Below are 93,402 nucleotides of genomic sequence, written 5' to 3'. Positions count from 1 at the left end.
TCAAGCCGAGCAGTAGCTTGGTGGTGTTTGTCTGCTTTCGATTGTTTACACAGATTGCTTAAACAATCGCAGGCTGACGAAAAGTTGGTTGCGGGGGCCGGATTTGAACCGACGACCTTCGGGTTATGAGCCCGACGAGCTACCGAGCTGCTCCACCCCGCGTCTGAGGTCGCCAATAATAGGCGCCAGCGCACAGATTGCAAGTAAATATCTCAAAAAAAGTTTATTCGTAGATTAATCAGACAAAGAGTGCGGCTATTAGCAGCATCGTGCTGTTTTTTCAGGCAATCAGTCCGTACTGAGCATCCGCCACTACACTCAATGACGTGAACACTCTTTATCTGGGTAGGTAAAATATGCGCATCTCCGCCGGTCACTGCCGTCAGTTGGGGGCCACACCCGACAGTAACGGCGTCAACTTCGCTATCTGGGCTCGTCTCGCCAGCCGGGTTGAACTGCTGCTCTTTGCAAGCGCAGAAGATGCGACCCCGGAAGTGATCCCGCTCTCCCCTCGTCTCAACCGCACCGCCTACTACTGGCATATCCATATTGAGGGCCTGCCGGTCGGTCAACGCTATGCCTACCGGGTTCATGGTCCATGGCGCCCCTATTGCGGCACGCGTTTCGATGGCGAAAAAGTACTGCTCGACCCATACGGGCGCCAAATTGAGCTGGGGCCCAACTTTGATCGCCAGGCGGCGGCTCGCCCCGGTTGCAATCTTGCTCATTGCGCCAAAAACCGGGTGGTCGACATCCGTAACTATGATTGGGAAGATGACAAACTCCCTGCCCATTCACTCTCTCGCTCGGTGATCTACGAGCTCCACTTGGGTGGCTTTACCAACTCGCCAGACTCGGGGGTCGATCCGGCGCTGCGAGGCACCTATCTGGGATTGATTGAGAAGATCCCCTATCTGCAATCTCTTGGTGTCACCGCCGTCGAATTGTTGCCCGTGTTCCAGTTCGACCCCCAGGATGCGCCCAAAGGGCTCTCCAACTACTGGGGTTACAGTCCTATCTCTTTTTTCGCCCCCCACGCGCAATACGCCTGCGGCGATGATCCGCTGACCGAGTTTCGCGATATGGTCAAGGCGCTACACAAGGCCAATATCGAGGTGATCCTGGATGTGGTTTACAACCATACCGCAGAAGGCGGAGCTGATGGACCGACCTTTTCATTTCGGGGGATCGACAACGAGGCCTACTACATCCTCGACAACAACCAGAAAGACACCAACTACTCGGGCTGTGGCAATACCTTCAACGGTGCCCACCCGGTGGTACTGCGAATGATTATGGACAGCCTGCACTTCTGGCGTCAGGAGATGCATGTCGATGGTTTTCGTTTCGATCTGGCAGCTATCTTGTCACGGGATGAATCAGGCCAGCCCCAGGCCAATGCCCCCACCTTGCGTACCATAGATACCGACCCCAAGATCGCCGACATCAAGCTGATTGCCGAAGCCTGGGACGCTGGTGGCCTCTATCAAGTGGGGTCGCTCGCCGGCGCCCGCTGGCGTGAGTGGAACGGCCAGTTCAGGGATGATGTACGCCGCTTCCTGCGTGGGGATGACAACAGCGTCAGGGCATTTGTCGAGCGGCTGTGCGGCAGCCCCGACATCTATCACTACCACCATGCTGATCCGGAGAAGAGCATCAACTTCGTCACCTGTCACGACGGCTTCACCCTGTGGGACTGGACCAGCTACAACCACAAACATAACGAAGCCAATGGCGAGCAGAACCGCGATGGCTGTGATCACAACTTCAGCTGGAATCACGGTCATGAAGGAGTGACAGACGACCCCCAGATCAATGCCCTGCGTATGCGACAAGCCAAGAATATGATGGTGGCCACTATGCTCTCGGTAGGCTCCCCCATGCTGCTGATGGGGGATGAGCTGCTACGCACCCAGCATGGCAACAATAATGGTTACTGCCAGGACAACCCGACCTGCTGGATGGATTGGCGGCCCAGTAGCCGTGGTCAGGAGATGTTTCGATTTATGAAGGAGCTGATCCAGTATCGCAAACATCTGTTCCATAGACCCGAACAAGAGAGCATGCCGCTGTCACTGACCGAGATCCTGCGCCATAGCGAGATCTGCTGGCATGGTGTCAACGCCATGCAACCGGATTTCAGCGCCCACTCCCATGCCATCGCCATGTCGGCGCTGTCGAGCGAGACCAAGCTGGCGCTCTATGTGCTATTCAACGCCTACTGGGAGCCACTCACCTTTAACTTGCCAAGCCCCCCCAAGGGGGTCGGCGGCTACTGGCGGCGGATCCTCGATACCGCCCTCCCCTCACCACAAGATATCTGCACCTTCGGGATGCCGCTGGAAGGGCTGACCCGGGAGTATCTCGCCCAACCGCGCAGCAGTTGCCTCTTTATCTGTGGCGCCGATGACTTCTATTAATACCGGCAGGGCCCAGCGCCAGATATGCAAAAGCCCCGAGCCAAGGCTCGGGGCTTTCTCTTTTCAGCGCCAGTGTCAGATCAGCTGGTGCAACACGCTGGTAGCGGCAATCTGGGCGATCAGCAGGCCACACAGGGAGGTTGAGACCACCACAGGCGCGGTATCACGTTGCAAGTAGAGCGGGCTGAACCAAAGCAGCAGAGAGGCCACCAGCAGGGCCGCCTGGGTCACCACCGCCGGGATCAGGGCATCGAGGTTGGCCTCGGCCCCTTGCCAGCCCACCAGCACCGCCAGCCAGATAAGGCTGGCCATGGCACCGACCAGAGCGGCCACTGGCAGCAGAGTGTTGAACGCCTGCAACCGATGACGGGCCCGCAGCAGCATCAGGTGAGCAAAGGCCGCCCCCAGCATCATCATCTGCAGCAGACCGCTTACCCATCCCTGTAGTTGCAAGAGACCGACACCATAGGCAGCAAGCGGCAACGCAGGTAGCCAGAGCAGCGTAGAGGGGACGGAACGTTTACCCTCCAGCCGTGACTGGGCCAGCGACAAGCCAACCCCGAGCACCAGTGCGGCCCCACCACTCCAGATGAGCCAGCTGGCCGCCTTGGCCTCGACCGCCAGCATCAGAGAGAGGGCGGTAATGACCCAGATGGAGAAGAGCTGCTGGCTGATGCGCGAGCGCTGCCCGGGGCAGATATCACCGCGCCACAGCACGATGCCAAGGGCAATCAGGGCGCCAAGCGCCATCAATCCGGTGAGGGGAAAGAGCCAAAAAGGGAGTAGGACGAACATGATGCCTCCAGCAGCAAGGGTTCGAATTGCGCCACCAGGGCGCCAGAGAGGGGCGAGTATACCCAAACCGACAGCTATCCCCAATCACGGCAAACGATCAGGGACCATTTCCGTCAGCATGATGCACCTTGAAGGGGCCCCTGCTGACAGCCGAACCTCTTTCATCTATGCGCCTATGCGACTATGCGACTATGCGACTATGCGACTATGCATCCATGCATCTATGCGTCTATGTGTCCAGGCGATTTTGGGCGATACAGCGAACAGGTCAGCCCTGACCGCGGGCTAGCGCCACCACCCGGGCAAACATCTGGCGGATCACCGGCGGAATATGCTCACCACCGAGCCGTTCTGCCTCTTCCACCACAGCCAGTGCCATGCCCGGCTTGCTGCGCTTGTGGATGGCCTTGCTGATGATGTGGCTGGCACTCCACATGGCGCGCCCCCCTACTCCGGCCTCACGGCGAAACACCCCTTCAAAACCATGATGATAGAGGTAGTGCTCGATATCGGCGGCAGGCAATTGGGTCAGACGGTCACGCTCCCGCTCCCCTTTGAGCTGGCCACGAGCCGAGGTGGCATATTTGAGCCCAGCCTCGTCACCATCGGTCAGCAGATGCCACTCGATGCCAAAATCCCGCGCCACCTTGATCAGCGGCGATTGACCACACTGGGCAAACTCGATGATCCGCACCCCTTCTGCTCGCAAACTGTAACCACAGATCTGCGCCAGTTCGGAGAGCAACCAGATCTCGGTCTCCCCCTCCACCAGCAACCAACAACGGGCAAACAGCGACATGGGGCGGTTGATCCGCACATGAAAGGCGATCTTGCGCAGATCGTCGCTGCTGTAGCGCTCGCCCCCCAGCTGGTGACAGAGGATATCCTGTTGACGGCGTACCAGCCGCCGCACCTGATTGAGCGGCAGGGAAGAGAGCAAGTCTCCCGAGTTGGTGGTCAGCAGCTTCTGGCCCGGCAGTTGTTCCAGCAGCCCCCACGCCAGCGCCAACATGGTCGGGTGCAACCGGCTCTCCGGGTCCTCCAGGATCATGATGGGGCGAGCCCCCTCCTCCAGCTCGCGGTTACCCCGCGCCTGTAACAGGGTCGCCGCCATTCCCGCCATCGCCAGCTGCAGCGCGCGGTTATCGGCATGACGCAGCAGAGTATGCAGGTTGCCCGGATTGCGCAGGGTCATGGGACGATTGATGATCTCGCGCTGACTGCGGGGCTTGTTCTTGATCGGTGCCAGGGCGCTGAAGTAGTGATCCATCAGCTGGCGCACCGCCTGCAACGCCTCTTTAAGCTCGGGCTCGCCAATGCGCTGGGGTTCGTCGATCAGCTTGTCCGCCAGCTCGCTCAAGCGATGTTCACAGAGATCACCCCACTGCAACGCCTCGACCCCGTTACGCGCGCTACGGGCATCTCGCAGCCGGAATACCGGGTTCATGGTGATCAGCAGACAGACCAGCTCATGGGTGTTGGCGATGGGCAGGCTCTTGCCGACGCCATCGAGAAAATCGTGCGTGGTAAGCACAGCCCCATCCGCCTGCAATTCGGCGCTGGCACGGTAGTGAATGCGGTGAAATTTGTCCTTGTGCAGTATCCAGGAGGGGGAGAGGCGGGCCAGTCGACGGGAGTGTTGGCACATCTGGGGTCTGTGCTCGCAAAAAGTGAGCACCAGTTGCAGATGGCGTGCCGGCGCCAACTCGGGATCTTCCGGCTGATGAAAATCCTCGCCGGTGAACTGATAAGGCTCGGCATCCTGCCCCAACAGACACCAGAGGGCGCGCAGCAGGCTCGATTTACCCCAGGTGTTCTCGCCGATCAGCACTGTGGTCTGATCCAACCCGAGCGACAGGCGACTTATACCGCGAAAACCTTTGACTTCAATACGTTCCAGAAACATCCAGCCATGTCCACATCATTGTGATGGGGCAATAGTGGCAAAGTTACCGGGAAAATCCTATCGCAGGCGGGGCATTTTCAACGTGAACTGTGAGGCACTGCAGGTTCGGGAGGGGTAACAGCAGCGGTGCGATCTTGCGGGGCATTCCAGTGGCTGAACCAGAGGTGACGGGTACGGATTTGACGTTTGCGATAATTCAATGGGCATTCCTTTCAATGGATAAGTGGTAGAGAGTACACCTCTTTAGCCCAAAGTCTCAGGGTTAACTGTGACGGGAAGATGACAATTGCGCCCGCCACTGTCCCGGCGTCAAACCAAACGCCTCGCGAAAACGATTGCCGAAATGAGCCTGGGAAGAGAAGCCACACTGACTGGCGATGCTGGCCAGCGGCTCGGGGCCAGCCAACAGCTGCTTGGCCCGTTTGAGCCGCAGCCCCAGCAGATAGCGGTGGGGCGGGCAGCCGAGACTCTGGCCGAACATGCGGGCAAAGTGATACTCGCTCAGCCCCGCCTGCTGCGCCAGCTCTGCCAGCGTGACCGAATCGGCCAGATGGGCCTGCAGATACTCCTGCACCCGCTTGATCACCACGGGCGCCAGCCCGCCGCGTAGAGGCGGCAAACCGGGAGCCTCCTCGGTGTGGTGGCGGTAGGCGTGGAGGATCAACATCCAGGCGCCGTGGGAAAGCGCCAGCCGATCGATCCCGTGCTGCCACTGCAGTTGCATCAACTGGCGCTGCACCAGCCCGGCCGCCTGCGGATCGTCGATAAAGGTCTTGTCCACCAGTTGCAGGTGGCGCCCCTCCTTGTCACACGCCTCCTCGGCGATACGGGTGAGGTGAGCCGGGGTGAAGTAGAGATGAAAGAAGCGAAACTCTTCGCGCACCAGCCACTCGGATCTGTGGTGATCCGGCATGATGCACACCTTGCCGGTGCCACCGTGGCCACCCGGCCCATCGAGTCGCTCGGTCTGCTCGCCCCCCTGCAGATAGACGCTCAGGGTGTGGTGGCCCGGCTTGTGATAACGGGTCTGGTCATAGCAGTTGCGCCAACTGGCCACCCCGAGCCCGGGTTCGAGCCAGCAGGCGTCCTCCAGCCGGGCGCCGGTGCTGACCAGTGCATCAAATACCCCTGCTGTTTTCATTCGCCCCTGCCAACTGTTCTGGTGTACGTGTTATGCCGCTGCCATCCATCTTACCGACCGCGCCCGCAGATGACAGCGCAGGGCGATGAAAAACCGCAAGATGGTGCAATCCAGCCATCAGGGCTCGTCCCATAGTGACTCATCTCTCCCTGACTCACCGGAACTGTGATGAATCTGATGCTCTATCTTGCCACCGTGCTTATCTGGGGCAGCACCTGGATTGCCATCGCCTGGCAACTTGGCCCCATTCCCATCGAGGTGTCGGTGCTCTACCGCTTCCTGCTGGCAGCGGTGGCACTGTTTGCCCTGCTCACCGCCAGCGGCCGCTTTCCACGCCTCCCCTGGCACGGCCAGCGCTATGCGGCGCTGCTCGGTGCCCTGCTTTTTTCCACCAACTTTCTCTGCTTCTACCACGCCACCCGCTATATCCCGAGCGGCATGTCGGCGGTGATCTTCGCCAGTGCCAGCATCTTCAACGGCCTCAACCTCTGGCTGTTCGAGCGCAAGCGCCCCACCCTGCGCTGGCTGCAAGGCTCCTTGCTGGGGCTTTTGGGCACCCTGCTACTGTTCTGGCCGGTGCTGGCAGATGCGCAACTGGGTGCAAACGGCTGGAAGGGGCTGCTGCTCGCCTGCGGCGGCACCCTCTGCTTTTCGCTGGGCAATCTGGTCTCGGCCCGGGGCCAGCGCCATGGCTACCACGTGTTGCAGATGGTGCCCTGGGGCATGGTTTACGGCGTGGCGCTGTTGCTGGGCTGGGTCACATTGCTCGGGCAGCAACTGGTGGTGCCGACCGATGGCCACTATCTGGCGGCCATGGTCTATCTCGCCCTGTTTGGCTCGGTGATCGCCTTTACCGCCTATCTGACGCTGGTGGGGCGCATCGGTGCCAGCAAGGCCTCCTACGCCACCGTGCTCTTTCCGCTGGTGGCACTTACCCTCTCCACCTTTTACGAAGGTTTTGTCTGGCAGCCGGTCTCGGTGGCCGGAGTGGTGATCAGCCTTATCGGCAATCTGGTGATCTTCGCACCTCCCTTGAGCGAATGGCGCATTCGACCGGCCAAGGTAGCAAACGACCCTTGCTCCTGAGCCAGTCAGCCCCTAAGGTAGCGCTGATCCAATCTGTGACGATCCTGACGGCGATAAACAAGGGGGCGAGATGTTACTGGAAGGGCTGGAGACGCTGAGTCTGCTGGCGAGCGAAGGGACCATGGCCAAGGTGGCCAGTCGCCTCTATATCAGCCAGTCAGCGGTAAGCAAGCGGATTGCCCAGCTGGAGCAGCGCCTTGGCAAGAAGCTGATCGAGCCGGAGGGACGCCAGATCCGCCTCACTCCGCAGGCAAAAGAGCTGCTGGCACGGGTGGCGCCAAGTCTCGCTGAAATGAAAGGGGTACTGGCCGATAGCCAGGATCTGGCGGATCAGAGCCCCCTCCCCATCGCTTGCTCCGAAACCCTGCTGGCGGGTTATCTCGCCCATTTTATGCGCGACTATCTGGCGCGCGATCCCCACCTTGCCCTCTCTACCCACCACACGCCTGTCATTCTGGCGCGGGTGCGCAGCGGCGATGCACTGCTCGGCATCTGCGCTGGTCGGCTCCCGCCCGGCCATGGCCTCGGCGCCGATCTGCTGCTTGAGGAGCCCTTCTATCTGGTGGGCGAGGCGCAGCAGAGCCTGCCGCCAGCCAGCGCAGAAAGCAGGCGCAAGATCCTCACCATGGATCTGGAGAACCCCTCCAATCGCTACCTGCGCGAACCGCTGGCTGATTTGGGGCTGGAGCCCGCCATGGAGCTCGACTCCTATCTGGCACTCATCGAACTCGCCAAGGCAGGCATTGGCCCTGTGCTGCTCCCCGCTGGCCTGCTGGGGCTGGTGGGAGAACAGGGGGAGATGGCGCGCCCACTGCCCGGGCTGGGCCGCCCCCTGCATCTGGTCTACCGGCCAAACAGCCTAAAGCGAGAGCGGATCGCCAGGCTGGTGAGCGCCCTGCAACAACACTTTCGCCACCGCAGCGACACGCCGCGCTAGCCATGTAAAACACCAGATATGACAACGGGGCCCTTGGGCCCCGTATACATCCGATTTGTCGCACACTCGCCACGGTTCAGATCCAGGCAAACAGCTCCGGATACTGGCTCCACACCAGCTTGGCAGACATCAGCAAGGAGACGGTCACCAGCAGCGGCTTGATCAGCTTCACCCCTTTTTTCAGCACCATCTTGGAGCCAAAGCGGGCGCCGATAAACTGCCCCAGCGCCATGCAGAAGCCGACGCTCCACACCACCTTGCCACCGAGGGCAAAGAACAGCAGGGAGGCGATATTCGAGGTGAAGTTGAGCAGCTTGGTATGGGCGGTGGCGCGCGCCATGCCAAAGCCCGCCAGCGCCACGAAACCGATGGCAAAAAACGAACCTGTGCCCGGCCCGAAGAAGCCGTCATAAAAGCCGACACCGCCCCCCACCAGCAGCGCAAACAGCATGGGAGTCAGACGGTGGGAACTCTCGGCATCGCTTACCCGCGGCGAGAAGTAGAAGTAGCAGGCAAAGGCCATCAGCAGGAAAGGGAGCAGGCGCTCGAGAATGGCGGCGTCTATGGTCTGCACCGCCAGCGTGCCCACGGCGGCGCCGATAAAAGTACAGATCACCGCGGGCCAGATCATGGCCCACTCCAATAATCCTCTGCGAGCATAGAACCAGGTGGCGGAGAAGGAGCCGAAACTGCTCTGTAGCTTGTTGGTACCGAGCACCAGCGCGGGCGGCATGCCGGTGGCAAGCAGGGCTGGCACCGTCAGCAGGCCGCCACCACCGGCGATGGCATCGATAAAGCCGGCGACAAGCGCCACACCGAACAGGGCAAACAGAGTAACCAGTTCCAATTCCATCCTTAGACCTCACGAGAGTGGATTGCCCGAAGGGGTCGGGCAACCGGAGAACACCAAAACGACGTTGTGCGGGGGCTGCACAGGCTGTGCGCTATCCTAGCGGGCCACCATCAATGAATCTAACGAAACATTGGCAGCTAATTGATTCCTTAACTTCATTAATGTAACCCTGCACGCCCCTCCCTCTCAGAGAGTCTGTTACCGTGCGCTTAATGGGGCTTCCGCTTCCTTGATGGCCGCCAACGCCTCATACAGATGGGCCTCATCGCCACCGGGGAAACGGCTGACCCGACCGGCCATGTAGCGGCTGCTGAACAAGTTGAACCAGTGCTGCAGTGCTTGCCCCGCTTTAAGCTCGCCCGCCACTTCCAGCACACAGGCCGCCACCTCGGCGGTGCAGAGATGCTCGTCGCAGTTAGCCACCCGCATGCCGTAAGTGGAGAGCGCATCTGGCTTGATGGCCAGCACCGGAAAATCGTCAAGATAGGGGCTCTTGTTGAACATCTTGCGCGCCTCCGGCCAGGTGCCATCGAGCAGGATAAAGAGCGGCTTTTTACCCGGCGCCAACGTCACCTCCCCCGTCAGGCGGGCTGGCGCCTTCTCGCAGGCGGGAAAAACCACATAGGGCTGCCAGGCAGGATCAGCCAGCAGAGTCAGCAACTCGGGATGGGGTTGGGTACGTGACCAGAGAAATGCCCAGGTGGTATCCGGCAGCACATCGGCAATGAGGCGCCCGGTGTTGGAGGGCTTCATCGGCTCGCTGTCATACATCAGCAGGCAGAAACCGGCCTCGGCTTTGAGCTCGGGGCGCCACTCGCAAGCACACCAATCCTCACGTAGCTGACAGGCAGGACAGCGGGCCAGGGAGCCGCCACGGGCAAGAAACGGTCGGGTAGAGATACTCTTGCGCCAAGCCCGCAGGCGGTTGACGGCGTGATCAGGAACAGGCTTCATCTAGGTTCACAACTGGTGTCAAAACAGGAACAGCAGCAATACCAACGTATCAGGGCGCTACAGGGCCCGATAACAAGGCGCGGCCGGAAAAGCGCAAGATTGTACCGAGTTACAGGCTGACGGAACAGCAATCCCTCTCCCTTTCGCCAGACGCAGTACCACCCCTTCTTGCCTTATGACTCCTGACAACTGCGCAGCAGCGCCAGTAACAGGCTGCCATCGCGCAGCGCCTTGTGCACCTGCACCGAAGTTGGCTTGGTGGGATCTTCGTAGAAGTGGGTGGACTCAATCTGCAGCCGCACCAGATATTCGGCAGGCAACTGGCTGGCCAGCGACTGATGCAGCATGGGGAACAGCAGCCGATCGGCACGGGTGATCTCGCCCCCGAGCAGCAGCTTGCCAGGATTGAGCAGACAGATGAGGTTGGCGAGTACCTTGGAGAGGCGGCCCGCCGCCTGATGGAGAATATCCTGACAAAGGCTGTTGCCTGCCAGTGCCAGCTCGCACAGTTCGCGGATGGTGACGCTCTCTGGCAGATCATGCTCTTGCATCCGCTCGCGCAGATCCCGGTATTGCGCCTCCAGCGCCTGATTGGTCACCAGGGTGCAGGCACAGCCAAAGCCACCGCAGTAACAGCGCTGGCCGTAGGGCTCGAGCTGCAGATGACTGAGATCGCCGAGCAACGCATTCTCGCTTTCGATGAGCTGGCCGTTGACCACCATGCCGACCCCGATATCGTTGTGGACAAACACCAGCACCGCATCGGCACAATTTTTGGCGGCCCCCCACTCCCGCTCAGCCTGGATCCAGGTGCGCACATCACCGCTCACCAGTACAGGCACCGCAAATACCTCCTGCAGAGTCGGCCCTAGCGGCCAGTTACGCAGATCATAGAAGGGAAAATGTTTGACCATGCCGGAGTGACGTTCCACCTGCCCCGGCAGACAGAGCGCAATACAGGCCAGACTCAGGTTCTTTTTTGGCAAGAACACCTGAATGGCGTGCACCAGACTTCCCAGTAGATCGGCCCGTTCGGCCTCAGAAAAACGGTGACGGTGGCGTGCCAGCGAACGACCGGAGAAGTCAAACAGCGCCATATCAACATAGCCACGGCCAAGACGCATGGAGAGAAACTGGAAGCGGCGCTCGTTGATGCGCAGTAAAGTCTGACGACGGCCGCGCCCCACCGAACTTTCACCGCAAGTGACCACCAGACCGCCATCAAGCAGTTCACGGGTGATCTTGGTGATGCTGGCAGGTGAGAGGCCGGTCAAGCGGGAGAGATCGGTGCGAGAGAGCTCCTTGTGCTCTTCGAGACTGGCATAAACCAGACCGTAGTTGAGCTGCCGGATCAAATCGATACTACCTTTTACGATCTCATTCATAGGGTATGGGACAAAGGCTGAAAAAAAGAGGCTGGCAATTTTCACACATTATTGGTCAATCCCCAAATAAAGTGCGGCCTGAGCCGGAGCTCAGGCCACATCCCGGTGACGGCCGTTGCAGGCCTTGGCAAGATCAATAGCGGAACTGGGCAACCAGTTTGCGTAGCTTGTCCCCCGTACTGGCCAGATCGCGGGTGGTGCTGTTGGACTCCACCGCCGCACTGGTCAACTCGCTGACAATCTGCTGGATGGCCACCAGGTTTTTATTGATCTCCTCCGATACCGCATGCTGCTCTTCGGCGGCCGTCGCTATCTGAATATTCATGTCGTTGATGGTACTGACCGCCATCACCATGCTGTCGAGGGAGCTGGCGATGTGACTCGCCTCCTCGACGGTCTCCTGACTGCGCTCCTCGCTCGCCTGCATCACATCCACCGCCTGTTTGACGCCACCTTGCAGCCGTTGCAACATCTCGTTGATCTCTTTGGTGCTCTGCTGGGTGCGACCGGCAAGAGAGCGTACCTCGTCCGCCACTACCGCAAAACCGCGGCCCTGTTCACCAGCACGGGCGGCCTCGATGGCGGCGTTCAGCGCCAGCAGGTTGGTCTGTTCGGCAATGCCACGGATCACTTCCACAACAGAGCCAATCTTGCCGGTCTCTTGCGCCAGCTGTTCGATCACCCCGGAAGCGGTATGCACCTCCCCTACCAGCCGGTTGATACTGTTGATGGCGCCGCCAACCACGCCACGGGCGGCATCCGATTCACGGGCGGCATCACTGGTGGCACTGGCCGCATTGGAAGCACTGGCCGCCACCTCCTGCGCGGTGGAACTCATCTCGGTCACCGCCGTCACCACCTGATCGGTCTCCCGGCTATGGCCCTGCATTTGTCGATCCGAGTGTTCACTCAGATGATGCAGCTTCTCAACGGCGCTAAAGAGGTGGTTGCTAGTCTCGCCCACCTGACTCACCACCGACTGGATCCGCTCGACAAAACGGTTGAAGGCGCTAGCCAGCTGGCCAATCTCGTCCTGACTCTGCACCTTGAGGCGCTGGGTCAGATCCCCTTCTCCGTTGGCGATATCGTTCAATGCCGACACCGCATCCGCCAGCGGTTTCGTCACCCGATTGCCCACAATGACGGTCGCCGCCAGGGTGATGCCGAGGATCAACAGGATCACCAGCACACTGCTTTGCAATGATGCATGCATATTGCTCTCGCGCTCTGCCCGCAAGGCCGCCAGCTCATTGTCGATATCATCAATATAAAAACCGGTACCGATCACCCACTGATACTTGTCCAGCACCATGTTAAAGGCCAACTTGGGCGCATCACGGCCAATAGAGGGCTTGGCGGTCCAGTATTCAGAGAATCCATCCCCCTGACGAGCAACCTTGATAATGTCCTGGATCAACAACTTGCCTCTGGCATCCTTGTCGTTCCAGCGATTTTTCCCCTCCAGCTCGGCACGCACCGGCAGTAGCACCGTATTGCCTTCAAAGTCGTAGACAAAAAAGTAGCCATCGCTGCTATAACGCAGTGGTCTGAGCAACTCCTTGACCTGCTCACGGTTGTCCGGTGAGTCCGGCAAGGCATAAACAGCATCAACGGCAGTTTTGGCCAACATGATGTAACTGCTGAGCAGCTCTTTACGCTCCTTGATGGCATTTTCCCTCGCCACCACCAGCTCGGACTCCAGCGCACTCTTGGAGACCATATAGTTACTGAAGTTGACCACCAGGGCCATCAGCAGCACGGGTACTGCACCCAGTAACAGAATTTTCTGCTTTAGCGTCATCTTTCACATCCTTGCAGCTGGTTTTATTGAAATTCCTTGCTTACTCATCAGTATAGGTGCTGGCAGGGCGAGCCCAGCTTTCGTTACAATTCCCTTAAACAAATCGGCCAGAACGTGAAAATCATGAATCTTTGCCCTTGCGGCTCAACCCTTTCTCTCGAATTGTGCTGTGGCTCACGTCACAGTGGCGCAGCAGCCAACACCCCGGAGCAGTTGATGCGCTCACGCTACAGCGCCTTCGTGCTCGGTCTGGGGGAGTATCTGGTCCATAGCTGGCATCCGGCTCACCTTGGCGGCCTTACCGCCACCGAGCTTTCACGTATCGACACCCAATGGGACGGCCTCGAGATCATTGCCAGCCAGGGCGGCCCGCAGGATGAAACCGGGATGGTGGAGTTCAAAGCCTGGTTTCTGGAGGAGGGTGAACGGCACTGCCTCCATGAACGCTCCCGCTTCGTGCGTTATCAGGGGCGCTGGGTCTACACCGACGGCGAGCAGGATCCGGCGCCACTCAAGGCGGGACGCAACGATCCCTGCCCCTGTGGCAGCGGCAAAAAGCACAAGAAGTGCTGCGGCTGACCCATCACACACCCACCAGACTCGTCAAACAGTGACAAGGGGCATCCGATGCCCCTTTTTTGTGTCTGTTATTCGCCTTCAGCCCATCAACCGCTGCGATAACAAGCGTGACAAATGTCACATAATGCTCATTAACGCGCGCAGATATGAGCGTTTGCGAGCGCAAATTTGGCCCATATCAAACATTTCCACTCAGAAGTAGGCCACACTGGCCTCATCTGGAAGAGATGAGACGGGCAACAATGAAAAGAATAACCACACAAGTCGTCATCATAGGCGGCGGTGCCACCGGAGCCGGCATCATGCGCGATTGCGCACTGCGCGGCATCGACTGCATCCTGCTCGAGCGCGATGATATCGCCGCCGGCACCACCGGCCGCAACCACGGCCTGCTCCACTCCGGTGCCCGCTACGCGGTGACGGATCAGGAGTCCGCCCGCGAATGCATCCAGGAAAACCGCATCCTCAAGCGGATTGCCAGCCACTGTGTCGAAGACACCGGCGGCCTCTTCCTCACCCTGCCGGAAGATGACATCAATTTCCAAACCACCTTTATGGATGCCTGCGCCCTGGCCGGTATCGACACCCGCCAGCTTGATCCCGGTGAAGCCTTGCGCATGGAGCCCAACGCCAACCCGGCGATGATCGGCGCCATCCATGTGCCGGATGGCACAGTCGACCCGTTCCGCCTCGCCGCTGCCAACGTGCTGGACGCCAAAGAGCATGGCGCCCGCATCTTCACCCACAGCAAGGTGCTGGGGCTGCTCCGCACTCAGGATCGGGTACACGGGGTCAAGGCGATCAATACTCGCACCGGCGAAGCGTTCGAGGTGGAGTGTCAGGAGGTGATCAACGCTGCCGGCATCTGGGGCCAGCAAATTTGCGAATACGCCGATCTCGGCATCCGCATGTTCCCGGCCAAGGGATCCCTGCTCATCATGGATTACCGCATCAACCAGCTGGTGCTCAACCGCGCGCGCAAACCGGCGGATGCGGACATTCTGGTGCCGGGCGATACCATCTCCCTCATCGGCACCACCTCCAGCCGTATCGATTACAACAAGATTGACCAGCTCACCGTCGAGCCCGAAGAGGTGGAAGTGCTGCTGCGCGAGGGGATCAAGCTTGCCCCCATCATGGCCCGCACCCGTCTGCTGCGCGCCTACGCAGGCGTTCGCCCGCTGGTAGCGGTGGACGGTGACGACACCGGCCGCAACATCAGTCGCGGCATAGTGCTGCTCGATCACGCCGAGCGCGACGGCCTCAAGGGCTTCAACACCATCACCGGCGGCAAGCTGATGACCTACCGCCTGATGGCGGAGTGGGCCACCGATCTGCTGGCCAAGAAACTCGGCAACAACAAACCCTGCCAGACCGCCGAACTGAGTCTGCCCGGCTCGCGGGATCCGGAAAAGGTCTCGGCCCCCGGTCTCTCGGTGCCGGTCGAAGGCTCCGCCCAGTACCGCCACGGCGAGCGGGTCATCGCCTTCTTCCGTGACAATCCGAAAGCCAACGCCCTTATCTGCGAGTGCGAAATGGTCACCGCGGGCGAAATCGAATACGCCCTGCGCGAGCTGGATGTGGACAACCTCATCGACCTGCGCCGCCGCACCCGTCTGGGGATGGGGCCCTGTCAGGGGGAGCTGTGCGCCTACCGCGCCGCCGGTCTGATGCAGGAGTATGGCAAGGCTGACGGCCGTCAGGCCTGCGTCATGCTGCGCCAGTTCCTCGAGGAGCGTTACAAGGGAACCCGCCCCGTCCTCTGGGGTGATGCCCTGCGCGAGGCCGAGTTCACCTACTGGATCTACCAAGGGCTGTTTGGCCTGGGGGAATGGACGGCGCCACAGCTGGTCGCCGATACCCCACGCGACCCAACCAGCGAGACCACTCACAAGGAGAGCCGTCATGAAGTTTGACAATATCGTTATCGGCGGTGGCATGGCGGGACTCTCGGCTGCCCTGCGGCTGGTGGAGGCAGGCCAGAAGACCCTGCTGATGGCCTCCGGCCAGAGTGCCCTGCACTTCTCCTCCGGCTCGGTCGATCTGCTCGAAAGCGAGGGAGATCCCCGCGCCGCCCTGCCCGCCTTTATGGCTGCCCATCCGGATCACCCCTACAGCAAGGTGGGAATGCAGAATATCGAAGCGAGCCTGGCCGATCTGCAGCGCCACTGCGCCGAGCAGGGATTGCCGCTGGTGCGCCACGACACCAATCACCAGCGTCTGACCCCCATCGGCACCCTCAAGCGCACCTGGCTCTCCCCCGATACCTGTGCTTGCGTCACCGATGCGCCGATCCCGGATGTGCTGCTGCTGGCCACCCTCGAAGGCTTTCGCGACTTTCATCCGGCACTGGCGGCCGCCAATCTGGCGACCCATCCGCGTTTTGCCCACTGCCGCATTCTGACCGGCGACATCCGCCTGCCCCAGCTGGCGGAATTTAGCCGCAATCCCCACGAGTTTCGCTCAGCCGACATCGCGCGCCTGTGTGACAAGCATCATCTGGTAGCGGACTTGGCCCGCGAGATCAGCCGCATGGTGCAGGAGAGTGGCGAACCGGACTGCCGCCATATCGTGCTGCCGGCCTGCTTGTCGCTGGGGCTGGTTGGCCCGCGTCTGGCGGAGCTGGAGCAGCGTACCGGCTGCACCATCAAGGAGGTGGCCACCATGCCGCCGTCACTGATCGGGATGCGGATGCAGGAGGCGCTCAAGCGCCGCTTTATGGCCCTTGGCGGCACCTTCCTCACCAGCGAGCGGGTGCTGGGCGCCCGTTACGAGGGTGACCGGGTGGTCGGCGTACACAGCCAGAATGGCGATGATCAGCTGTTCGAGGCGGACAACTTCGTGCTCGCCTCCGGCAGCTTCTTCAGTCGCGGGCTGGAGTCCCGCCTGCGCGGCATTCGCGAGCCCATCTTCGATGCCGATGTGCTGAGTCTGGAGGAGCGTGACGCCTGGGCCGGTCGTCGCCTGTTCGATCACCACCCTTTCATGGGCTTCGGGGTCAAGACCGACGACAAGCTCAGAGTGCTGCGTGGCGGCAAGCCGCTCACCAACCTCTATGGCGCGGGCAGTGTCTTGGCCCATTACGACCCAATTCGTGAAGGTTCCGGCTCCGGCGTTGCCGTTGCCACCGGCTGGCAGGCTGCCGGCCATATTCTGGGTGAAGCCCAATGATTTACTTGTCCCATATCCCGTGTCTTCAGCATCGCCGGGAGGAGAACTGACATGCTACTGGATCACGCCAACCAAACGTTCGATCAGTGCATCAAATGCACCGTCTGTACCGCCTACTGCCCGGTGGCCAAGGCCAACCCCGCCTACCCCGGCCCGAAACAGGCGGGCCCGGATGGGGAGCGGCTGCGGATCAAGAGCCCGGAGCTGTTCGACAGCGCCCTCAAGCACTGCACCAACTGCAAGCGCTGCGAAGTTGCCTGCCCAAGCGGGGTACGCATCGGGGACATCATCGCCAAGGCCAAACACCAGTACAGCGGCTTCAAACCGGGGATCCGCGAGTTCGTGCTCTCCCACACCGATCTGATGGGCAGCATGTCGACCCTGATGGCCCCGGTGGTCAACTTCACCACCGGCCTCAAGCCGATGAAGCTTGTGCTGGACAAGGCGCTGGGGGTCTCATCCCACCGCGACCTGCCCAAATACTCCCAGGGCACCTTCCGCGGCTGGTACAAGAAGCAAAAAGAATCTCAGGCCCGCTTTGCGCGGCAGATCGCCTACTTCCACGGCTGCTACGTCAACTACAACCACCCGCAGCTTGGCAAGGAGCTGGTACAGGTGCTCAACGCCATGAACATCGGTGTGCAGTTGCTTGAGCGGGAGAAGTGCTGCGGCGTGCCGCTCATTGCCAACGGCTTTATGGACAAGGCCAAGCAACAGGCGGCCTTTAATATCAAGCAGATGGAGAACTCCCTGCTGGGCAACGAGATGCCGCTGCTGGCCACCTCCTCCACCTGCGGCTTTACCCTGCGCGATGAATATCCCCACCTGCTGGAGCAGGACAACCACAAGGTGCGGGATCGCATCTCGCTGGTGACCCGCTTCCTGTGGAACGAGTTCTACAAGGGCAACAAACCGGCGATGAAGCCGCTCAATCTGCACATCGCCTACCACACCCCCTGCCACATGGAGAAGATGGGGGGCGTCATCTACACCCTCGAATTGCTGCGCGCCATTCCCGGGGTCAAGGTGACGGTACTGGAGTCCCAGTGCTGCGGTATCGCCGGCACCTACGGCTTCAAGTCGGAGAACTACCAGACCAGCCAGACCATCGGCGAGGGTCTGTTTGATCAGATCAACCGGCTGGCCCCCGATCTGGTGATCACCGACTGCGAGACCTGCAAATGGCAGATCGAGATGAGCACCAGCTTCCGCTGTGAACATCCGATCCATCTGCTGGCCCAGGCGCTGGCATAGGCGAGCCACCGGCCATGTCGGCTGCTGGAGACCACGACGCCAGAGTGTCCGACATAGTATGGTGGTCACGATAAGCCCTGACAGGAGTCGGCATTGCCGGCTCCCCTGCTTGATAGCGCATAGCATGCAACAGACATGCTGCCATCAAAAAGCATATTTATGCACCCACTCTTTTTATACCCATAAATAGATAATTCATATGACAAATCTTCCCGGATGCCGTGCCAGATAACGCAAACATACGACGGGCACCGGCTACCCCCACCCCGAGGGGCCCTTCAGCTTCCAATAAGCTGACTTTCCACATAATTTAACCGGGATCTCATTTCTAACAGTTGGTCCCTTCGGCAATTGATCTAGCGCAACTCCGCCCCTGATAAATCATCATTCATTTTACCAATTTGGTAAAATCCACTCCGAGCAATCGCATAATTTCATGGGTTTTATTCACCAATAACAATGAATCGGCCTGTCTGCTCCCGTCTCTCGGGAGTCTATGTCCACCGCAAGGATGGCGCGGGCCTGGCAATGAGATCGATTTGGGAGTGATGATCGTGAGTTCACACAACAGACAGAGCAAACTGGGGTTCACTGCCCTGTTGCTGGCCAGCTGGCTTGGCACCAGCGGCTGGGTACAGGCCGGCGAAGAGGCGCAAACCAAAGAAAAAGTGGAAGCACGCAATGAGCTGTTCGCCAAGGATCATGCCGATCAGTTCAAAAGCTGGCAGGCTACCCGCGAGAGCGAAGAGCTCGGCGACGCGCTGGCGGAAGATCCCAACATGGTGGTGCTGTGGGGGGGATACCCCTTTGCCAAGGATTACAACAAACCCCGCGGTCACTTCTATGCGCTGACCGATGTGCGTGAGACCCTGCGCACCGGCGCACCGAAAACCGCCGAAGATGGCCCCCTGCCCATGGCCTGCTGGAGCTGCAAGAGCCCGGACGTTGCCCGCGTTATCGAGGAGCAGGGTGAAGATGGCTACTTCAAGGGGATGTGGGCAAAAGGTGGACCAGAAATCGTCAACACCATCGGCTGCGCTGACTGCCACGACACCGCCTCGAAAGAGTTCAAGGAGGGCAAACCTGCCCTGCACCTCTCCCGTCCCTATGCCAGCCGCGCCATGGACGCCATCGGCAAGCCGTTCAAGGAGCAGGGGCGCTTTGATCAGCAGTCCCAGGTGTGCGGCCAGTGCCACGTGGAGTACTACTTCAGCGGCCCCACCAAGGCGGTGAAATTCCCCTGGGACAAGGGCACCACTGTGGAGCAGATGGAGGCCTATTACGATGAAATCGGCTTTGCCGACTGGACCCATGCCCTCTCCAGGACCCCCATGCTCAAAGCCCAGCACCCCGAATTTGAAACCTGGCGCGATGGTATTCACGGCAAGAACAACGTCGCCTGCGTCGACTGCCACATGCCCAAAGTGCAGAACGAGCAGGGCAAGGTCTACACGGATCACAAGGTGGGTAATCCCTTCGATCGCTTCGAGCAGACCTGTCGCAACTGCCATACCCAGAGCAAGGATATGCTGCTGGGGATCGTAAACGAGCGCAAAGCCGCTGTTATCGACACCAAACTCAAGGTCGAAAAGCAGCTGGTACACGCCCACTTTGAAGCGAAAGCCGCTTGGGATGCCGGCGCCACCGAAGCCGAGATGCGGGACATTCTGCAGGACATCCGTCACGCCCAGTGGCGTTGGGACTACGCCATCGCCTCCCACGGGGTGCAGATGCACGCGCCGGATGTGGCCCTCAAGATCCTTGCCAGCGCGCTGGATAAAGCCGCTGACGCCCGTACCAAGCTGGCGCGCCTGTTGGCCAGCAAGGGGATCAGCCACGAAATCGCCATTCCCGATATCTCCACCAAGGAGAAGGCCCAGGCCGCCCTTGGTATGGACATGAAGCAGTTCAACAGCGACAAGGCCCAGTTCCTCAAGACCACGGTCCCCGCCTGGGATGCCGAGGCCAAAGCGGCCGGACGGCTGGCACAGTAACGGCGCCTGCCGGCCCGGCGCCAAGTCGGGCCCGCAGCGGATGGAGGCTTCCTATGGGTGATTTAACGATGGATTTTTTACGACTGATGCTGATGGCAGCCATGCTGCTCACCAGCCTGCAGGGTCAGGCGGCCGAGCCGGCAGCAGCCCCTGTTCCAGCTACACATGAGGTGGAATTTCTACGCAGTGCCGACAAGGCCTGTACCGACTGTCACAAGGAGCAGCGCGAGGGGATGCACGGTAAACATGGTCAGGCAACCAATCCCAACAACCTGGCGCCGATCACCTGCACCAATTGTCATGGCCAACCCTCCCCCCAACACCGGGAAGGGGTCAAGGATGTGATGCGCTTTAGCCACAGCCTGAAGGATAAAGAGAGCATTAAGCTTTATCCCATCAGCGAGCAGAATGGAGTCTGCATGAGCTGCCACGAGCCCAAAGGGCTGCGTGAGGCGCTCTGGGCCCACGACGTGCACGCCACCAAGCTCACCTGCTCCAGCTGCCACCAGCTGCATCCGGCCAAGGAGCCCATGGTGGCGATCCCGGAGAAGTCCCGCATCAAGCTCTGCGTCGACTGTCACAGCAAGCAACATGAGGCCAGCAAGGCCCGGCAGGAGCAGTCCAAACCGGAAGCCGGCAAGGAGGCATCATGAGCTGCTCTCGCCGTGACTTTATGGCGGGCATGGGCGCAGGGGCCCTTATCATGATGACGGGGCCGACTCGCTCCCTTGCCACCCCCCTTGCCCACAGCCAGACCATCGACGGGATCCGCTATGGCATGATCCACGATGAGACGGCCTGCATCGGCTGCACCGCCTGCATGGACGCCTGCCGGGAGGTAAATAAAGTGCCGGAAGGGGTCTCGCGCCTCGAGATCATCCGCTCAGGCCCCATCGGGGAATTTCCCGACGCCCAGTACCGCTTCTTTCGCAAGTCCTGCCAGCACTGCGACAACGCCCCCTGTGTACACGTCTGCCCGACTGGAGCCTCCCATATCCGCAAGGAGGATGGCATTGTGGATGTTGACGCGGACCTCTGCGTCGGCTGCATGTATTGCCTCGCCGCCTGCCCCTATCAGGTGCGCTTTATCAACCCTGTGACCAAGGTTGCCGATAAGTGCGACTTTTGCCGCAAGACCAACCTGGCGGCGGGCAAGGAGCCAGCGTGCGTGGAATCCTGCCCCACCAAGGCGCTGGTGTTCGGCAATCTGGATGATCCGGATAGCCCCATTGCCAAACGGCTGGTGAAGGAGACCACCTATCGCTACAAGCAGGCACTCGGCACCTCGCCCAAGATGTACCGCGTGCCCAAAGGGGAGATAAAGTCATGACCATGCAAGAGGCGTTTCACTTCCCTTCACTTGTCTGGGACTGGCCCATCGCTATCTATCTGTTTCTGCTCGGCATCTCCGCCGGGGCCACCACCCTCTCGGTGCTGCTGCGCCGCAAGGGGGCCGGCAGCGAAAGCGGCATCATCAAGGCGACCGCCATTCTGGCGCCGGCGAGCGTGGTGCTGGGGTTACTGATCCTCATCTTCCATCTGACCCGCCCCTGGACCTTCTGGAAGCTGATGTTCCACTACCAGTTCGACTCCGTGATGTCGATGGGGGTCATGCTGTTTCAGCTCTATATGGCGGTGTTGTTCGCCTGGCTGGCGGTAGTGTTTCGCACCGAGATCGAGGCAATGCGCAGCCGGTTGCTGAAAGAGAAGTTCGCTTTTGTGGATGGGCTGATTGGCTGGCTCGCCCGCATCGAACGGCTGCTGGCACCGCTGTTGCTGCTGCTCGCCGTGCTGCTGGGGGCCTACACTGGCTTTCTGCTGTCAGCCCTCAAGACCTATCCGCTCTTGAACAACCCGGTGCTGCCGGTGCTGTTTCTGGTCTCGGGCATCAGCTCCGGCATCGCCTCCACCATCTTGCTGGCAGTCACCCTGTTTAAGGAGAACCATCACAGCCAGGGGGTGAGCTTCGTGCATCGCTTCGAGCGGCCGGTGCTGGCGGTGGAGGTGCTGCTGCTGGTCTGCTTCTTTACTGGCCTCTATTTCGGTGGTGGCCAGAAAGAGGTAGCGATGTGGGCGGCCATCGGCAGCGGTTTCTGGGCTCAGGTGTTCTGGGTCGGGGTGGTGGGGATCGGCATGCTGCTGCCCCAGCTGCTGGCTCTGCTGACCCCGGCGCCCCTGCGGGAGAGAAACGGCCATCTGGTGCTGGTCTGCAGCCTGACCCTGGTGGGGATCCTGCTGCTGCGCTACTTCGTGCTCTATGCCGGCCAGATGACGGTAGTGTAAAAACCGGTTATTGAGAGCTGGGGATAAGCGCCAGCCGCCCTTCGGGTGACTGGCGCTTATTTGTTGCGATGAGTTGTTGCCAGGAATGTAGATGTTATCCCCCAGCGCCGGTACGGTGCAGACGCTGCGGCATAACATAGACGAATGATTGACTGGAGGTTATGTGCTGGCGGAGCTCGGCTATCTCTCACTGTTGCTGGCGGCGGCACTCTCCTTGCTGCAGGGCACACTGCCCTGGCTGGGATTGCGGCTCGCCTCCCCGACTCTGCTGCGCTGTGCAAAGCCACTGGCACTGTTAAATGCCGCCCTGCTCGGTGCAGCCCTGCTGCTGCTCGCAGGCTGTTTTGGTCTCGATGACTTCACCCTGGTCTATGTGGCCCAGCACGCCAACAGCGCCCTGCCACTGGGCTTCAAGCTGGCTGCGGTATGGGGGGGCCACGAGGGCTCCATGCTGTTCTTCGTCTTTGCACTGGCCCTGTGGGGGGCACTGGTCGCGCTCTGTTCAACACGGGTCGATCCGCTGATCACCGCCCGGGTGCTGGCCATCATGGGGCTGATCGTCGGGCTGTTCGCCCTCTATACCCTAATTTTCTCCAGCCCGTTTGACCGCCAGTTCCCGGGGCCGCTGGAGGGGCGCGATCTCAACCCCATGCTGCAGGACATCGGCCTTATCCTCCACCCACCCCTGCTCTATCTCGGCTATGTCGGCTTTGCGGTCAACTTTGCCTTCGCCATGGCGGCGCTGCACTCGGGTCAGCTCGATGGCGCCGTGGCTCACTGGAGCCGCCCCTGGGCGCTCGGCTCCTGGGTGTTTCTCACCGCCGGTATCGTGCTGGGTTCCTGGTGGGCCTACTACGAGCTCGGCTGGGGTGGCTGGTGGTTCTGGGATCCGGTAGAAAACGCCTCACTCTTGCCCTGGCTGCTGGGCACCGCCCTGCTGCACGCCCTGATTGTCTGCGAGAAGCGCGGCGCCTATGGTCACGCCGTGCTGTTGCTCTCTATCTTTACCTTTTCGCTGAGCCTGCTCGGCACCTTCGTGGTGCGCTCCGGGGTGCTCACCTCGGTACACGCCTTTGCGGTGGATCCCGACCGCGGCCTCACCCTCTTGTTGCTGCTCGGCTTGCTATTGACCTGCGCCCTGACCCTGTTTGCCCTGCGGGCGGATATTCGCGCCCCCTATGCCCGCTTTGGCTTACTGTCAAAAGAGGGGCTGCTCGGCGCCGCCATCCTGCTGCTCTGCGTGGCCTGCGCCAGTGTGCTGCTCGGCACCTTCTACCCCATGGTGTTCCAGTCGCTCCATCTGGGCTCCCTCTCGGTGGGCGCCCCCTATTTCAACACCATCTTCGTGCCGCTGGCCCTGCTGCTGATGGCGCTGATGACCCTGCTGCCGCGCCTGCGCTGGCAGCAGCTTGCCACAAGTGCCCGACTCAACACCCTGTTGCCGCCGCTGTTTGGCCTGCTTGGCGGCGGGCTCATTAGCCTTGCCTATCTGGAACAGGGATCGTTTTCCGCTAGCTGGAGCGGCATCCTCGCCAATATGGTGAGCCTCTGGCTGATGGCCAGCCTGTTGCTCCCGCTCTTGCAACTGACGTCGCTTCGCAAATTCACCCTCAATCGGCTCGGCAGCTTGCTGGCCCACCTCGGGGTGGCGGTGTGTGCCCTTGGCATCGCGCAGGTAAGTCATCACAGTCAGGAGGGTGGCGCCGTGCTCGCCGCCGACAACCCCTATCACCTCGGCGCGTTCGAGGTTCGCTATGAGGGGCGCGAGCCGGTGATCGGCCCCAACTATACCGCCGAGCGGATCACGCTTAGCGTGCACAAAAATGGTAAAGAGGTGGCGCGGCTGACGCCGGAGCGGCGCCACTACAGCGTGCGCACCATGAATATGAACGAGCCGGGCATCGCGTGGGGTGTGCTCGGCGATCTCTACGTGGTGCTGGGTGAGAAGATGGGGCCAGATGCCTATGCCATGCGGCTGCACTACAAGCCGCTGGTGCGCTGGATCTGGCTCGGCGGCCTGTTGATGATGGCAGGCGGCACCCTGCGCCTGATCGCCCGTCGCCCTTTGCTTGCCTCCCGCCCCGTTGCGGTTGGCACCTCCCATCCCCGGCTCGAACAGGAGGCGTTATGAGATCCCGCCTGCGCCTCTTTCTTCCCCTGCTCGTGACCCTGGGCCTCGGCAGCCTGCTCTGGCTCGGCCTTGGCAACAATCCTTACAGCCAGGATGAGGCGACGCTCGGCCGTACCCTGCCTGCGTGGCAGAGCGACAATCTGCTGGACGGGAGTCAGATCCAGACCGCCAGCCTCAAGGGGGAGCCCTTTGTGCTCAACGTCTGGGCCAGCTGGTGCGCCAACTGCCGCGCTGAACATCCGCTGCTGGGTGAGCTAGCCAGCACCGTGCCCCTCTACGGCCTCAACTACCGGGACGAGGGGGACGCCGCCCGCGCCTGGCTTATCCAGGCGGGCAACCCCTATCGCGCTGTACTGGCGGACCCCGACGGCAAACTGGCGCTAGAGCTCGGCGTATACGGCACGCCGGAGACCTATCTCTTTGCCGGCGATGGCACCCTGCTGACCCGCCATACCGGCCTGCTCACCCAGAAGATCTGGCAACGCCAGTTTGCCCCCCTGCTCGACAAGGCGCGAGCGGATGGGCAGATAAAGGCCGCCACTACTGCACCAGCTATTGCAACATCAGCTCGGGAGACACAGCCATGATGCGCCGTTCTCTTGCCTGCGCCCTGCTGGCCCTCGGCATGCTGCTGAGTGCAACTGCATATTCCAGCGGGGTCGATACCTATCAATTTCGCCACCCCGAGCTGCAGACCCGCGCTCAGGAAGTGGCCCGCGCCCTGCGCTGCCCCCAGTGCCAGAACCAGAACCTGGTGGAGTCCAACTCTCCCATCGCGCGGGATCTGCGGCTAGAGGTCTACCGCTGGGTGGACGAGGGGCAGTCTGATGAGCAGGTGATCGCCCGCATGACGGAGCGCTTCGGCGATTTCGTCCGCTACGATCCCCCCTTCAAGAGCAGCACGGCGCTGCTGTGGGGCGGCCCCCTGCTGCTGTTGGGGCTGGCGCTGTTGATCCTGTTTCGCCGCCTGACGCGCACAAAGGTGCAACCCATCCCTGCCGTTAAGGCCATCGTTGAGGCCCCCCCTCAACCCGCCGCCGATCCGCGCAGCGAACTGAATTTGCTGATCATGCACGGGGAGCAAGCAGACCTCTCCCCAAACCAACCTCTATACGGGGAGCTAAGCGCCGCCCGCCTGGCCAATGCCATCCCGGCTGCTGAGCTGGCCCTGCGTGCGCAACTGGCCAACCTGCATGACGATCACAGCCGCAATAACCGGCACGGGCGGGCCCTGTTACTGCTTGGCATCCTGGCATGCGTAGCCGTGGCCGCTGTGTATCTTAGCAGCGGCCGCTATCAGGCGTGGCAGGCTTATCAGTCGCATCCCGACCCGCTGGCGGGGTTGAGCCCGCGGGATCTGCAAGACAAGGAGCTGGGGAGTCTGCATCAGAAGCTTCTGCGCAGCCCCGCCGATCTCGACAGCTGGGCGGCGCTCGGCCAGCTCTATCTCTATCGGAACGAGTATGACAACGCCCTGCTCGCCTATCAGCGTCTTGCTCTGCTGGAGGGGGGCGCCAGCGCGGCGACTCAAGCCGCCCAGGCCACCGTGCTCTACTATCAGGCGGGCCAGCAGCTGACTCCCGAGGCAACCCGCCTGCTGGAGAGTGCCCTCAAGCAGGATGCGGAGGAAGTGAGCGCCCTGATGCTGCTCGCCTCCGATCACTTCCTCCATGGTCGCTACAGTCAGGCCATCGCCCTGTGGCAACAACTGCTCGATGGCGAGCGGCCCCGCATCAACCGGGCCGCGCTGATCGAGGCGATCCAGACGGCAAGCATAATGGGCGGGTAACCCCTTGATTGAAGGAGGGTAATCGTGGTGATATGGCGCCGCGACCACGTAAGTGGCTCAACTCCCTCTTTCAATAGACAAGGATGTCTGGATGCAACTCACTCTGTTAAACGACTCGGGCAAATTCGATGGACTCGATGACACCATTAGGCACGTTTTTGCCGAGACGGCGCACAAATTGAATGCCTTGTTCGATCTCTCCCAACTGGATGTCACCTTCAGCCCTTTTGCCGAGGGGGATGCTCCCGATTCGGGTATCGGTGGCTGGGCCATCAACATGTATCGAATAGAACTCCAGCTTGATCTGGAACGGCCCGACATCAAAGAGGTGATCATCACCGAATTGCCTGCCGTGATGGCCCACGAAGTCCACCATATCGTGCAAAAGAAGAACAAGGTGGAAGCAGAAACACTGGCCGAAAACCTGATTTTTGAAGGGCTGGCCTGCTACTTTGAGCAGAGGTTCAATGGCGGCACACTCCCCTCGCTGTTCAAGGCGTCTCAGCACCATGACTGGCAATCGCTGCTGGCAGAGATGACGCCCCATCTGTCCAGCAAGCAGTTCAACTTTTTAGACTTTTTCTACTGCCGTGATAACCGGCCATTTCCCAAATATGCCGGTTACTGGGTGGGGTTCAATCTGGTGGCCAACTATCTGGCCAATAGCGGCCTGAATGAAATAGAGGTCATAGGCCTACCCGCCGAGGCGTATTTCAATTAACACACCATCACACTGTTCGTGGCGATTACAGAGCCCAAATCCGGAGAGAAGATCATGATCCCCATTCGCTGCAAGGCCGTCTCCGGCGTTGCCCTTACCACTGTCGATGGCGAAACCAAATTGCTGGTGATGAAACGGGTCAAGGGGGGCTTCTGGTGCCATGTGGCGGGCACGGTGGAGGCGGGTGAAACCGGCTGGCAGACCATTATTCGCGAGTTCGGCGAAGAGACGGGGCTCCCGGTCACCGAGCTCTACAATGGCCAGTATCTGGAGCAGTTCTACGAGGCGAGCTTGAATACGGTGGAGGTGGTGCCGGTCTTTGTGGTTTATTGCCCGCCCAATCAGGCGGTGACCCTCAACGATGAGCACACCGACTATCGCTGGTGTTCCCTGGCCGAGGCCAAGGCGCTGGTGAGTTTCCCGGGCCAAAAGGCGCTCTACGATCACATCTGGCACCACTTTGTCGACAACGCCCCCTCTCCCCTGATGCGGGTCGATATCCGCTGACTGCATCTGGTGCGCGCTGTGATCTGTCAACGCCCTCTGAATGGGCAATGCAGTTCACTTATGCTGAGCTGCATTGCGATATCTATCGGAAGCGAATCTTGACAGTTCTGTCGGAAAGTTGAGGCTTAACAGCCCGGCAAGGGTAAATCAGTTGGGCTGTAGAGCAGGCTGACCATCGCATTTCCCTGCATCATGGATGGGCCTTTAGTATAAAAAACGCCGGTTTCAGGCGAGCGCCATACCCTGCAACAGGGCCAGCACCGAGAGGAGTCCGAGCGCGAGCCAGAACAGCAAGGTGCCCAGCAATCGGGGCACATTGGGGGCTTTGGGGATCTGGATGCCGATGGCATGGAAGATGCGGCCGACCAGCAGCATGGCGCCACCAGCATGCAGCCAGATCGCACCGGCACCGGAGAGCTCGCACAGCGCCATCAGCAGCAGGGTCAGCGGCACATACTCGGCAAAGTTGCCGTGGGCCCGGATCGCCGCCAGCAGCTCGGGGGCCTCCCCCTCTCCTATCATCACTCCGAACTGGGCGCGACGTCTGACCACCCAGAAGGAGAGTCCCAAAAACAGCAGCCCCAGCAGGCCTGCGTAGATCAGCGTGATATGTACCATGACTCGACTCCTTATTTGACTGACTGCCGGTCACTCATGCCAATTCGCGGCAGATGAGCGAGACCATCATCCTGATATGGGTCTGATCGCTGTTGAGGGCCGGAATATATTCAAACCGCTCGCCACCGGCCTCCATGAAGATCTCCCGGTTCTGAACCTGAATTTCCTCAAGGGTTTCGAGGCAATCGGCGGCAAAGGCGGGGCAAATCACATCAAGCCGCTTGATACCCGCAGCAGGCATACCGGCGATGGTCACGTCTGTGTAGGGCTTGAGCCACTCCTCCTTGCCAAAGCGGGACTGGAAGCTGGCCGTCCACTGTCCGGCCGCCAGCCCGAGCGCCTCGGCCAGCAGAGTGGCTGTGTGGCGACACTGGTGACCATAGGGGTCCCCTTCATTCTCGTAGCGCTCGGGAATTCCGTGGAACGACATCAGCAGGTGATCACCCTGACCGTGCTGCTCCCAGTGACGGCGCACGCTCATGGCCAACGCCTGAATGTATTCGGGATGGGCGTGATAATCACGAATAAGCCGCACCACCGGCAGATTGCGCTCCTTCTTCATCGCCTTGCCCCAGGCATCGAAGACCGAGGCGGTGGTACTGACCGAATATTGCGGATAGAGCGGCAACAGGATCACCCGGTTGACCCCTTTGGCCTTGAGCGCCTGCCAGCCATCACTCACTGACGGGGAGCCGTAGGTCATCGCCAGCTCCACCGGCACCTCGACCCCCTCCCGCTTGAGCTCCTGCTCCAGCGCAGTACGCTGCTGCTTGCTTATCACCATCAGCGGCGAGCCCTGCTCGGTCCACACCTGCTGATAGAGTTTGGCCACTTTGGGCGAGCGGGTCGGCAAGATGATGAAGTGGAGCAGCGGGCACCAGAGGTAACGGGGCAGGTCCACCACACGGGGATCGTGCAGGAACTGGCTGAGGAACGCTTTGACGGCAGCGGTGGTCGGGGCGGCTGGGGTACCCAGATTGACCAGCAATATTCCAGTTTTCGTGGTCACGTTGGCTTCCTGTCTATCTGTCATTATGCAAAAAGGGCCCGACAGGGCCCTTCTCTTTATTTATCTGATGGCACGGGAAACAGTGCCGGCAGCAAAGATCAGCCCAGAATGGTGGCAAGCTGCTTGCTGACCAGATCAACCGGCTGGGTGCCGTCGATCTTGACGTAACGGGTATGGCCAGCTTCCGCCTCTTTGCCATAGAAACCAATCAGCGGCGCGGTCTGCTGATGATATACATCCAGACGCTTGCGTACTGTGGTCTCTTCGTCGTCGGCGCGGATCACCAGATCTTCACCGGTCACGTCATCCTTGCCTTCCACTTTCGGCGGGTTGAACACCACGTGGTAGGTACGGCCGGAGCCGGAGTGAACGCGACGGCCGCTCATCCGCTTGACGATCTCTTCGTCCGGCACATCGAACTCCAGCACGAAATCAACCACAACACCTGCGTCCTTCATGGCTTGTGCCTGGGGAATAGTGCGCGGGAAACCGTCCAACAGGAAGCCTTTGGCGCAATCCGGCTGAGCGATGCGCTCTTTGACCAGACCGATGATGATGTCGTCAGAGACCAGCTGACCTGCGTCCATCACTGCTTTGGCTTTCAGGCCGAGCTCGGTGCCCGCTTTGATCGCCGCACGCAGCATGTCGCCGGTGGAGATCTGGGGAATGCCGTGTTTTTCCATGATGAACTGAGCCTGAGTACCTTTACCGGCGCCCGGAGCCCCCAACAGAACAATGCGCATACACGCTCCTATTGATTGGTTATTCAAATCTTGCGAAGGCAAAAAAGTACACGGTTTCGCCCGTTTCTACAAGGGCGGGCCACCTGAATGAGCACTTTATCGCCACAATAACCGACTGATCGAACAGGATTTCATCGCAAAGGGGAGATGCAAAAATAGCCAGGTATTCAGCATAGAGCGCCAAAGAAAGGAAGGGTTTACGGCAAAAAAATCCCGGCTCATGGCCGGGAATTGCGCTCAAAAGTAACTACTTGTCGCTCGTAGTAGGAACAGGGCAATGGTAGTTTGCCCCCTATACGTCAACAACTGTCAGATGTGACAGGCAGGCCGCTATGGAACCGGAACTGTGGATCTGGCGAGCAGATAAGCTCGGCTTCCAGCTTGCCAAAGAAGGCCACCCGCTCGCTGATATCTTCCCCGGCATACAGCTCTGCCAGGCTGAGGTAATCCTGATAGTGACGCGCTTCGGAGCGCAGCAAAGAGACGTAGAAGCGGCTCAGCTCGTCGTCCAGATGGGGGGCAAGCTTGGCAAAGCGCTCGCACGAGCGGGCTTCGATATAGGCGCCGATGATCATCTTGTCGACTATGGTGGCCGGTTCATGGGTACGCACATGCTGCATCAATTGGCGGGCATAGCGGGAGGCCGTCACCGGCCCGTACTCGATGCCGCGGGCCTGCATGATCTCCAGCACCTGCTCGAAGTGATGCAGCTCCTCCTGAATGAGCCGCACCATGGGAAACAGCAGCGGATTGCGCTCCAGCTCGGCAAAGACGCTGCGATCAGACTCCCCCATGCTGCGCTTGCCCAGGATCTCGGCCTTCTCCGGAATGGCATCCAGCTCGCGATAAAACTCCAACTTGGGCAGCAGATGGCGCTTGCCCTTGGGCAGGCAGTAACGGCGCACCAGACTGTGGGCAGTGAGTGCGGCCTTGGTCTCGCAGTTGGCGTGATCGATGAGCAGGGTCGGTAAACGGGCCGGATCCCGCGCCATCTCTACCCACTCATCCGGGGTCTCGCATTGCAAAAACTGGCGCACAGGGGCTAGCAGATCATCCATCTGAACTCTCGTTTGTTAAACACGCCGGTTAACAGCGTATCGGCCATACATGTTGGCGCCTATGCTAGCGGATCCTGCTGACCATGCCCATATCCGGCAAGATAAACGGATGTTTTTCAAACAGATATCTCCTCCCTCTTCTGCCGGTGCGAGGCAGAAACGACAATGGGAGCCAAGGCCCCCACTGCGTTATGCAAACCAGAAAAAAGGAAAACGTTTAACTTCCTTCGTTAAAAATTTCCAGATTGCTGGTGCCCTCCTGCCATTCACGCACCGCTTTGGTGTCATCGTTACGCAGGGCATTAAGGTGATCCAGGTAGGATTGATCCACGTCGGAGGTGACGTAGTGGCCGTTAAACACCGAGGTCTCGAAGTGGCGCAGATCAGGGTTGAGCTCCCGTACTGCCGCTTCCAGATCTTCCAGATCCTGGAAAATCAGGCCGTCAGCACCAATCAGCTTGCACACCTGTTCCACTTCACGGCCGTGGGCGATCAGCTCGTTAGCGGTGGGCATGTCGATGCCATAGACGTTGGGGAAACGAATTTCCGGCGCCGCCGAGGCAAAGTAGACCTTGGCTGCCCCCGCTTCACGAGCCATCTGGATGATCTGCTCGGAGGTGGTACCGCGCACTATGCTGTCATCCACCAGCAACACCTTCTTGCCCTTGAATTCGGAGCTGATGGCGTTGAGTTTGCGACGCACCGACTTCTTGCGCTGGGTCTGGCCCGGCATGATGAAGGTACGGCCGATGTAGCGGTTCTTCACAAAGCCCTGACGGTATGGCAGACCGAGAGTGTGGGCTATTTCCAGCGCCACGTCACAGGAGGTCTCGGGGATGGGGATAACCACATCGACGTCGAGATCTTCCCACTCGCGGGCAATCTTCTGACCCAGCTTGCGACCCATGTTGAGGCGGGCGGCGTAGACCGAGACCTTGTCGATGCACGAATCGGGACGGGCGAAGTAGACATATTCAAAAATGCAGGAGCTCATCTGCGGGTTCTCCGCACACTGCTCGGAGAAGAGCTGGCCCTGTTCAGTGATGTAGATGGCTTCACCCGGCGCAATATCCCGCACCGTTTCGAAACCGATGGCGTCGAGCGCCACGCTCTCGGAGGCGAGCATGTACTCCACCTGGCCCTGCTCGTCCTGACGACGACCGAGGATCAGCGGGCGAATGCCGTTGGGATCGCGAAAGCCGATGAGACCATGGCCAATCACCAGCGAGACCACCGCATAAGCGCCGCGGATCTGCTGATGGGTTCTGCGTACCGCGGCGAAGATATCTTCGGGACGCAGGGCCATCTTGTCACAGCGATCCAGCTCGTGGGCCAGCACGTTCAGCAACACTTCCGAGTCGGAGGTGGTGTTGATGTGGCGGCGGGCGACCTTGAACTGCTGCTCCTTGAGCTCCTTGGCGTTGGTGAGGTTGCCATTATGGGCCAGCACCATGCCGTAGGGCGAGTTCACATAAAAAGGTTGGGCTTCAGCGGCACTTGAGCTGCCTGCGGTGGGATATCTGACATGACCTATGCCGATGTTCCCTTGCAAACGCTGCATGTGGCGCACTTCAAACACGTCCTTCACCAGGCCATTGGCCTTGCGTTGCCGGAAGTTTCCACTATCAATGGTCACGATCCCGGCGGCATCCTGTCCCCTGTGCTGCAACACCGTCAAGGCGTCGTAGAGGGCCTGATTGACGGGGGTGGTGCCAACTATACCGACAATACCACACATGTCTTTGCTACCTCGAAGTCACTATACCTGTTTAAGAAAACTGGATGAGTTCAACATGAACCCGAAAAACCACTGGATCACCGGCTTGAACTCCGGCACCAGCCTGGACGCCACCCACCAGTCGCTCTGGGAGAGGCTGGTGAAGGTATCCATGAAAAAAAGCAGGGCACTGACGATCAGCACCCCGCGAATTGCACCGAAGCAGACCCCCAGCACCCGATCGGTACCGGAGAGACCCGTCTTGTCCACCAACAGGCCCACCACATAGTTGACCACGCCGCCGAGGATCAGGGTCGCCACAAACAGCGCCGCGATGGCCAGACCGTTGCGAACCAGCGCGTCGGAGAAGGAGGTGAAATAGACGGCGAGATCGGGATAGAAATGGCTGGCAATAAAGAAGGCGACGAACCAGGTGACAAGAGACATGGCCTCCTTGACGAAGCCGCGCACCAGGCTGATAAGAGCAGAGAAACCGACGATGCCGATGATGGCGTAATCAATCCAGACCATAGAAAAAGATGTCCTGCGAAATTGCGGCGCAGTCTAACAAAAACGATTGCGCATTGCTTGATAAAAATGTGTTAACTGTTCAAAGCGACGCCGAAAAGCCGCATTTTTTCAGCACTAAAACGGTTGTTCGGCGCCAGAATGCACAACGCCATGGCAATGCCATGGCGTTGTGGTCTGCGGCGTGAACTTACCCGATGTGGGTCAGACCACCCATGTAGGACTGGAGCGCAGCCGGGATGGCGATGCGACCATCTTCCTGCTGGTAGTTCTCCATCACGGCAACCAGGGTACGACCCACTGCCAGACCGGAGCCGTTCAGGGTGTGCAGCAGCTGCGGCTTGCCGTCGATACGCACGCGAGCCTGCATGCGGCGCGCCTGGAAGTCGGTGCAGTTGGAGACAGAGGAGATCTCGCGGTAAGTGTTCTGGGCCGGCAGCCACACTTCCAGATCGTAGGTCTTGGCAGCGCAGAAGCCCATGTCACCGGTAGAGAGCGCCATCACGCGATACGGCAGCTCCAGCAGTTGCAGCACCTTCTCGGCGTGACCGACCATCTCCTCCAGCGCATCCCAGGAGCTCGAAGGGTGAACCAGCTGAACCATTTCAACCTTGTCGAACTGGTGCATACGGATGAGGCCACGGGTATCACGACCGTAAGAGCCCGCTTCGGAACGGAAGCACGGGCTGTGAGCGGTCATCTTGATCGGCAGTTCCTGCTCTTCGAAGATCTCGTCGCGAGCCATGTTGGTGAGCGGCACTTCGGAAGTCGGGATCAGGGAGAACTTGCGCACCTTGCCCTCTTCTTCCCCTTCACCTTCGATACCGGTATTGAACAGATCCTGGGCAAATTTCGGCAACTGACCGGTGCCATAGAGGCTGTCCGGGTTCACCAGATAGGGCACGTAGCACTCGGTGTAACCGTGCTGCTGGGTGTGCAGATCCAGCATGAACTGAGCCAGGGCACGGTGCAGACGGGCAATCTGACCCTTCATCACCACAAAACGGGTACCGGAGAGTTTGACGCCATTCTTGAAGTCAACGCCCTTGGCCGCTTCGCCCAGATCGATGTGATCCCGTACCGGGAAGCTGAACTCGCGCGGGGTCCCCCAGCGGCGCACTTCCACGTTGTCGTTCTCGTCACGGCCCACCGGAGTGGTCTCGCTCGGCAGGTTGGGGATGGCGTCGGCAATGGCTTTCAGCTGGGCCAGCAGGGCATCCAGCTCGACCTTGCTGGTTTCCAGCTCGTCGTTGATTTTGGAAACGATGGCCTTGAGCGGGGCAACATCTTCACCACGACGGGCAGCTTCACCGATGGATTTGGAGCGGGCGTTGCGCTCGGCCTGCAGCTCCTGGGTACGGGACTGCAGATCCTTGCGTTTCTCTTCCAGAGCGTTGACCGCTGCTACGTCCAGGACGTAGCCACGTGTCGCCAGACGAGCGGCAGCCTCTTCGATATCGCTGCGCAGATATTTGGGATCCAGCATGGTTTACCTACTTTTTTAAAATGGGATCTGGGCCTGAGTCGTCATGACGGGCTGGGAAACAGATCCGGAAGTTAACATCGGTTGGCGCACCCCAATCGTCTTCAGAATCGGGCCTTAACTATCAGGCCTTCGAGATCAAGAAGATGGCGCAAGGCCAAGACAAGCGGGGTCAGACGGGCAGTGTAGCAGACCGCCCCCCCGCCCGAACAGGGACTATTTGTGTCGTTTTTACCGACTTTGGCACGCAAACCGTCCTGCATATTCAAACGCCTGACCAATTTTCAGCCACGCGGGGTAACAAAGGGGCTATTTGCCCCGTTGCTGCGGACTTTGCCGGTCCAGTTCATGGAGGTAGTCGAGCTTCTGGCCAATCTGCTTTTCAAGGCCGCGATCGGTGGGCTGGTAGTACTGCTTGCCGGCAAGCTCGGGCGGGAAGTACTGCTCACCTGCGGCATAGGCGCCCGGCTCGTCATGGGCATAGCGATACTCGGCGCCATAGCCCAGATCGCTCATCAGTTTGGTCGGCGCATTGCGAAGGTGCACCGGCACCTCGAAGTCGGGGAGGTTTTTGGCGTCCGCCAGCGCCGCCTTCCAGGCGGTATAGACCGCATTGCTCTTGGGGGCGCAGGCGAGATAGACAATCGCCTGGGCGATGGCCCGCTCCCCTTCCGCCGGACCAATCCGGTGGAAGCAATCCCAGGCCGACAGGGCGACCTGCATGGCGCGGGGATCGGCATTGCCTACATCTTCCGAGGCAATCGCCAACAAGCGACGAGCGATATAGAGCGGATCGCAACCGGCGCTCACCATACGGGCGTACCAATAGAGCGCCGCATCCGGCGCCGAGCCGCGAATGGATTTGTGCACCGCCGAGATGAGGTCGTAGAAGTGATCGCCCCCCTTGTCGAAACGGGCCACATGCTCCCCCACCACGGCAGCGAGCAGGGCACTGTCGATCACCCGCGCCCCAGTGCTGTCGGTTTCAGCCATGTCGGCCAACAGCTCCAGATAGTTGAGGGATTTACGCCCGTCCCCATCCACCGCCTTGGCCAGCGCCTCTTTGACGCCGGGGGCGAAGGTAAGTGCCGGATCATTGAGACCACGGGGATCGGTCATCGCCTGATCGATCATGGCGAGGATATCGCTCTCCTCCAGCCGCTTGAGCAGATAGACCCGAGCCCGGGAGAGCAGCGCGTTGTTGAGTTCGAACGAGGGGTTTTCGGTGGTGGCACCGATAAAGGTGATGGTGCCATCTTCGATGTGAGGCAGGAACACATCCTGCTGGCTCTTGTTGAAGCGGTGCACCTCATCGACGAACAGGATGGTGCGCACCCCGCGCCAGCTGTTCTCTTTGGCCTTGTCGATGGCGGCGCGGATCTCCTTGATGCCGGAGGTGACCGCAGAGAGTCGCTCCACCTCGGCCTGACAGTAGTGAGCCATTAACTCCGCCAGCGTGGTCTTGCCGGTACCGGGCGGTCCCCACAGGATCATCGAGTGGCAGTGACCCGCCAGAATGGCTTTGCGCAGGGGCTTGTCAGCCCCCAGGATATGTTGCTGACCGATATACTGGTCGAGGTTTTGCGGCCGCATCCGGGCCGCCAGCGGACGAAAGTCCGATGAAAAATCCAGCGACAAGTTACTCATCTATATTGACCGTTCAGTATCACGGATACCACCATGGGAACACGGTCCGACGAGAAATCTAACAAGAGGTTGCTCATCGGTATTGACCACCCAGCGTCACGCCACTCGCCTTTGACTGGCGCAGTGGCGAGCAATCCAACGACCGCTTGCTCATTAACGCTGGTCGTCCAGCTCGACCCCCTTCGGGATCTTGAAAACAAATTCATTGCCCTTGAGCACGGGCTTGCGATTGAAGCTGCTCAGGGTGAATTCACTCCACTGCCCCTGCGCCTCTTTCACATCGAAACGACTGATGTTGTCTTGTCGGTCGAAGGTGACACGAAAGGAGGCGATCAGCTCATCCTTGTTACGGCTAGTGACGGTGTAGACATCCCCCTGCCGGGTCACGTCATAGTTCTTCCAGAACTTGTCGTCATTGCCGGCGATCAGAATAAAGGGGGTGTTGAGCACCGCATCTTTCAGCTTGAGGGCGGTCACCTGCTCGACGAAGGGATCATAGACCCAGACATCCTGACCATCGGCCACGATCAGGCTCTCGTCCGGCGAGGTGGTGTGCCAGTTGAAACGGTTTGGCCGCTGCACCAGCAGATCGCCGCTGGCCTTTTGCAGCTCCTTGCCCTTGCTGTCATAGACGGTCTGGGCAAACTTGGCGGAGAAGAGGCTGACACCCGCCAGCTTCTGTTTGAGATCACTGGCCGCATCAGCCCACACCTGGCTGCTGGCCATCAGCAGCACGGTACCCATCAATAGTTGCTTTTTCATCACGCTCTTCATAAAGACGCTCTCGATAAAAGGCCACGCCCGCAAAGGGCATGGCCAGGGATAATATGAAATGGTGAGGCTTAGTCCCGCACCGGCGGCGGTGCCAGCACGTCGCGCTGACCATTGCCACCCGGTGAGCTGACGATGCCCTGATTCTCCATCTGCTCGATGAGACGGGCTGCCCGGTTGTAACCAATCTTGAACTTGCGCTGGACGCTGGAGGTCGAGCCACGGCGGGACTCCACCACAAAAGCGACCGCTTCGTCGAACAGGGGGTCCAGCTCTTCATCGCCACTACCGCCATATTCGCCGCTGCCACCTTCGCCCCCTGACTCACCGGAGAGGATCTCCTCGATGTAGTTCGGCTCGCCGCGCAGTTTCCAGTCCGCCACCACCTTGTGCACTTCGTGATCATCGACAAAGGCACCGTGTACCCGGGTCGGGTTGGAGGTACCGGCCGGCATGTAGAGCATGTCGCCCATACCAAGCAGAGATTCGGCGCCGCCCTGATCGATGATGGTGCGCGAGTCGATCTTGCTCGACACCTGGAACGAAATACGGGTCGGGATGTTGGCCTTGATAAGACCGGTAATGACATCCACCGACGGACGCTGGGTCGCCAGAATAAGGTGAATACCGGCGGCCCGCGCCTTCTGGGCGATACGGGCGATCAGCTCTTCCACCTTCTTGCCGACGATCATCATCATGTCGGCAAACTCGTCCACCACCACCACGATGTGGGGCAATTTCTCGAGCTCTGGCGGTATCTGGTCCATGGAGTCGCCCGGACGCCACAACGGATCCAGCAGGGGATCCCCCTCCTCGATGGCGGCCAGTACCTTGTCGTTGTAGCCCTTGAGGTTACGCACCCCGACTGCCGACATCAGCTTGTAACGGCGCTCCATCTCGCCCACACACCAGCGCAGGGCGTTGGCGGCGTCCTTCATGTCGGTCACCACCTCGGTCAGCAGATGGGGGATCCCTTCGTAGACCGAGAGTTCCAGCATCTTGGGATCGATCATGATAAAGCGCAGATCATCGGGGGATGACTTGTAGAGCATCGAGATGATCATGGTGTTGACCCCCACCGACTTACCGGAACCCGTGGTACCCGCCACCAGCAGGTGCGGCATCTTGGCAAGGTTCACCACCACCGGTTCACCGGCGATGTCCTGACCCAGGCCCATGGTGAGCGGGTTGCGGCTATCGCGGAAGGCATCGCAGTCGAGGGTCTCGCGCAGGTAAACGGTCTGACGCACCCGGTTGGGCAGCTCGATCCCCACATAGGTCTTGCCGGGGATCACCTCAACTACTCGCACACTGCTGGCAGACAAGGAGCGAGCCAGATCGCGGGACAGGTTGGTGATCTTGCTCGCCTTCATGCCAGGCGCCAGATCCAGTTCAAAACGGGTGATGACCGGGCCCGGATAGACGCCGACCACCTTTGCCTGCACGTTGTAGTCGGCAAGCTTGGCCTCCACCAGACGGCCCATCCGATCCAGCTCATCCTTACTCATCATCTGGGTCTTGGCTGGCGGCCTGTCCAGCAGCTCGATGCTCGGCAGCGGGGGCAGCATAGATTGCGGACGACGCTTGGGCTTGGTCGGTGCAACGGCTACCGGTGCGGCAACCTGATCGTCCCCCTCGGCCCAGGGCAGATCCAGCTCGTTCTCATCATCGTCATCGGCCACAGCCAGTACCGGCTGACGGCGACCATTAGCAGCCGCAACCGCACGTTTCGGCTTGGCAGCCGGAGCCAGCTCATCATCTTCATCATCAAATCTGGGATCGAATTCGAAGGTGTCGTCGTCCAGTTCAGGCAACCACTCCTCCTTGGAGCCTTTCTGGTTTTTGCCTTTGGCGCGGCGCCCCCAGTTATTGTGAGGATCGTCTTCATCCTCGTCATCAAACGCGATGGCTCCTACCCCGCCTTCCAGCAAGGGGTCTGGTCCCTCGTTGCGGGGCTGACGCCAGCCCCCGGTCAGCCAGCGGCCCAGGGTGGTCGGAAAGTGGTAAACAGCGCTGACCGAACCGGTACAAGCTGCGCCAATCTGCTCAACGATGGTGAGCCAGGACCAGCCGGTAAACAGGGTAATGCCGGTGGCCACGAAGCAGAGCAGCATCAGGTTGGCGCCGACACCGCCAAACAGCGGCACCACCGCGGAGGCGATCACATCCCCCACCAGCCCACCGGCGGAGAAGTTCTGCAAATCATTGAAGTTCATGCTGGCAATGGCCGACATGCCAAGCACGGTCAGGATAAAGCCGATGATCCGCACCCCCAGGGTGAGGTAATCCACATCGAGCAGACGGCTCGGACGCCAGAACAGACTCCAGCCCAGCAGCACCACCAGCGGCGGCACCAGATAAGAGAAGGCACCAAAGGTAAACATGGTGATATCGGCGAGCCAGGCACCGGCACTACCGGCGAGGTTCTTGACCTCACCTTGCCAGGAGGTCTGGGACCAGCCGGGATCGGCGGGATGATAGGACAACAGGGCAAGCAGAAGATAAGCAGCCATCAGGGTGATGGCTATCAAGACGGCTTCGAAGATCCGTTGTGTACCTGATAAAGGAGTAAACAGCTTTTTATCGGCCAAACTCCGGCTCCTTTCTGAAAACATGTAATGCAGGAAATAAGGGGGCCTAGTATCCCCGAAAAGCCCATCGATTGTCAGCCAGAGCCTGATGGGACGGGGCCATATTTGCAATTATCTTTACAAGAAGAAACGAGCGGACCGGCCGCTCGTTTCTGACTGTCATGGTGTCTCATATGGAAAAGATACCACGGCATAACCTGCTTTATCGGGTGCTGATCACCAGACGACTGCTCTGCTTGACCTCTTCCATCACCACGTAGGTGCGGGTGTCATTGACACCGGGCAGACGCAGCAGGGTTTCCCCCAACAGACGGCGGTAAGCCGACATGTCGCTGACTCGGGTCTTGAGCAGATAGTCGAAGTCACCGGAAACCAGATGACACTCCTGGATCTCTTCGAGCACCTGAACAGCCTTGTTGAACTGTTCAAACACATCAGGCGCCCCGCGATTGAGGGTTATCTCTACAAACACCAGCAGAGATGCGTCCAGATAATGAGGGTTCAGAATAGCGGCATATCCTTCGATATAACCTTGTCGCTCGAGACGACGGACCCGTTCCAGACACGGTGTAGGACTCAGGCCAACTCGCTTGGACAACTCAACATTCGAAATCCTGCCATCCTTTTGCAGTTCATTGAGAATGTTGCGGTCAATCCTGTCCAAATCCTTTAGCCGACTCTTAGCTTCCATCATTTTATTCCATCCTTTGGCTATTTTTTGGTAAGAATCACCAGTCATTTTATAATTATGGTCACAAATCCTGTCAATACCTGAATATACTAGGCGCAAATGTTAGTTAACATTTATGCAACATTAAACGCCAATCTATAAGCGAGGGATAGCATGATCATCGGTGTACCTAAAGAGATAAAAAACCATGAATACCGCGTAGGCATGGTTCCGGCCAGTGTACGTGAACTGACAGCACGAAACCATACTGTTTTCGTCCAAAGCGGTGCAGGAAACGGCATTGGCTTCAGCGATGCAGATTATATTGCTGTTGGCGCCGAAATTTTGGCCTCTGCAGCAGAGGTTTTCGCCAAAGCCGAGATGATCGTCAAGGTCAAGGAACCTCAGCCTGTTGAATGTGCCATGCTGCGGCCGGGTCAAACCCTGTTCACCTATCTGCATCTGGCGCCAGACTTGCCCCAGACCGAAGCGCTGCTGCAAAGCGGCGCCATCTGCATCGCCTATGAAACCGTCACCGACAGCCGTGGCGGCCTGCCCCTGTTGGCCCCCATGTCGGAAGTAGCCGGACGCATGTCTATTCAGGCGGGTGCCCAGGCGCTGGAAAAATCGCGTGGCGGAAGTGGGGTGCTGCTCGGCGGCGTCCCCGGGGTCGAACCGGCCAAGGTGGTGATCATCGGCGGCGGCGTGGTCGGCTCCAATGCAGCCCGCATGGCCGTTGGTCTGCGGGCAGATGTGACCATCCTCGACAACAACATCGATACCCTGCGCCGTCTCGACAACGAGTTCCAGGGCGCAGCCAAGGTGGTCTACTCCAATAGCGAAAGCCTGGAGCGGCACATTCTGGCGGCCGATCTGGTCATCGGCGGCGTGCTGGTACCGGGTGCCACTGCGCCAAAACTTGTCCGCCGTGACCACATTGCGCGCATGAAGCCGGGTTCTGCCATCGTCGATGTGGCCATCGATCAGGGCGGCTGTGTGGAGACCTCCCACGCCACCACCCACCAGGATCCGACCTATATTGTCGATGAGGTGGTGCACTACTGTGTCGCCAACATGCCGGGGGCGGTGGCCCGCACCTCGACCGTGGCGCTCAACAATGCCACCCTCCCCTTTATTATCAAGCTGGCCCAGCAAGGATATCGTCAGGCACTGCTGAGCGATCCCAACCTGCTGCACGGGCTCAATGTGATGGAGGGCAAACTCACCTGCAAGGAAGTGGCCGTGGCACATGGCCTTGCCTACACGGATCCCCTGACCCTGCTGAACTGATCTGCGCTGGCCCGCGCCAGTAGGAGATGAGTGAAAATCCGCCCGCGATGGGCGGTTTTTTTATTCCGTTATTTTGCATGTCACCCCTTGTGAACACGATTAGTGCAATCGACTCACTGGCCTTTGACCCCGGATCACGAATTCCCTACAATCGCGCAAACTCATCACGTATCGGAAATCACATCATGAGCCAAGTCACTCACAGCAAATTGCTGATCCTGGGGTCAGGCCCGGCCGGTTACACTGCCGCCGTCTACGCAGCCCGCGCCAACCTCAATCCCCTGCTCATCACCGGTATGCAGCAAGGTGGCCAGCTGACCACCACCACCGAGGTAGAGAATTGGCCCGGCGATCCGGAAGGGTTGACCGGCCCGGCGCTGATGGAGCGCATGAAAGCCCACGCCGAGAAGTTCGATACCCGTATCCTTTTCGATCACATCAATAGCGTGGAGCTAACCCAGCGCCCCTTCCGCCTCAAGGGCGACAACGGCGAATACACCTGCGATGCCCTGATCATCGCGACCGGCGCCTCCGCCAAGTATCTGGGTCTGCCCTCCGAAGAGGCCTTCAAGGGCCGCGGCGTCTCAGCTTGTGCCACCTGTGACGGTTTCTTCTATCGCAATCAGGAAGTGGCGGTGATCGGCGGCGGCAACACCGCTGTTGAAGAAGCCCTCTATCTGGCCAACATCGCCAAGAAGGTGCACCTGATCCACCGCCGCGACGAGTTCCGTGCCGAGAAGATCCTGATCAAACGTCTGCACGACAAGGTCGCGAGCGGCAACATAGTGCTGCACACCCACCAGACCCTGGACGAAGTGCTGGGGGATCAGATGGGGGTCACCGGTGTGCGCCTGCGCAACACTCAGGACCACAGCACCAGCGAGCTGCCGCTGATGGGCGTCTTCATCGCCATCGGCCACCAGCCCAATACCCAGATCTTCGATGGCCAGCTGGAGATGCAAAACGGCTACCTGAAGGTTCGTGGCGGGCTGGACGGCTTTGCCACCCAGACCAGCATTGCAGGGGTATTTGCCGCCGGTGACGTGGCCGACCACAACTACCGTCAGGCGATCACCTCTGCCGGTACCGGCTGCATGGCAGCCCTCGATGCCGAACGCTACCTTGACGCGCAATAAACAAGCGCAGTTGTGATATAAGGCATACCAGTCGGTATGCCTTTTTTATTTAAAGGAGTCTAATGAAACAGAAGATATTGATTGTCGAAGATAGCCTGACCATCCGCCGTATGCTGACTCAGGCCATTGCCCAGCAAACTGGCCTCGAGATTGACGCCTTCGATACCCTCGAAGGTGCCCGTCACTGTCGGGGAGAGGAGTATGTGGTCGCGCTGGTGGACCTGACCTTGCCGGATGCGCCCCGTGGCGAAGCGGTCAACGAGCTGCTGGCTCGAGGTTTGCCGGTGGTGATCCTCACTGCCGACATCAGCGAGGATAAACGTGCCGCCTGGCTGGAAACCGGCGTGCTGGACTATGTGATGAAGGATTCGCGCCACTCGCTGCAATATGCCGTCAGTCTGGTGCACCGCCTCTATCTCAACCAGTCTATCGAAGTGCTGGTAGTCGACGACTCACGCACCTCCCGTCACCGCACCATGGCCCAGTTGCGCAAGCAGTTGTTGCAGGTGCATGAGGCCAGTCATGCCCGTGAAGCGATGGCGATGCTGGAGCAACACCCGGACATCCGGCTGGCACTGGTCGACTACTATATGCCGGATATCGATGGCATCAGTCTGGTGCGGATGCTGAGAGAGCGATACAGCAAGCAGCAGCTCGCGATTATCGGGATCTCGGTCTCGGACAAGCGCGGTCTCTCTGCTCGCTACCTCAAGCAGGGCGCCAACGACTTTCTCAACCAGCCGTTCGAGCCGGAAGAGCTGCAGTGCAGGGTCAGCCACAATCTGGAGGCCCTTGAGCAGTTCAACAGTATTCAGGAATCAGCCAATCGTGACTACCTGACCGGTCTCTACAACCGGCGCTACTGGTTCAACGAAGGGCAAAAATGGTTTGAAGAGCATCAGCGCCAGCAGACGCCTCTCGCACTCTGTGTGCTCGATGTGGATCACTTCAAGCAGGTCAACGATCACTGGGGCCATGCCATCGGCGATCAACTGCTCTGCCATCTGACCCGGCTACTGACCCAGTTCTTCCCCGATGCCATGATCGCCCGCTTTGGCGGAGAGGAGTTTGCCATGATGGTGCCTCACTGTACCGTCCCCGTGTTGATCAAGCGTCTTGAAGGGCTGCGTCAGCAGCTGCGCCAGCAACCTTTGTCACCGGAAACCCCGCTCTTTGTTCGCGCCAGTTACGGCGTGATCAGCGTCGGGCGGATATCCATGGACGAGGCGCTGAGCGTAGCGGATCGGCTGCTCTATCAGGCAAAGAACACCGGTCGCGACAAGATAGTCTCTCAAGAGACAGCTATCTGAATCCTCAGGGCATCAGTCCCGTGTATTACCGCCCGACAGACTTTCCAGCAGGAGAGTCTGCGGGTTCCTTCCCTGCCACAGTCTCCCCATCACCATGACTATCGAAAGTCAGTAAGTCTTGTCGACCCGCACCCCATCATCGAAGTAGAGAATGCGCACCTTGTCCCCATTGGCAAAGACCATGGCGGGATCATAATCCTGGATCACGTTGATAAGGGCATTTTGTTCGTTGCGGATCAGCAGCTCCACCAGCTTGTTTTCCACCACGGTTCCCCCTAACTGGTATTGCTGCGCAGCCGCAGCACCCGCGAGCGCCCCGACGGCGGTGGCGATTTCACGGCCATGACCGCCGCCAAACTGGTTGCCCAGCAGGCCGCCCAACACGGCACCACCCAGCGTCTTCCAGCCAGAGTGCTCGGACTCCAGGATCTGGCGCTGGGTAATATTGCGCACCGTTTCGACCTGACCAAACACCACCTGATTGACTGGCCGCGCGGTATTGCGCTGGTAGACCTCCGCCCCGGCGGGCGCCGTGACAAAGCAGAACAAGCTGGATACTATCAGGATAATGGCCTTCATCTATGAACCTCGTTGCCTTATGTCTCGCTATCTTACCCAACTGGATGATGAGCTTTGCTGGTTTCCCGACCCCAGCCATGCGCTGGAAGAGCCCAACGGCTTGCTGGCGATTGGCGGAGATCTCTCCCCGGCCAGATTGCTGGCAGCTTATCACAAGGGGATCTTCCCGTGGAATGAACCCCACCAGCCGACCCTGTGGTGGTCACCGGATCCGCGCGGGGTGATCCGTCCCGACCAACTTCATGTGGGGCGGACACTGCAGAAGACTATCCGCCGTACCCCATTCGATATTTCCGTCAATCGCGCCTTTAATGAAGTCATTACCGCCTGCGCCGCCCCTCGTCGCACTGCCGATGGCACCTGGATCAGCCAACCCATGATCGAGGCCTACCAGCAGTTGCACCGACAGGGTCATGCCCACTCTATCGAGATCTGGCAGGAGGGAGAGTTGCAAGCGGGACTGTATGGCCTCTCTATCGGGCGAGTCTTTTGCGGTGAATCCATGTTCAGCCGGATTGATAACGGCGCCAAGCTGGCCATGGTGGCACTCTGTCGCCACTTTTCACGCCATGGTGGAGCACTTATCGATTGCCAGATGCAGAACCCGTTTCTGGCGACCCTGGGTATCGAGGAGTGGCCAAGGGCCCGTTTTCTGGCCGAGCTGACTCGCCTTGGCCATCAACCACTATTGGCTTCCTGCTGGCAAGAGGGGGAGATCAGCCTATGACTGAAGAAGTGATCCTTAAAGTAGGGCTGACTCCCAAGCATCCCTGCAGTTATCTGGACCATGAACAGGAGCAGCTGCTGGTACTGATGGATCACAATCTGCTCAACGCCAACGGCTACGAGCGATTGTTGACTGCCGGTTTTCGCCGCAGTGGCAACGATATCTATCGCCCCCACTGCCCGGCGTGCCATGCCTGCCAGTCCCTTCGTATTCACAGCGAGCGCTTTCGCCCCAGCCGCGGCCAAAAGCGGATCCGCCAGCTCAACAAAGATATCGAGATCGTCCTGAGCTACGATGACAAGCCCGAGTATTACCAGCTCTACGAACGTTATATCCGCGAACGCCATCGCGATGGCAGCATGTATCCCCCCAACCGCAGCCAGTATCGCGGGTTTCTCCATTGTGACTGGATGCCGCCGCTCTACCTGGAGATGCGCAAAGAGGACCGCCTTATCGGTGTCGCCACCACAGACCTGCTCCCCCACTCCTTGAGCGCCATGTACACCTTCTTCGATCCGGATTATGCCGATCGCTCCCTGGGCACCTTTGCCATCCTCTGCCAGCTCGATCTGGCCAAGCGAACCGGGCGAAGCTGGCTCTATCTTGGCTATCTGGTGGAGGCGTGCCGCAAGATGAATTACAAACGCAATTACCTCCCTCATGAGCTGTTAATTCAGGGCGAATGGAAAAATATCGACACCAAGCCCGAGTAAACTTTACACATAGCCTTAAATCCGGCATGATCCAGCGGTTTTTTGTTGTGGCTTATCAAGAGGATTCAATGGCTAAAGAAGACAGTATTGAGATGCAGGGCACTATTCTCGAAACCCTGCCCAATACCATGTTCCGTGTGGAACTGGAGAATGGTCACGTGGTTATCGCTCATATTTCAGGCAAGATGCGCAAAAACTACATTCGTATCCTGACTGGAGACAAAGTAACGGTAGCACTGACTCCCTACGATCTCTCCAAGGGACGTATTGTTTTCCGCTCTCGCTAAGCCAGGAATTCAGCAAAAAACCCCAACCTGTCGGTTGGGGTTTTTTGTCGTTGTCTGATCACTGACGCTTAGTGGGAAACAGCTTCAACATTGACCTGAAAATCAAAGCTGAGGCTGTCACTTCCCAACTCAACCTTCACTATCCCCCCATCAACCAGTGATCCGAACAGGATCTCGTTGGCCAAGGGCTTCTTGAGGTGCTCCTGGATCACCCGCCCCATCGGTCTGGCGCCCATGGCTCTGTCATATCCCTTCTCCGCCAACCAGTGGCGGGCACGCTCGGACACCTCAAGAGAAACTCCCTTCGCATCCAGTTGAACCTGCAATTCGACAATGAACTTGTCGACCACCTGATGGATCACCGTCATATCGAGATGGTTGAACCAGATGGTGTGATCAAGCCGGTTACGAAACTCCGGACTGAAGGTCTTGTTGATCACCGCCATGGCATCGTGGCTCAAATCCTGCTGCTGGAAGCCAATCGATTTGCGCTGGGTCTCCTGCACACCGGCGTTGGTAGTCATCACCAGAATAACGTTACGGAAATCCGCCTTGCGCCCGTTGTTATCGGTCAGGGTACCGTTGTCCATCACCTGCAACAGCAGGTTGAACACATCCGGATGCGCCTTCTCAATCTCGTCGAGCAACACCACCGAGTGAGGATGCTTGATCACCGCATCGGTCAGCAAACCACCCTGTTCAAAACCGACATAACCGGGAGGCGCACCAATCAGGCGAGATACGGTATGGCGTTCCATGTACTCGGACATATCAAAGCGCAGCATCTCGACACCCAATGCCTTGCCCAACTGCTGGGTCACCTCTGTTTTACCGACACCAGTGGGGCCCGCAAACAAGAAGCAACCAACCGGACGGCGCTCGTTGCCAAGGCCTGAGCGTGACAGGCGAATGGCATCTGCCAACACTTCGATAGCCTTGTCCTGACCAAAGACTACCATCTTCAGATTGCGCTCCAGGTGCTTCAGTACCTCTTTATCAGAGGAGGAGACTGATTTCTCCGGAATGCGGGCAATCTTGGCCACAATGGACTCAATCTCCTGCACATTGATCACTTTCTTGCGTTTACTCGCAGGCAGCAACCGCTGACCGGCACCCGCCTCGTCGATCACGTCGATCGCCTTGTCGGGCAAGTGACGATCATTGATGTACTTGGCAGAGAGCTCGGCAGCCGCACGGATCGCCTTGGCGGTGTAGCGCACGCCGTGGTGGGCCTCATAACGGCTTTTGAGTCCCATCAGGATACGCGTGGTATCATCAACTGTCGGCTCGATGATATCGATCTTCTGGAAACGACGTGCCAGCGCACGGTCTTTTTCAAAGATCTGGGCATACTCCTGATAAGTGGTGGATCCCACACAGCGGAGCAAACCATTGGAGAGCAGCGGCTTGATCAGGTTGGCCGCATCCAGTTGCCCACCAGATGCCGCACCGGCACCGATGATGGTATGGATCTCGTCGATAAAGAGGATGGCCCCTTCCTGACGCTCAATCTGCTTGAGCAGTACCTTGAGGCGCTTCTCGAAATCACCGCGATATTTGGTACCCGCCAGCAGAGACCCCATATCCAGCGAATAGATGGTGCTACCCGCAATCACCTCGGGGACATCACCCTTGACGATACGATATGCCAGCCCTTCGGCAATGGCGGTTTTGCCTACGCCCGCCTCCCCCACTAGCAGCGGGTTATTCTTGCGACGGCGGCAGAGCACCTGGATGGTACGATTGAGCTCCTGATCACGGCCAATCAGTGGATCGATGCGCCCTTCCAGCACCAGCTGGTTCAGGTTGGTGGCAAAGCTCTCGATCTGGGCAGCCGAGACATCATCATCAGACTCGGGATTGTTATTGCTACCGAGTTCCGGTTTGCTGTCCTTGCGCACCCCGTGAGAGAGAAAATTGACAACATCGAGACGGCTGATCTCGGCTTTTTTCAGGAAATAGGCCGCTTGTGACTCCTGCTCGCTGAAGATAGCGACCAACACGTTAGCGCCACTCACTTCGGTATTGCCGGAGGATTGCACATGGAAGACAGCACGCTGTAACACCCGCTGGAACCCCAGTGTCGGCTGGGTTTCACGATCTTCATCGTCGCGCGGTATGAGTGGCGTAGTTTGAGTGATGAATGCGTGGATCTCCTTGCGCATCTGCTCGACATCGGCACCACAGGAGCTCAGCGCCTCATGGGCTGAATTGTTATCCAGAAGGGCTAACAACAGGTGCTCAACGGTCATGAATTCATGGCGCTCGTCACGAGCCAACTTGAAAGCTTCGTTTAGCGTCTTTTCCAGATCTTTATTCAACATAGGCACCTCCCCTAGTACAGCAACAATGTGGTGTCATACTCGCCATCAAGTCATCAGTATCAAGCCTTTTCCATAGTACAGAGCAGTGGATGCTCGTTGTTACGTGCATAGGTGTTGACTTGGACAACCTTGGTTTCAGCGATCTCTGCAGTAAACATGCCGCAGACCCCCTTACCACTATAATGCACACTCAGCATGACCTGAGTCGCCTTGTCCAAATCCATACCAAAGAACTTTTGCAGCACCTCCACCACAAACTCCATCGGCGTGTAGTCATCGTTGTTCAACACAACCTTATACATGGGTGGCGGCTGTAGCTTTGTTTTCTCTGCTTCTGCAATATCTTCATTAGCAAAGAGTTCTTTCTGCTTGCTCATAATCGCGCTTTGGTACCTCTAGATTACTACCGTCTAACACAAGCTTGTCAATAGACTTGTTAACCAGATCACATCAGCTGTTAACAACTTCTTGACTCGCTCAAAAGTTAGACTAGATTGGTTACTTGCTAATCTGTGCCCGTCTGCTATGGGCTCATGTCCCTAGTTATAAAGGGCTGGCGCAGGTTACTCAACGACTTCTGGGTAATCAATAAAAGGATGTAGAAGTATGGCAACCGGCACAGTTAAGTGGTTTAACAACGCAAAAGGATTTGGGTTTATCTGTCCGGAAGGGGGCGGTGAGGATATCTTCGCTCACTACTCCACGATTCAAATGGAGGGCTACAAGACTCTGAAAGCGGGTCAGGCCGTCAATTTTGAACTGCAACAGGGGCCGAAAGGAAATCACGCTTCTGTGATTGTGCCAAACGAAGCACAAAATATGTAAATAACACCCGTTGGATAAATAAAAAACCGGTTCCTCTCTGAGCAACCGGTTTTTTATTGTCAGATTTCTGGCGAGTCCTGCCGCCTCACGGGATCACAGGGTTATCACCAGCCATGATCAGTCGTGATATTCACTGCAGGCGATCAGGGTATTTTCCATCAGGCTGGCCACCGTCATCGGGCCCACGCCACCGGGTACCGGAGTAATGAAGGAGGCATGGCTGCGCGCCGTCTCAAACTCCACATCCCCGACCAGCGAGCCATCCGCCAGGCGATTGATCCCCACATCAATTACCAGTGCTCCCGGCTTGATCCACTCACCCGGAATAAAGTTGGGCTTGCCGACCGCAACAACCAGCAGATCGGCACGGCGTACCTGCTCTTCCAGATCCCGCGTAAAACGATGGCAAGTCGTGGTCGTGCAACCCGCCAGCAACAATTCGAGGGTCATGGGACGCCCCACGATGTTGGACGCTCCCACCACGACCGCATGCAGACCGTGCGTCTTCACGCCCGTGGTCTCAATCAGCGTCATGATCCCTTTCGGTGTGCAGGGACGCAGCGCCGGAATACGTTGGGCCAGACGGCCGACGTTATACGGGTGGAATCCATCTACATCCTTGTCAGGCTGGATCCGCTCCAGTACCAGAGTGGTATCGAAGTGAGCCGGCAACGGCAACTGAACCAGAATGCCATCTACGTGACTATCTGCATTTAGTTGGTCGATCAGCGCCAGCAACTCTTCCTGGCTGGCAGTTGCACTCAGATCATAGGAGCGGGAGAGAAACCCCACCTCCTCGCACGCCCGGCGTTTGCTGCCGACATAGACCTGAGAGGCGGGATCCGCCCCCACCAGAATGACTGCCAGCCCTGGAGCCCGTTTCCCTGCCGCCAACCGCTGTTGGACTTGCGCCGCGACCTGGTTGCGAATCGTTTGCGCAACCTGTTTTCCATCTATGATTTTGGCAGACATCGTTCTCCACTCACCATGTGTTCAACTGCCGCGCATTGTCGCATTTTTTTAGCCGGGATGTTAGCGGCAGGCACGTGCCAGACCTCTAGCGGGCAATAAGTAGGCACTTGAATTTACTGGGGGAAAAAGTCATTGACGCTGGCCCGTACGCTTGGCTATGATGCCCGCCCGTTGCCCAGTAAGACTGTTGTCGATATGCTGGCAAGGGGTTTTCGGTGATTAGCGCAGCCCGGTAGCGCATCTGGTTTGGGACCAGAGGGTCAAAGGTTCGAATCCTTTATCACCGACCATGTTCATCGACTTGTCGTCAAGACGTGTTGATACAAAGCGCCCTTAGCTCAGTTGGATAGAGCAACGGCCTTCTAAGCCGTGGGTCGCAGGTTCGAATCCTGCAGGGCGCGCCATTGATGTTCCCCTTCCTTTTGGATTGGCGAATGTTGATAAAGATTTCAGTGGTGGCTGTAGCTCAGTTGGTAGAGTCCCGGATTGTGATTCCGGTTGTCGTGGGTTCGAGCCCCATCAGCCACCCCATTACTCCATCGATGATTGCCGCAAGGTGATATCAATCGATTTGGCGCAGTGCATTTATTGCCTGCACCACAAAAAACCGGCCAAGGCCGGTTTTTTGTTTTACCCTCTGCAACGTCGCAACCTTATCTAGACATCCCCTCTCACTGGATCGTGATACCCCGGTACGCATCCAGCACGTTTATTCTCCATATGGCGAGTCGCAGCTATCTTGAGCTGCTGATCTGCTTCGCCAGCCTCGACGATCAGCCATCAGACCCCTTCAATCTGCTTGATGCTCTGGACCTTCAGCTGATACGCCTCCAAAGGTCCCAATCCGGCATACAAGTACAACAGGGGAACCCACCAGTCCTGCCATTTCAGTTTTTTGCCTTTCTGTAATTGTTTGCTGTGCAAACTGGCACAGTTGTGGGCAATGCCAGCGTACCCTGTCGTCATCTTGCGCGTTTGATGGGGTTCTTGCCCGCAGTCAGCCTCTCGAACGGGTTGCGAGTGCAATAGTCCGGCACCACACACCCATGGAGTAACTGTTTCAGTGCAGCCAGGTAATCCTCCCCGGTTTTGACACTGATGTCGCGCTTGTGCAGCAAACTGTTGCGGTACTCCTGCGCCAGGGTCGGTGCCACCTCATTGATCTTGATCCGTTCGGCCAGGTGACAAACGCGTTACTCCTAAGTCGGAGCTGGCCCATCGACTTGTGCTGGATCCCCTCACAGGTTTTAGTCTCGATGAATCTCGCCAGTGCGTGGCTGAGGGTGATCCCACTGCTGGAGCAAGCTGAGGCATCAACAGAAGGTTCACGAGGTGTGGAAGGTGTTTGAGGAGGGAGGATGAACCCCGCTGCCTTGAACGCGTCAAGATCGGCGCGGATCCAGCGATAGAAACTGCGGGGGGCTGTATCGGCAGGGGTAGCCGTGATAAGTGCGCGAGTGCGAGCTGCCACAGCCAGGTTTCGGTCTACGGCGAGCTGACGATCTTTGGTGCAAAGGGAAGTACGGATAGCGAAGAGCAAGCCAGGGTCACGTAATGACTTAGGCAGCGGGAGACGAGTGTAGTAGGTGCCGGAGGCATTTTTACCCAGATACATGATTGTTCCACCCAGTTGATCCAGGAAAAAATCACGTAAGCCTAGAAATGAAAAAACCCGTTGAAATTCAACGGGTTATATTTGGCGGTGAGGGAGGGATTCGAACCCTCGATACGTTGCCGTATACACACTTTCCAGGCGTGCTCCTTCAGCCACTCGGACACCTCACCAAATTTTTTCTTCTTTGAAGTGGCTTTCTGAGCACGCCATGCGTGCTTTTTTACCTACTTCATCGGTGGGCAGCCACTCGGGTAGCTCACCAAAATTTTGTCTGTGATTTAACGTGTTCAGCCAACACAATGTTCGCTGCGCTGTCGCGTTGGAACGGGGCGTAATTTAGGGGAAAGCCCCGCCCGCGTCAACGGCTTTTTTCACTTGGCGAATCGTTCGAACACTTAATGCACAGATTCCGGTGCTACCTGGATTTCAGGCAGGTTGAGAAAGCCGGAACGTTCGCATTCGGCAACCAGTTCGTGGGTGGCTGCGATGGTGCTTTGCACGAACAGCAGGAACTGCTCGACACTGAGCCCGGCCTTGGTAAAGACGGTATGGCCGACCACCAGCCGCGGCAGGTTGTCATCGATGATATCGAGGAACACCTTGAGGGAGGGGTACTGCATATTGAGTCGTCCCAGTTCGGCAACCAGCGGTAACAGAGCCGAGGGGCGAACTTCCAACTCGGAAGAGAACAGCAGGCCCTCCTCTTCCACGAAGATCCGGCTCTCCTGAATACCGTCGACCGACTGCAAAGAGACAATGTGGATACCGTGACACTGGTCGCAGACATAGTGCTCGATACGAGCCTGTTGCAACCAACGCATTATCATTTCGGAGCTGGGGATATTCATCATTTCCACGACACGATTGGGATCAAGGGGCGCAGTCTAAACCAATTTGCTATCAACAAAAAGCACGCCAACCCGATAACCATGCGGCTCGCTTCTTTTTGGCAAGCGCTATGCATATACTCAGCCAAATCCACGATGATATTTGCCCCGCAGAGGGCCCCATGACCATCCAAGAAAAGTATCGCCTGCATCTGAAATCACTCTCGGATGAGCTGCTCGTCCTGCAAAACCCAATCCGGATCCTGGATGCCATCAAATGGCCACGCCATCTGCAGGATCGCTTTCTGGCAAGCGGTGGCAGGGAGCTGCCCGCTATCGACAGTCACTTCTATAATGCCCTCCCCCTTGGCTTCGAGCCGCGCAACAAGTATCTGGAACTCAAGGAGTTGCGGGACAGGATCCGCAGAAAGCTGGGGCCGCAGGACGATCTTGGCCGGATCCTGCAAGGGACAGTTGATCAGTACATGGTGGTGATCGAGATGCTGCGCCAGCGCGGCCAACCCGATTTTCAGCGTTACAGCCAGCTGCTTTATGGCTCTGCCAGCGCTCACCTGCGCGGGGATCGCAAGACCCTCAAGGAGCTGGGCGCCCGGCTGTGCGACATCTTCTCCCTGCCCGGTGCACGCCATCTGGTGCGCCCCTACCCCAAGGAGTTCGCAGGAGACGCCGCGGTAGCCAAACTGCAGGGTAAGCTGTCGAGCTACTTCAGTGATGGCACTGTGCAGGTGAAGCTGAGCGATGGCATCGTCTCCGATGCCGCGGCCGGTGGCGACTACATCAAGCTCAACGCCCACGCCCGTTTCTCCGAGCTGGACTTGCAGGTGTTGGAAGTACACGAGGGGTGGGTTCATGTCGGCACCACCCTCAACGGTCGCCAGCAGCCCTATGCCACCTGGCTGAGCGCTGGTTCACCGCGGATCACCGCCTGTCAGGAGGGGCTGGCCGTCCTGATAGAGACCCTCACCTTCAGCTCCTTTCCGGATCGGGCCAAGCGCATCTCCGATCGGGTGATGGCCATCGACATGGCCGAGCGCGGCGCCGATTTTATCGAGGTGTTTCAGCACTTCGTGCAGCAAGGCACCAGCGAGCACGACGCCTACAAGATCACCCAGCGGGTCTTTCGTGGCGGCATGGTGGGCGGCGGCGCCTGCTTTACCAAGGATCTCTCCTACGTGCGTGGCTATGTGGAGACGGTCAACTTTATCCGCAGCGCCGTGCTGGAAGGGGTACCCGAGATCCTGCCGATGCTGTTTGTCGGCAAGGTGACACTGGATGATATTCCGGTGCTCTATCAGCACTATCTGGAGGGGCTGATCGCCGCTCCCCGCTATTTGCCGCCGATGTTTCGCGATCTCACCGGCCTCTATGTCTGGTTCGGTTTTGCCTCCGGCATGTCACTGGTGGATATCGGCCGGGTACAGCACCATTTTCGCCAGCTGTTTCAACGCCTGCCGGTGGCCGACCCCATCATCGCGCCGGTGGATATCGAGATCGACTGAACCACAGCGATACAAGTTGGGGAAAATAAAAAGGGCGCCAGATTGGCGCCCTACTCGACGATTCAAATATCGCAGCCGACTTACTTGTAGGCCCGACCTTCGAGATAGTGTTTGCGACAGAGCGACACATAGCGATCGTTGCCGCCGATCTCCACCTGTTCGCCATCACGCATCACCTGACCCGCTTCGTTGACCCGGGAGTTCATGTGAGCCTTGTTGCCGCACCAGCAGATGCTCTTCAGCTCCTCAAACTTGTCGGCCAGACAGAGCAGATGGTAGGAACCGGGGAACAGCTCGCCACGAAAATCGGTCTTGAGGCCATAGGCCATCACCGGAATATCCTGCTCATCGACGATGCGGGCCAGCTGGTAGACCTGCTCACGGGTCAGGAACTGGGCCTCGTCCACGATAAAAACATCGATATGTTTCTTCGCATGACGCGCTTTCACCATTTCAAACAGATCACAGCTGTCGCTGAACACGTCCACCTTCAGCTCAAGGCCAACCCGGGCACTGATCACCCCGACCCCGAAACGGTCGTCGATGGCTGGCGTCATCGCCAGAGGATGCATACCCCGCTCCAGATAGTTGAAGTGCGCCTGAATAAGCTGGGTGGATTTGCCTGAATTCATGGTGGCAAATTTGTAGTGCAGTGAAGCCATGATACGGTTCCGAAACTGAATTTATGGGGCGCATGCTAACCAACGCCCCTGACAAAACCAAGGGGCCCGCGGGGCCCCTTGCTCTATAAATGTTACGCGGTGGCCAGCTCTGGCCGCGCTTTGGCCTTTTTCAGGTGATAGCTGGTAAAGAGCACGAACCAGAGGGCGCTGACGCTGAAACCGGCCAGGCTGGAGTGCATGAACCCCATTGCCAGGTAACCCAGTGCCGCCCCGAAGGCGATGGCCAGTGCATAGGGCAGCTGGGTCATCACGTGATCGATGTGATGGCAACCGGCACCGGTGGCAGAGAGGATGCTGGTGCTTGAGATGGGCGAGCTGTGATCCCCGAACACCGAGCCAGCCAGTACCGCAGCCAGCATCGGCAGCATCAGGCTGATGTCGCTGGCGGCAGCCATATCACCGGCCAGCGGCAGCATGATACCGAAGGTACCCCAGCTGGTGCCGGTGGCAAACGCCATGGCACAGGAGAGGATAAAGACCACAGCAGGCAGCACTTCGATCGGCAGGTTGCCATTGGCCAACGAAGCCAGGTACTTGCCGGTCTCCACGTCGCGCACCACGGCACCGATGGTCCAGGCAAACAGCAGGATGTTGATCGCCGGCAGCATGGCCATGACGCCCTGTGGCGCGGCCTTGATCCAGTTCTTGGCACCCAGCTTCAGGCGCATCGCCAGACCGATGGAGACCACCAGGCTGGAGAGGGCACCGTAAACCAGCGAAGAGCCGACATTGGTATTTTCGAACGAGCCGAGCACGCTGAATGGCAGCCCTTTCTCGCTCAGCACCGCCGCACCGGAATCAATCATGAAATAGATGGTAGCGGCGGTCAGGGTCAGGATCGGCAGTACCATGTCGATCATGCCGCCGTTGCTCTCCTCCGGGCTCTCCATATCCAGACCGATGGGGCGGCCCTTGGACTCATCCCACAGCTTGCCTTCCAGCGCCCACGCTTCGTGCTGGCGCATCGGGCCGATATCGAGCTGAAACGCGATCACCACCAGCACCATCACCAGGGTGAAGACGGCGTAGAGGTTCATCGGGATCATCTCGACAAACGCCGCGATGGGGCTCTGCTCGGTCAAACCGTGAGCCGCCATGATGCCGCCAACCAGGGCGATGATATAGGCACCCCAGGAGGAGATGGGCATCAGCACACAGACTGGCGCCGCGGTGGAGTCCAGCAGATAGGCCAGTTTGGCACGGGAGATCTGGAAGCGGTCAGTCACCGGACGGCAGATAGCCCCCACCGACAGGCTGTGGAAGAAGTCATCGATAAAGAAGGCAAAAACCATCATCCCGGTCAGCGCTTTGGCACCCTTACGGGTCTTGGCACGACGCTCGGCCCACTCGGCAAAGGCACGGGTCGCCCCGGAGACGCTCATCAGGCTGATAAGGCCACCCAACAGCAGCATGAACAGGATCATGTTGACGTTGTCACTATTGAGCGCACCATCGACCCAGAAGATCTTGAGCACGGTATTCAACATGTAATGCAGGGATTCGAGGGGCGAAAACTGGTTGAGCAACAGACTGCCTGCCACGATGCCCACACCAAGGGACAACAGCACGCGGCGGGTCAGGATCGCCAGTGCGACAGCTAACAGGGGGGGAACAACAGACCAACCGGAGTCGGCAAAATGAGTAATGTCCATGATCTCTTCTCACCTAAAGAAAACAGGTGGAGATCTACCGAGAGGATCTAAAGAAACAAAACCTATGGGGAGGTTATACTCCTCAGCCCCTTCAGGTAGCGCTCCATAGTGGATGACTATGGCAGTCCTGCACCTATTAGATGCAGAACCAGCAGCCCGGTATGATGGCCTGGCCACTTCGGCGCTGACTCCTTTCCTTGTGCATCACAGGCATCACCCTCCGCACAAATACTCATAGGCAGCGCGCCTCTACTTAAAGGTATTCGTCGCACATTTTATCGAGATGGCAGCTTATAGCAAGTTTTCCGATTAAATACTCATGAAAAACATAGCAACGTTCGAAAAGGGTAGTCAAATGATTCAACAACTCCCATTTTGGAGCTATTTTTGCCTAATAAGGTCTCATTGAAATCCAGCCACAAGACCCAATGACGGCTCATATTGATTATCTGCGTCATGCTCGCTACGTCACCACTTCGCCTGCCAGCGTATCCGCCTCCAGATATGGATAAGTTGCAGCAACCGTTTTTGCTGACTCGCCCTTGACGAGTGCCCTGTCTTCTACGTTCAGGGAGACGGGGTCCGGCACTTGTGCGTCACCAGTTACCCTCGAGCCCTCCATCTCCCAGTTATCCGGTCACGACCACGGTGACCGGATAACTGTTGTCGCAGTGCACGCAAAAAAAGGGGAAACCACATCGGTTCCCCCTTCGTATTCATCTCACTGTTCACAGCCAATTGGCCAATCAGGCTCGCTTCTCTTCCAGCCAGGCCCCCTGACTCTGCATCTCGAACAGCTGGGCATAGTTGCCGCCAAAGGCCATCAGCTCGCTGTGGCTACCCCGCTCGCTCACCTGCCCGCGGGAGAGCAGCAGGATCTCGTCCGCATCGACGATGGTCGAGAGGCGGTGGGCGATGGCAATGGTGGTGCGGCCACGACGGGCGGCCGAGATAGCCTGCGACAGCGCCAACTCGGTCTGGGAGTCCACGCTCGCCGTCGCTTCATCGAGAATGAGGATGCGCGGATCCCCCACCAGCGCCCGGGCAAAGGAGAGCAGTTGCCGCTGGCCGGCGGAGAGGTTCTTGCCCCCCTCCTCCATCAGGGTGTTGATCCCCTGTGGCAAGCTGCGCACAAACTCGGTCAACTGCACCTCGCTCAACGCCTGCCAGAGCCGCGCTTCGTCTATTCCGGCGCGGCCGAGACGCAGGTTCTCGGCCAGGGTGCCGACGAAGATAAAGGGATCCTGCTGTACCAGCCCGATACTGCGGCGCACCGCCGCCAGCGACAGGGTATCCAGAGCGTGATCATCGAAGCGGATCTGCCCCTGATCCAGCGGATAGAAGCCCATCAGCAAGCTGATGATGGTGGACTTGCCGCTGCCGGTATGACCCACCAGCGCCAGCATCTGGCCCGGTTCTGCGGCAAAGCTCACCTCCCGCAGCACCTGCTGCTCGCCATCGTAGGAGAAGCTCACCCGCTCGAAACTGACCCGCCCTTCCAGCGGGCACAGCTCGCCGTCGGTACTCTCGCGGGTTTCATCGAGCAGAGCAAAGACCCGCTCCCCGGCGACCATGGCCTGCTGCAACTGGTTGAGCTGGTTGGTCATCTCGATGAGCGGCTCGATCATCCGCCCCAGATAGCTGATAAAGGCGTAGAGCACCCCCACCTGGATGGCGCCGCCTGCGCTAAGCCCCTCGTGAGCAAACAGCGCCAACAGGCCGATCAGCACCATCATGTAGAAGAGATCGATAAGCGGGCGCAGCAAAATGCCGTTGATCTTGAGGCTCTTGATCCGTGCCGACCTGTGCTGCTGATTCACCTCGGCAAAGGCATTGGCAAAGTGGCGTTCCTGCACCATGGCCTGAATGACAGGCATCCCCTGCAGCGACTCGTTGAGGCGGCTGTTGATGTCGGAGAGCAGGCTGCGGGTCGCCCGTACCACCGGCACGCTCAATTTCTGGTAGAGCCACATCACTGTGCCCACCGCGGGCAGCAGCAGGGAGCAGACCAGCATCAGCCGCAAGTCCAGCAGCGCCATGGAGATGAGGATGCCGCACAAGAGCACCATCTTCTGCACCAGCATACCGATCACCTGCACATAGAGGTTCATGATCGCCTCGGTGTCGTTGGTGATGCGGGAAATCAGCGAGCCGGAGCGATGCTTGTCAAAGTAGCTGGCTGGCAAGCGGATGGCGGTGGCAAATACCTGCTCGCGCAAAGTTTGCACCACCGCCTGGGCGATGCGGTTAAAGCGCAGGGATTGCAAATAGAAACCCGCCGCCGACAGCACCTGCAAGCCCAGATAGCCCGCTGCAATCAGGGCTATGGTGGGCAGCACGATATTGCGAGGCGCCAGATAGTCATCGATAAAAAGCTTGATCAGCAGCGGTCCGGCCACTTCGGCGCCGGTGGCGAGCAGCAGGCACATCCCCGCCTGAATGAGCCAACGAGGATAGCGGGCGCAGTAGGCAAGCAGTCGTTTAATGGTCGGATTCACAGGCTCTCCTCCACCGCTTCTTCGAGACGCTGATAACGCACCATATCTGCGTACCAGCCATTGTGCGCCATCAGGACACCATGATGACCTCGCTCGCTGACGGCCCCCTGCTCCAGCACCAGGATCTCGTCGGCCTGCTCCACCGCCGTCATGCGATGGCTGACCAGGATCAGGGTGCGACGATGGGCCTTGAGGGCGTGCAGAATTTGCTGCTCGGTGTGGGCATCCACCGCCGAGAGCGCATCATCGAGCACCAGAATGGGTGCCTCCAGCAGCAGGGCGCGGGCAATGGCCAGCCGCTGTTTCTGGCCGCCGGAGAGGGTCACCCCCTTCTCCCCGACCTCGGTCTCATAGCCCTTGGGGAAACGCACGATATCATCGTGGACACAGGCAATGCGCGCCACCCGTTCGACCTCCTCGCGGCTCGCATCGGGTTTGCCGAGGGCAATATTGGCGGCGATGGTGGTGGAAAACAGGAAGGGCTCCTGCGGCACATAGGCAAACTGGCTGCGCAGTGTGGCGAGCGGCAGCTGGTTAATCGGTACGCTCCCCATGAAAATCGAACCGTGGGTCGGATTGGCAAGGCGCATCAACAACTTGAGCAGGGTGCTCTTGCCTGCCCCGGTGCGCCCCACTACCCCGAGCATGCCCCCTTGCTTGAGGGTAATGTTGATATCCGCAAGCAGGGTGCGCTGCTCAAGTTGATAGCTCACCCCTTTGATCTGCAAGGGAAAGGCTGAGACAAACGCGGTCGGCTGGGCGGGCTCTTCGATATCGCTGCGCTCCCCCAACAGGCTTTCGATACGGGAGTAGGCGGCGCTGCCCCGCTCGATGATGTTGAACAGCCAGGCGATGGCAAACATCGGCCAAATCAGCTGGCCGAGGTACATGGTGAAGCTGGTGAGCTCACCCAGGGTCAGCTCATCGCGCAGCACCAGCAGACTGCCCCCCGCCACCGCGAGGAAGTAGGAGCAACCAATACAGAGGTAGATGACCGGATCGAACTTGGCATCGATGCGGGCCACCGCCATATTGCGCTCCCCCGCCTGCCGGGTCAGCTCGGCAAAGCCTTCATCTTCCAACGATTCAACCGCATAGGATTTCAGCACCCGCACCCCGGAAAGGGCCTCCTGGGTCTTGTTGTTGAGCCTGGAGAAGGCCCCTTGCGCCGCCTTGAACTCCTTGTAGATCTGCTTGCCAAAGCGGTTCATGAAATAGGCCATCACCGGCAGCGGCAGCAAGGAGACCAGCGTCAACTGCCAGGAGTACTGGCTGCACATGATGGAGAGTACCAATACCCCGACCATGATGGAGTCCACCAGGGTCAGCACCCCTTCGCCTGCGGTCATCTCTACCGCCTGAATGTCGTTGGTGGCATGGGCCATCAGATCGCCGGTACGGTGGCGCTGATAAAAATCGGGACTCATCCGGGTGAAATGGCTGAACAGACGATTACGCAGGACATAGGCTAGCCGGTAAGAGGCACCAAACAGCATCACCCGCCAGACGTAGCGCAGCAGATAAATCAGTACCCCCAGACCAAACAGCCCTGCCAGATAGCGCATCAGGGTGCCAGTGTCGAGATCCCCCCTGGTGATGCCATCCACCACCCAGCCCACCACTTTGGGCGGAATAACCGTCAACAGGGCCACCATCAGCAGCAGGGAGATAGCGGCCAGATAGCGGGGCCACTGCTCCTTGAAAAACCAGCTCAATCGTAGAAATACGCTCACACCACCAACCTTTAACGCTACCTGCCCGTGACCGCGCCAGAGCGGCTATCGAGAGACCACGCAGAATATAGAAGAATGAAAACAATCGCCTCCGGCTGGAGGCGATTCGAATGAAAGCTCATCATATCCCGAACCGGGCTGGTTGAGAATAATTACTATTTAATTCACTGTGACATACGATCATCCACTGACGCATAGGGGTTGCACGCATTTTCATGCTGCTCACCAGTCAACAGGAAGTGTGACACCTCTGCCCGGGTCTGGCTGAACACCTGTTGCAACTGCTCCAGATCTGTCTCGCTCAACACCTCATTTTGCCGCAGACGCCACTCCAGCTCGCTGGCAACCAACTGCAGACGAGCCGCCGAGATATTGGTCGACACCCCTTTGAGGGTGTGCAGCAGCTTGCTGGCCACTTCCGGTTGCTGACGGCGCAGGGCAGAGCGGATCTCCCACAGATCGTCCTTGTGCTCCGACATGAACAGCTTGAACAGGATCTGCAACGCCTCCTTGTCCTGCTCCAGCCGTTTAAGGGCGTCCTGCAGATCGAGGATCCCCATCATATCCGGCGGTTTCACCTCCATGAGCCCTGCCTGCTCAACCCCCTGTGGTTTCACCCACTGCAGCAGGTTGTTATAGAGATCCAGCTTGCTCACCGGCTTGGTGACATAGCCATTCATTCCCACCCCCAGACAGCGATCCTTGTCACCGGGCATGGCACTGGCGGTGAGGGCAATGATGGGCACATCGTGCTTATCGACCATCTTGCGGATCTGGCGGGTGGCATCGAGCCCGTCCAGCACCGGCATCTGCAAATCCATCAGGATCACGTCAAAAGGCTGCTCGGCGACCCGCTCCACCGCCTCCCGACCATTGCTGACCACACACACTACTGCATCAACCCGCCGCAGATACTCGATGATAAGTAGCTGATTGACCCGGTTATCTTCTGCCAATAGTATCCGGGTACCCTGCAGCAAGGATTTAAAGTGCTGCTGATCCCCTTGCACCTCGGCTTTACGCAGGTTGAGTTCGTAGGAGCTGCCATTAAGCAGCTCGTCTACTTTGGCCAGCAGGGCATTTTCGGTCATCGGTTTGGGCAAAAAATGGGTCAGTCCCATGCTCTCCATCCGGGTGTGCAGCCCCTCTCTGGCCCAGGCGCTGACCATCAGGATGGGGATCTGCCGCCACTGGCTGTGCTGATACATCTCCAGCGCCAGATCGAGCCCATCCTCCTGCCCCATGCGCCAGTCGAGAATGGCCAACCGCAGATTCACCCCCTCTTCACGGAGTAGCTGACGGGCGCGCGCGAGGGTGTTGACCGGCTGCACGCGCACGCCGGCGCGCGCCAGAATGTCCCTAGCCAGATCCAGCACCAGCTCGTTATCATCCATCACCATCACCATCGGCTGGTGCTCGAAGAAGACCTTCCTTCCCGCCACGCCGTAGATCGCTTGTGCCATCGGGATATCGAACGTGAACAACGAGCCCACTCCGGGCTTGCTCTGTACGGTGATCCTCCCCCCCATCAGCTCGACTAACCGCTGGGAGATATTGAGACCCAAACCCGAGCCGCCATATTTGCGGGTATTGCCTGCCTCCAGCTGCGTAAAGGCCTGAAACAGCTGAGCCTGCTTCTCTTCGGCAATGCCGATGCCGGTATCGCGCACACTGAAGCGGATCCGCATTGGATGGGGATTGGCCAGCTCGATGGAGACTTCAACTTCACCACGTTCGGTAAATTTGATGGCATTGTTCACCAGATTGACCAGCACCTGCCCCAATCGCAGGGGATCCCCACGCAAGAAGACCGGCACCTCCGGTGACTTGCGCATGATCACCTCGACATGCTTGCGCTCCGCCAGATCGGCAAACATCCCAGCCAGCGAATCGAGCTGCTCGCTGAGATCGAAGTCGATCTCCTCCAGCGTCAGCTTGCCGGACTCCACCTTGGTCAAATCGAGAATATCGTTGATAAGCAGCAGCAAGGTATCGGATGAGGATTTGATCTTGCCCAGATAGTCCCGTTGTTGCTGATCCAGCTCAGTCTGCAGTGCCAGCGAACTGAAGCCGATGATGGCATTCATGGGGGTGCGGATCTCGTGACTCATATTGGCCAGAAAATCGCTCTTGGCCTGGGCCAGCAAGCCGGACTGGCGCGACAGCTCACTCAGCTTCTGGTTGCGGCGCCACAGCGTGAAGGCCACCAACCCGAAGCAAATCAAAGCCCCGCACAGCACCATCAGATAGAAACGGTTCATCAAAGAGGAGGCTCGCTCCAACTGGTCGAGTTTCCAGCGCACCAGGCTTTCACTCACATGCATGTCGATGAGCTGGTAACGCAATGCGTGATAGGCCATCACCTGCTGGCTCATGTCAGTGCTCAAGCGGATCAGGGTGGCGATATCCGACTGTTCGCCATAACGGGATTGCAACTGCTGCAGCAAGTTGGCCAGCGTAATCTGCTCGCGTTTGTCCCAACTGCGCTGCAGATAGTTACTCAGCTGCGCCAGCTCCAACACATCGCGATGCTGTTTACTCTCTGACGAGCTTACACCGAGTACTTTTTTCATCTGGGCCTGCAGTGGCGCGTGAATATATTCGATGGCCATCTCCATGGCATGGAGCCTGGCCAGCGCCATCAGATAGGTATCCATGTCATCAAGCAGTGCCAGGGAGAGCTCCTCTTGTGCCAACTCAGGATCGCTTCTGATCTTGCGCATAAACCCGTCCAGGGTGATGGATAACTGATTCAGGCGCTGCTGGACATGACTGTCATTGGTCTGGTCCCGCCCAAGCAGATAGACGGTATCGGCGCTGATCCGGTTTAGCACCACTTCGGCCGCTTTGTTCAGGTCGAGGGCATGTTGCTTCTGACTGAGTAACTGCCAGCAATAGCCCGAAAAGGCAAGCAGCAGGGCAACAATCAACCCTGGCACAGCACGGTTTTTCCGTGATCCTTTATTCATCCCGTCTCGACTCTCTTCTGATGGTCGCTGAATGATCCGCTAAGACAATGAACCCTGGGGGGAATTATCCACTGCCGCTGGTCACTGTGTTACCGTTATTACTCTGATATTTCGCTATTGTTTCGCGATTGCTTCATTCTGGCCCCTCATCATATCCCCGGCCAGCTCAGATATAGAAGGAACCAATTATGTCATTTATCACTACTTATTGTAGCCACTGCTTTACCTGGAACCGTCTGCCCGTTACCCATATCGATACATCCGCCAAATGCGGGCGCTGCAAAGCCCTCCTGTTCAGCCAGACCCCTTGCCTCGGGAAGGCGGATAACTTCGATACCCTGATCAACTCAGATATCCCGGTCGTGGTCGATTTCTGGGCCAGCTGGTGTGGCCCCTGCCAACAGTTTGCCCCTGTATTTCATGAGGTTGCCCATGAGCTAGAACCTCAAATGCGCTTTGTCAAAGTCGATACCGAACAACAGAGCACCATTGCCGCCCGTTACGCCATTCGCAGCATCCCCACCTTGATGGTCTTCAAGCAGGGCAAACTGATGAGTCAGATAAATGGCTCCTTGCCTAAAAGCATGTTCAAGCAGTGGCTAGAACAGTTCATGAATGTTTGATTTATATTTCGCACATGTTTTATTTATGTGTTCTTTTCCTCGTTTTTATCACCGAGTGTGTGAGTAGAGGCTGATTTTCAACATGTAAACCTGTTTCAAACAGGTGACTGGATGTAATCTCGGCAACACAAAAACAACCATAAATTAACCGAGAGAACATTATGCACACATCAGCTGTACCCTCTACGCCATCTCGCTGGCTGGACATCAAATCAGGGATCGTCATCCTGGATGTCCTGCTACTTTGCGCCATGCTCGCCTGGCTCCCATTTGATCCCATGGTCAACAAAGGGCTGGGTATTCTGGTCTTTATCGCCATCCTCTGGCTCACTGAAGCCCTGCATGTCACCATCACCGCCCTGCTGGTGCCCTTGCTGGCGACCGTGCTCGGGGTGTTTGACATGAGCAAATCCCTCACTGACTTCGCCAACCCGATCCTGTTCCTGTTTTTCGGTGGTTTCGCCCTCGCGGCCGCCCTCTCCAAACAGGGTCTGGACACCCTGATGGCTGGCAAGGTGATCCACCTGGCCAATGGCCATCTTGGTTGGGCAGTCATCCTGCTCTTTACTATTACCGCCGCTATGTCGATGTGGATCAGCAACACCGCGACCACCGCCATGATGCTGCCACTGGCGATCGGTATGCTGGCTCGCCTCGATAGCAAAAACGAGCGTGCCACTTTCGTCTTCGTATTGCTGGGGATAGCCTACAGTGCCAGTATCGGTGGCATCGGGACCCTGGTGGGCAGCCCACCCAACGCCATCGCGGCCGCCCAGATGGGGATTGGCTTCACTGACTGGATGAAGTTTGGTATTCCAGTGGTGCTTATCCTGCTGCCCTGCGGTATTGCATTGCTCTATCTGGTGACCCGTCCTCAGCTTAATCACAGTGTCGAAATCCAGGATGTTACCATCCACTGGACTCGCGAACGTAAAGTGACCCTGGCTATCTTTCTGACCACTGTCGTACTCTGGATTGGTTCCCAACCGATTGCCAAAGCCTTGGGAGGCATCCCGCAGCTAGATACCCTGATTGCGATGGGAGCGATCGTGGCGATTGCCATCAGCCGCGTTGCCAGTTGGGATGACATCAACCAGAACACCGATTGGGGCGTGTTGATGCTGTTTGGCGGTGGCTTGACCTTAAGTGCCATTCTCAAGGCAACGGGGACCAGCGCCTTCCTGGCAGATCATCTCTCCGCCATATTGGCCCATGCCAACATATTCATCATTCTGTTGATGTTGGCAGCCTTTGTGGTCTTCCTGACCGAGCTGGTCTCCAATACCGCCACCGCAGCCTTGCTTATCCCGCTGTTTGCAGGGGTTGCCGAAGCGCTGGGCGTATCCCCTGTGGTAATGTCGGTGTTGATCGCTATCGGTGCTTCCTGTGCCTTTATGCTACCGGTTGCGACACCGCCCAATGCCATCGTCTTCGCCAGCGGTCATATCCAGCAGCAAGAGATGATGAAAGCCGGTCTGGCGCTCAATATTGTCTTTGTCATTCTGCTGGGCGTGCTGGCCTACTTTGTTGGCGATATCCTCTGACCCTGCTCCCCTATTAAACAAAAACCCCCGCAATATTTGCGGGGGTTTTTTCATCTCTGTATCCGATTAGCCGATGTTGCAGGCCTTCAGCCCCCAGATCCGATCCACATAGTCCTGAATGGAGCGGTCGGAGTTGAACTTGCCCATGGTAGCCGAGTTAATGATGGCCTTCTTCGCCCACAGCGCCGGGTCCCGATACCAGGTATCAATCAGCTTGTGCGCATCCGAGTAAGACTGGAAGTCTGCCAGGGTCAGGTAAGGGTCTCCCCCTTCCAGCAGGGAGTGCTTGATGGAGGCCAGCTCACCCGGGCGACCCGGCGTGAAGTAGTCGGTATCAAACCAGTCCAGCACCGCTTTAAGCTCGGAGTTGGCATAGTAGAAGTCATATGGGTTGTAACCGCGCGCCTTGAGCGACTTCACCTCGTCCACGTTCAGCCCGAAGATGGCACAGTTTTCCGCCCCCGCCTCTTCAGCGATCTCGATGTTGGCACCATCCAGCGTGCCGATAGTGATCGCACCGTTGAGCGCCATCTTCATGTTACCGGTACCTGATGCTTCGTAACCTGCAGTGGAGATCTGCTCGGAGACATCCGCCGCCGGGATCAACTTCTCGGCCAGAGAAACGCGGTAGTTCGGCATGAACACCACTTTCAGCTTGCCCTGGATACGAGCATCATTGTTGACCCGCTCCGCCAGCTTGTTGATGGCATAGATGATGTCTTTGGCCAGCTTGTAACCCGGTGCTGCTTTGGAACCGAAGATGAACACACGCGGATGCATGTCATAGTCCGGGTTGGCCAGCAGACGACGATAGAGCGCCATGATGTGAATGAGGTTCAGCTGCTGGCGCTTATACTCGTGCAGACGCTTGATCTGAACGTCAAAGATCGCCTCGGCACAGACATCGATGCCAGTTTCGTCCTTAATGACCTTGACCAGCTTTTCCTTGTTGTGACGCTTGATGGTCATGAACTGCTGCTGGAACGCCTTATCATCGGCAAACTTCATCACGCTACGCAGCTTGTCCAGTTGCAGCGGCCACTCCTTGCCCACCACTTCGTTGTAGAGCTCGGCCAGTTCCGGGTTGCAAGCCAGCAACCAGCGACGGGGAGTCACCCCATTGGTCACGTTGCACATTTTTTGTGGCCACAACTCGGCGTATTCGGGGAAAAGGTCTTCTTTCACCAGTTTGGAGTGGATCTCGGCCACACCGTTCACTTTGGATGATCCGATCACGCACAGGTTACCCATACGCACCTTGCGTACATCACCCTCTTCGATGATGGAGAGCTTGGCCTTGATAGCGTCGTTGCCCGGCCACTTTGGCTCGACCAACTCATTCAGGAAACGGGCGTTGATTTCGTAAATGATCTCCAGATGGCGCGGCAGTACCTTCTCGAACAGGCTGACCGACCACTTCTCCAGCGCTTCAGGCAGCAGGGTGTGGTTGGTGTAGGAGAAGACCTGATAGCTGATTGCCCAAGCGGCATCCCAGTTCAGCCCCTCTTCGTCCACCAGCACCCGCATCAGTTCGGGGATGGCGACGGTGGGGTGAGTGTCGTTGAGCTGAATGGCGATTTGCGCAGCAAAGTTGCTGAAGTCACTGCCATGTACCCGCTTGTAGCGGCGCATGATGTCCTTGATGGAGCAGGCACAGAAGAAGTACTGCTGGATCAGACGGAGCTCTTTACCTGCCTCGGTCTCATCGTTCGGATAGAGTACCTTGGAGATGGTCTCAGCTTGGGCTTTTTCAGCCTGGGAGTCGACGTAACCACCAGCATTAAACACATCCCAGTCGAAAAACTCGGAAGCACGGGATTCCCACAGACGCAGGATGTTGACAGTATGGCCACCAAAACCGACCACCGGAATATCCCAAGGCACCCCTTTGATCTTGCGACCGGCATGCCATACTTTCTTCAGCCCTCCCTTGTCACCGAACACTGTCTCTACATAGCCGTAAACCGGGATCTCCTGAATGGACTCCGGGCGGCAAATTTCCCACGGGTTACCATACTCACGCCAGGAATCAGGGCGTTCGATCTGACGGCCATCCTGGATCTCCTGACGGAACAAGCCGTGTTCGTAGTGAAGACCATAACCGATAGCAGGATAATTTAGCGTTGCTAGCGAGTCGATAAAACAAGCGGCCAAACGACCCAGGCCGCCATTGCCAAGTGCCATGTCGGGCTCTTGTTCGCACAGGTCGGTCAGTTCCAGACCAAGTTCGCCCAATGCCTCTTCGCAAGTCTTGTAGAGGGAGAGGTTGTGCAGGTTGTTGGAGGTCAACCGTCCCATCAGGAATTCAGCAGAGAGATAATGAATAGCACGAGTATCTTTCTTGAAATGAGTCTGCTGAGTGCGGGTCAGGCGCTCGAACACCTGTTCATTGACGGCCGCCGCTGTGGCTTTCCACCACGCTTCGGGGGAGGCTTTCTGTTCGCTTGTTCCCAAGGTAGAACGCAGGTGACGCACGATACTCGCCTTGAGCTGATCTTTATCCAGTTGGATATCCTGGTCTGTCTTCTTCTTGGTAGCCATAAACCATATTCCTTCGTTACAAATAAAATTGTTATCCCGCTAGCGGGACCGGCACTGTTGTTATCTCAAAATATATCCGGCGTGAGAATATTAACCAGATCCATAGATTTAAACATTAACGCAAGTCACACTTTAACCGATGAAAACAGCTCAAAAAGCTTGAAAACCCTTTCCTTTGATTAAGGTCAGTAACAAAAATTTACCGTTAACTATCAACAGCTTATGGGGAGACCTAAAATAATTCATCCTGAATAGGTTTTCAGAGATTGCCAAGCCTTGAAAATCACTGAAAATAGAATTCAATACGGCACATTGAAACCGATTTCAATGTGCCTTAAAAATTACAGAATAAATATTAAACAACGATTACATCCATCAAAGATGTGCTTTGAACTGATTACTCAATGGATCGTAATGGTATCCGATCTCATCCAGACGCCCTGCCAACTGCTCTTCACTCATAGCATAGTAGGCCAGCAACTCATCCAATCCATCACACTCAAGTCTTAGCTTCTCATTGATGATGCCCAGCAAGATGTTCGCATCCAGACGCTGTAAAGTACTGATATCCATGGCGGCACCCCCTTTATAGGAACTGTATAACCATGGGCGGTTAAGCACGGTTTGTCCATAGTATGAAAAACACCCAGCCAGATTTATTTAAATAATCTTTAAAAACATAGGCTTACTAAGACAGCATGCCAACCGCATCACATTTTTCAGCACAAACACCTTGTCACTGCCCCAAGATAGCAATACTGTATGCACATACAGCTTGGATATTCATACAGGAACAGGCATATGAACCAGCCCCAGCACACCTCCCCTTTTGCGATGAATCGCGCCCTGAGCAAGCCCTGGCCAACCAGAACCGCCTGCAACGCAACGTTGGCTCATTATGGTGTGACTATTCAGTCTGATGATCAGTTCTTGATTGAACTGACCAAGCTGGAGGGCTCTCATACTGGCTGGATCCTGTTGATCGCCCCGCCAGGACGCCCAACAATACGTCACCTTGAAGAGCAAGGCATCGATCCCAACAGAGTACTGGTGGTACATAGCCCCAAAATCAAGAACTGGCAGCAGACCTTGGAGCGTAGTCTAGGCAATGGTCACTGCGCCGCCGTGTTTACCTGGCTACCCGAGCAGATCGAGCTGGATCACGCCAAACTGCAGCGACTGGGACAACAATCTGGCGTATTCACCCGCTTCTTTGGCGCGAAACGGACTAACCCCGGCGCACCACTGCTGGCCTATGCAGAGCAAGATATCTATCTCAACCATTAAGTGAACAGCGAACGCCGATACAGACTTATCCAGTTATTCGTGACTGTAACGCATATGCCATCGGACACCAGCCGACAAGGTACACTGTGGCGCTCTACTGAGGGAGGCATGAACCAGAACCTGACGATGGGCAGCAAAGGTCATTTGGCCTTGCAACATGCTGGTACTGCTGGTCATAGCTAGGAAATGGCAAATTTCGCACCAAAGTGACCCGCTCCTTGAAATACCGTGTCACACGAGGTATAACCACGCGTTTTATCAGGTGTATTAAGTGAGCGGTATGATGCAAACCTCCTTTTGGCAGACCAAGACTCTGCAGCAGATGACTGAGTCCGAATGGGAATCCCTCTGCGATGGTTGTGGCAAATGCTGCCTCAACAAGCTAATCGATGAGGATACCGACGAATTGGTGTTCACCAACGTCGCCTGTAACCTGCTCAATACCAAAAGCTGTCAGTGCTCTGATTACGCAAATCGTTTCAAAAAAGAGCCTGACTGCCTGCAAATCACCTATGACAAAATCGCCGAATATGACTGGCTACCCTCAACCTGTGCCTATCGCCTGCTGGCTGAAGGTGGCGTCCTGCCAGAGTGGCACCCCCTGCTGACCGGCAGTCGCTCCGCGATGCATCAGGCAGGTCAATCCGTCCGTGGCAAGGTCATTCACGAGGATCAGGCCGGAGAATGGATTGATCACATCATCACCTGGGCCAACTGATACGCTCAACTCGCTATTTTCAAATAAACAAGGGCTGCATTAGATGCAGCCCTTGTTGTTTGTGCAAGCAGGGAGTGCCGCCTTGCGGATCATCACTCTGATACGTAACCATAAAAAAACCGGCGCCTGGGCGCCGGTTTTTGCTCACTACATCTCGATTACAGAGAAGCGGTGAAGGTACGGGTGATGACGTCTTGCTGTTGCTCTTTGGTCAAAGAGTTGAAGCGAACGGCATAACCGGATACGCGGATGGTCAACTGCGGATACTTCTCCGGGTCTTCCATGGCATCCAGCAGCATTTCACGGTTCATCACGTTCACGTTCAGGTGCTGACCACCCTCTACGTTGGCTTCGTGGTGGAAGTAACCGTCCATCAGGCCAGCCAGGTTGGCTTTCTGAGCTTCCATATCTTTACCCAGTGCATTCGGCACGATGGAGAAGGTATAGGAGATACCATCTTTAGCGTAAGCAAACGGCAGCTTGGCAACGGAAGTCAGGGAAGCAACGGCACCCTTCTGGTCACGACCGTGCATCGGGTTGGCACCCGGGCCGAACGGCGCACCGGCACGACGGCCATCCGGAGTGTTACCGGTCTTCTTGCCATATACCACGTTAGAGGTGATGGTCAGAACAGACTGGGTAGCCACGGCACCACGGTAGGTGTTCAGCTTCTGGATCTTCTTCATGAAGGTCTCAACCAGCTCACAGGCGATATCATCGACGCGAGCGTCGTTGTTACCGAACTGCGGGTATTCACCGTCGATTTCGAAGTCGATGGCAATGCCATCTTCATCACGGATCGGCTTGACCTTGGCGTACTTGATGGCAGACAGGGAGTCAGCCGCTACAGACAGACCCGCGATACCACAGGCCATGGTGCGATAGACGTCACGGTCCATCAGCGCCATCAGCGAAGCTTCGTAGCTGTACTTGTCGTGCATGTAGTGGATGATGTTCAGCGCAGCAACGTACTGCTTGGCCAGCCAATCCATGAAGTGATCCAGGTTGCTCATCACTTCGTCGTAGTTCAGGTACTCGGAGGTGATAGGTGCAGTCTTGGGACCAACTTGCAGCTTGAGTTTCTCGTCCACACCGCCGTTGATTGCATACAGCATGGTCTTGGCCAGGTTGGCACGGGCACCGAAGAACTGCATGTGTTTACCGACAACCTGCGGGGAGACGCAGCAAGCGATGGCGTAGTCATCGTTGTTGAAGTCCGGACGCATCAGATCGTCGTTCTCGTACTGAACAGAAGAGGTCTCGATGGAAACCTTGGCACAGTACTTCTTGAAACCGACCGGCAGCTTCTCGGACCACAGAATGGTCAGGTTCGGCTCAGGGGACGGGCCCATGGTGTACAGGGTGTTCAGCATACGGAAGCTGTTCTTGGTGACCAGGGTGCGGCCATCAACGCCCATACCGGCCAGGGTCTCGGTCGCCCACATCGGGTCGCCAGAGAACAGTGAATCGTATTCCGGAGTACGCAGGAAGCGAACCATACGCAGCTTCATGACCATGTGGTCCATCAGCTCCTGGGCTTCTTGCTCGGTGATCAGGCCTTTTTGCAGGTCACGCTCGATGTAGACGTCCAGGAAGCTGGAGGTACGACCGAAGGACATGGCTGCGCCGTTCTGGGACTTGACTGCCGCCAGGTAGGCGAAGTAGGTCCACTGTACAGCTTCTTTGGCGTTGGTAGCAGGTACGGAGATATCGCAGCCGTACTTGGCAGCCATCACTTTCATCTGTGCCAGGGCACGGTGCTGCTCGGAGATCTCTTCGCGCAGACGGATGGTGGCTTCCAGGTTGACGCCGTTTTCCAGATCAGCTTGCAGGGACTTGAACTGGGCCAGTTTGTCGGCCATCAGGAAGTCGATACCGTACAGAGCAACACGACGGTAATCACCGATGATACGGCCACGGCCGTAGGCATCCGGCAGACCAGTGATAACACCAGACTTACGGCAGTTCAGAATGTCTTTGGTGTAAACGTCAAACACGCCCTGGTTGTGAGTCTTGCGGTACTCGGTGAAGATCTTCTCAACCATCGGGTCCAGTTGACGACCGTACACTTCGCAAGACGTTTTAACCATCTTGATACCGCCGTTGGCGATGATGGCGCGCTTGAGCGGCTTGTCAGTCTGCAGACCAACGATCTGCTCCAGGCTCTGATCGATATAACCGGCATCGTGTGCGGTAATGGTGGAGGGCAGGTCAGTATCAAAATCGACCGGCGCATGAGTGCGGTTCTCGATCTTGATCCCTTCCATGACCTTGTCCCACAGCTTGGTGGTCGCTTCGGTCGCGCCAGCCAGGAAGGACTCGTCACCTTCATACGGGGTGTAGTTCTTCTGGATGAAGTCACGGGTGTTGACAGAGGTCTGCCATTCACCGGCCGCGAAGCCTTCCCATGCTTTTTGGAACTGTTCGTTAAGTTCTGCCATTTTCATTACCTCACACGGTATTGATGTAGTATCCCGCAATCATCCTTAATGATGACGACGGAAGATAAACCAGTAAGTCAGACCAACCATCACGCCACCACCGATGATATTACCGATGGTCACGGGGATGAGGTTGTGTAGGACAAAGTTGGATACGGTCAGGTCAGCAAAGGTTGCCGGATCCTGGCCGATGGCCTGCCAAAATTCCGGACTAGCCACGCTGTGGATAGCGATACCAACCGGAATCATAAACATATTTGCAATGCTGTGCTCGAAACCTGATGCCACGAACATGGCAACCGGCAGCAGCATCACCATCACCTTGTCAGTGGCGGTGCGGGCCCCAAAAGCCATCCAGACAGCCAGGCAGACCATCAGGTTACAGAGGATACCCAGCGCCAGCGCTTCGAAGAAGGTGTGATGGATCTTGTGCTGAGCCACTTTCAGGGCATTGAGACCCCACTGACCATCAGCCGCGGTATATTGCGCCGACATAATGATAAGGCCGACCATGATGAGGCCGCCAATCAGGTTGCCAAAGTAGACCAGTCCCCAGTTTTTGAGCAGTTGCGCCCAACTGATGCGATTGGCGGCCTTGGCCACCAGCGTCAGGGTGGTGGAGGTGAACAACTCGGCGCCGAGCAGTACGCACAGGATCAGGCCGAGAGAGAAGCAGAGACCGCCAACCAGCTTGGCCATCCCCCAGGACATGGTTCCGGAGCCTGTGGTTACCGTAATGTAGAAGATAAACGCGATAGCGATGAAGGCGCCTGCGGTAATGGCCAGTGGTATGGCCTTGTATGCCGGCTTGGTAGCCTTGGCATAAGTGATGTCTTCAGCCAGTGCAGCGATGGCTTCGGGCTTGAGACAATCGAATGGGGATTCAGCTTTCAATTATTTTCTACCTGAATATGTTGCCTGTTGAAATCATAACAAAGGCCCAAATGGCCAAAATTGACATTGATCAAATTTATCAGAGTGCGATTGTAATTTTACTACAAAAAATTGAGCCGGATGGCTACACCTCTTTACACCAGGTTTCAGCTGAAACAGAAATACTTGTTTTTTAAAATAATGATTTTAAAGAATTTATATCACAAGGCAGCAATCATGCATTGGCAAGATATCTTTGCAGATAGCAAACATCTCTCCTACCCTGTTGGCAACCCCCTTAGGGGTATTTTTTGTTTTTTATTTCATCTTTGAATAACAATCCCACGCCTTGCCGCACAATAAGCAGAAGGGGCCACACGGCCCCTTCTTTTACAGCAACGATCAGACCCAGTGATGGGCTCGCTTGGCTTTTTGCAGCTTCTCATAGGCCGCCAGCAGCTTCTGGTGCAGCGGGAACTGGGCAAGCGACAAGTCGGCCGCTTCCAGTCCGTGGAAGCGCGCTTCACCGCTGGCGTTGGCCCATGCATGCGCCAGGGTCTCTTCGCCATACATGCGGGTGAAGACGGCGCGATACTGCTCCGGATCCCGCTCCTCGTCGAGGAACAACTCGACGCAGGCACGCAGGGCCCGGTAGTAACTGGCACGTTCGGCAGGGAACACCGACTGGTTGAACTCCATGGTCCAGTCGATGAGATCCAGCGCGGTCTCCAGCTCACCGGCAGCCAGCGCCAGCATGGCTTTCAGCTCGCCCACCCGCAGGGTATGCAGCGCGGTGCCCTTGGCGGCAGCGATGCCCAGCAGCTCGCGTACACGGGTCCGCTCGTCGTGACCCTCTTCATCCAGCTGGTCAAACAGCGCCATGTACTGCTCTGAGTCCCACTCCAATGTCGGCAGGGCAAGAATGGTCTCCCGCAGGTGGGCCCCCATGGTGTTGTTGGCCAGCAGCAGATCTTCGACCGGATAGATATCGGACATACCCGGCACCAGGATGCGACAGGCATAGACACCGAGGTGCTCGTAGTCAGCGATATAGACCGGTTGTGCCAGCTCGTGGAAGATGCCGATCAGGTGATCGAACTCCTCCTGCGAGGTGCCGCGAAAATCCCAGTCGGCAAACTCGAAGTCGGCCTCTTCCTTGAACAGGTCCCAGCTGATAAGCCCGGATGAATCGATGAAGTGGGTCTCCAGGTTGTGGTGATCCGCCACCTGCTCATTGTCGAATGAGGGCGGTACAAACACATCCAGATCTTTCAGACCACGACCCTGCAGCAGCTCGGTGACGGTGCGCTCGAAGGCCACTTCAAAACGCGGGTGGGCACCGAAGGAGGCAAAACAGGTGCCGTTGTTCGGGTTGAGCAGCACGACGCAAATGACCGGATAGCGGCCACCCAGGGAGGCATCAAAGCTGTAGATGGGGAAGCCTTCCGCTTCGAGCGCCGCGATGGAAGCGGCGATCCCCGGATAACGGGCAATCACCTCGTCCGGGATCTGTGGCAGGCTGATGGCCTCGGCGATGATCTTGTTCTTCACGTGGCGCTCGAACACTTCAGACAAGCCCTGGGTACGAGCCTCGGTCTTGGTATTGCCGGCGCTCATGCCGTTGGAGACATAGAGGTTGCCGATAATGTTCATCGGGATGTAGACCGTCTGGTGGTCGGACTGACGCTCGAACGGCAACGCCACAATACCGCGCTCCTCATTACCCGATTGCAGGTCTACCAGCATGTCGGCGGTCACTTCACCGTCCGGGTTGTAAAACTTGCGGGTAAAGGGGTCGAGCAGGCCGGCCGGCAGTTGATCTCCTTCGATGGGGAACCACTTCTCGTTCGGGTAGTGAACGAAATCGCCGTTCGCTACCTGCTCGCCCAGATAGAAGTCGGCGAAGAAGTAGTTGGTGGAGAGACGCTCGAAATATTCGCCAAGGGCGGAGGCAAGCGCCGCCTTCTTGCTGGCGCCCTTGCCGTTGGTGAAGCAGAGGGCGCACTCCTTGTCCCGGATATGCACCGACCAGACGTTCGGCACGGGGTTGAGCCAGGAGGCCTCTTCGATATCAAACCCCAGGGCTTGCAGCTTGGTCTGGAAGCGTTCGATGGAGTCTTCCAGCGCCGCGTCCTTGCCGGGAATAAAAGTGTGGTCAGTCATCACGATATCCTGATTTTTATTGGCTCATGTTCGGCCGCAGATAATAGCAGGGGGCGGCGACTTTGGCAGGACAAAAATCAGTAAACAGGGATGAGTCGCACGGTGAGAAACCGGTTTCCCCCCTCTCCCCGCCCCACAAACAACGCGGGCCCGGGGATTGCCCGGGCCCGCTGGTTAAGCGACGGGATAAAACCGTCAGAGCTGCATGCCCTGGCTGGCGATCACCTGGCTGTACCAGTGGAAGCTCGCCTTCTTGATCCGGCGAAGAGAGCCTCCCTGCTCATCCCTGTCCACATAGACGAAGCCGTAGCGCTTCTGATAGCCGTTGAGCCAGCTCAGGATGTCGGTGAACGACCAGGCGCAGTAGCCGAGCAATTCCACCCCATCCTGCATCGCCTCCTGGCACGCCTTGACGTGGCTGCGCAGGTAATCGATGCGGTACGCATCGTTCACCTTGTCGCCCGCCTCCAGCTTGTCGAACTCGCCAAGGCCGTTCTCGGTGATCATCAACGGCAAACCGTAACGGGAAGAGAGGCGACGCAGGGCGATGCGCATCCCGGTCGGGTCGATGGCCCAGTCCCAGTTGCTGGTCTCAAGGTGCGGATTGGGCGCCGTCTTGTAGAGGCCGGGAATGCCGCTGGACGGCGTAGTGCCCTTCTTGCCGGTGGTGTTGATCCGCTGCAGGGTCTGACCGCCCAAGGGATTATCTGTGTAGGTCAGGGTGTAGTAGTAGTTGACGCCGATATAGTCAGGCGTCCCCTCGCGTAGCAGCGCCATATCGCCCGGCAGGATCTCCGGCGCCTCACCGTTTTCCCGCAAGTAAGCGAGCGCCGCCTGCGGATAACGGCCAAAGCAGTAGGCATCCAGCCACCAGAGGTTGTTGAACTCCTCGGCGTTCTCATAGGCCAGCATATCTTTCGGGTCGCACGACGCCGGATAGGCAGGGGAGTAGGCAAAGCTCGGGCCGATGAGGCCATTTGGCACATGCTGTCGAAACGCCTTGATCACCCGGGCGTTGGCCAGAAACGCGATATGGTTGGCGGCAAAGAAGCGCTTGCGATCCTGCACAGCGGGCGGATGGGTGCCGAGCTGATAGGCGTTAGTCAGGTTGTAGTTCTGCTCGTTAAGTGACACCCAGTACTTCACCTTGCCGGCAAAACGCTGATAGAGGGTCACGCAGTAGCGCTCGAAATCGGCGATAATGCGTCGGTCTTCCCAGCCGCCGTACTCATCCTGCAGCGCCTGTGGCAGATCCCAGTGATACAGAGTCAGCACCGGCTCGATCTGGTGGGCCAAGAGGGTGTCGATCAGCTTCTCGTAGAAAGCTAGACCCGCCTCGTTCACCTCCCCCCGACCGGTGGGATAAATGCGCGGCCAGCTCACCGAGAAGCGGTAGGCCTTGAGCCCCATCTCGGCCATCAGCGCCACGTCCTCTTCCATGCGGTGGTAGTGATCCACCGCCACATCGCCGTTGCTCCCCTCAAAGGTCTTGCCCGGCAGCTTGGTGAAGAGATCCCACACCGAGGGCCCCTTGCCATCGGCATTCCAGCCCCCCTCCACCTGATAGGCGGCGGAGGCGGCGCCCCACAGAAAATCGCTCGGGAAGTCGTTGAACTTGTGGTGATGCATCTGGTGTTGCTCCTGCTGCGCGGATGGTGTCAGCCATCTTTGATAACTCGGCGCCCCCTGTCGGGGCACCCGAAATGAATTGGCATCAGCATCCAACACTTCTAAAATTCCGTCCAATGACAAATGTGACCACTCAACATTCCCAAGGGGAATGCAAGGAACCCTGATGGAGCTACGGGATCTGAAAGCCTTCGTCACCCTGGGGGAGGTACTGCACTTCGGCCAGGCAGCGGTGCGCCAGCACGTTACCCAGTCAGCCCTGAGCAAACAGATAAGACGGCTGGAGGAGGAACTGGGGGGTGAGCTGTTCGAGCGCAACGCCAGTAGCACTCGCCTCACCGGACTGGGCAGGGCGCTGTATGAGGATGCCCGCGCGGTGGTCATCCAGAGCGAGCAGCTCTCGCGCACCGCCCGCGACGTGCTGGCGGGCAACGTGGGCACCCTGCGTATCGGCTTTGGCGTGGCCACCAAGATCCTGGTGCCCGCGGCCATCGCCCGTTTTCGCGCCGAGCGGCCGCAAGTGACCATCGAGCTCAACGATCTCTCCACCCACCACCAGCTACTGGCGCTCAGTGAAGGCAAGCTGGATCTCGGTTTTTGCCGCCTGCCCGCCCCCAAGGGGTGGCACGCCCTGCCGGTGGTCGAAGCCCACTTTGTCGCCGTGCTGCCCGCCAGCTACCGCGATGTGAGGGAGTTGGCGGATCTGGTGGACAAGCCGCTGGCGATCCTGCGTCGGGACAAGGCGCCGTCGTTTTATGATCACCTGATGAACTATCTGGCCCAGAGCGGGCTGCGTTTTCGCGATATCCAGTACGTCAACGACTTCGCCGCCGGGGTTGCCACCGCGGCCGCCGAGATCGCCTGGACCCTGGTCCCCTCCTCCACCACCATAGAGCACCCGGATGTGCTCACCCTCCCCCTGAGAGATGGGGAAGCCTGCTGGACCATTGGCCTTATCCGTCCGCCCCACAGCAAGGGGCCCTTGATCGACGCCTTCTGGGCAACCATCGCCGATATGACGCCAAGATAGACACACCGCAGACAAACAGCAGATGGCGGCGGTGCATCAACGATAGCGGGCGGTGATACGAGCCAACTCACCACTTTCACGCAACTGTTGCAAGGCGCTGTTGAACTCGGTTATCCGGGTATTGAAGCGGGAGTGCTTGCCGATGCAAAGATTGAACGGCGTCGAGGAAAGTAGCAGCGGCACCTCAACCACCAACCCGGAGAGACCCAGTTGGTTGAGTTTGAAGCGCGCCACCAGTGGATCTGTCACCATCAGATCCCCCCGACCCGCCGCCAGCATTTTGAAAACATTATCGACATTGATGGTGTGGTGAACGGTAAAACCCGCCAGGTTCTCCTTGCCCCAGCCGTTACCAAAATAGTCGAGAAAGGTGAACGATTTGAAGTCGTTCAGGCGATTGGCACGCTGAAAATCGGTCATCCGGGGGTGGCCAAGCCGGGTAAATACCGTCAAGACGGTCGTGGCGACCGGCTCTTCCACCACCAATGTGTAGCTGCGCCGCTCCTGAGTGGCGACGGTGACAAAACCATCGGCCAGTGCCATCCGCACCAGTTTTTGCGCCCGCTGCCACGGATAACCTTCATGGCGCACCCGCAACCCCATCTGCGCCGCAACCCGATCCATCACATCGATCATCAGACCGCGCATCTTGCCCTGTTCGTCACGCCATGAATATGGGGCAAAGTCGTCAAAGTAGACCATTTTCAACTCGGCCGCCGGTGCCGCCCAGACACTCTGCCACATCAGCAATCCCCACAGGATTGCACTCCTCATAACAACACCCATGGCCACGACTCCATCCACTGCTACCAACTCTGAGCCTAGTGCAAAGCGGGCTGCGGCAAGGATCAAAAGCCAGTGAAAAAGTGGCCAGCAAAAAAGAGAGGGGAAGCAGTGGCTTCCCCTCTCTCGTTCGTTTTTCAGCACACCACCTTATCGCTGGCGGTCACGGTTTGCCGGTTACGCCAGTTCCGCCCGCAGCGCCCTGGTGGCATCGACCATCACCTTCAGGGCTTCGGTGGTCTCTTCCCAGCCGCGGGTCTTGAGGCCGCAATCCGGGTTGACCCACAGCCGCTCGGCCGGGATCTGTTTGGCCGCCTTGCGCAGCAACCCCTCAATCCAGCTCTGGCTCGGTACGTTCGGCGAGTGGATGTCGTAGACGCCCGGGCCAATCTCGTTGGGGTAGTTGAAGCGTTCGAACGCTTCGAGCAGCTGCATCTGGCTGCGGCTGGTCTCAATGGTGATCACGTCCGCATCCAGCGCCGCCACCGCCTCGATGATGAGGTTGAAGTCGCTGTAGCACATGTGGGTGTGGATCTGGGTACTGTCTGCCACCGGGCTTGCGCTCAGACGGAAGGCCCGCACCGCCCAGTCCAGATAGGCCTGGTGATCCTGCTTGCGCAGGGGCAGCCCTTCGCGGATCGCCGGTTCGTCGATCTGGATGATCTTGATGCCGGCGGCTTCCAGATCTGCCACCTCGTCGCGAATGGCCAGCCCGATTTGCAGGGCCGATTGCTCGCGGCTCACGTCTTCCCGCGGGAAGGACCAGCAAAGGATGGTCACGGGGCCCGTCAGCATCCCCTTCACCGGCTTGTCGGTCAGGCTCTGGGCAAATCGGGTCCATTCGAGCGTCATGGGGGTGGGGCGGTCGATGTCACGGGTGATCACCGGCGGTTTGACGCAGCGGGAGCCATAACTCTGTACCCAGCCAAAGCGAGTGATGGCAAAGCCGTCCAGCAGCTCCCCGAAATACTCCACCATGTCGTTGCGCTCCGCTTCACCGTGCACCAGCACGTCGAGCCCGATGGCCTCCTGGCGCTCAATCGCATCCTTGATCTGGGCCTGCATGCCCGCCTTATAGGCCTGGTCGTCGATGCGCCCGGCACGCCAATCCTGGCGCAATACCCGGATTTCAGAGGTCTGCGGGAAGGAGCCGATGGTGGTGGTGGGCAGCAGCGGCAGCTTGAGATCCGAGCGCTGCGCCTCGGCCCGCACCGGGTAGGGGCTGTGGCGATCGAAATCGCTGTTGGTGAGGCTGGCGAGCCGTGACTGCACCGCTTTCTTGTGCACCCGGCTATCAGACTCCCGATCCACGATGGGCTGGCTGTAGGCGGTGATCTTGTCGAGCTGCCCGCCATTGAGATGGTCGGCCAGCAGACCCAGCTCGTAGCACTTTTGCAGGGCGAAGGCGAACCAGCTACGGGTCTGGGGATCCAGCTCGTGCTCCAGGGTCAAATCCACCGGGCTATGCAGCAACGAGCAGGAGGAGGCCACCCAGAGCCGCTCGCCGAGTTTGGCTTTCAGTGCCTTCAGAGTCGGCGCCAGCTTGGCCAGATTGGCACGCCAGACGTTGCGGCCGTTGATCACCCCGGCGGAGATGACCCACTGGGCGGGCAGATGCGGCACCAGGGTCTCCAGCTGCTCGGGGGCGGCCACCAGATCCAGATGCAGGCCATCCACCTTCAGGCTAGTGATGATATCGCGCTGATGATCCACCGAACCGAAATAGGTGGTGAGCAGCAGCTTGCAGGGACCGCTCAGGCGCTCGTAAGCGGTGAGGTAGGCCAGTCGCCACTCGTCCGGCAAATCCAGCGTCAGCGCCGGCTCGTCGATTTGGACCCACTCCACCCCTTGGGCGGCCAACTTGGCCAGGATCTCCTGATAGACAATCAGCAGGCGATCGAGCAGTTCAAGGCGAGAGAAGCCGCTCTCTTTCTCCTTGCCGAGCCACAGATAAGAGACCGGTCCCAGCAGCACCGCCTTGACCGGCAGCCCCAGCGCTTTGGCCTCTTCCACCTCGTCAAACAGCTGGCTCCAGCCCAGCTTGAAGCGCTGATCACGGCTGAATTCCGGCACCAGATAGTGATAGTTGGTGTTGAACCATTTGGTCATCTCGGCCGCCGCCGCCGCCGGGCCGGTCGGCGCACGGCCGCGGGCCACCCGGAACAGGGTATCGAGATCGGTCTCGCCATGACGGTGACGGGCAGGCACCGCATCCACCAGCAGGCTGGTGCCGAGCACCTGATCGTACCAGGCAAAGTCGCCCACCGGCAGCAGATTGACCCCGGCGCCGTGCTGGGCCTGCCAGTGGCGCTCACGCAGCGTCTTGCCCACGGCAACGAGTTCGGCCTGAGTGGTCTCGCCACGCCAGTAGGATTCGAGGGCAAATTTCAGCTCGCGCTTGGCGCCGATACGGGGGAAGCCCAGGGTGTGTGCTCGTGTCATAGGTTCATTTCCTTATGCTCATTCATCTGATGGGAAACTGGATGATTTAGCCATCCAGATGTTTACACATCCAAAATGACAAGATAAGGTGACGCTGGCTATTGAATCCTCTTCAAGTGGCTCTCAAATAATCCTCAACTGACCACCGAACAGGTTCACCGCGAGGATACAGAGGCCCGTTTTTACATGTGTTAAGAAGCGCAGCAGCAAGACCGCAGGAGGCTGAGGCTAAAGGTCAGGCCGCGCCGACAGCATTATCAGCGCCATACGCAATCTCACAAGGAGCCATCTTATGGCAGTGCCAAGCAATGCAGGGATAGAGATCAAGCATTTGAAAACATTGAGCGCGCTGGCCGAGCAGGGTTCGCTGGCCGGTGCGGCGCTGACCCTCAACCTCACCCAGTCCGCCCTCTCCCACCAGCTCAAAGAGCTGGAGACCCGCCTCAATCTGGAGCTCTACCTGCGCAAAAGCCGCCCGCTGGTGCTGACCGCGGCAGGCAGCCAGCTGCTCGCTCTCGCCCGTCAGGTACTGCCCGCCCTGGCCCAGACCGAGAAACAGCTGCAGGCCCTGCAGAGCGGTGAGGCGGGCAGGCTGCATCTGGCTCTCGATTGCCACAGTTGCATCCAGTGGCTGCTGCCGCTGTTGCCCGATTTTCGCCGCCAGTGGCCCGGCGTGGATCTGGAAGTGGAGTCGGTGCCGGGCTTTGATGCCATCAATGCCCTGCTCGGCGGCCAGCTCGACCTGCTGCTCACCTCGGACGTTCAGGCCCGCGGCGATCTCCACTTCGAGCCGCTGTTTGCCTTTGATCTGACTCTGGTGATGGCGCCGGATCATCCCCTCTGCCACCAGAGTCGCATCGAGCCAGGCGATCTGGGGGCGGAGGTGCTGCTGGTCTATCCGGTAGAGCGCAGCCGCATGGATATCTTCAGCCGCTTTTTGCAGCCCGCCGGGGTGGAGCCCGCCCGCTGCAAGCCGGTAGACAACACCTCGGTGATGCTGCAGATGGCCGCCGCCGGGCTCGGGGTAGCCGCCCTGCCGCGCTGGGCCAGTGACGAGTTCGTGCGCCAGGGCTTGCTTGAGGCCAGGCCGCTGGGGATTGGTATCCGTCGCCATATGTATGGCGCGGTGCGGGCCGCCGATCGGGATCAAGCCTGCCTGCAGAGCCTGTTCGAACGCATTCGCGACAAGATGGCCTGAATGCCATTCAAGCTGCCCCGAAATAGGCACGCAGCGCCTCCACCACCCGCCGCACCTTCTCCGGGATCTCCCGCTGCGGCGTGATGGCGTGGATCTCCATCGGCGCCACCCGAAAACCGGGCAGCAGTTCCAGCAGACGCCCCTGCGCCAGATCCTCGCCAATCTCCCCCTCTGGTTGCAGCGAGATCCCCTGCCCTGCCAGCGCAAACTGGCGCAGGGGCAACACATTGTTGCAGAGCACCTTGGCTTTGAACCTCACCCTGTGCTCGCCCCCCTTTTCATCCTGCAGCAGCAAACCGTTGCCCAGCATCTCGCCGCAGAGCCAGTCGTGGGTGGCCAGATCGGCGGGTGTACGCGGCGTCCCCTTGCGCGCCAGATAGGTAGGGGCAGCGCAGAGCAGCATCCGGGTTTGCCCCAGTTTGCGGGCCACCAGAGTCGAGTCAGGCAAGGTGCCGACCCGCAGCGCCACGTCGATCCGTTCGGCAATCAGGTCTCGTTTTTCGTCATCGGCGATGATCTGGATGGTGAGGCCAGGGTGGGCCTGCAACAACGGCGAGAGGGCCAGCGCCAGCGGTTGGCCCGCCATCCCCACCGGGGCGGTGATCCGCACTTCACCGAGCAGGGCGTCGCGCACCTCGGAGAGGCGCAGCTCGGTCTCGCTCAGGGTCTGCTGCAACGCCCGGCACCCTTGCCACACCACCTCTCCCGCCTCGGTCAGACTGAGGCGACGGGTGGAGCGATGGAGCAGGGGCAGTCCGAGCAGGCTTTCGAGCTGGCTGATATGCTGACTGACGGCAGAGGGGGTCATGCCAAGGGATTTGGCCGCCCCTGTCATGCTACCCGCGTCCACCACGGCGGCGAAGATGGCGTAACGTCTGAGCTGTTCCATTATTAAATCCAGCTTATAAGTGAATGCATTTTTGAGGTGATTATTAAATCATAAATGGCGGCGTAGGATAGCCCCATTCCAACAGTGAAGGAGAGTTCCCCATGAAGATTGCCCTGATCGGTGCCAGCGGTTTTGTCGGTTCAGCCATCCTGAACGAGGCCGTCAGCCGCGGCCATCAGGTCACCGCCATCGTCCGCGATGTCAGCAAGGTGGCCGCCCATCCGCAGGTCACCGCCGTGGCGGTGGATGCCCAAAACCCGCAGGCATTGGCCGAGGTGCTCAAGGGGCACGATCGGGTGATCAGCGCCTACAACCCGGGCTGGGCCACCCCGGATATCTACGACCAGTACCTCAAGGGCGCTAACGCGATTGTCGCAGCAGCCAAAGCGGCCAATAGCTGGCTGCTGGTTGTGGGTGGTGCCGGCAGTCTGGAGGTCGCCCCCGGCGTGCAACTGGTGGATACCCCGGAGTTTCCGGCCGAGTGGAAACAGGGAGCGCTGGCGGCCCGCGACGGTCTCACTGCTCTGCGCCGTGAAACCGCCCTCGACTGGCGCTTTGTCTCTCCCCCGGTATTCCTGGAGCCGGGCGAGAAGCGTGGTGGCTATCGACTGGGTAGCGACCAGGTGCTCTTCAGTGGCGAACAGCCTGCCGGGATCACCGCCAGTGATCTGGCCGATGGTGTGCTGAATGAGATGGAAAAACCGGCTCACCTGCGCCAGCGCTTTACTCTGGGTTACTGAGAGCCAGCAGGCGGTTAAGGCCAGAATGCGCGGTCACTCGCCTGCGCACCCGGTCAGGTGAACACCCGCTCAACCAGAAGGGAGGCATCCGCCTCCCTTCTGTTTTGGCCATTTTCTGTTTTGGTCATTTTTGCCGCTGGTAGCTTGCTTCTGGTTATCACTCTCCCCCTCAACATTTCCCCTTTACCCCGCAATGGCTGCGCAAAAAACCGTCAGCCCATCAGGTGCCGAATTCCATTTCGAATTTTGTATATAACTAAGAATAATTTGTTGTTTCCGTCTTATAACACCGAACAGTAGCATCTCCCTCAATCCAAATGGCGCCATCCCTGGCAACAGGGCATTGGCCGATTCATCGGTCAGGGCGTTGTCGTTTTCATGTCAGGTGTGAGGGCTGCATCCCGCCCCTGGCCAGTGAGGAGGTGCACATGGAACATTCACCACTGCCGATCATCGATCTCGCCGCCCTCGACGGCGCCCCCGAGACCCGTCGCCAGATGCTGGCCACCCTTGGCAGGGCGGCCCGTGAGGTGGGCTTTTTCTATCTGATCGGCCATGGCCTGAGCGAGGAAGAGCAGCAGGAAACCCTGGCGCTGGCGGCCCGCTTCTTCGCCCTGCCCCAGCAGGAGAAGCTGGCGGTGCAGATGGTGCACTCCCCCCACTTTCGGGGCTACAACCGGGTTGGTGCCGAGCTGACCCGCCAGCGGCCGGATCTGCGGGAGCAGTTCGATATGATGAACGAGGCGCAAGCTCTGCCTGCGGCCCTGATCCGTGAACCCTGGCAGCGGCTGCTCGGCCCCAACCAGTGGCCAACCGCCCTGCCCGAGATGAAAACCCATCTGCTGGCGTGGCAGGATCGACTGAGCGATATCACCCTCACCCTGCTGGCCGCTTTTGCCGAGGTGCTGGAGCAACCAGCCAACGTGTTTGATGACAGCATCCGCGGCGCCCCCTACCAGCATATGAAGCTGATTCACTACCCGGAGCAAGAGGCGGGCGGCAGCAGTCAGGGGGTGGGTGCCCACAAGGATCCCGGCTACCTGACCCTGGTGATGCAGGACCATCATTCGGGGCTTGAGGTGGAGACGGCCGACGGCTGGATCTCGGCGCCGCCCCTGCCGGGTGCCCTGGTGCTCAATATCGGCGAGCTGCTGGAGCTCGCCTCCAACGGCTATCTCAAGGCCACCCTGCACCGGGTGGTGAGCCCGCCACCCGGGGTATCGCGCCTCTCCTGCGCCTTCTTTATGGCGGCGCGACTCGATGCCACCGTGCCCCTGCTCAGCCTCTCCCCCGAGCTGGCAACGCAGGCGCAAGGGCCCGAGAGTGACCCGACCAACCCGCTCTTCTATCAGGTGGGGGAGAACGTGCTCAAAGGGCGAGTGCGCTCCCACCCGGATGTGGCGGCCCGTCACTATGGAGAACTCGCTCGCCTTCCGCGCACTGAACGCGAAGCGATGCCAGCCTGAGCAGCGCAAAGATCCGCAGGCGGGTATATGCATAAGCCATAAGCCGCATGCACATACCCGCGCTGACAAAAACAACAAGCAAACCACGAACAACAAAACAAGTCATGGCCAGAGCCTGGCCATCACGGAGCAACACGATGAAATTCAAGACCATGAGCGTGCACAGCGGCCAGCGGATCGACCCCCAGACCGGCGCCCTCACCACCCCGCTCTACCAGAGCAGCACCTTCAGCTACTTCAACGCCCAGGCGGGCAAGGAGCGCTTTGCAGGTCAGGCCCCCGGCTTTATCTACAGCCGCTTTGGCAACCCCACCACCGCCGAGCTGGAGCAGAAACTGGCTGCACTGGAAGGGGCCGACGAGGCGCTGGTGGTGGCGAGCGGCATGGCAGCGGTCAGCGCCATCATGTATGCCCTGGCCGACAGCGGCGATGAGGTGGCCTATATCGGCCCCCTCTACGGCGGTACCGATGCGTTTCTCAAGCAGACTTTCAGCCGCGCCGGCATCAAGGTCACCGCCTACGAGAGCGATCGGGATCTGCTGGCCAACATCCGCCCCGCCACCAAGGTGGTACTGTTCGAAACCCTGACCAACCCCACCCTCAAGGTGGTGGATCCGCGGGTAGTGGTGGAAGCTGCCCGCAAGGTGGGCGCCATCACAGTGTGTGACAACACCTTCCTCACCCCCTATCTGCTGCGCCCGCTGGAGCTTGGCATCGACATCGTCATGCACAGCGGCACCAAGTACCTGGGCGGTCACGGCGACATCATCGCCGGGGTGGTGGCGGGCTCTCACGCCCTGATGAAATCGATCCGCACCGTGGCCCTCAAGCATATCGGTTCTCCCATCGGCCCGCAGGAGGCCTACCTGCTGCAGCGCGGGGTCAAGACCCTGCCGCTGCGGATGGATGCCCACCTGCACAATGCCCAGAAAGTGGCCGAGTTTCTGGTGGCCCATCCGGCGGTGAAGAAGGTGATCTACCCGGGACTTGCCAACCATCCGGGCCACGATGCCCTCGGCGCCTTCGCCAGCGGCTTTGGCGGCATGGTCAGCATTGAACTTGAAGGAGGGTTTGAACGCTGCGCCACCCTGCTCGACAACCTGCAACTGTTCGTGCAGGCGGTGAGCCTGGGGGATTTGGAGAGTCTGGCATGCCACCCGGCCAGTACCACCCACGCCGCCATGGACGAGGCGAGCCGCCTCGCCGCCGGGGTCAATGATGACCTGATCCGCTTCAGCATCGGGGTGGAAGATGCGGATGATCTGATTGCCGATCTGGCCGCCGCCCTGGCGCAGATCTAACCTGGAGCACGCATCTCACTTGCCCGCCAAATGGCAACGAGTGAGATGCCCCAAACACAACAGCGGCCCATCAAGGGCCGCTGTTGTTTTATATCGCCAGCGAGGGAAAGGGGTTTACTCCTCCCACACCACCACTTGCGATGAGGGCCAGCGATCCCCGACATGAGCATATTTTTGCTCCAGTAGGTGACGCTTGATCTTCATGGTGGGGGTCAGCACGCCATTTTCGATATTCCAGGGGGTCTTCACCACCAGAATGCCACGAATTCTGGCATGGGACTCCAGCTTATCATTGACCCGTACCCGCGCTGCTTCCAGCCTGGCATTGACCTCCTCCCGATTGCCATTCATAGCACTTTCAGCCAGTTGCACCAGCGCAACGGGTTGGGGCATGCCATAGCCAATCACGCAAAGCTGCTCGATGATGGGCTCCTGACCCAGCAGCCCTTCGATGGGCACCGGTGCCACATATTTACCCTTGGCAGTCTTGAACACATCCTTCATCCGACCGGTAATGGTGAGGTAACCCTCCTTGTCCAGCTTGCCCATATCGCCGGTGTGCAGCCAACCATCGGCATCGATGGCCTCAGCACTGTGCTCGGGATCCTTGTAGTAACCCAGCATCATCCCCTCGCAGCGGCAGAGAACCTCCCCCTCGTCGGAGATCCTGATAGTCACTCCGGGTCCCGCCTTGCCGACGGTGCCAATCTTGTCGGCACGGAACGGATAGTTGATGGTGGAGTAGGCATGGTTCTCGGTCATGCCCCAGGCTTCGGTGATCTTGAGGCCGATGCTCAGATACCACTGCAGCAGCGCAGGGGAGACAGGTGCCGAGCCACAACCCAGCACCCGCGCCTGATCCAGTCCAAGCCCTTTTTGTAACTTGCTTTTGATAAGACAGGAGATCAGCGGGATCTTGAGCAGCAGCGCCAACGTATTTTGTGGCAACTTCTCGTGGATCTTGATGCGGAACATGGCCCACAGCCGTGGCACCGAGATAAATACGGTGGGGCGACAGCGTTTGACATCATCGATAAAGGTATCGAGGGATTCAGGGAAAGCGATAGTGGCACCGCCATAGAGGCTGCCACCGTAGATGTAAACCCGCTCGGTGATGTGGGCCAGTGGCAGATAGGAAAAACCCCGATCGGCCTGGGTCAGGCTCACGGTCTCCACCAGTTTTTCACACGACCAGGCGTAACGCTCGACGCTCAGCATGGCCCCTTTCGGTTTGCCGGTACTGCCGGAGGTATAGACCAGGCTCAATAGTGAGTCGGGGGCCTGCACCGGACTGTCAGGGATAGGCTCGTGAGCCTCCAGCAGATCGTCCCACTGATGGGCCGCCGGCATGGTGTCATAGGGCATGGCGATGCGTAATAGATCCGCTGGCACGCCCGCTTCCTGGCTCTTCCAGTCATCCAGCTTGCCGACGAAGATCGCCTTGGCCTCGCTGTGGCGCAGCACGTACTCGATAGTGTCGACGTTGGCGGTGGGATAGATAGGAACACTCACATACTGTCCCATCTGCATCGCCAAATCGGCAATAAACCACTGGGCACAGTTTTTGGAGAGCAGTGCCACCTTGTCACCTGGCACCAGCCCCAAATGACGTAGGGCTGTCACCATCCGCCGCGCTTCATCGGCAACCTCACCCCAAGTGAAATCGATATATTCGCGGTTGATGGTTTGACGCAGGTAGGTGCGGTCCGGACACTGCTGCTCCCAGTGATAGAGCATCTCGAGCGGCAGTTTATTCGCAATACGTGATGAAGAAGCCATAGTTTAATCCCTGAAACAAAAGGCGAAACTCATTATTAACCTTTCAGTAACTTCAGGGAAAGCATAAACTCAACGTTCAGTGTGAAATGTGTTTTTGATCAAGCTTCTGCATCTTGCTGCAAACGAATCCACATTGCCTGTACCAGGGTCTCATCCTGCTCGGAGAGCTCACCTTGCAAAATCGCCTCGTTGAGGCTGCGCAGCACATAGCTCTTGACGTCCCGCACCAAGGTCTTGCCTTCCAGCTCGGCTCGGGCTACTGCCAATGAGATGTGACCTCTCAGGTACCCCCCCGCAAACAGCTCATCATCGGTCGCCGTGGCCACCATGCTGTCGATCAGTTCCAACAACTTATGTTCAAATTCATGAATCGTCATTTAACGCAGCCTCAGTTGCCGGCGTAACCGGCGAAATAATTCGGGGAGTGGAACCGCAATCCGGTTGATTGCGGCTCTCTGGCGCCAGGCCAGCAGCATCCTTGGCGTCCTATTCCGGGTTGGCCACCGGGTAGATGACCTGATCCTTGTATCCCGTGGTTATTCGCAGATAACCACGCAACGCCCGGTTTAATTGCGGATCATCGGTATCCACCAGCAGCGGCCTGCCCGCGAGGGCGGCAAGCTTGGCTTTGGTTGCCACTATCTGGATATTGTCCAGCCCGACACACCGAATCACCTCAGGACTCAATTGCTGATTTCCGCGCCCGAACAGATGTCCCTGTCCGCCTATCAGGGTCATGATCAGTCGGCAGTGACGGCCGCGGATCCGGGTCAGGATCTCGGCGGCGCACAGATCCTGCCCGATAAGTCGGCCGTTTTCCACCAGATCCACACCGAGCAAGGTATTTTCCAGGCCCAGCTCTGCCATGCAGGCCGCCACCGTGCTGCCAGAGCCCATCAGATAGAGGGTGTCGGGCTCCATCTGCTCCACCACACCGGCGGCGAGATCCGCCAGCACCAGCTCTTCTGACTCCTTGCCCCCCTGCTTGACCGCCTGTACGTAACGCAGATCGCCGGGCACCTTCAGCTGGCCGTAATGGCGGGCCCGTACCTTGCCTAACCGAAACGCCTCCTCGTCGATGTCGCGCACCTCTGCATCGATCAGGCTGAGCAGTTCACCGGCAATCATCCGCGCCACTACCCGCCCACTGGCGGCCGGGGTCACCCCATAGACGCCGGAGTGGATCTTGCATCCCGCCGGGATACCCAGCACATGGCAGGACTCCCCCACCGCGGCGAAGATATCGCGCGCCGTACCATCGCCACCGGCAAACAGCAGCAGATCGACCCCGGTTTCGCGCATCAGCTCGGCAGCGTGGCGGGTATCATCAGCCGAGGTACCCTCCCCAGCCGGTTGATAGATAACCCGACAGGGCAGTCCCAGCTCGCGGGCCACCGTCTCCCCCATCTCTCCAGCCACCGTCAGCAGCTCGAACGAAGTCTCCAGATCGCACAGTGGCAACAAGGCTTGCCGCGCCCTTTCCTGCGCTTTGGGCACGGCACCTCGGGCCAGCGCCTCGGCCACGACACCGTCACTGCCCTTGAGCCCCACTGCGCCGCCAATCCCGGCGACCGGATTAATGATGAACCCTAATCGAAACATGCCTGCCTCCCTTGCGATGGCCCCCATTTTTATCTTTCTCCCCCTTGGGGACAAGCGCCCCTCACTCCGACAGGCGCTCTGCAGGATGCAAAGAGACTCCTGCCCCCACCAGTAGCCGTTGCTGCTGACAGGCGCAAAAAGAGCATCATACAAACACCCCTTGCTATAACGCCTGACACTGTGGATAGGGAGAACTACTGGTTAGCAATCACAATCGCCACCCGACGGTTGGCAGCCCGCCCCTCTCTGCTCCTGTTATCCGCCAGCGGCAGGGTCTCGCCACGGCCATGGATCTCCAGATTGGCGGGCTTCATACCGACCGCGACCAGCACCTCGGCCACCGACTGGGCCCGCTTCAGGGAGAGCTGCTGGTTGTAGCTGCTCTCGCCGGTATTGTCGGTGTGGCCATCCACCCGCGCCTTGTCCAGCCCTGCGCCGAGCAGAGCCTTGCCCAGCATTTCAACGGTTTGGCGAGTCTGGGGATTGAGCGCCCCCACGTTGTTGGCAAACAGCACCCGGTTGGCCAGATCCAGCGTCCACCCCTCATCGGTCAGATAAAAGCCCTGCTCCTTGAGCACGGTGATCTGCTCCGGGGTCAGCCCCTTGGGCGCGCTCTGGCAAGCGGCCAGCAGCGACAACATCCCCCCCAGCAGGGTCACTTTCAACAGGTGGGTGATCTTCATGGTTTGCCCCTTGTTTATGTTGTTATGCTTGCCAGTCAGGCGATGGTGTGCTGTTCGCTGCGGCGCGCCCGTTTCGCCAGATACATGGCCGCATCGGCCTGATCACACAGCACGCTGACACTCATGCCGGCCTGATAGATGGCATAACCGACACTCACCCCGGCCACCAGCTGACGACCGTCACGCAGCGCCACCGGTTCGCTCATCGCCTGCTGGATGCGGCCAATCACCTCGTCCACCTCATGCTGTCGCTGGAGCGGGCCAACCAGCACCGCAAACTCGTCGCCACCGAGGCGAAACACCAGATCGTCAGGACGCAGCTGATGTTGCACCCGTCTTGAGAGCGCGATCAGCACATCGTCACCGGCGTTGTGCCCCAGCGTGTCATTAATTTGCTTGAAACGATCACAGTCGAGATAAAGCAGGGCAAATGAGGTCCCTCCCTCGCTCACCTCGCCAATAGCATGATCGAGCCGCGCTTCAAATAGGGCGCGATTGGGCAACCCGGTTAGCGCATCGTGGGTCGCCTGATGGAGCAGGCTGGCATTTTCGCGGGCCTGCTGGGCCTGCCAGGCTTGCAGCTCGTCCAGCAGGGAGTTGAAGTCATCCCCCAGCTCGTTAATCTCGACGATATCGGCCGGTGGCGCCCGCATCCCCAGGGTGCGTTGTCGGCGTACCGAGTGGGCGACAAGCGCCAGTTTGCGCAGCGGTGCGGTGATGGAGACCTGCATCCGGTCAGCCACATAGAGTGCCACCATGGCGCTTAGCACCAGACAGACCACCATCACCAGCAGCGCCGAGAGCAAAAACAGCAACAGGTATTCACCGTGGCCGCGCAACTCGATGGTCGCGATCTGCTCGCCATCCCGCAGCATGGGGAGTTTGACAGGGCCCGGCATCAGCAGTTGGGCCAGATAGTCTTCGAGGGTCACCAGCGGGTTGCTTCTGGGGCGCGCCCAACTGGCGAGCAGCTGACCATGGGTCAGCACGATAGTGGCGTCGGCCACCTCTTCATTGGCCACGATACCACTGAGCGCCTCGCTCGCCGCCTCCTCATCGTGGAACACCACCGCCGCCTCGGCGCTGTAGCTGATGGCGCGGGCTACCAGCTCCAGATTGTGGTCGGCGTAAAAACGCACTACCAGCAGGGCCACCAGTGTAAAAAAGAGTCCCGCCACGCTGACGGCTGTGATGGCGGCCACCAGATGGGTTCGCCCCAGGCTCTGACGCAGGGTAAGACGGCGGGGTGCCGCGCTCACTTGTCGTCTCATGGGGCACCTTTGTTGGCAAGAGCCAGCTTGAGCACGGCGGGATGCACCCGCACGCCGCTCAGAGCCAGAGCATCGAGGTTCACTTTAAACCGCACCCGCACGCTATCCGGCGAGGTCTGCAGACAAAACACCGAGCTGGTGGCGCAGTCGTGGTTGTATTCGCTGATGCTGAGCACAGGGTGTCCCTGCAGGCGGGC

78 protein-coding genes, 5 tRNA genes and 1 riboswitch (1 of these 84 running past the window's edge) are annotated in these 93,402 nt (G+C 58.6%); of the genes, 37 read left to right on the top strand and 46 right to left on the bottom strand.

The annotated features are described in order from the left end of the window. Positions 1-85 precede the first annotated feature (85 nt). A tRNA-Met gene (locus BN1117_RS12035) sits at positions 86-162 on the bottom strand. Between the two features lie 194 nt (positions 163-356). Between BN1117_RS12035 and glgX the strand changes: the two genes are divergently transcribed. After that, positions 357-2,420 carry a glycogen debranching protein GlgX gene (gene glgX, locus BN1117_RS12030; RefSeq protein ID WP_040097648.1) on the top strand — a complete coding sequence of 688 codons (2,064 nt, stop codon included), beginning with the start codon at positions 357-359 and terminating at the stop codon, positions 2,418-2,420. Between the two features lie 75 nt (positions 2,421-2,495). Here glgX and BN1117_RS12025 read toward each other — a convergent pair whose 3' ends face one another. The 3 genes from BN1117_RS12025 to BN1117_RS12015 all read right to left on the bottom strand — a co-directional run bounded on the left by BN1117_RS12025 (position 2,496) and on the right by BN1117_RS12015 (position 6,262). Then, a complete protein-coding gene (locus BN1117_RS12025; RefSeq protein WP_040097646.1) occupies positions 2,496-3,215 on the bottom strand; it encodes a hypothetical protein in 720 nt (239 codons plus the stop codon). A 268-nt stretch (positions 3,216-3,483) separates the two neighbouring features. Further along, on the bottom strand, positions 3,484-5,121 hold the full coding sequence (locus tag BN1117_RS12020) for an ATP-dependent endonuclease (protein WP_040097644.1): 1,638 nt from the start codon (positions 5,119-5,121) through the stop codon (positions 3,484-3,486). 262 nt (positions 5,122-5,383) lie between these two features. Next, a complete protein-coding gene (locus BN1117_RS12015; RefSeq protein ID WP_040097642.1) occupies positions 5,384-6,262 on the bottom strand; it encodes a helix-turn-helix domain-containing protein in 879 nt (292 codons plus the stop codon). A 168-nt stretch (positions 6,263-6,430) separates the two neighbouring features. Between BN1117_RS12015 and BN1117_RS12010 the strand changes: the two genes are divergently transcribed. Together BN1117_RS12010 and BN1117_RS12005 are read left to right on the top strand one after the other, a co-directional pair. Beyond that, positions 6,431-7,348, top strand: a complete 918-nt coding sequence (locus BN1117_RS12010) for a DMT family transporter (protein ID WP_040097641.1) — start codon at positions 6,431-6,433, stop codon at positions 7,346-7,348. A gap of 70 nt (positions 7,349-7,418) precedes the next feature. After that, positions 7,419-8,285 (top strand): LysR family transcriptional regulator, encoded by an 867-nt coding sequence (locus tag BN1117_RS12005; protein WP_040097639.1) that lies wholly within the window; start codon positions 7,419-7,421, stop codon positions 8,283-8,285. A gap of 76 nt (positions 8,286-8,361) precedes the next feature. Here BN1117_RS12005 and BN1117_RS12000 read toward each other — a convergent pair whose 3' ends face one another. The 4 genes from BN1117_RS12000 to BN1117_RS11985 all read right to left on the bottom strand — a co-directional run bounded on the left by BN1117_RS12000 (position 8,362) and on the right by BN1117_RS11985 (position 13,278). Next, positions 8,362-9,138 carry a TSUP family transporter gene (locus tag BN1117_RS12000; RefSeq protein WP_040097637.1) on the bottom strand — a complete coding sequence of 259 codons (777 nt, stop codon included), beginning with the start codon at positions 9,136-9,138 and terminating at the stop codon, positions 8,362-8,364. A 198-nt stretch (positions 9,139-9,336) separates the two neighbouring features. Beyond that, positions 9,337-10,092, bottom strand: coding sequence for a tRNA-uridine aminocarboxypropyltransferase (locus tag BN1117_RS11995; protein WP_040097635.1), 756 nt, complete (start codon positions 10,090-10,092; stop codon positions 9,337-9,339). A 173-nt stretch (positions 10,093-10,265) separates the two neighbouring features. Beyond that, entirely contained in the window at positions 10,266-11,477 is a 1,212-nt protein-coding gene (locus BN1117_RS11990) for an ROK family transcriptional regulator (RefSeq protein ID WP_040097633.1), read from the bottom strand. Positions 11,478-11,610: 133 nt separating this feature from the next. Then, the gene (locus BN1117_RS11985) at positions 11,611-13,278 is read right to left on the bottom strand and encodes a methyl-accepting chemotaxis protein (RefSeq protein WP_040097631.1); all 1,668 of its coding nucleotides are present in this window, start codon (positions 13,276-13,278) and stop codon (positions 11,611-11,613) included. Positions 13,279-13,401: 123 nt separating this feature from the next. Here BN1117_RS11985 and BN1117_RS11980 point away from each other — a divergent pair, with 123 nt between their 5' ends. The 13 genes from BN1117_RS11980 (at position 13,402) to BN1117_RS11920 (ending at position 27,707) form a co-directional block, all read left to right on the top strand. Next, complete coding sequence (locus tag BN1117_RS11980) at positions 13,402-13,857, top strand: YchJ family protein (RefSeq protein ID WP_082032597.1); 456 nt, start codon at positions 13,402-13,404, stop codon at positions 13,855-13,857. A gap of 242 nt (positions 13,858-14,099) precedes the next feature. Next, positions 14,100-15,773 (top strand): anaerobic glycerol-3-phosphate dehydrogenase subunit A, encoded by a 1,674-nt coding sequence (gene glpA / locus BN1117_RS11975; protein WP_040097628.1) that lies wholly within the window; start codon positions 14,100-14,102, stop codon positions 15,771-15,773. Further along, the gene (glpB, locus tag BN1117_RS11970; protein WP_040097626.1) at positions 15,763-17,028 is read left to right on the top strand and encodes a glycerol-3-phosphate dehydrogenase subunit GlpB; all 1,266 of its coding nucleotides are present in this window, start codon (positions 15,763-15,765) and stop codon (positions 17,026-17,028) included. Before glpA ends, glpB begins: the two co-directional genes overlap by 11 nt. Before the next feature lie 51 nt (positions 17,029-17,079). Further along, a complete protein-coding gene (gene glpC, locus BN1117_RS11965) occupies positions 17,080-18,282 on the top strand; it encodes an anaerobic glycerol-3-phosphate dehydrogenase subunit GlpC (protein ID WP_040097624.1) in 1,203 nt (400 codons plus the stop codon). A gap of 548 nt (positions 18,283-18,830) precedes the next feature. Next, complete coding sequence (gene nrfA, locus BN1117_RS11960; RefSeq protein ID WP_040097622.1) at positions 18,831-20,276, top strand: ammonia-forming nitrite reductase cytochrome c552 subunit; 1,446 nt, start codon at positions 18,831-18,833, stop codon at positions 20,274-20,276. Between the two features lie 53 nt (positions 20,277-20,329). Next, a complete protein-coding gene (gene nrfB / locus BN1117_RS11955) occupies positions 20,330-20,929 on the top strand; it encodes a cytochrome c nitrite reductase pentaheme subunit (RefSeq protein ID WP_040097620.1) in 600 nt (199 codons plus the stop codon). Further along, the gene (gene nrfC / locus BN1117_RS11950; RefSeq protein ID WP_040097619.1) at positions 20,926-21,606 is read left to right on the top strand and encodes a cytochrome c nitrite reductase Fe-S protein; all 681 of its coding nucleotides are present in this window, start codon (positions 20,926-20,928) and stop codon (positions 21,604-21,606) included. The genes nrfB and nrfC overlap by 4 nt, the downstream gene beginning before the upstream one ends. After that, on the top strand, positions 21,603-22,559 hold the full coding sequence (nrfD, locus tag BN1117_RS11945; protein ID WP_040097618.1) for a cytochrome c nitrite reductase subunit NrfD: 957 nt from the start codon (positions 21,603-21,605) through the stop codon (positions 22,557-22,559). Before nrfC ends, nrfD begins: the two co-directional genes overlap by 4 nt. 163 nt (positions 22,560-22,722) lie before the next feature. Then, a complete protein-coding gene (gene nrfE / locus BN1117_RS11940) occupies positions 22,723-24,690 on the top strand; it encodes a heme lyase NrfEFG subunit NrfE (RefSeq protein ID WP_040097617.1) in 1,968 nt (655 codons plus the stop codon). Further along, entirely contained in the window at positions 24,687-25,277 is a 591-nt protein-coding gene (locus tag BN1117_RS11935) for a DsbE family thiol:disulfide interchange protein (protein ID WP_040097616.1), read from the top strand. The genes nrfE and BN1117_RS11935 overlap by 4 nt, the downstream gene beginning before the upstream one ends. Beyond that, positions 25,274-26,479 (top strand): heme lyase NrfEFG subunit NrfF, encoded by a 1,206-nt coding sequence (gene nrfF / locus BN1117_RS11930; RefSeq protein ID WP_040097615.1) that lies wholly within the window; start codon positions 25,274-25,276, stop codon positions 26,477-26,479. The genes BN1117_RS11935 and nrfF overlap by 4 nt, the downstream gene beginning before the upstream one ends. A 91-nt stretch (positions 26,480-26,570) precedes the next feature. Then, positions 26,571-27,200 carry a DUF2268 domain-containing putative Zn-dependent protease gene (locus BN1117_RS11925; protein ID WP_040097614.1) on the top strand — a complete coding sequence of 210 codons (630 nt, stop codon included), beginning with the start codon at positions 26,571-26,573 and terminating at the stop codon, positions 27,198-27,200. Between the two features lie 54 nt (positions 27,201-27,254). Next, entirely contained in the window at positions 27,255-27,707 is a 453-nt protein-coding gene (locus BN1117_RS11920; protein WP_040097613.1) for an NUDIX hydrolase, read from the top strand. A 225-nt stretch (positions 27,708-27,932) separates the two neighbouring features. On the opposite strand, the gene BN1117_RS11915 is transcribed toward BN1117_RS11920, so the two are convergent. The 6 genes from BN1117_RS11915 to BN1117_RS11890 form a co-directional block, all read right to left on the bottom strand. Beyond that, positions 27,933-28,325, bottom strand: a complete 393-nt coding sequence (locus BN1117_RS11915; protein WP_040097612.1) for an MAPEG family protein — start codon at positions 28,323-28,325, stop codon at positions 27,933-27,935. A gap of 34 nt (positions 28,326-28,359) precedes the next feature. After that, positions 28,360-29,334 carry a ferrochelatase gene (gene hemH / locus BN1117_RS11910; RefSeq protein ID WP_040097611.1) on the bottom strand — a complete coding sequence of 325 codons (975 nt, stop codon included), beginning with the start codon at positions 29,332-29,334 and terminating at the stop codon, positions 28,360-28,362. Between the two features lie 98 nt (positions 29,335-29,432). Next, on the bottom strand, positions 29,433-30,077 hold the full coding sequence (adk, locus tag BN1117_RS11905; protein WP_005337083.1) for an adenylate kinase: 645 nt from the start codon (positions 30,075-30,077) through the stop codon (positions 29,433-29,435). Positions 30,078-30,376: 299 nt separating this feature from the next. Then, positions 30,377-31,135, bottom strand: coding sequence for a tRNA isopentenyl-2-thiomethyl-A-37 hydroxylase MiaE (gene miaE / locus BN1117_RS11900; RefSeq protein WP_040097610.1), 759 nt, complete (start codon positions 31,133-31,135; stop codon positions 30,377-30,379). Positions 31,136-31,352: 217 nt separating this feature from the next. Next, positions 31,353-32,873 carry an amidophosphoribosyltransferase gene (gene purF / locus BN1117_RS11895; RefSeq protein ID WP_040097609.1) on the bottom strand — a complete coding sequence of 507 codons (1,521 nt, stop codon included), beginning with the start codon at positions 32,871-32,873 and terminating at the stop codon, positions 31,353-31,355. 21 nt (positions 32,874-32,894) lie between these two features. Further along, positions 32,895-33,383 (bottom strand): CvpA family protein, encoded by a 489-nt coding sequence (locus BN1117_RS11890; RefSeq protein WP_040097608.1) that lies wholly within the window; start codon positions 33,381-33,383, stop codon positions 32,895-32,897. Positions 33,384-33,391: 8 nt separating this feature from the next. Between BN1117_RS11890 and BN1117_RS19480 the strand changes: the two genes are divergently transcribed. Next, the gene (locus BN1117_RS19480; protein ID WP_156129969.1) at positions 33,392-33,568 is read left to right on the top strand and encodes a hypothetical protein; all 177 of its coding nucleotides are present in this window, start codon (positions 33,392-33,394) and stop codon (positions 33,566-33,568) included. Positions 33,569-33,570: 2 nt separating this feature from the next. On the opposite strand, the gene serS is transcribed toward BN1117_RS19480, so the two are convergent. From serS to lrp, 5 genes are all read right to left on the bottom strand, one after another. After that, the gene (gene serS / locus BN1117_RS11885; RefSeq protein ID WP_040097607.1) at positions 33,571-34,866 is read right to left on the bottom strand and encodes a serine--tRNA ligase; all 1,296 of its coding nucleotides are present in this window, start codon (positions 34,864-34,866) and stop codon (positions 33,571-33,573) included. Positions 34,867-35,172: 306 nt separating this feature from the next. After that, positions 35,173-36,510, bottom strand: a complete 1,338-nt coding sequence (locus BN1117_RS11880) for a replication-associated recombination protein A (RefSeq protein WP_040097606.1) — start codon at positions 36,508-36,510, stop codon at positions 35,173-35,175. A 153-nt stretch (positions 36,511-36,663) separates the two neighbouring features. Beyond that, entirely contained in the window at positions 36,664-37,272 is a 609-nt protein-coding gene (gene lolA / locus BN1117_RS11875; RefSeq protein WP_040097668.1) for an outer membrane lipoprotein periplasmic chaperone LolA, read from the bottom strand. An 80-nt stretch (positions 37,273-37,352) separates the two neighbouring features. Further along, the gene (locus tag BN1117_RS11870) at positions 37,353-39,872 is read right to left on the bottom strand and encodes a DNA translocase FtsK (RefSeq protein WP_040097605.1); all 2,520 of its coding nucleotides are present in this window, start codon (positions 39,870-39,872) and stop codon (positions 37,353-37,355) included. 202 nt (positions 39,873-40,074) lie between these two features. After that, entirely contained in the window at positions 40,075-40,566 is a 492-nt protein-coding gene (lrp, locus tag BN1117_RS11865) for a leucine-responsive transcriptional regulator Lrp (RefSeq protein ID WP_005300047.1), read from the bottom strand. 150 nt (positions 40,567-40,716) lie between these two features. Between lrp and ald the strand changes: the two genes are divergently transcribed. The 3 genes from ald to BN1117_RS11850 all read left to right on the top strand — a co-directional run bounded on the left by ald (position 40,717) and on the right by BN1117_RS11850 (position 44,278). Further along, entirely contained in the window at positions 40,717-41,832 is a 1,116-nt protein-coding gene (ald, locus tag BN1117_RS11860; RefSeq protein ID WP_040097604.1) for an alanine dehydrogenase, read from the top strand. A 185-nt stretch (positions 41,833-42,017) separates the two neighbouring features. After that, positions 42,018-42,968 carry a thioredoxin-disulfide reductase gene (gene trxB, locus BN1117_RS11855; RefSeq protein ID WP_040097603.1) on the top strand — a complete coding sequence of 317 codons (951 nt, stop codon included), beginning with the start codon at positions 42,018-42,020 and terminating at the stop codon, positions 42,966-42,968. Between the two features lie 62 nt (positions 42,969-43,030). Further along, on the top strand, positions 43,031-44,278 hold the full coding sequence (locus BN1117_RS11850) for a diguanylate cyclase (RefSeq protein ID WP_005351207.1): 1,248 nt from the start codon (positions 43,031-43,033) through the stop codon (positions 44,276-44,278). Between the two features lie 108 nt (positions 44,279-44,386). Here the strand turns inward: BN1117_RS11850 and BN1117_RS11845 are convergent, their stop codons facing one another. Beyond that, a complete protein-coding gene (locus tag BN1117_RS11845; protein ID WP_040097602.1) occupies positions 44,387-44,857 on the bottom strand; it encodes an outer membrane lipoprotein in 471 nt (156 codons plus the stop codon). Between the two features lie 19 nt (positions 44,858-44,876). Between BN1117_RS11845 and aat the strand changes: the two genes are divergently transcribed. The 3 genes from aat (at position 44,877) to infA (ending at position 46,584) form a co-directional block, all read left to right on the top strand. Next, positions 44,877-45,584 carry a leucyl/phenylalanyl-tRNA--protein transferase gene (aat, locus tag BN1117_RS11840; RefSeq protein WP_040097601.1) on the top strand — a complete coding sequence of 236 codons (708 nt, stop codon included), beginning with the start codon at positions 44,877-44,879 and terminating at the stop codon, positions 45,582-45,584. Further along, positions 45,581-46,297: an arginyltransferase gene (locus BN1117_RS11835; RefSeq protein ID WP_040097600.1), complete on the top strand. Its 717-nt coding sequence runs from the start codon at positions 45,581-45,583 to the stop codon at positions 46,295-46,297. Before aat ends, BN1117_RS11835 begins: the two co-directional genes overlap by 4 nt. Positions 46,298-46,365: 68 nt before the next feature. Further along, positions 46,366-46,584, top strand: coding sequence for a translation initiation factor IF-1 (infA, locus tag BN1117_RS11830; RefSeq protein WP_005300033.1), 219 nt, complete (start codon positions 46,366-46,368; stop codon positions 46,582-46,584). A 68-nt stretch (positions 46,585-46,652) separates the two neighbouring features. Here infA and clpA read toward each other — a convergent pair whose 3' ends face one another. Together clpA and clpS are read right to left on the bottom strand one after the other, a co-directional pair. Next, a complete protein-coding gene (gene clpA, locus BN1117_RS11825; protein ID WP_040097599.1) occupies positions 46,653-48,908 on the bottom strand; it encodes an ATP-dependent Clp protease ATP-binding subunit ClpA in 2,256 nt (751 codons plus the stop codon). 59 nt (positions 48,909-48,967) lie between these two features. Continuing rightward, positions 48,968-49,285: an ATP-dependent Clp protease adapter ClpS gene (gene clpS / locus BN1117_RS11820; RefSeq protein ID WP_040097598.1), complete on the bottom strand. Its 318-nt coding sequence runs from the start codon at positions 49,283-49,285 to the stop codon at positions 48,968-48,970. Between the two features lie 229 nt (positions 49,286-49,514). Here clpS and cspD point away from each other — a divergent pair, with 229 nt between their 5' ends. Beyond that, positions 49,515-49,733, top strand: coding sequence for a cold shock-like protein CspD (gene cspD / locus BN1117_RS11815; protein WP_005300025.1), 219 nt, complete (start codon positions 49,515-49,517; stop codon positions 49,731-49,733). 117 nt (positions 49,734-49,850) lie between these two features. On the opposite strand, the gene folD is transcribed toward cspD, so the two are convergent. Then, positions 49,851-50,705 carry a bifunctional methylenetetrahydrofolate dehydrogenase/methenyltetrahydrofolate cyclohydrolase FolD gene (folD, locus tag BN1117_RS11810; protein ID WP_040097596.1) on the bottom strand — a complete coding sequence of 285 codons (855 nt, stop codon included), beginning with the start codon at positions 50,703-50,705 and terminating at the stop codon, positions 49,851-49,853. Between the two features lie 213 nt (positions 50,706-50,918). Here folD and BN1117_RS11805 point away from each other — a divergent pair. The 3 genes from BN1117_RS11805 (at position 50,919) to BN1117_RS11795 (ending at position 51,236) form a co-directional block, all read left to right on the top strand. Beyond that, positions 50,919-50,995, top strand: a tRNA-Pro gene (locus BN1117_RS11805). Positions 50,996-51,032: 37 nt separating this feature from the next. Then, positions 51,033-51,109: transfer RNA gene (locus BN1117_RS11800), tRNA-Arg, on the top strand. A gap of 51 nt (positions 51,110-51,160) precedes the next feature. Next, positions 51,161-51,236, top strand: a tRNA-His gene (locus BN1117_RS11795). A 431-nt stretch (positions 51,237-51,667) separates the two neighbouring features. On the opposite strand, the gene BN1117_RS11785 is transcribed toward BN1117_RS11795, so the two are convergent. From BN1117_RS11785 to BN1117_RS11775, 3 genes are all read right to left on the bottom strand, one after another. Then, entirely contained in the window at positions 51,668-51,859 is a 192-nt protein-coding gene (locus tag BN1117_RS11785) for a hypothetical protein (RefSeq protein WP_040097593.1), read from the bottom strand. A 543-nt stretch (positions 51,860-52,402) separates the two neighbouring features. Further along, positions 52,403-52,490 (bottom strand) — tRNA-Ser (locus tag BN1117_RS11780). 225 nt (positions 52,491-52,715) lie between these two features. Continuing rightward, entirely contained in the window at positions 52,716-53,171 is a 456-nt protein-coding gene (locus tag BN1117_RS11775; protein ID WP_005346451.1) for a type III secretion system chaperone family protein, read from the bottom strand. Between the two features lie 158 nt (positions 53,172-53,329). On the opposite strand from BN1117_RS11775, the gene BN1117_RS11770 reads away from it, so the two are divergent. Then, the gene (locus tag BN1117_RS11770) at positions 53,330-54,667 is read left to right on the top strand and encodes a flavohemoglobin expression-modulating QEGLA motif protein (protein ID WP_040097590.1); all 1,338 of its coding nucleotides are present in this window, start codon (positions 53,330-53,332) and stop codon (positions 54,665-54,667) included. An 80-nt stretch (positions 54,668-54,747) separates the two neighbouring features. On the opposite strand, the gene BN1117_RS11765 is transcribed toward BN1117_RS11770, so the two are convergent. The 5 genes from BN1117_RS11765 to BN1117_RS11745 all read right to left on the bottom strand — a co-directional run bounded on the left by BN1117_RS11765 (position 54,748) and on the right by BN1117_RS11745 (position 64,202). Then, positions 54,748-55,329: a thymidine kinase gene (locus BN1117_RS11765; RefSeq protein ID WP_005351181.1), complete on the bottom strand. Its 582-nt coding sequence runs from the start codon at positions 55,327-55,329 to the stop codon at positions 54,748-54,750. A 92-nt stretch (positions 55,330-55,421) separates the two neighbouring features. Then, entirely contained in the window at positions 55,422-57,002 is a 1,581-nt protein-coding gene (locus BN1117_RS11760) for a Na+/H+ antiporter NhaC family protein (protein ID WP_040097588.1), read from the bottom strand. An 88-nt stretch (positions 57,003-57,090) separates the two neighbouring features. Beyond that, positions 57,091-57,262: riboswitch (Lysine riboswitch) on the bottom strand. Positions 57,263-57,748: 486 nt separating this feature from the next. Beyond that, positions 57,749-59,500, bottom strand: a complete 1,752-nt coding sequence (locus tag BN1117_RS11755) for an ABC transporter transmembrane domain-containing protein (protein ID WP_040097587.1) — start codon at positions 59,498-59,500, stop codon at positions 57,749-57,751. After that, positions 59,497-61,233 (bottom strand): ABC transporter transmembrane domain-containing protein, encoded by a 1,737-nt coding sequence (locus BN1117_RS11750; RefSeq protein ID WP_040097585.1) that lies wholly within the window; start codon positions 61,231-61,233, stop codon positions 59,497-59,499. Before BN1117_RS11750 ends, BN1117_RS11755 begins: the two co-directional genes overlap by 4 nt. 164 nt (positions 61,234-61,397) lie before the next feature. Then, on the bottom strand, positions 61,398-64,202 hold the full coding sequence (locus tag BN1117_RS11745) for a hybrid sensor histidine kinase/response regulator (RefSeq protein WP_040097583.1): 2,805 nt from the start codon (positions 64,200-64,202) through the stop codon (positions 61,398-61,400). A 188-nt stretch (positions 64,203-64,390) separates the two neighbouring features. On the opposite strand from BN1117_RS11745, the gene trxC reads away from it, so the two are divergent. After that, positions 64,391-64,825, top strand: coding sequence for a thioredoxin TrxC (trxC, locus tag BN1117_RS11740; RefSeq protein WP_040097582.1), 435 nt, complete (start codon positions 64,391-64,393; stop codon positions 64,823-64,825). Between the two features lie 161 nt (positions 64,826-64,986). Then, positions 64,987-66,369: an SLC13 family permease gene (locus BN1117_RS11735; protein WP_040097580.1), complete on the top strand. Its 1,383-nt coding sequence runs from the start codon at positions 64,987-64,989 to the stop codon at positions 66,367-66,369. A 66-nt stretch (positions 66,370-66,435) separates the two neighbouring features. On the opposite strand, the gene BN1117_RS11730 is transcribed toward BN1117_RS11735, so the two are convergent. Both BN1117_RS11730 and BN1117_RS11725 read right to left on the bottom strand, forming a co-directional pair. Then, the gene (locus BN1117_RS11730; protein ID WP_040097578.1) at positions 66,436-68,910 is read right to left on the bottom strand and encodes a glycogen/starch/alpha-glucan phosphorylase; all 2,475 of its coding nucleotides are present in this window, start codon (positions 68,908-68,910) and stop codon (positions 66,436-66,438) included. A gap of 375 nt (positions 68,911-69,285) precedes the next feature. Then, the gene (locus BN1117_RS11725) at positions 69,286-69,483 is read right to left on the bottom strand and encodes a DUF4250 domain-containing protein (RefSeq protein ID WP_040097576.1); all 198 of its coding nucleotides are present in this window, start codon (positions 69,481-69,483) and stop codon (positions 69,286-69,288) included. A 228-nt stretch (positions 69,484-69,711) separates the two neighbouring features. On the opposite strand from BN1117_RS11725, the gene BN1117_RS11720 reads away from it, so the two are divergent. Both BN1117_RS11720 and BN1117_RS11715 read left to right on the top strand, forming a co-directional pair. Further along, the gene (locus BN1117_RS11720) at positions 69,712-70,197 is read left to right on the top strand and encodes a cell division inhibitor (protein WP_040097573.1); all 486 of its coding nucleotides are present in this window, start codon (positions 69,712-69,714) and stop codon (positions 70,195-70,197) included. 283 nt (positions 70,198-70,480) lie between these two features. Continuing rightward, positions 70,481-70,915, top strand: a complete 435-nt coding sequence (locus tag BN1117_RS11715) for a YcgN family cysteine cluster protein (protein ID WP_040097571.1) — start codon at positions 70,481-70,483, stop codon at positions 70,913-70,915. Between the two features lie 158 nt (positions 70,916-71,073). Here the strand turns inward: BN1117_RS11715 and pflB are convergent, their stop codons facing one another. From pflB to BN1117_RS11690, 4 genes are all read right to left on the bottom strand, one after another. Beyond that, a complete protein-coding gene (gene pflB, locus BN1117_RS11710; RefSeq protein ID WP_040097570.1) occupies positions 71,074-73,356 on the bottom strand; it encodes a formate C-acetyltransferase in 2,283 nt (760 codons plus the stop codon). A 45-nt stretch (positions 73,357-73,401) separates the two neighbouring features. Next, complete coding sequence (gene focA, locus BN1117_RS11705) at positions 73,402-74,250, bottom strand: formate transporter FocA (protein ID WP_040097568.1); 849 nt, start codon at positions 74,248-74,250, stop codon at positions 73,402-73,404. 381 nt (positions 74,251-74,631) lie between these two features. Further along, on the bottom strand, positions 74,632-76,392 hold the full coding sequence (ycaO, locus tag BN1117_RS11695; protein WP_040097565.1) for a 30S ribosomal protein S12 methylthiotransferase accessory factor YcaO: 1,761 nt from the start codon (positions 76,390-76,392) through the stop codon (positions 74,632-74,634). 195 nt (positions 76,393-76,587) lie between these two features. Then, positions 76,588-78,021, bottom strand: coding sequence for a glycoside hydrolase family 1 protein (locus BN1117_RS11690; protein WP_040097563.1), 1,434 nt, complete (start codon positions 78,019-78,021; stop codon positions 76,588-76,590). 166 nt (positions 78,022-78,187) lie between these two features. Here BN1117_RS11690 and BN1117_RS11685 point away from each other — a divergent pair, with 166 nt between their 5' ends. After that, on the top strand, positions 78,188-79,051 hold the full coding sequence (locus tag BN1117_RS11685) for a LysR family transcriptional regulator (protein WP_040097561.1): 864 nt from the start codon (positions 78,188-78,190) through the stop codon (positions 79,049-79,051). Positions 79,052-79,087: 36 nt separating this feature from the next. Here BN1117_RS11685 and BN1117_RS11680 read toward each other — a convergent pair whose 3' ends face one another. Together BN1117_RS11680 and metE are read right to left on the bottom strand one after the other, a co-directional pair. Then, on the bottom strand, positions 79,088-79,837 hold the full coding sequence (locus tag BN1117_RS11680; protein WP_040097560.1) for a substrate-binding periplasmic protein: 750 nt from the start codon (positions 79,835-79,837) through the stop codon (positions 79,088-79,090). Between the two features lie 174 nt (positions 79,838-80,011). After that, positions 80,012-82,276: a 5-methyltetrahydropteroyltriglutamate--homocysteine S-methyltransferase gene (gene metE / locus BN1117_RS11675; RefSeq protein WP_040097558.1), complete on the bottom strand. Its 2,265-nt coding sequence runs from the start codon at positions 82,274-82,276 to the stop codon at positions 80,012-80,014. Positions 82,277-82,568: 292 nt separating this feature from the next. On the opposite strand from metE, the gene BN1117_RS11670 reads away from it, so the two are divergent. Beyond that, positions 82,569-83,474: a LysR substrate-binding domain-containing protein gene (locus BN1117_RS11670; RefSeq protein ID WP_040097556.1), complete on the top strand. Its 906-nt coding sequence runs from the start codon at positions 82,569-82,571 to the stop codon at positions 83,472-83,474. Between the two features lie 7 nt (positions 83,475-83,481). On the opposite strand, the gene BN1117_RS11665 is transcribed toward BN1117_RS11670, so the two are convergent. Next, positions 83,482-84,363 carry a LysR family transcriptional regulator gene (locus BN1117_RS11665; protein WP_040097555.1) on the bottom strand — a complete coding sequence of 294 codons (882 nt, stop codon included), beginning with the start codon at positions 84,361-84,363 and terminating at the stop codon, positions 83,482-83,484. Positions 84,364-84,464: 101 nt separating this feature from the next. Here BN1117_RS11665 and BN1117_RS11660 point away from each other — a divergent pair, with 101 nt between their 5' ends. The 3 genes from BN1117_RS11660 to BN1117_RS11650 all read left to right on the top strand — a co-directional run bounded on the left by BN1117_RS11660 (position 84,465) and on the right by BN1117_RS11650 (position 87,870). Continuing rightward, positions 84,465-85,103 (top strand): NAD(P)-dependent oxidoreductase, encoded by a 639-nt coding sequence (locus tag BN1117_RS11660; protein WP_040097554.1) that lies wholly within the window; start codon positions 84,465-84,467, stop codon positions 85,101-85,103. Between the two features lie 428 nt (positions 85,104-85,531). Beyond that, positions 85,532-86,569 carry an isopenicillin N synthase family dioxygenase gene (locus BN1117_RS11655; protein WP_040097553.1) on the top strand — a complete coding sequence of 346 codons (1,038 nt, stop codon included), beginning with the start codon at positions 85,532-85,534 and terminating at the stop codon, positions 86,567-86,569. A 137-nt stretch (positions 86,570-86,706) separates the two neighbouring features. Next, positions 86,707-87,870, top strand: coding sequence for a trans-sulfuration enzyme family protein (locus tag BN1117_RS11650; protein ID WP_040097550.1), 1,164 nt, complete (start codon positions 86,707-86,709; stop codon positions 87,868-87,870). A 114-nt stretch (positions 87,871-87,984) separates the two neighbouring features. Here BN1117_RS11650 and BN1117_RS11645 read toward each other — a convergent pair whose 3' ends face one another. The 6 genes from BN1117_RS11645 to yfiR all read right to left on the bottom strand — a co-directional run. Then, positions 87,985-89,649 (bottom strand): AMP-binding protein, encoded by a 1,665-nt coding sequence (locus BN1117_RS11645; protein ID WP_040097549.1) that lies wholly within the window; start codon positions 89,647-89,649, stop codon positions 87,985-87,987. Between the two features lie 98 nt (positions 89,650-89,747). Next, entirely contained in the window at positions 89,748-90,026 is a 279-nt protein-coding gene (locus BN1117_RS11640) for a YfcL family protein (protein ID WP_040097548.1), read from the bottom strand. 109 nt (positions 90,027-90,135) lie between these two features. Next, a complete protein-coding gene (locus BN1117_RS11635) occupies positions 90,136-91,251 on the bottom strand; it encodes an ATP-NAD kinase family protein (RefSeq protein WP_040097547.1) in 1,116 nt (371 codons plus the stop codon). 194 nt (positions 91,252-91,445) lie between these two features. Beyond that, positions 91,446-91,934 (bottom strand): outer membrane lipoprotein YfiB, encoded by a 489-nt coding sequence (gene yfiB / locus BN1117_RS11630; RefSeq protein ID WP_040097546.1) that lies wholly within the window; start codon positions 91,932-91,934, stop codon positions 91,446-91,448. A gap of 35 nt (positions 91,935-91,969) precedes the next feature. Continuing rightward, positions 91,970-93,205: a diguanylate cyclase DgcN/YfiN gene (gene dgcN / locus BN1117_RS11625; protein ID WP_040097544.1), complete on the bottom strand. Its 1,236-nt coding sequence runs from the start codon at positions 93,203-93,205 to the stop codon at positions 91,970-91,972. Next, positions 93,202-93,402 carry the 3' portion of a regulatory sequestration protein YfiR gene (gene yfiR, locus BN1117_RS11620; protein WP_040097542.1) on the bottom strand. 357 nt of this gene lie beyond the right edge of the window, so 201 of the gene's 558 nt are visible here — the last part of the coding sequence; its start codon lies off the right edge, out of view; its stop codon occupies positions 93,202-93,204. Before yfiR ends, dgcN begins: the two co-directional genes overlap by 4 nt.

The organism is Aeromonas australiensis (assembly GCF_000819725.1).
GTDB classification, from domain to species: domain Bacteria; phylum Pseudomonadota; class Gammaproteobacteria; order Enterobacterales; family Aeromonadaceae; genus Aeromonas; species Aeromonas australiensis.
This window is presented reverse-complemented; position numbering and strand designations above follow the sequence as displayed.

Bases quoted from the DNA above. Each gene is read 5' to 3' on its own strand.
- glgX (WP_040097648.1), top strand. From the start codon at position 357: ATGCGCATCTCCGCCGGTCACTGCCGTCAGTTGGGGGCCACACCCGAC.
- BN1117_RS12025 (WP_040097646.1), bottom strand. From the start codon at position 3,215: ATGTTCGTCCTACTCCCTTTTTGGCTCTTTCCCCTCACCGGATTGATG.
- BN1117_RS12020 (WP_040097644.1), bottom strand. From the start codon at position 5,121: ATGTTTCTGGAACGTATTGAAGTCAAAGGTTTTCGCGGTATAAGTCGC.
- BN1117_RS12015 (WP_040097642.1), bottom strand. From the start codon at position 6,262: ATGAAAACAGCAGGGGTATTTGATGCACTGGTCAGCACCGGCGCCCGG.
- BN1117_RS12010 (WP_040097641.1), top strand. From the start codon at position 6,431: ATGAATCTGATGCTCTATCTTGCCACCGTGCTTATCTGGGGCAGCACC.
- BN1117_RS12005 (WP_040097639.1), top strand. From the start codon at position 7,419: ATGTTACTGGAAGGGCTGGAGACGCTGAGTCTGCTGGCGAGCGAAGGG.
- BN1117_RS12000 (WP_040097637.1), bottom strand. From the start codon at position 9,138: ATGGAATTGGAACTGGTTACTCTGTTTGCCCTGTTCGGTGTGGCGCTT.
- BN1117_RS11995 (WP_040097635.1), bottom strand. From the start codon at position 10,092: ATGAAGCCTGTTCCTGATCACGCCGTCAACCGCCTGCGGGCTTGGCGC.
- BN1117_RS11990 (WP_040097633.1), bottom strand. From the start codon at position 11,477: ATGAATGAGATCGTAAAAGGTAGTATCGATTTGATCCGGCAGCTCAAC.
- BN1117_RS11985 (WP_040097631.1), bottom strand. From the start codon at position 13,278: ATGACGCTAAAGCAGAAAATTCTGTTACTGGGTGCAGTACCCGTGCTG.
- BN1117_RS11980 (WP_082032597.1), top strand. From the start codon at position 13,402: ATGAATCTTTGCCCTTGCGGCTCAACCCTTTCTCTCGAATTGTGCTGT.
- glpA (WP_040097628.1), top strand. From the start codon at position 14,100: ATGAAAAGAATAACCACACAAGTCGTCATCATAGGCGGCGGTGCCACC.
- glpB (WP_040097626.1), top strand. From the start codon at position 15,763: ATGAAGTTTGACAATATCGTTATCGGCGGTGGCATGGCGGGACTCTCG.
- glpC (WP_040097624.1), top strand. From the start codon at position 17,080: ATGCTACTGGATCACGCCAACCAAACGTTCGATCAGTGCATCAAATGC.
- nrfA (WP_040097622.1), top strand. From the start codon at position 18,831: ATGATCGTGAGTTCACACAACAGACAGAGCAAACTGGGGTTCACTGCC.
- nrfB (WP_040097620.1), top strand. From the start codon at position 20,330: ATGGGTGATTTAACGATGGATTTTTTACGACTGATGCTGATGGCAGCC.
- nrfC (WP_040097619.1), top strand. From the start codon at position 20,926: ATGAGCTGCTCTCGCCGTGACTTTATGGCGGGCATGGGCGCAGGGGCC.
- nrfD (WP_040097618.1), top strand. From the start codon at position 21,603: ATGACCATGCAAGAGGCGTTTCACTTCCCTTCACTTGTCTGGGACTGG.
- BN1117_RS11935 (WP_040097616.1), top strand. From the start codon at position 24,687: ATGAGATCCCGCCTGCGCCTCTTTCTTCCCCTGCTCGTGACCCTGGGC.
- nrfF (WP_040097615.1), top strand. From the start codon at position 25,274: ATGATGCGCCGTTCTCTTGCCTGCGCCCTGCTGGCCCTCGGCATGCTG.
- BN1117_RS11925 (WP_040097614.1), top strand. From the start codon at position 26,571: ATGCAACTCACTCTGTTAAACGACTCGGGCAAATTCGATGGACTCGAT.
- BN1117_RS11920 (WP_040097613.1), top strand. From the start codon at position 27,255: ATGATCCCCATTCGCTGCAAGGCCGTCTCCGGCGTTGCCCTTACCACT.
- BN1117_RS11915 (WP_040097612.1), bottom strand. From the start codon at position 28,325: ATGGTACATATCACGCTGATCTACGCAGGCCTGCTGGGGCTGCTGTTT.
- adk (WP_005337083.1), bottom strand. From the start codon at position 30,077: ATGCGCATTGTTCTGTTGGGGGCTCCGGGCGCCGGTAAAGGTACTCAG.
- miaE (WP_040097610.1), bottom strand. From the start codon at position 31,135: ATGGATGATCTGCTAGCCCCTGTGCGCCAGTTTTTGCAATGCGAGACC.
- purF (WP_040097609.1), bottom strand. From the start codon at position 32,873: ATGTGTGGTATTGTCGGTATAGTTGGCACCACCCCCGTCAATCAGGCC.
- BN1117_RS11890 (WP_040097608.1), bottom strand. From the start codon at position 33,383: ATGGTCTGGATTGATTACGCCATCATCGGCATCGTCGGTTTCTCTGCT.
- BN1117_RS19480 (WP_156129969.1), top strand. From the start codon at position 33,392: ATGTCCTGCGAAATTGCGGCGCAGTCTAACAAAAACGATTGCGCATTG.
- serS (WP_040097607.1), bottom strand. From the start codon at position 34,866: ATGCTGGATCCCAAATATCTGCGCAGCGATATCGAAGAGGCTGCCGCT.
- BN1117_RS11880 (WP_040097606.1), bottom strand. From the start codon at position 36,510: ATGAGTAACTTGTCGCTGGATTTTTCATCGGACTTTCGTCCGCTGGCG.
- lolA (WP_040097668.1), bottom strand. From the start codon at position 37,272: ATGAAAAAGCAACTATTGATGGGTACCGTGCTGCTGATGGCCAGCAGC.
- lrp (WP_005300047.1), bottom strand. From the start codon at position 40,566: ATGATGGAAGCTAAGAGTCGGCTAAAGGATTTGGACAGGATTGACCGC.
- ald (WP_040097604.1), top strand. From the start codon at position 40,717: ATGATCATCGGTGTACCTAAAGAGATAAAAAACCATGAATACCGCGTA.
- trxB (WP_040097603.1), top strand. From the start codon at position 42,018: ATGAGCCAAGTCACTCACAGCAAATTGCTGATCCTGGGGTCAGGCCCG.
- BN1117_RS11850 (WP_005351207.1), top strand. From the start codon at position 43,031: ATGAAACAGAAGATATTGATTGTCGAAGATAGCCTGACCATCCGCCGT.
- BN1117_RS11845 (WP_040097602.1), bottom strand. From the start codon at position 44,857: ATGAAGGCCATTATCCTGATAGTATCCAGCTTGTTCTGCTTTGTCACG.
- aat (WP_040097601.1), top strand. From the start codon at position 44,877: ATGTCTCGCTATCTTACCCAACTGGATGATGAGCTTTGCTGGTTTCCC.
- BN1117_RS11835 (WP_040097600.1), top strand. From the start codon at position 45,581: ATGACTGAAGAAGTGATCCTTAAAGTAGGGCTGACTCCCAAGCATCCC.
- infA (WP_005300033.1), top strand. From the start codon at position 46,366: ATGGCTAAAGAAGACAGTATTGAGATGCAGGGCACTATTCTCGAAACC.
- clpA (WP_040097599.1), bottom strand. From the start codon at position 48,908: ATGTTGAATAAAGATCTGGAAAAGACGCTAAACGAAGCTTTCAAGTTG.
- clpS (WP_040097598.1), bottom strand. From the start codon at position 49,285: ATGAGCAAGCAGAAAGAACTCTTTGCTAATGAAGATATTGCAGAAGCA.
- cspD (WP_005300025.1), top strand. From the start codon at position 49,515: ATGGCAACCGGCACAGTTAAGTGGTTTAACAACGCAAAAGGATTTGGG.
- folD (WP_040097596.1), bottom strand. From the start codon at position 50,705: ATGTCTGCCAAAATCATAGATGGAAAACAGGTTGCGCAAACGATTCGC.
- BN1117_RS11775 (WP_005346451.1), bottom strand. From the start codon at position 53,171: ATGATGAATATCCCCAGCTCCGAAATGATAATGCGTTGGTTGCAACAG.
- BN1117_RS11770 (WP_040097590.1), top strand. From the start codon at position 53,330: ATGACCATCCAAGAAAAGTATCGCCTGCATCTGAAATCACTCTCGGAT.
- BN1117_RS11765 (WP_005351181.1), bottom strand. From the start codon at position 55,329: ATGGCTTCACTGCACTACAAATTTGCCACCATGAATTCAGGCAAATCC.
- BN1117_RS11760 (WP_040097588.1), bottom strand. From the start codon at position 57,002: ATGGACATTACTCATTTTGCCGACTCCGGTTGGTCTGTTGTTCCCCCC.
- BN1117_RS11745 (WP_040097583.1), bottom strand. From the start codon at position 64,202: ATGAATAAAGGATCACGGAAAAACCGTGCTGTGCCAGGGTTGATTGTT.
- trxC (WP_040097582.1), top strand. From the start codon at position 64,391: ATGTCATTTATCACTACTTATTGTAGCCACTGCTTTACCTGGAACCGT.
- BN1117_RS11735 (WP_040097580.1), top strand. From the start codon at position 64,987: ATGCACACATCAGCTGTACCCTCTACGCCATCTCGCTGGCTGGACATC.
- BN1117_RS11730 (WP_040097578.1), bottom strand. From the start codon at position 68,910: ATGGCTACCAAGAAGAAGACAGACCAGGATATCCAACTGGATAAAGAT.
- BN1117_RS11725 (WP_040097576.1), bottom strand. From the start codon at position 69,483: ATGGATATCAGTACTTTACAGCGTCTGGATGCGAACATCTTGCTGGGC.
- BN1117_RS11720 (WP_040097573.1), top strand. From the start codon at position 69,712: ATGAACCAGCCCCAGCACACCTCCCCTTTTGCGATGAATCGCGCCCTG.
- BN1117_RS11715 (WP_040097571.1), top strand. From the start codon at position 70,481: ATGCAAACCTCCTTTTGGCAGACCAAGACTCTGCAGCAGATGACTGAG.
- pflB (WP_040097570.1), bottom strand. From the start codon at position 73,356: ATGGCAGAACTTAACGAACAGTTCCAAAAAGCATGGGAAGGCTTCGCG.
- ycaO (WP_040097565.1), bottom strand. From the start codon at position 76,392: ATGACTGACCACACTTTTATTCCCGGCAAGGACGCGGCGCTGGAAGAC.
- BN1117_RS11690 (WP_040097563.1), bottom strand. From the start codon at position 78,021: ATGCATCACCACAAGTTCAACGACTTCCCGAGCGATTTTCTGTGGGGC.
- BN1117_RS11685 (WP_040097561.1), top strand. From the start codon at position 78,188: ATGGAGCTACGGGATCTGAAAGCCTTCGTCACCCTGGGGGAGGTACTG.
- BN1117_RS11680 (WP_040097560.1), bottom strand. From the start codon at position 79,837: ATGGGTGTTGTTATGAGGAGTGCAATCCTGTGGGGATTGCTGATGTGG.
- metE (WP_040097558.1), bottom strand. From the start codon at position 82,276: ATGACACGAGCACACACCCTGGGCTTCCCCCGTATCGGCGCCAAGCGC.
- BN1117_RS11670 (WP_040097556.1), top strand. From the start codon at position 82,569: ATGGCAGTGCCAAGCAATGCAGGGATAGAGATCAAGCATTTGAAAACA.
- BN1117_RS11665 (WP_040097555.1), bottom strand. From the start codon at position 84,363: ATGGAACAGCTCAGACGTTACGCCATCTTCGCCGCCGTGGTGGACGCG.
- BN1117_RS11660 (WP_040097554.1), top strand. From the start codon at position 84,465: ATGAAGATTGCCCTGATCGGTGCCAGCGGTTTTGTCGGTTCAGCCATC.
- BN1117_RS11655 (WP_040097553.1), top strand. From the start codon at position 85,532: ATGGAACATTCACCACTGCCGATCATCGATCTCGCCGCCCTCGACGGC.
- BN1117_RS11650 (WP_040097550.1), top strand. From the start codon at position 86,707: ATGAAATTCAAGACCATGAGCGTGCACAGCGGCCAGCGGATCGACCCC.
- BN1117_RS11645 (WP_040097549.1), bottom strand. From the start codon at position 89,649: ATGGCTTCTTCATCACGTATTGCGAATAAACTGCCGCTCGAGATGCTC.
- BN1117_RS11640 (WP_040097548.1), bottom strand. From the start codon at position 90,026: ATGACGATTCATGAATTTGAACATAAGTTGTTGGAACTGATCGACAGC.
- BN1117_RS11635 (WP_040097547.1), bottom strand. From the start codon at position 91,251: ATGTTTCGATTAGGGTTCATCATTAATCCGGTCGCCGGGATTGGCGGC.
- yfiB (WP_040097546.1), bottom strand. From the start codon at position 91,934: ATGAAGATCACCCACCTGTTGAAAGTGACCCTGCTGGGGGGGATGTTG.
- dgcN (WP_040097544.1), bottom strand. From the start codon at position 93,205: ATGAGACGACAAGTGAGCGCGGCACCCCGCCGTCTTACCCTGCGTCAG.